This window comes from Thermococcus atlanticus (genome assembly GCF_054657855.1).
The window spans coordinates 672,137-776,942 of record NZ_BAAHXX010000001.1 but is presented as its reverse complement, the minus strand read 5'-3'; the positions used below and the strand labels follow the sequence as shown (position 1 = coordinate 776,942).

The window sequence follows — 104,806 nt, the reverse complement described above, 5'->3', positions numbered from 1 at the left end:
CGCTTATATATCTCATGATATTCATAGGATATCCTATGATTGAAGGAATCAAGCTTGTTTTTTACCAGAATGGAGGCTTCTCCCTCGAAACTGTTCATCGGGCGATTAACAACTACTATTTCTGGCCTGCTGTAAAGGATACCCTCGGGCTGGCCGCAATCATACTGCCAACCCAGCTTTTACTTGCTCTTATCCTTGCCCTGACAGTTAACAAGGTGTTCAAGGGCAGGAATGTAGCCCTGACCCTGCTCTTAATCCCGATGACTTTAAGCGACATCGCGGCGGGTCTGATCTGGTATTCAATGCTGTCTCCAAGTGGGTTTATGAACAAACTGCTGCTAAACTTGGGACTGATACACGCCCCAATACAGCTTTTCGGGTATCAGTTTCATACGAGAGAATTTATGGTGATAGTATTCGTGGAGCTGTGGAGGTCAACGGTTACAATTTTCGTCATTGTCCTTGCAGGCCTGCAGATGATAAGTCAGGAATACCTTGAAGCAGCAGAGGTTTTCGGAGCCGGCTACTGGACAAAGCTCAGACGCATAATAATTCCACTCCTTAAACCCAGCATTCAGACTGCCCTCCTCTTGAGAACAATCTATGCGTTCAGCATCTTCGGAATTGTGTGGGTGCTCGTTGGAAGGGATGTGCCGGTGCTGGCCGGAGAGGCATACTACCAGGTAACGCAGATCAAAGATTATGGAGTGGGAGCATTCTACGCCCTGCTGATAGCAGTGATGTCCCTTGCAATAGGTGTCATATACCTAAGGATAACAAGGGCTGAATACCTGGAGGTGAAAAGATGAACGACAAAACACTCTACGAACTAAAGCGGATTGGCTTCTACACACTTGTTTTTGTCATTATAATCTGGATGGGGACTCCTCTGATCGTCTCCACCCTTTATGCCTTCGGAACTCCAGATGCATATTACAACCCGCACGAGATAGTTCCCCTGAGTTTCACATTTAACACAGTGAAAATGCTGCTCTTCACCCTAGGAGGATGGGAAGCCCTGAAAAACAGCGTGATCGTGGCAACGATGACCATAATAATAAGCTTTATACTCGGACTTCCGGCTGGATATTCGCTGGCGAGGTTCATATTCCCCGGCAAGGACAGCATAAAACTTGGTATGCTCGCGCTGAAGATATTCCCAGTTCCCATAATGGCAGTACCTCTGGTGATGTTATACATCAGGCTTCATCTCCTCGACACACGACTTGGAGTCGCTCTGGCACACAGTGCAGGTGCCCTGCCACTTGTTGTCCTGATTACAGCAAGCATATTTGCAGGAACCTCCAGAGAGCTCGAAGAGGCGGGTATGGTCTTTGGATTGACAAGATTTCAGTCTTTTTTGAAGATAACCCTGCCTCTGGCACTCCCGGGATTGGCCGCAGCAGCAATGTTTACTTTCGTGGGCTCATGGAACGAGGTCTTTGCAGCCTCAGTGCTAACATTCAGCCACAGGACACTCCCGGCCCTCATGTTAACCCTGATGGAAACCGCTCCGGATTATTACAAGTTTGCCGCCGCGTTTATAATGGCATTTCCGGCCATGATATACGTGGCACTTGCAAGAAGATATCTAATCTCCATGTGGGGAATAGCACTCAAGTGAGGTGTTAAAAGTGGTGGAAGTCAGACTTGAAGACCTTAAGAAGTACTTTGACAATGGAAAAGTTAAGGCAGTTGATGGACTGAATCTGACGATTAAGGATGGAGAATTTCTCGTGCTGCTCGGCCCCTCGGGTTGCGGGAAGACAACCACACTGAGGATGATATCGGGACTGGAGCTGCCGACAGATGGAAAGATATGGTTCGGGGACAGGGACGTTACATACCTGCCACCGAAGGACAGAAACATATCCATGGTCTTCCAGAGCTATGCGGTCTGGCCGCACATGAAGGTCTATGATAACATAGCATTTCCCCTGAAGGTGAAAAAATATCCGGAAAACGAAATCAAAGAGAGGGTCAAATGGGCAGCTGAGCTTCTCCAGATCGGGGAGCTCCTCGACCGCTATCCCGCCCAGCTCAGCGGAGGTCAGAGACAGCGTGTGGCCGTCGCAAGGGCCATCGTCGTTGAGCCTGAAGTTCTGCTCATGGACGAACCTTTAAGCAACCTTGACGCAAAGCTCAGGGTAACCATGAGGGCCGAGATAAAGAAGCTCCAGACAAAGCTCAAGGTCACGACGGTCTATGTCACCCATGACCAGGTCGAGGCCATGACGATGGGCGATAGAATCGCTGTAATGAACAAGGGGCATCTGCTACAGGTAGGGCCCCCAACAGAGGTATATTTGAAGCCGAAGTCAATATTCGTGGCAACCTTTATCGGAGCACCAGAGATGAATATGATAGAGGTTAGCGTTAAGGAAAGCGCTGAAGGAATTGTCATCGAAGGAGAAGGATTCAAATTACCCCTGCCTCCCGATCTGGGAGAACTGCTTAGGGATTACATTGACAAGACGGTTATTTTCGGAGTCCGGCCGGAGCACATGACCATAGAGGGAGTTTCAACCCTCGAACATGTCAGGAGGGCAGCAAAGATCGAAGGTGTTGTGGACTTCATAGAGGCCTTGGGCACGGATACGATAGTCCATACAATGATAGGCAACCGGTTAATCAAGATCAAGCTGCCTGGTCACATTCCCCTCCCGATTGGAGAAAAGGTTAAAATAGTAGTTGACTTGGACAATATCCATGTTTTTGACAGATCAACCGAAAAGGCAATAATCTGAGGGTGAGAGATGCGGGAGAGGGAACTCAGGGTACTTATGAAAGATCTAGGTCTGAATGAATATGAGGTAAGGGCGTATTTAACCCTGATAAAAAGGGGAGCCCTGACTGCAGGTGAGCTTGCAGCACTCTCAAAGGTTCCCCAGCCAAGGATATATGATGTCATCCAAAGTCTGATGACCAAGGGATTCGTAACGACAAGCGGAAGCAGGCCGAAGAAAGTTATTCCCGTGGAGCCGGCCAGAGTGCTGGATGCCATGAAGGAGAAATACGAAAGGAGAATCTCCATAGTCAGGGATGAGCTTGAAAAGCTTTATACCCCTGTCGAGGAAACAGGCACAGTCCTTGTTGTCAAGAGCAAGATAACCCTTGAGGACTACATCAGAAAAGCAATAAAAAACGCACGACTCCATCTCTCGATAGCGGCTCCCCTTTCTCTTATAGAAAAGTTTGAAGATGAGCTCAGGAAAAAACAGAAGCCTGAAATCCATATCTTTGCCTATGGAAATGGAAATGTGCCAAAAGTTGGCAGAACTGTCAAGATAAGAGAGGTTAGTGATCCGTTGATAGTTATTCAGGACAGGGAGCTTGGCATCTATGCACCCTATGATGCCCTGACAACGAGCGGTTCATCCCTCTATGGTTATGCCCTTATAATTGAGGATCAGAACCTTCTCTTCATGTTCGACCGCTACTTTTATCACGTCCTCTGGCCGACAGGGAAGACGGTTTATCATGAGGAACGCAGACTGGAGCTTCCCAAGGAATACCTCCGCATCAGGGAGCTCGTTGAGGACATAAAGAAATTCAACCTCGTGGGATACAAGGTGGAGGTGCTCGGGAAGTTCGTGAAAACCCGGAGAACAGCCCATCTCACAGGGAGGATAGCGGGCTTTTTCGAAAGTGAAGGAAAGGTCATATCGAACATAACCATTGAGACACCCGACGGTGAAAGATACGTCGTTGGAGGGTGGAACTCCTCGCTTGAGGATGTTGAGGCCGAGAGGATAATACTGAGGGGCAGGTGATTCCATGAGAGAGCTGGCCATTGAGCTTATGAAAACCGCCATCGAAGCTGCTGATCCATACAAAGCTGTAAAGAATTCCCTGAGGGTTGATAATGAATGGCTTGAGGTTTCAGGCAGGAAATTTCCGGTGAGAGGCAGGATTTATCTCCTCGCATTCGGAAAGGCGGCATGCGGGATGAGCAGGGCGGCATTTGATGTGCTTGGTGGGGAGATAGCAGAGGCCGTTGTGGCGACCAAGCACGGCTATGCATCCGGCTGTCCGCCGGAAGCGGAGGTGATAGAGGCCGGTCATCCCCTTCCAGACGAGAACTCCCTCCTCGCAGGAAGGCTCGGTCTGGAGCTTGCCCGGAAGGTGAAGGAGGGGGATATCCTGCTCGTGATGATCTCCGGCGGCGGCTCCGCAATCTTCGAGCTGCCGGAGGAGGGAATAACACTGGACGAGCTGATTAAAACCAATGACCTGCTCCTGAGAAGCGGGGCCAAGATACATGAGATAAACACTGTGAGAAAGCACATCTCCCGGGTAAAGGGAGGGAAACTTGCCAAACAGGTGAAGGGAACCCTCGTGAGCCTGATTATCTCCGATGTCGTGGGTGACAACCTCGAAGCGATAGCCTCCGGCCCCACGGTGAGAGACCCCACAACTTTTCAGGATGCCCATGAGATACTCACGCGCTACGGCCTCTGGGATAAGCTCCCAGGGAGCGTCAGGCAGCATATGGAGCTCGGACTCAGAGGAGAGAGGGAAGAAACGCTCAAGGAAAATCCTCCAAACGTCCACAACTTCATCATCGGAAGCGTTGAAAAGTCGTGCGTGGCCGTGAAGAAAAAGGCGGAAGAGCTTGGCCTTGAGGCCCACATACTGACAACGGTGATGGAAGGGGAGGCGAGGGAAGTCGGGACGTTCCTCGGATGCATGATACAGGAAATTCATCGCAGGGACAGGCCTTTCAGAAAGCCCGCTGTTCTCATCATGGGTGGTGAAACCACCGTGAGCGTCGGGGATGCGAAGGGCCTCGGCGGGCCGGGTCAGGAGCTCGCGCTCAGCGTGGCGAGGAAGATTTCAGGGCTGAACGCTGCGGTGGTCGCATTTGACACTGACGGAACGGACGGGCCCACAGATGCAGCAGGAGGCCTGGTCGACGGGTCTACGCTGGAAAAGCTGGAAAAAGCGGGAGTTGACGTGGAGGAAGCCCTCAGGAATCATGATGCATACCACGCCCTCGAAAAGGCAGATGCTCTCCTGAAAACCGGGCCCACAGGCACTAATGTAAATTCGATGGTTATAGGGATAGTTGGAGGGGAATGAGCCTCCTGTGTGTTTCAATTCCATCCGTTTTAACCCCTGATTTTCCTATCTCCCCTTTCAGTTCCTCAATGAAGCCTGCAAACTTCCCATCATCCGTAAGGATGCTGTAGCTCTCCGGATATTCATCGCGCAGGAGTTCCTGAAACTCCCTTCCAGCGGCTCTGAGGTTGATAACCTCGAAGAAATAGTGGTCCGCAAGGCCCTTCGTGTTTTCAATTATGGCGGAGACGTCTGTTATCTCCGGGATTATTGGGCTGACGAAGACGTACGTTTTCAGGCAGGCTTCGTGGAGCTCTTTGAGGGCGTTAACCCTCGCCTCGTGAACCGGTGTCAGCGGTTCAAAGAGCCTCTTCTCCCTTCCGGTGAAGCCGTTTATAGTGAGGCCGACCTCAATTGAGCGGAACTCCCTGAAAAGGTCTATATCCCGGGTAACGAGCGGCGATCTGGTGAGTATGGAAAGCCTGTTCCTCTTGTCCATGTAGCGCAAAACCTTCCTCGTGAGCTTTAACTCGGCCTCTATCGGCTGATACGGGTCGCTCACAGTGGACATTGCAACGCTGCCCTCAACATGTCTCCTCGCAAGGTCAGGAGCATTTTCCTTCACCTCAACCCAGCTGCCCCACGGGCCGTAGTTCTTCCAGCGGCAGAGGAACTTTGCGTAGCAGTATTTGCAGGCGAAGGCACAGCCGGCATACTGATTGACCGTGTAATCAACCCCCGGGATTCTGCTCCTTGTGTACAGCTGCCGTGCCCTGCGTCTTATAACCCTCATACCGCAACCTTGGAGGGATTGGTTTATATTCCTTTGCGATTAGGTGCAATCATGAGAAAGTGGAGCAAAGCCTTGAAGGTGCTGATACTGCTTGCCGATGAAATCATTGTGGGCCTGCTGCTCCTTGTAATCCTGCCTGCCATGGGCCTGCATATCCCTGTGAAAGCGGTGCTCCTGCTTCTGGCGGTGCTGATTGGAAAGGACATAATAGCCGCACCCAGAATATGGAAGGACTTTGAGAGAAAAGTTGGGGTTGGCATTGAGACCCTCATCGGAAGGGAGGCCACAGTCATCAGAGAACTGAACCCTGAGGGCACTGTAAAGATTGGAAACGAGTTCTGGAATGCCCGGTGCATCAACGGCTCCGCAAGACCCGGAGAGAGGGTGAGGGTTGTGAATGCACAGGGCACTAAGCTTCTCGTGGAACGCCCAGAGTAGAGAGCACCCGGGCCAGCTCTTCGGGATTGTTTGTTGAGAGCGAAACGCTCCACCCGCTGCGGCGGTTTATGAGAACACATCCCTTTGCCGGAAATGTAAAATGCATCGTCCCGTAGCACTTCATCCAGTGGTCGCTGACCTTAAAGCTTCGTATATCATCAATTCTGATGGTTTTTCTGATGATGAGTCCGATAAGCCCTCTTATCCTCAGCTCTTCTTCATCCATCTCTATCCTGATCGCCATTATGTCCAGCAGGATAAACGTCAGGAAAATCCAGGAGGCCAGCATAATCTCAAATCCCTCTCCGGCCAGGTAGGTTCTCCAAGTTCCCCACCCCATCACCGCTATCGGGGTGAGTATAATCAGAAGAAACAGTTTGCTCACAATCCTTTCCTCATAGAGGGCCATACTACCACCCATCGGATTTCGACAGACAGGCTTATATCCTTTTAGGGAGAAGATTCCACGGTGATAAAATGGTCAGGATAATGCCGGTTGATAGGCTCACGGATGAGGAAATCAGGGAGATTCTGACAAAAAACAGACGTATAGCACTTGTAGGAGCATCTCCCAGACCGGAAAGAGCTTCAAATGATGTTATGAGGTACCTGCTTGAGAAAGGCTACGAGGTTTATCCAGTCAACCCGCGGTACGAGGAGGTTCTCGGCAGGAAGTGCTATCCGAGCGTTCTCGATATTCCGGGCGAAGTCGATATCGTCGACCTCTTCGTCAGGCCGGAATTCACCATGGAATACGTCGAGCAGGCTGTGGAGAAGGGCGCAAAGGTCGTCTGGTTCCAGTTCAACACCTACAGCCGTGAGGCTTTCAAGAGGGCTAAGGAGGCTGGCTTAACAGCGGTCGCCCACAGATGCATGAAGCAGGAGCATGAGAGGGTCATGGTATGATGTCCAGCAATTTCAATAGCTCCTTTGTATCAAGTACTTCAATATTCTCTATCTCCTTCAATCTCTTATCGTTGCTCCACAGAGGGGCATTTATCTTTAGAGCTAATGCTACGAAATCTGTATCATCCTTATCTGGAGTAATCTCAAAAGCCAAGGGGATAAATTCTGCATAAAACTCCTCTTCCACAAATATGACATGCTCTTTGAGAACGTTTGTTAATTGTCTGAAATCATCCTCATGAATCCTGGCTTTTTTCATTATTTCCTTTCTGTGTTCTTCCAGTTCTTCGAGGGCAAATTTAGGGCTCAAAAGTCTGCCAGAAAGGAGAAATATCAATTCTCTCGTGGTTGTCGACTTTCCAAAGAAAGAGAAGAGCACATTTGTATTAATTACCAAAAGAATACTTTCTTTCAAGGTATCGACCCCTTCCTTTCTTTGCTTTTCTCCCCAGTTCTATCGCATCTTCTTCGGTCAGTTCAGAGTTCATGAGAATCTCATTAACATAAGCCAGGCTCTTCAGTCTCTTAGAAATAGCCTCAGCGATTAAATCTGCAACCCTCTCATCCACCGTTGGAGGTACCTTAACAACTATATCGGCCATATTCTCACCGTAATAAAACTAAACCTCGCTGTTTATAATAGTTTAGCTTTTATATTTAAGCACATGTATATCCCTGACAAGGCGGTGCCTCTCCTCAAAATCCGTGTATCTCCCGAGAACTTCAAATCCGAGCTTCTCCAGCCATTTCCTATCTTTTCTGTAAATTTCCCCTCCCCTCAGCCTGTAGGCTGGAAAGACGAACACAACCACACCTTTTCTTTTGATAACGTCTGAAAAGGAGTCGAAGACCGAGAAGTAAAACCTGTCAAGCCTGTTTGCCATCCCAACCGCCTCCCCCCTCGAGGGGTTGTGTTTGAGGGGTTCCCCGAGGTATGACTCGGTGACGATGGCATCAAATTTTACTCTGAAGCATTTTTTCAGCTTCCTTGCATCACAGACCTCAAAACGAGCACTTCTTTTAGTTCTGAACTCTTTCTTAAGCCATTTGAGATTTTCCCTCGCTCCATGGATGGCTTTGGGGCTTGAGTCACTGCCGTATGCATTCAGCCCCTGAAGCACAAACTCCTGAACTATCGTCCCTATTCCGCAGAAGGGGTCAAGAAAATTTCCCTGCGGGACTTCAGTCAGATTCACCATTATCCTCGCCAGCCTTGGGGGGATGGAAAGCATCGGCCTCTGAACCGGCCTCTCAACATCGAGCTTTTTCAGCTCAAATGGGTCTGTGATTCTAACGGTTTCCCCAACCAGAAAGCTCCCATCTTCCCGGAAGAGAAACACGAAATCCCTCACCTCAGGAAATCCCTTGAGAATGAGCTCGGAGGGCATTGCATAAACCCTCGCAGGCTTGAAGAACTTTGACGGCCCTTCTGCCTTAAAAGCCCGCTTTATACCGCTCCCCAGCTTCCTCCAGAGCTTCCAGTCCTCCCGGCCGTAGAGGCTAACCGTGAAGAACCTTGCATATTCAAGCTCTTTAATAGCGGTTTCACCCTCACCGGTTATTCTAACGAGCTTGAGGGAGCCGCCGAGCCTCCTGAAGAGATGTTCGACCTTTTTGCTGCTCTCAAATACCATCCAGTTACGTGATGTCTCGATAACCCTAACCCTGAGGTTGAAACGTCTGATGAATGCATGAAACTCTGCTTCACTGAGCCTTGGATTCTTTCCAAATATCACAGCATACATAATTCATGCTTCCCTGATCCTCTTAAAAATGTTTGCAGCGTTAAAGTTAATAGGAATGAGAGAGAAAAAGGGATAGCAAGGACGGACAGGGGATGAGAATGCTCGTTGATGAGATTATTTCTTCGATTGAGATAATTCAGGACCCCTACCTGAAGGCAGCCACCTATGCTAAAATTGGCGAGAGGCTTGTTGCGATGAAGGATGAGCACTTTAAGCTGGCGTTCACAAGGGCCCTCGAAAACGCAAACAGCATAGAAGACCCGCCCACGATGTTCAAGGCACTTTTAGCTGTGGGCTATTCCCTGAAGAAGGTCGGCATCAAATCCGCCAACAGGATTTTTCAGCAGGTTCTGGAGGGCTCCAGGCTTCTGGGTCAGGGAGACAGGGATTTGCTCATGCACACAGCGGCCAAGTATATGGTGGCTGCAGGCGACATAGGCGGCGCAATAATATTTGCGATGGAAATTCAGAACCTCCAGCTCAAGGATATCACGCTCCTTGAAATCATAAAGAGAAACACATCCCTGCTGGAGAGGGATCAGATAAAGATTGCATACAGGCTCAGAAAAAGCAGGCTTGCGCTTGATAACATAACGCTTGAACCGTACAGATCAAAGGCATATCTGGAGCTTATAAAGATTCACCTCCATCTGGGAAGCTATGAGAAAGCGATAACCATGATAGAGGAAATAGAGAGGAAACCGTGGGCAAAGCTGGCCTTTAAAGAGGTGGTATTCCATCTGAAGGACAGGGACGCCCTCTCCCAGTACATCCCTGTGCTGGAGCAGGCGGCCCATCGTCTATCAAAGAAGTTTGGAGAGGACTTCCTCGTTGAGATGGGGAGGGCGTTTGCCCTGAGCGGTGCCACCGAGCCCGCTGTCAATCTGATCCGGAAATTCGGAGGGGGCATGGAGAGCCTCTCCGAGATAGCCCTGACGCTCATTGAGAAAAACCCCAGAGCGCTCCCGGGATTTATCGATGCACTCTCCTCCGAGGAGATGGAAGTTATTGGGAAGGACATCATGAACCACCTGCTGGAGCATCCGGAGAGAGGAAACCCCGAAATCATCGGTGCCATAGAAAGGAAATCCCCGGGTGAGGAGGTTTTGGTGAAGATTGTGAGGTACCGCATTCTTAAGGGAGATATCGACGGTGCCAGGAGAACCGCAGCGGAGATTAAGGACAGAAAACTCCGCTCAATAGCCCTTACGGACGTTGCCAACTATCTCCTCAAGGAGAACAGTCTTTCGGAGGCCATAGACGCTGCACTTGAGGTTAAAGACCCGAGGTTCTCCTCAATTCTTATATCCGAAATCCTCCTGAGGGCCCTCGATAATGAAATTATGGAAAGGAAGGTGAGAGAATGAAAGGGCTCAGAACATTGCTCAGGAGAAGAAAGAAGAATGAAAACGGCCTCGAATACGTGAAGAGCCTGATTGAAAACATGCTGGAGGAGGGCCTGTACCGGGATGAGGTTCTCTTCAGGGACACCCTGGACGAGCTTTACAGCCAGCTGAGGGAACTGGCCCCCAGGAAGGGTGATGAGAAGATGATAATGGCTTATGAAAAAGCCGTGATATTGAGATATATCTCCGACGGGATGGAAGCCAGTGAAAAGCAGCTTCTTGAGGATATACTGAGACTTCTCGGAGGGAGGTGACTGCATGCTCCACGAGCTCAGCATTGAAACCTCCCGGAAATTTGAGATTGTCGACATAACGGGTGATGTCCAGCGGCTTGTGTGGAAAAGCGGCATCACAGAGGGAATTATCGTCGTATTCACGAGACACACGACAACAGGCCTCCTCATAAATGAGAACGAAAATGGTTTGCTCCTGGATATAAAGGAGAAGATGGAGGAGCTGATTCCGGAGGGGGCCGGATACGCCCATGACAGGATAGACAGCAACGCCCACTCCCACCTCCGTGCCGGCCTTCTGCTGAATCCCGAGGTCATCGTCCCGGTGGAGGAGGGGGAGCTGGTTCTGGGCACGTGGCAGAGGATTCTTTTCGTTGAGCTGGACGGGCCAAGGAGGAGGAAGCTGCTTGTGAAGGTGTGCAGCTGCAACTGCTAAACATACTGGGCGTAATAGGCAAGAGCATTCAGGAGCTCATTGAAGCCCTCAAACGTCACCAGGGAGAGGGGTATTGCATCCTGTTCAAGCCGCTTTTTGATGAGCTTTCTGAGCTCCTCGACCCTTTCTCTCGGCACTAAGTCCACTTTATTTATCACAACTATTATGGGTTTATCGTAGCGCATCTTGAGGAGGTGGTGGAGCTTTTCCATACCCCTGTGAAGGCCGTACTGAGCGTCTACCATGTGTATGACAACATCCGAGGAGATTATTTCATCCAGAAGAGCCCTGAACTTCTCTTCGCTCAGGACCTTTCCCCTGAACTCCCTCTCCGGGTCAAAAAGCCCTGCTGTGTCTATCAGCACGAACTCATCCGCTCCACCCTTCGGGTTCTTCATGCTCTTGGGTATCTTCAGCTTTCCGAAGCGCCTTCTTATGATGCCCTTCGTCGTTCCGGGCAGGTTTTCGACCTCCGAAACTCTGCCCCCTATGAGTGCATTCATGAGGGTCGATTTGCCCACATTCTCGGCACCTATAATCGCAACCTTTATCATACCCTCCACCGTTAATATAATCAATCATCCCGATATAAGTCTTAGGTGATTGATATGCCGAAGAGGGTGAAGCTCGGTCATCATTACTATTATATCGTTACACCTGAAAGTCTGACCAACGGCAGGTTTAAGGGCAAAAATGTTGTCCTGGAGGGCATCATCGAGGATAAGCCGCATATAGAATTTCTGCCCATGGAGCTGCCGAGCTCAAGGACGACCTTCCATATAGATGGATTCAGGATAGAATTTCCAGGAACTCCCTACGTGGGTAAAGGCGATGCGGTTAAGGTGTACGGGCGTTTTGTTGGGGACGGCATTATCGCAAGCGCCATTGAAACCGAGAAGGCCCTGTATACCTCGGAGGACTGAACATGCTTTCCCTTTTTCTTGAGGCCGGCAGCCTGAAAAAGCTCCCGAGAACGGGCTGGCTTCTCGGGGGCGTGCCCTATCCGGAGAGCATAGCAGACCATTCTTTCAGAACAGCATTCATAACCCTGTTTTTAGCCGACAAACTGAAGGCAAGAGGTGTAGAAGTGAATGTTGAACGCGCCCTGAAGATAGCTCTGCTCCACGATATCGGGGAGGCGAGGATAACGGACATACCGAAGACAGCGCAGCACTACATTGACAAGGGCAAAGCAGAGAAGAAGGCTGTGATGGAGATGTTTCTGAAGACACCGGATCCCGGAGGCTACTTCCGGCTCTGGAGGGAGTATGAGGAGGAGCTCAGCCTGGAGGGCAGGCTCGTTAAATTCGCAGATAAGCTTGAAATGCTGATTCAGGCATATGAGTATGAGAGGGCAGGTTTTAAGAACCTCGACGGGTTCTGGAGCGCTCTGGAAAAGCTGAGGAAAAGCGAGTTCTATGGATATTTCAGGGAGCTGGTTGATGAACTGGTTGAGAGGAGAGAAAAGCTGCGGCGAGATTGACCCATTTTCTCCGAGCTCCCGGGAGCAAGGGATATGCACCTCAGCGGAGTCCCCCGTAGTTCGAATAGAAGTTCCTCCCCTAACTTGGCACCTAAAACCTCCCAGCAGTACAACTGGAGGGGGTGTGCTGGAAAACAAAATCATTTACGTTAATGCTGTTGTTTGCTCAAAATGTTTAAATACCCAGCTCCGGGTAGTTTACTGGTGGTTCCATGAAGAGGGCGCTGATTTTAATAGGTCTCATGCTTCTGGCCGTCGTGGCTGCGGGATGTATAAACAGCACGGGTACCGAAACAGGAACATCAGAGACAAAGCTCATAATATTCCACGCGGGCTCGCTCAGCCTTCCATTAAAGAATCTGGAAGATGAATTCACCAAATATGCTGAGGAAAACCTCAAGACCAGAGTAACCTTTCAGGATGAGGCAAGCGGGAGTGTAAAGGCCGTTAGAAAGGTAACGGACCTCGGAAAAAAGGCAGATATCGTGGCCACAGCAGACTACACCCTCATTCCCCAGATGCTCGTTCCAAACTATACCGACTTTTACGTTCTCTTTGCAACGAACGAGATAGTCATTGCCTTCACAAACAGGAGCAAATATGCCAATCAGATAAACTCCAATAACTGGTATGAAATCCTCGCAAAACCCGATGTTAGCTTCGGCTTCAGCGACCCGAACCAGGACCCCTGCGGATACCGCTCCGTCATGGTGACCAAGCTGGCCGACCTCTACTATGGAAAACCGATTTTTGAGACCTTAATCGAGAAAAACACCAATATAATCGCCAACGGAACCCATATCTATGCGCCGAAGGAGATACAGGTGAAGGATAAACGTGTGGTTATAAGGCCGAAGGAGACCGACCTAACGGGTCTCGTCGAGAGCGGAAGCCTCGACTACTACTTCATCTACAAGAGCGTTGCCGAGCAGCACCACCTCAGGTACATAACCCTGCCGGATGAGATAAACCTCAGGGACTTCAAAAAGGGCAGCTACTACGGGCAGGTTAGCATAACCATAGGGTCAACCGGGAAGACCATAAAGGCCAAGCCAATAGTCTACGGCATCACGGTTCTCAGGAATGCACCGCACAAAAAGCTTGCCCTTGAGTTCCTCAGATACCTCCTCGGCGAGAACGGGAAGAAAACCTTCAAGGAGAACTATCAGGACTTCCTCAATCCCCCCATAGCGTTCGGAAACGTGCCTGAGGAGATAAGGGATCTGGTGAAGGTGGAAAGGTGAGGTTTTTATTTTTCCCTGCTCAACTTCAAGCGGTGGGAACATGGAAAGCTGGAAGTTCAGAAGGCTGGTCTTTGCGGTTTTCTTTATTCTCATCCCATTCTCCATGCTGTTCCATTATCCTCCGATAGGGGGAGAGAAGGCAAGGATAATGCGTGTTTCGGGGGCGATTCTAACGCTCTCATCATCCATTTTTGCTCTTTACGTTCACTCCCTCTTCCCGAAAACCCACGACCGGCCTTCCGACTTCAGGAGGCTGATGGAGGACGGGCCGTACAGATACGTCAGGCACCCATTTTATTCGGCGTTCATAGTTATGGGGTTTGGGATAGCCCTCTGGTTCCTCAGCGTTCCCGGTCTGATTGCCTACGCATTCATGATACTCCTCTGGGAGAAGCTCGCCGGGCTTGAGGAGAATGAACTGATTGAGCACTGGGGAGACGAATACCGGGAGTTCATGAAGACCAGAGGCAGATTTTTCCCCAGACCGGAGGTGAAAAGGTGAGACGTGACTACACCATCTATCTCTTCGCAGCCCTTGGCAGCTTTCTGATAGTATATATAGCCCTCCCGCTGGCTGTTATTTTCACCAAACAGGCTTCAGACTGGGGAATGCTTGTAAGAACTCTGCATGACCCCCTCGTGCTGGAGGCCCTGAGAAATTCCCTCTTTACTGCAACTGCCACCGCCTTAATAGCCCTGCTCCTTGGAGTACCTCTGGGGTATGTCCTTGCAAGGAGGGAGTTCAGAGGGAAAAGCCTTATTCAGGCCGTTGTTGATGTCCCAATCGTCATACCGCATTCCGTTGTTGGCATAATGCTGCTTGTGACGTTTTCAAGCGCCATACTCGACAGCTACACCGGCATAATCGCTGCAATGCTCTTCGTTTCCGCGCCGTTCACAATAAACGCAGCCCGGGATGGGTTTCTGGCTGTTGATGAGAGGCTTGAGCATGTGGCAAGAACCCTTGGAGCCTCCCAGATGAAAGCATTCTTTACAGTTTCCCTGCCGATGGCACTGTCTTCGATTCTGAGCGGGGCCATAATGACGTGGGCGAGGGCTATAAGCGAGGTCGGCGCTATACTCATCGTTGCATACTATCCAAAAACCGCCCAGGTTCTTGTGATGGAGTACTTCAACAACTACGGCTTGAGATCATCACGGCCGATATCCGTCATTCTGGTGGTGATGAGCCTGACAATCTTCATAATGCTGAGATGGCTGGTGGGGAGGGAGGCAAATGCTTGAGGTGAAATCAATCTCCAAGGACTGGAAGGAATTCAGGCTCAGGGAAATTAGCTTTGAGGTTAAAAAGGGCGAGTATTTCATCATACTCGGGCCAAGCGGAGCAGGGAAGACACTCCTTCTGGAGGTTATTGCCGGAATATTCAGTCCGGATGAGGGCAGAATTTTCATGAACGGAGCCGATATAACCGAGCTGGCGCCTGAAGAGAGAGGTCTCGCATATATCCCCCAGAACTACGCCCTCTTCCCCCACATGACAGTTTACAGCAACATCTCCTACGGATTGAAAATCAGAAAAGTCCCAAAATCCGAGATAGACAGAAAAATCCGGGAAATCTCGGACGTTCTCGGTATAAGTCACCTCCTTCACAGGAAGCCAAAAACGCTGAGCGGCGGGGAGCAGCAGAGGGTCGCGATAGCGAGGGCGCTGGTTATAGAGCCGGAGCTCCTTCTTCTGGACGAGCCCTTTGCCAATCTCGACATCCAGACGAGGGGAAAGCTCATAGGTGAGATGAAGCGCTGGCGTAAAGAGCTCGGCTTTACAGCTCTGCATGTAACCCACTCCTTCGAGGAGGCTGTGAGCTTGGGCGACCGCGTTGGGGTCATGCTCAACGGCCAGCTCATTCAGACAGGAACCGTTAGAGATGTCTTCTCAAGGCCCGCAAATGAGGAGGTCGCAAAATTTCTCGGCTTTGAGAACATAATTGAGGGCATCGCGGAAGGGAGGATTTTGAAGGCCAACGGGCTGGAGATAGAACTCCCTGAGGAAGCTGAAGGAAGAGTCAGAGCCGGCCTGAGGCCCGAGGATATAATACTGTCCCTCGAACCCATAAAAACCTCCGCGAGAAACGAGTTCAAAGCTGAGGTTGATGCCGTTGAAGAGCTCGGCCCCCTTGTGAGGGTGAGGCTGAAAAGCGGGGGTGTCGAGCTCAGGGCATTCATAACCCGCTCCTCGATGCTGGAGATGGGAATAGAAAAGGGAAAGGAGGTCTACGTTAGCTTCAAGGCGAGCGCTTTGCACGTGTTCTGAGCCCCTCCTTCGGCAGGTTCTCGTAGATTTCTTCCAGCGCTTCAATGAGCTCCGCGAGCTCCTTTGCCGTCAGCACCGTTGTCTTCGGCCCCAGCTCAAGAACCAGCACCTCGTATTCCTCCGGGAGGACCTCCTCAAGCTCGTCGAGATGCTCGCTTTTTCTGGGTATCAAATTGACCTCTCCAACCTGCCTTGATGCCGGTATATCGAGCTCCTCCTCTGGGATGATGGCCTCCTTCGGGCAGTCGAGCCTCTCCACGAGTATCTTGATGTCAATGACGGGAGTTCCGTCCATAGCGTCTATCGGGTCGATGTAGAGCTTTTCTCCTTCGATGCGGTTTATCCTGACGGCGTAGAGCGCTACCAGGTTAGGCCTGACCGGCGAGCGCGTGGCAAAAACACCCCTGAGCGGGTTCTCCGGGTTGTTGTATGGATGAACCTTCAGGATTCTCCTTTTCTCTGGCTTATCGCTGGCGTGGAACCAGAGTATCAGCTTTACCCAGTCGCCCTCGGCGAGGCCTTCCATGGCCTCCCTGAACTCGGGGAGGATTTCAATGTATGTCTCGGTTTCCTTTCTCACGTATCCTACAGGAACGAGTTTGAATGACTCGAAGTTCATAGTCATCACCAAAAGAAAAATGGAGGGATTAAGTCCCGTGCTCCCAGCTTTCAAGGTATTTCCTCTGCTCCTCAGTGAGCTCCTCGATTTTTATTCCCATGGCTGAGAGCTTAATCCTCGCCACCATCTCGTCTATCTCCCTCGGGAGCACGTAAACCTTTGGCTCAAGCCTCTCGTGGTTGTTCAGTATGTATTCTGCCGCCTTCGCCTGCAGGGCGAAGCTCATGTCCATTATCTCCGCGGGGTGGCCGTCAGCGGCCGCTAAGTTCACAAGCCTGCCCTCGGCGAGCAGGTAGAGCCTCCTTCCGTCCGCCATTTTGTACTCGGTTATGTTCGGCCTCGGCTGGTTTATCTCAACTGCAAGAGCCTCAAGGTCCGGCTTCCATATCTCAACGTCGAAGTGGCCGGCGTTCGCTAAGATAACACCGTCCTTCATGACCCTGAAGTGCTCTCCCCGAATGCACTTGATGTCGCCCGTCGAGGTGATGAAGATGTCTCCGACCTCAGCGGCTTCCTTCATGTCCATGACGAGGAAGCCGTCCATCCTCGCCTCTAACGCTCTAATCGGGTCAACCTCGACGACTATGACGGTAGCTCCGAGGCCTTTAGCCCTCATCGCTATTCCCCTGCCGCACCAGCCGTAGCCGACAACGACGACGTTCTTGCCGGCTATGAGGAGGTTCGTCGTCCTAAGGATTCCGTCCCACGTTGACTGGCCGGTGCCGTAGCGGTTGTCAAAGAGGTACTTGGTATAGCTGTCGTTCACGGCTATAATGGGGAACTTCAGAACGCCGTCCTTCTCCATCGCGCGGAGCCTTATCACTCCTGTGGTGGTTTCCTCGCTCGCGCCCCAGACCCCATCGGCGAGCTCCTGCCTCTCCCTCATCAGGGTGCTTATCATGTCGGCCCCGTCGTCTATGATGATGTTGGGCTCTATGTCCAGAGCTTTGTGCATGAACTCGTAGTACTGTTCCCGATCCTCTCCTCTAATGGCATAGACCTTGACGCCTGCCTTGGCCAGTGCCGCGACGACGTCGTCCTGGGTCGAGAGGGGGTTGCTCGCGGCGGCGGAAACCTCCGCACCGGCAGCTTTGAGCGTCATGAGAAGGAAAGCCGTCTTCATCTCAAGGTGGAGCGTCGTCGCTATCTTCACTCCCTTGAAGGGCTTTCTCCTCTCGAAATCCTTTCTGATGCTCTGGAGAACCGGCATGAAGCGCGAAACCCAGTCTATCTTCTTCTCCCCGCTCGGGGCGAGCGATATGTCCCTAACGCAGTAGTCCTTCGTGCAGTCCATATTCATCACCGGTTGACCATAGGAACCGCACCTTAAAACCATTGGGTTACCAATTTTGTGTCTTTGGAACGTTTCCCGCTGAAAGTCCCGGAAAAGGTTTTTTAGGAGAAAGTTGTTAGAATGGTTGGTGTTTCCATGATAGTCGACCTTTCGGTACCCCTCTCGGACGATACCCCTTCCTATCCGGATGACCCGCCGGTTAGCGTCAGGCTCTGGGCCGTCATTGACAGGGACGGCTACTACATGAACGTCCTCAAGCTTGGCGAGCACTCGGGAACGCACGTTGACGCCCCGGCGCACTTCATCCCCGGGGGAAAGACGGTTGATGAGATGCCGCTTGAGAAGTTCATCGGAGAGGGTATCGTTCTAGATGTTAGGGATGGGAATGGGCCCATAAGGCTCGACGAGATTCCGGACGAGGGATATTTTGGCAGAATTGTGCTGTTCTTAACTGGGGGGAGGGAGCTCTCGCCGGAGGTGGCGCTGTTCCTGGTGGCTGAGGGGGCAAAAGCCGTCGGTACAGATGCGATGAGCATCGGCGACGATGCCGTTCACAGAATACTTCTCAGCGAAGACGTTCCGATTTTCGAGAACCTGACCAACCTCGAAGTTCTTCTGGACATGGAGTTCACATTTATGGCCTTTCCTCTGAAAATAGAGGGCGGCTCAGGGAGCCCCGTTAGGGCCGTGGCGGTGGTTCACTCAGAGCCCGAGTGATTGCCTCCTTTAACACTCGTCTGTCCCTCATTTCCGCCGGTCGCTTCCTTCATGGAGTCCCTTCTCCGCGCCTTCTGTTCCCTCAAATACGGGTAGCGCATGATGTATCCGCAGTTGAGGCATTTGATCACGACGTGGGGGTAGGGCCGGCTCCTCAGTCTTACCCTTGTGTTCTTTCCCGGAACTAGGAAGGAGTGGCATTTCTTGCAGTAGCGACGCTTCCACTTCCCCGGCATCCTTATCCTCGCCTTCTGCTGAACTGCGAGGGCTATCTCCACGTAGCGGTTGGCCAGCTCGGGTTCGTAGGGAAAAACCCTCTCCGCGAGGGTGAAAAGTATGTCTATCCTCTCACGGGCGATTCTGCGCTTTTCCCTCTGCTCCTTCTGACGGAGAAACTTTTTCCTGCTCATGCCACCACCTACTTTATCATCCTCAGCCTTCCGGCAAACGGCTCGTACAGGTAGCCCTCGCGCAGGAGGCGCTCAATGATTTTCGCCGCATCGCCCCCTTTGAATCCATACCTGATGAGGGCGCTGTGAAATTCCTCCCTTGAGACACTGCCGTCGGCAGATGTTGCCTCCAGATCCATGAATATGCCCAGAGCTATGTTGGCTCTCCTATCCCCGCTTATATATCTTTCATAGTCCTTGACCGCCTTCATCAGGATGTCAGGGGGTATCTCATTCATCCATGTGTCAAGAATCTCCTGATTTATAATTAGGACGTCGCTTATTGTGCTCCTTCTCAGACCACCTTCGAACCTGGCCATTGATCCGAGGAGATGGGTGCTAAGGAGGAAGCGCGTGTTGGTCTCGAAGAGCATGCCGCTCAGCCTCAGTGCATCGAACTTCTCGCCGTATTCCATGCGGTTCTTCATAATCCAGTCCTCAAATCGCTCCCTGAAAATCCTGAGTTCTCTATCCCCCAGGCTCATTGACGCCATTTTTGCCCTCTCTTTGAATATCGTGGCTATAACGTTTGGAATGAGTTGCTCAAGCTCGCGGTTCTTTTCATACCCCACGGGTTCATTCAGGATGAAAGGCACCTCTGAGAGGTATGCGAGGGGATCATCGGGCAGGATTTTTGCCTTTTTCGGCGTTAAAAAAACAGCATCCTTTGATTTGAAATATCTGAACGCCCATTTCGGGGCGGGTATTTCATTTTTGAGCACGGTTCTGGAAAAGGGGGAGTAATACCTGACAGGAGTTTCCGGCAGATATGCCACAAAATCCAGATCAAGGTGTTCATCCACGAAATGCCATCTCTTCTCCTTCCTCAGAGAAAGCTCCCTCGGAAAGAGTCCCGTTATGTATTTCACGGCCTCCCATATGGAGAGAACAATTCTGTCCCTGTCCTTGAATGTCGAAAAGGTAACCCCCTCCCCCCATTTTCTGTTCGAACCCACTATCCGGGGGGATGCGAAGAGGGAGTAAAGAAAGGCCTTCTCAAAGTCATAGCTGGCATAGATGGTGTCCATGAACAGATTTTCAAACTCTTTTTTGCTCAGGGCAATCTCATCGTATTGAAGCCAGTATTCCGAGTAGTCCCCACCCCTCAGCTCGGCCACATTCAGCATCCTCAGCGTGCCGTAGGGGTAGGAGTCCATGAAGCCGGAGACCCGAACGTAGCTCCCGCTCCTCACGCTGCCTGAGATTCTGCTGTTCTCCGTTATCCTGAGTATTAAATATGATGTCGTGGAGGCTTTTTGGAGGTCAGAGGGCTGGAGGGGGGAAAGAATGTAATAAACCGCATCATCCGGGGCATGAGGGGTTTTTCTCAGGAGGAGGAATCCCTCAAGCTCAGCCGGCTCGCCATTTTTAATTCTCTGGACTTTAAGCTGAAAATCCCTAACCCGCTTTTCGGGTGTCAAAGGCGTCCTGCCTCTCAGTGCCGTCAGAAGTTTCAGAATCTCCTCCTCCATACGGGGCATTCTTCAACCGCAAAGCTTATAAATCCATCTCCGGGAGTATGTATCGGTACGGCGGTCATAGCGGCGGGGTCACACCCGGTCTCGTTTCGACCCCGGAAGTTAAGCCCGCCAGCGATCCCGGGTGTACTGCCCTCCGAGAGGGGGCGGGAAACCGGGGACGCCGCCGGCCACTAGTCCTCCGCTTTTGTTCTCCGGACTTAAGGCTTAAATCAAAACTTAAAGTAGATTTTAGGTTCTGGGTTTTGAGTTTAGAGTTTAGAGTTAGAAGCTTAACAAACCATCATCCAGAACATACACATGAGGCAAAATTAAAATATCTTAATGCCGATGTGAGACTCATGAACGAGGAGGAGCTCTACCTCAAATGGGTGAGAAGGGTTGAAGCCCTTGAGAGGGAAGGAATAATAAAAAGCAAAAAGGTTAAAGAAGCTTTTCTCAAGGTGCCGCGTTATAAGTTCGTGCCGGAGGAAAGCGCACAGTGGTCGCATGTTGATGAGCCCCTGCCGATTCCTGCCGGACAGACGGTAAGCGCCCCACACATGGTGGCGATAATGCTGGAGCTGGCGGAGCTGGAGGAAGGCATGAAAGTCCTTGAGGTCGGCACGGGGAGCGGGTGGAATGCCGCGCTGATAGCCGAGATCGTCAGGACAGACGTCTACACCATCGAGAGAATTCCTGAACTGGTTGAGTTTGCACGGAAAAACCTTAAAAGGGCCGGATATGAAGGGATAGTTCATGTCATACCCGGAGACGGCACGAAGGGCTTTCCTCCTGAAGCACCCTACGATAGAATAATCGTTACGGCGGGAGCGCCGAAGGTTCCGGAGCCGCTCGTGGAGCAGCTGAAGCCCGGGGGGAAGCTGCTGATTCCTGTGGGTTCATATCATCTCTGGCAGGAGCTGCTTGAGGTTGTGAAGCTGGACGAGAAGGGGAGAAGGAGGATAATCAACCACGGGGGAGTTGCCTTTGTGCCCCTCGTCGGGGAGCACGGCTGGTAGGGGAGCGGTGAGAGGAATGAAGCTGATAGCCTTTGATCTTGAGGGAACCCTCGTAAAATCGGTGTCGAGCTGGGTGGAACTGCACAAGCGCTTTGGGACCTGGGAGAAGGGGAAGGAGTATGCAGAGCGCTTTTTTGCCGGGGAGTTTGATTACGTCAAATGGGCCGAGCTCGATGCATCCCTCTGGAGGGGACACACGAGGGAGGAGATAATGGAGTGGGCTGAAAGCGTTGAGTACATGGATGGTGCAAGGGAGCTCATAGAGTTTCTCAGGAGAAACGGCTTTAAAATAGCCATACTGAGCAGCGGACTGATGTGCCTTGCGGAGAGAATCGCCAGGGAGCTGGATGTTGACTATGTCTTTGCCAACGAGCTTATTTTCGATGAGAACGGCGTCGTTACGGGTAAGGTAAACCCCATAGTGGACTTCAAGAGCAAGGGAGCCATATTGAGAGAGCTCAAGGAGAAGCTGAAACCCGAGCTTACCGTGGCCGTGGGGGATGGTTTCAACGACATAGCGATGTTTATGGAGGCAGACGTCAGCATAGCCATAAATCCCCACGAGGGGGTTGAAGGGGATCACAACGTCGAAAGCCTGTGGGAGGTCAGGGAGATTATCGAAGGACTCCTAGGTTAGCTTTAAAGACCGCTCATCTTGAGGGATATCCACCAGAACAAATCGCCGTAAAATACCGAAATAAGAAATCCCAGAAACAGCGCCGGAGCAAAAGGCATTGACTTTTTGACCAGAAATCGGTTCTCCAGCCTCCCTTCCTCAACAAGCCTCCTGAGCTTTTCAATCTGCTCCTTGGTTAACCCCTCAGCTGTCGGGGATGCGATGACATTTTCGTATTTTGGCATCAGATGGCTTAGATTCCCCTCCGAAACCGCCCTCTTTAGTTTGTCAAAAAACCCCTCCCTGTCCCTGAAGATTTTTCCGTCCATTTCATAGAGCCACTCTCCAAGGATATCCCACTCCTCAATGTCCTCAACAGGCTTCTCCTCAACCAGAACCTCCCGTCTCATGAAAGATACCACCGAAAGAAATACCTTGAAGAGATAAAGGACAACGAGCAGCCTGATAAATGCTGTTATTGCCGCAGTCCCATAGCTGTAGGTCATGTAAACAACAGAAGCCGCACCGATGGCATCCCCCACCCTCCTCCTTTTTCCGAGGATGAAGATCAGTATGACCGTCAGGACGTAGCGGATGGCCGTGTTAATGGCAGCGCCTGAGACATTCTCCAGAATCAGCGTGATGCCCATTGCGCCCATAATCCAGAGGGCAACCTCAACCGAGAGATTTGCCCGGTTGAAGAAAATTTCCCTGAGCTCGCCGGTCTTCCTGCGGATGACTATGACCCCCGTGGCGTAGATAAACACCACCGGAAAAATCGCTATGATGCTGTTGAGCATTAATGTAACCGCATGGAGGGGATAATTAACGCTGTAGGGAGCTGCAATCTTAGCATAGCTGGAGGCGTATGGGAAAAGAGCGGAAAAGCCCGCAAGGATAACAACATCACCGGATGCCCAGCCGCCGAGAAAGTACAGGAGCAGACCCAGAAGCAGGCCAGCGGCAAAACCCATCACGCCGGAAAATGCTAAGAAGGTGTTATGCTTCACAAAAAGACCCTCGTAAAGGTAGTATATAATGCCCGCCGCAGCAAAGGGGAAAACGTGGAGGTCATCTATAAAGCCGGTTTTAAGGTCTGTGTATGATGTGAGAATCCCCATAACAATCCCGAGGATGATTAAAAGGAGCTCCTGCATCGTTTTACCTCCCGGAAAGATCCGTTCTGACCGCCGGAGCACTCGGACTAATGGTGAAAACGGACAGAAACGGTTCGCCCATCCTTCCACCTCACAGATTCTCCAGAACCTGCTCCCTGACGGATTGGGTGTAGTTTGCTATTGCCTCGTTGATGTTTTTGGTGCTGGTGAGTATAACCCTCGCTGCCATGGCAACCAGAACCAGAGCTGCTGCCAGTATGAAGAGATACTCCAGAGCGGCCTGGGCTTTTCTCATGTTCCCACCTTGAATAATCTTGTCATCAAACGCTTTAAAACTTTCCCCAGCTAAACTTTTAAACTCTGCTGAGAGTTTGGGTTGAGGAAGATGAAGGTGTATAAGCTCAGGGTCAGGGAGGAATACCTCAGCATGATAAAGGGCGGAAAAAAGAGGATTGAGGTTAGAGTCGCCTATCCCCAGCTCAGAGGCATAAAACCGGGGGATAAGATACTGTTCAACGGAGAGGTGCCCGCCGAGGTTACCACCGTCAAACGATACGAAACCTTCAGACAGGTGCTGAGGGAGGAGCCCATTGAAAAGATATTCCCCGATAATCCGGGCTTTGATGCTGCCCTGAAGAGGTTCCACGGCATGTATCCGAAGTGGAAGGAGAACAGATATGGAGTGATAGCAATAAAATTCAGGCTTCTGAGACCCGGTGAGAGGAAATGAGGAACCTGAAGTTCGACGGCAGGTACAGGGAGCTTATTCTGAGCGGGAGGAAAACAGCAACGGTCAGAATCGGGAGGATAAACCTCAGGCCGGGCGATGAGGTTCTGATTCATTCCGGGGGTTATGTTCTTGGAAGGGCGGTTATAAAGAGTGTGGAGGAAAAAATCATCGGCGAGCTGACGGATGACGATGCGAAAATGGATGGCTTCAGAAGCAGGGGAGAGCTCATCGATGCCCTAAAGAGGCACTATAAAAACATAAAACCCGATACAAAGGTTGCAGTTGTGCAGTTTGAGCTGAAGGAAAAGTTCGGGAGGGAGATTCTATCCTCGGATTTTCCCTACGAGGGCAACAACCCGGCCGAGATTGCGGAGCTGGCGTTGAGGCATCTGAACCTGTCCGACAATGACAGAAGGCTCCTGGAGCTCTTCCTAAAAGCCGGAAGTCTGAGAAAGGCAGCATACAGACTCGGCGGACTCAACAGAAGGTATATAATCAGGGAGGTTCTCAGGAGGGCGTATGAAGAACTGAAAAGAAAAGGCGTTATGGGGCCAAAGCTTTAACGCCCTCCAGAATGCTTATCCTTCTGCCTTCGCCATCCTTAACTGCTGAGAGTTCTACAGGGATCAACTTGAAGGTTCCACCGTGGATTATATGCCTCAGCTCCCGCTCAAATGCCTCCATCTCGGACTCATCCCTGAATTCCACCCTGGCTATAAAGTCGTATTCTCCGTAGAGCCAGTACCCCTCAACCGGGAGCCGCCTCAGTACCTCATCTCTAACACCCCAGACAAGGAGAATCGCTTCGAGTTTCACCACCTCCCATCCTTTCACCTTCGGAAGTCCTGAAGGGATAAAAATCTTTCCAAGGATTTTCCATCACAAATGCAAGTTTTTGAAGATTTTTCATAGCAGAATTGTCTTTATGCCAGCCGCCTGCAGGTGCCGAAAAGTCTTTAACCTTCCTGATCCCTATGAAATCGGTGGTGGCCATGCTTAAAGCCGTCTTCTTTGACTTCGTGGGCACGCTCATAACCAAAAGAGGGGAGAACATCACCCATCAGAACATCATGAGGGAGGTTCTCAGAAAAGCCGGCAGGAGTGAGCTCGACTATTTAATGGTCTGGGGTGAATACGAGGAGGAGACAGGCAGGAGATTCCGGGAGCTTGCGGGGAGGCCATACGTGAGGATAAGGGACGTTGATACAGAAGCCCTGAGGAAAATTGCAGAGCGCCACGGCTTCACAGTTCCGGAGGACTTCTGGGAGATAAACATATCCATGCACGAGCGCCATGGGGAGCTTTTCCCCGATGCTCTGGAGACTCTCAGGTCTCTAAAGGCTCTCGGTCTCCATCTCGGCATCATAACCGACTCGGACAACGACTACATCAAAGCCCACCTCAAAGCTTTGGGCATCTACGATCTCTTTGACTCAATAACGACGTGTGAGGATGCGGGATTTTACAAGCCCCACCCGGCCCCCTTCAGGCTCGCCCTTGAGAAAGCCGGTGTGAAGCCGGAGGAAGCCATCTACGTGGGTGATAATCCTGCAAAGGACTGCGTCGGTGCCAAAAACGTTGGAATGCTGAGCGTCCTCCTCGATCCAAATGCCACGAAGCGGGAACTGTGGGGCAACTGCGACTTCATCGTTTCGAAACTGGGCGAGGTTGTTGAGCTTGTAAAGGGTTTAATGGAGAGGTGAAGGGTCAGCAACGGCAGGGCTCTTCATGGCCGCTTTCAGCGGCTCGCATAGCGAAATTCTCGTCATCCCCTTCTTTTTTCACTCCCTGAGCCTCTGATATGCCGCGTAGAGCCTCTGGAGAACGGTTATCCACGCGAGGATTGCGACGGCATAGACACCGTACTCAACGCGGCCGAAGAGCGCGGTGATGATTATTATAAGCAATCTCTCGGCCCTCTCGGCTATGCCAACCGCCAGCCTTCCGGAGCCGGCAAGCTCGGCCCTGCACCTCTCGTAGCTCACCAGGTAGCTCCCCATGAAAGTTATGAACGCAGCGCGCCAGTCCACAAGGTTTCCGAGGGCTATTCCGAAGAGCACAGCACCATCGCTTATCCTGTCGAGGGTGGAGTCGAGAAATGCCCCAAAGCGGCTCGTCTTTCCGGTTAATCTTGCGAGAGTCCCGTCGAGTGCATCTATCAGCGAGCCGAAGAGCAGAATGAGGGCCGCTATGACCTGTTCGCCGCGGTAGAAGAAGTAAGCACCGACGAGGCTTATCAGCAGGCCGAGAACCGTTATCTGGTTAGGTGTAACGCCGGCCCTCGCGAGTGGTCTGACGATGGCTTCAAGGTAGCCCTTTACGTTTCCTCGATAGCGGTTGAGAACCATGTCCATCACTCCAGCTCGATTACCTTCTTGCCCCTCTCCTGCGGGACTATTTTGAGCTTCGCGTTCTCAAAGCTCTTTCTCAGGGCCTCTCCATCAAGGAGTCTGTCCAGGAAGACCGCCAATGCTGCGACCTCGCTGTGGGGCTGGTTTCCAACGGCAACATTGTAATCGGCGATATCATAGACCTCCCTGGGCACCTTCTCTGCACCGACTACGATGAGAACGTCCCTGCCATCCTTCAGCTCTCCCCTGATCCTTGGAATAGCGTCGTCAATGTGGATTCCGTACATCGTGAGGTGGACGATAACGCCCTTCCCTTTCCATTCCCTCAAAATCCTCTTCCAGCCGGGGTTAAACTCTATGATGAAAGGCCCACCCCACCTCCTAACGACGTCCTCGACGCTCTCCCTGACGTGCCCGTCTTCCTCGGCGGCGATTATTATTTTATCGGCTCCAAATGCCCTCGCCGTTAAAGCGACGTGGGTGGTTATCCTCTTGTCCCTCTCGGGCCTGTGTCCCAAGCGAAGCACCGCTATCATCATTCCTCACCCGCAAAGAGCTTCCAGTATTTCATGAAGTTTTCAGACCACGGCATGTTTTTGTAAAACTCATAGAGCACTTTTATCCTTTTCTCAATCCTCCCCTCGCTGTAGTTGCCGAGGACGTTGTTCAGGTCTTTCTCTGGGGCGGAGGCGAATAGAAAGAGTGCATACAGTCTTTCGTTCTCGTCCAGTCTGAGCAGAACCTTATTGACCTTTGATCTGAGGGTTGGATTCAGTCTTTCGAAGACAATATCTGAGAGCCTTTCATCAATGTTGACAAGATACTCAGGGGTTACATCCACGTGCTCGTGTCCCTTCATCTCCTCCGGGCTCTGAGCCACCAGCTTGTAATTTTCCTCCGTGAGCAGCTGGTATATCCTCGGGAAGTAGGGGGTTGCGAGGTAATCGTCCCTTGTTCCGATGAATCCGTGCCTGAAATCAACCACATACCACTTTCCGGATATATAAACCTCCGAGACTGGGTCTATGGTGCAGTCTTCGCCGTTGTAGAGGCTCACTATCCTTGAGGGGATGTTAAGCGAGCGCATCATGGCCGTGAAGAGTATCTGCCCCTCGGTGTATCCAAAGCTCTCCTTCCGCTCTATCATCTCCATGGGGTCGAGGGTGATGTTCCCGCTTTTCCGGGTGGACATCCAGCTGATCCAGTTGTAAACTGCAACTGCAGCTTCGTAATCCGATTTTGCCCTTCTGATGAGGGGGAGCGCATAGGGTCTGAGGGCGGTGCGGTTGAAGCGTGATGTGGAGTTGTACTTCTGATTCCAGTATGCATCAACGATGTATTCGTCGGTAATCCAGTGGTATTTTGTCCCGTATGCCTTCATGAGAACCGCATTCGAGACGTTCCACGGCTTCCATATGACCACGGTCTTGGAGCTCTCCACGAGGGTTTTCACGGTATCTTTTGAGACATATCTCAGGGTGGCTGAGATGTAGCCCGAGACATAGCGGTAGGGGGCCTTAATTCTGTATGTTATCTTTTCCAAGGACTTCGGTTGGAGCGTCGACGGGATCCTTCCCCTTTCCACAACACTCATGCCATCGAGGAGTGAGAGGGAGACGTTGTAGATATCGATGCTGTTTGCTCCGCGGTTGTATATTGACACCTCAACATCAAACTCGCTCCCGCCGCTGACCTCTGATGGAACCGTGATGTTCATCTCAACACCCCTGCTTGGAATCGGAACCTCCTCCTTCACCACCCTGATGGAGAACTGGCCGTAAAAGCCGCCCCATGACCTGTGCAGCTCATCCTCCAGTTCGAGGGGCAGGTAAAGGTTGTAAACTCCCGGTTTTTCCGGAGCTTTTAAAATCCACATCAGCTCGACGCTCTCCCCCACCTTCAGGGGGGACGGGAATCTCGGAGCCTGCAGAACCTGGAACCTGTCATCTTTGAGGAGCAGATTGGCACCAACGAGGGCAACCTTGCCCGTGTTGTTGATGGTAACTATCACGTGGAAATCCTCGCCAGGTTTGAGGACTGTTTTATCGATTTTAAAACTAACCCTGGCGGGCTGTTTGATCAGGCATCCTGAGGCCAGAATAATGAGTACCAGCACCAGCGGCAGGAGCTTCCTCATGAGCACCATTCCAAATCCTCTTAAACCTTCAGGTTAATAAGTTTTAGGTGGTGGCATGACAGGTGATAGGACGTTAGCATTAACTTTCGGGCAGCAAACAGGGCTTGAGGAGCACCTCATCCCGGATATCATAACCCTGACCACCGACTTCGGCCTCAGAGGGCCCTACGTGGGGGAGATGAAGGGCGCAATTTTGAGCATAAACCCCGAAGCAAAGCTCATTGACATAAGCCATTCCATCACGCGGCATTCCATTCTTGAGGGTTCATTCGTGATGGAGCAGGCGGTGAAGTACTACCCACCCAATACCGTTCATGTCGGGGTTATAGACCCAGGGGTCGGCACGGGGAGGAGGGCCATTATAGTTGAAGGGAGGCAGTTCCTGGTGGTTCCGGATAACGGGCTGGCGACGCTGCCGATGAGATGGATTGAGGCCAGAGCAGCCTATGAGATTGACGTTAAAAGAATGGAGGGCATCATCGGGAGAAAAGTGAGCTCAACCTTCCACGGCAGGGATGTTTTCGGGCCTGCAGGAGCTCTGCTGACCCTGGGGTATGAACCCGGAAGACTCGGTCAGGAAATCGACCTGGAGAGCCTGAATATAATTGAGGTTGAACCGAAGCGCTCGGGTGATACATGGCTTCTCAGGGTCATCTACATCGATGACTTCGGGAACGTGGTGCTGAATCTTGAGAATTATGAACTGCCCGGAGAAGTTGAACTGCCCGATTTGGGGCTTAAGCTCCCATATCTTGAGACCTACGGTCAGGTGAAGCCCGGCGAGCTACTGGCGTTGCCCGGAAGCCACGGCTACCTTGAGATAGCCGTCAATCAGGGGAGTGCCGCTGATAAGCTCGGCCTGAAGGTCGGGGATGAGGTTGGGGTGAAGCTGGTTCAGTAAAGCTAAACGAAACGTTCAAAAAGATTGAACGAGAGTTATGGACATGCTCAGCAGGTTATTCACGACGGAGAAAAGGGTAAGGATTCTTGGTGATATACTCGAAAGGGACACCTTCGGGGTTGAGGAAGTAGCCAAGAAACTGGGGGTGAGCAAGGGTACAGTATCCTCCTACCTCAAGGAGCTCGCTGAAGATGGACTTATAGAGAAGGAGGGAAGAAGGTTCAAGTGGTCCGATGAAAACGCACGGAGGGAGCTTAAAAGGGAGGTAAGTTACTGGACACTTCGAAAAAAGCTCCTTCCACTAAGGCAGCCTTGGATAAAAGCCCTTGGCATCTATGGAAGTTTCGCCAAGGGGACGAACAGAGAAGACAGCGATGTTGATATCTGGGTGCTCCTAGACAATGAAAGCCCCATCCTGATAGGGGAACTCCAAGAGAAACTGGAGGAGGCAACTGGAAGGAGAGTTGACCTAATGGTGCTTACTGAGAAAAAACTCAAACGTCTTAAAAATGAAAACCCCTACCTCTACTGGAACATCAAGCTTGCCTCGTTGACTGTTTGGGGGTCCATCGATGAGGTTTGAGGCCTGCATCGAAAGGGGATACTTCGAAAGGATTGAACCTTCCGAGGAGCTGGCCAGGCTGAGCATCAACCGGGCAAAAGAAACCCTGATTTCTGCAGGTAAAGACTTTGAAATTAACGTCTATGACGGGGCTCTCATGCTGGCTTATCTGGCAATGTTTCACGCCGCGAGGGCAGTTCTTTACCGTGACGGCTGGCGGGAAAAGAGCCATGCCCGTGTCTCAGCGTACCTGCGTGAGTTCTATGTTGGGCGGGGCAAAATGGGTTTAAAGTGGATTCGCTACCTCGACTACGTTCGCCACCTGCGCCACCAGAGTCAATATGACGTTGGATTCATCCCCGAGCCGGAAATAGTTTCGGAAGTTCTTGACATCGCCAGAGGCTTTGTCGGAGAAATTGAAAAGCTCATTGGAGGTGATTGAATGAGGCGGGGCCTCTTCGTCGGACGTTTTCAGCCCGTCCACAACGGGCATATAAAAGCTCTGGAATTTGTATTTTCGCAGGTTGATGAGGTCATCATCGGCATAGGGAGCGCTCAGGCGAGCCATACCCTGAAGAATCCATTCACGGCAAGCGAAAGGATGGAAATGCTCATCAGGGCGCTGAACGAGGCAGGCATGGACAAGCGCTACTATCTGATTCCCCTGCCGGACATCAACTTCAACGCAATCTGGTCAACTTACGTTGTCAGCATGGTTCCGCGCTTCGACGTCGTCTTCACCGGAAACTCTCTCGTTGCCCAGCTCTTCCGCGAGAAGGGTTACGAGGTCATAGTACAGCCAATGTTCAGGAAGGACATCCTCTCGGCGACGGAGATAAGGAAGCGCATGATTGAGGGAAGGCCGTGGGAGGAGCTAGTGCCGAAAAGCGTGGCCGAGTTCATCAGGGAGATAAAGGGCTGCGAAAGGATAAAGATGCTCGCGACGAACCTTGAGAAGAATGAGAGGGAGCTTCAGGCACCGATAAGGATTCCGGAGTTTTAGTACCTTCTTTTTTCAACCTCTCATTGAACCTCACTTTTGGTTATCAACCTCGCGATTACAGAAACCGTATAAACCTTCCTACTGAAAGTTAAAATGTTCAATTCCCCTATCATCTTAATCCCCGAGATAGGTGGTGAAAATGAGGCTCACCCTTCCCCAGCTCATCGAAGAGGTTAATTACACCGCAAAGCAGATGGGATTAAACGTGATCTGGATTCCCTGGCTGGTGGCTGTGATTTACCTATTCATAGGCTGGGCTCCCCTCCCGAGCGGCGCCATAGTTGGAACTTCAAGCGTTTCAATCGCAGTTATAACTCCCATCTTCTTCAGCGGTACCGTTGCCAAGGAGAAGCTTCTCGGAATCCACGAGATGCTCCTTAGCCTTCCGTTCGGCCCGGTTAAGCTCATTCTCGTGAGAACCCTCGCGAGCTTCGTAGTCGGGATCGTGGGAATTGCACTGGGAAGTGCCGTGGGATGGTTCATCGCCCTCCACGTGGGCACTCCAATCCAGCTAACAACGATGCTTCTCGGGATTTTAATCTCTGTTCCCCCTCTCCTCAGCTTCACCTTCCTCGTAATATTGATAACGCTCCTCTTTCACTCGAAGTACCTCGAGGTGGCAAAATTCATCATTTTCTTCACGGCTTACTTTGCACCCATGTACATCCCCCAGTATTTTGGAGTCGGTCTTTCAATGGGAATGGCATTAGTTATCTCCCTGCTACTCTCGGCGGGCGCACTCATAGTTTCATTCTTGATCATACACTCACTGGAAGAGAGACTCGGAGAAAAAATGGTGCTCGTGTGAGGTGATTCTATGATAGTCCTCGAAAACGTTAGAAAAATCATCTGTGATAAGGAAGTCCTCCGAGGGATAAGCCTGACCGTAAACCCCGGTGAAATCCACGCGTACCTCGGCCACAACGGAGCGGGTAAAACCACAACCTTCCGCCTGATCCTCGGCCTCCTCGTCCCGGACTCCGGTAGGGTTGAAGTGCTCGGTGTTAACCCGCTCAAAAACCCGGAGGTGAAGGCGAGGATTGGCTACCTTCCAGAGTACGATCTCCTCTATCCTAACCTCACCGCCCGCGATAACCTGAGGCGCTACGCCCTGCTTAAGGGAGTTTACGATGAAAAAGAAATGCGGGAGCTTTTAGAGTTCTTTGAGCTTGAGGAGTACGCCAAGAAGAAGGTTTCAGCCCTCTCAAGCGGGACGCAGAGACGGGTAGCGATGGCGAGGGCGTTTCTCGGAGAGCCGGAGGTTCTCATCCTTGACGAGCCAACGAGGGGTCTGGACCCTGAGTGGAGGCTTAAATTCAAGCGGTTTTTAAGGCAGTATGCAAGGAAAAATAACGCGTCTGTCATTTTTTCGACGCACATCCTCGGCGACGTTGATGGGATCTGCGACACAGTAACCGTAATCCGTGAAGGTCGGGTGCTCTTCTCCGGGAGCATTGGGGAGTTCAAGAGGAGCGCACCGACCGAAGAAACCATCCTCGTGAGGGTGGCAGAGGTTGAGAGGGCTATTGAGGTGCTCATGGAGAAGGGCTATTCTCCCGAGGTTGCAATGGGTTATATAGTTCTGAAGAATGTCGAGCCGTCCAAGATAAACACCCTCCTAGTAAAGGCGGGCCTGAGGGTTGAAGAGGTCAAGAGGAAGGAGCCAAGCTTAGAGGTGGTCTACGCTATGCTTCATGGAGGGTTGGAACAATGAGCCCATGGGAAGTGGCTCTCAGAAAGTTTCTCAGACACGGGAGAGAACGAGGACTTCCTTGAGACCATTCTGCTGAATTTTGTAGTCCCTGACCACCGGGCTGCCATCAAGCAACTCTAACTCTCTCTGAGCCTGCTTTTAAGTTCTTCCAGTTTCTTTACGTAGGCTTTCCACTCGATGTAGTCGTCCCATGCCTCGAAAGACTCCACCGAGCTTTTTAGCTTTTTCTCAAAGGCCTCCAGTGTCATCCCGTACTTCTCCTCAAATAGCTTTATTTTCTCGCGTATAGGTGCAAGCTCGGAGATTACCCTCAGCCTCTCGTGAGCCAGCACGTCCCTCTTCGAAATCACTACCTCGCTCATCAACATCACGTCACTAACTTGACTCTCCAGAGTAAATACCTTTCCTCGCCAGCCACCAGAACATAGCCCCCGCCACCAGAAACAGCCCCAGACTAACCGCATACGGCAGTGTCGCGTGGATGCTCGCCAAAAAGCCTGCAGCGAACGGGGCGAACAAACCGATAAGCTTCCTGTAGCTCGATATTGCCGCGTGGAACTCGCTCGCCCTCTCTTTTGGAATCAGCTTGAACATCCAGGAGCGGTAGAAGGGGAACCAGAAAGTGCTGCCAAAGTCGCCGAGCGCGTAAACACTTAGCGCCAGCCAGAAGGGCGGTGAGATTGCCATGACCAGGGCATAGAAGGCGTTGATGAACATCCCAAGACCGATGACCTGAAAGCCCCTCCCCGTTGGAACCCTCTCGCTGGCGTAGGTTCCAATTATCGAAGCGAGGCTGCTCGCACAGGCTATCAGCGTCACCTCGAAGACCGTTTTGTGGAGCACGAAGACGATGTAGTTTATGAGGACTAGATTTGGGGTGAGAGCCCAAGCGAGCGTTAGCAGGGCCTCGAAGGCGAGGAGAACTTTAAACTCCCCCGCCTTAAACGTGAAGCCCTCCGGCGTTATTCTCTCCTCTTTACCGACTGAGGGGAGAAAGAACCAGATGTAGGCGATAGTCACGGCAGAGAAAAGGCCGAAAAACAGGAACGCCCAGCGGTAGTTCTCCGCGCCGGGGTAGAGGTAGCCGAAGATGTAGCCGAGAACCGGGAAGGTTATCAGTCTCGCTATCTCCGGCAAACGGAGGTGCCATGCGAATATCTCCTCGTATTTGTCCTCGGGGTAGATTATCTGCTCGTAGGCCCTGTAGAGAGGGTAGAGTACTGTTGAGAGCTCATCGATTACCGTGCCGGCAAAGAACATGAGGGGAGCAACCGCGCCCTTCGCAAGGCCATACAAAACGTAGGAGATGCCGTCAAGGAGGTCTATCGCGATGAGACCCTTTTTGATGTCCCAGCGGTTGAAAAGCCGGCCGAAGAGGTAGGTTAAGGGAATCGAGATTATGTTGACAGCCATGAAGAACGCTCCAACTCCAAGGACGGAGTAGCCGACCTTCATCATGTAGAGGGGAAACAGTATCCAGACTATCAGGCCGGGTGCTATAATGGTGTGGTAGAGCATGTAGGCCTTGGCATCGCGGGGAATCTCACTCCAGCGCATTTGAAATCCCATTCCGTATTTTCAGGAAGCCTTTTAAGGTTTAACGCCGACTTTAGGTAAGTGATTCCATGCTCCGGGGCATCTGCTACTTAACCTCAATAACCCTAACAATCTACGCCCTCTCGGAGCTCTCCAGGGGGCTGGGGTTTTCCTCAACGTCAGCCGGAAGGCTCTTAGGGCTTCTCGTGGCCATTCTGCTGGCGTATTTCATCTCCCGGTTTTTCTACGGCTTTCCCTTGCGCAGGGAGGCGGACTTGGAGAGTGTATCCCATGCCATGGCTCTCATGCTCCCCCTGTATGTGTTCTCCTTAATAGGCATGCTCTACTTCGGCGTGGAGAGGTTCATGGATATGGCAAGGCCGGGTTTTGTGGGCGAATGGAGTCCCTTCCTAATTCCCTATTCCCTCGCTTTCTGGGCTCTGAGCGGGATTCTAACGGCGTTCTTCTACGATGCGGTGCCCTACGAACTCTTCAGTGAACGCGGGAGAATCGCCGGAATAATTGGCGCCACCGCAGTCTTTGCCCTCAACTACAACCAGCCCCTGCTCACGGGCATCTGGCGGCCGGAGGACATAATCTTCTTCGGGGCGGCCTTTGCATACTCCTATTCGGCCAACAGGAAGCCTCTTGCCCTCGTTATTGCGTACCTTCTCTCCGAGCTTCCCCTCTGGTGGTGTCTCCTCCATCCCCTCGGTAAGGCCGCCTTTGCGGGCTACATAACGGCGCGGTTTCTCCTCTCTGCCTACTTCCTTTTCAAGCATTTAAGAGAATCATTGTGAAAAGAGAAAAAGGGCAGAGGCATCATACCTCAACATAGGCCATCTCGGCCCACTCATAAGCGTCAAGACCGCTCTTCTCAGCCTCGTCTGGAACGCGCACAGGAGTTATCCTGTCGGTAATCCACATCAAGATATAGGTGATGACGAAGGCATATATGGCACAGAAAACTGCCGCGATCACCTGCTTTATAAAGAACCCTGTCCCGCCATAGGCCAAGCCGTTACTTCCAAGTATTGCTGAAGTTCCTAATATTCCAAGAAGCACTATTCCGGAAAAGCCTCCAACCCCATGAACGCCCCACACATCCAGGGAATCATCCCAGCCGCGGGAGCTTTTGAAATCCACAGCAGTATGGCAGATTACTGCTGAGAGGAGTCCTATCAAAATAGCTGCCCTAGGAGTCACATAACCCGCAGCGGGGGTTATTGTAGCAAGACCTGCAATTGATCCGGTCATGAAACCTATCGCGCTCCATCTGCCGTTCCTCCAGTAGTCCCAGAACATCCATGTTACCGCAGCAAAGGACGCAGCTATCATCGTGTTAACAAAAGCAACGTTGGTGTCCATATCAACACGGAGTGCGCTTCCAGCGTTGAAACCAAACCAGCCAAACCAGAGCAAAGCAGTTCCAAGTAGTATAAGGGGCAGATTATGATTCCCCTCCAGTATATGCTTCCTTTTCCCAAGATACAGGACAGCAGCAAGTGCACCAAATCCTGCGCTTGTATGGACAACGAGACCTCCTGCAAAATCCTCGACACCCCAACTCTGGAGGAAGCCACCACCCCAAAGCCAGTGGGCAAGGGGGAAGTATACCACTCCCAACCAGAGTGTCAGGAAGACTAAGAATGCCTTAAAGCGCATTCTATCGGCAAACGCTCCCGTCATGAGAACCGGGGTAATTATAGCAAACATAAGTTGATATACCATGAAGGTTAGCATACTGATCTCATTGTTGCCGGGGTACAACATGGTAGGGCCTATGTGATCAAGAAGGAAATACTGCCCATTTCCGATTATTCCGGCAATATCCTTACCAAAAGCAATGCTGAATCCAAAAATTACCCACAGTACGGTTGTCCACCCTGCCGAGAAGAAGTTCTGCATCATCATCGTCACGGCATTTTTCCTGTTGACCATACCCCCGTAGAACAATGCAAGACCTGGAGTCATGATGAAAACCAGAGCTGCAGCTATCAGCATAAACCCATCACTGCCCGGATTAAACGTTTTAACCACCTCCTATTTTAACCAACAGATTTTCGAAAAATTTTCGTGACATCTAGTTATAATTATTTTGGTACATTCCTCTATATTAGACGCTAATAATAACATTATGTTATATAACGACATTAGAAATTTTCCATAATTATCTCAAGTTAATCCTTGCATATAAATATAAAAACATGATATTAGATTCATATATAAATGTGCTCTTATGTGCGTTATATTGGTGAAAAGGCACTCAACTGTACCTGACATCTAATGAATACATTTATCCCTTTCAATATACCATTCCGAAGGATTAGCATCGTGGGGAATACCGTGATGCAGACAGTATTCCAAAAACGAATTCATGTGCCCATGTTATTTCAGAAAGTTTCCAATCTGTTTCGAATTCTCGGTCATATGAGTTCAACGGACTTCAGAGATGTTTGATGATGCTCTCAACATAGTAGATATATTTAACACATGCTTCTTCAAATCTCTTGAACGATCCTAACTTGAGAGCTGTGATGGCCCTGTCTATATCTACCGCCTTCATCGAGGCAACGTGCGTTACCCCAGTGGCCCTGAAGAACTCGGGGAGCAGTCCTCCGGTTGGACCGACGAGGATGAACGTCCTGGCGTTTTTGCCCCTGTCAATGAGCATGTCGAAGGTTCCGTTCACGAGGCTGGTGGCGCTCGCTATTATTGCCTCCATCTCCGGAAGGAGAACGAATTCAAGGGCGTCGCTGAGGGTATCCTTGGTGCACAGCTTGGGATTCCTCTCGAAAACGTAGACGTCCTTCCCATTCTCCCTCAGAACCTCGACAACCGGCCCGATGTTTCCAATCACAGCTATTTTTCCCACATTCTCGGGCACTATCTCAACTATGTCCCTGAGCTCCGCGTTCTCAAGGGAAAGATGGTACTGGCAGACGGCGTTCATTGCGGCCAGGCCGAGGGTTCTCTCGATGGCGTTGAGTGAGTCAGCCCGCTCTATGAGGGCTGGAAGGGTTATCTCTTCGAGGGGATTTTCGTATCTTCCAATATCTTCGGTCAGGGTCATGGCAACGCCGAGCGCCGATTTTCCGCGCTCATCTCTGACGAGAACCCAAGTGTAGGGAAGGGCGAGGGAAAAATCAACGAGCTCAAGCCCCTCCGGGAGCCCCATAACCTTTTTCTTGAGGGAGCTTATGAACACGTTAACCACCTCCAATCTTTATCTCCTTAACACCGCAGATGCCAAGCTCGAGAACGCAGAAACTGCCGTCGAACTCTACCGTCGGGTTCTTCTCGATAATATCGGCGAGCCTGAAGGTTTTCTCGCCCCGGGACGTTATGAAGGTTACCTCCTTTGCTTCGGGCCATGGATTTGCTATGTTAAGAACATCCTTGAGGCTTGCCCTTGATTTTTCATGCTTTACAATGTAGTCAATGCCCCTAAAGATGCCCAAGGTTCTCGGCGAGATGTACAGCTCGTTCTCCACCTTCCCGTGTATGTGAAGCGCACTGCTCTCGTTCAGGAACTCAATAACCCGTATCATATCTATCCAGTGGCACTTGCACCCGAAGGAGAGGCTAGTTATCAGCCTCACCGTCCCGTTCACGGGCTCTCCGTCGCGGTATAGGGCCAGAACCATGCTGACGTTCGATGGCACGCTAACTATTTCGCCGTTTTCGGAGATGAAGTTTATCACGTCCCCCTTGCCGAGCTTTTGCGGGGGCACGCCTTTCCAGTGAACGGTCTTTTCGAGGGCAAGATCCGGAACGGGCATGTCCACGAGGCCAAATTCTTTGAGCTCCTCCAGTGAGAGTTCCTTCACGTTGCTTCCGGAGATGACGTACAGTGTCCATGTGTCCCCAGAACTGCTCGTCGTCCCAGGGCCGCTCCCGAGGCATCCGCACACAAAAACGGTCAAGATTAGGAAGGCCACGATTTTCCTCATGGGATCACCTCTGAGGGAACCATTATTTCGGCGGTAACCTTCTCAACCGGGATGTCATAAAGAACGGAGAGGTTCTGTGAAGTTATCACCTCTTCCGCCCTGCCCCCTGCCATTATCTCCCCTTTCTTGAGCAGAAACGCCCTCTCGGAGTACATCAGGGCGAGGTTCGGGTCGTGGAGTGAAACGAGGACGGGCTTTTTCTCGGAGAGAGACTTTATGACCGACATCACCTCGTACTTGTTTCTGAAATCAAGGAAAGACGTGGGCTCGTCGAAGAGGAAAACCCCTCCCGCCTGAGCCACCGCTCTGGCTATCATGACGAGTCTCTTCTCGCCACCGCTGAGCTCCATAAAGGGCCTGTCCTTTAGCTTTTCGAGCCCGAGGCTTCGTAAGGCCTGGAGCGTGGCTTCTTCGTCCTTTTTTCCTGGCCCTTCGATGGGGTTGATGTAAGGGTTTCTCCCCATGAGAACCATCTGGAAGACCGTGTATGGAAAGGTTGATGAGAATTCCTGCGGCGAGTAGGCTATCAGCTTTGAGACCTCCTTCCGGGGAAGCCCGGCGATGTCCCTTCTATTCACGATCACGCGCCCCGTTTCGGGCCTCAGTATCCCTGCTATGCACTTCAGTAGAGTGCTCTTTCCGCTCCCATTCGGTCCAAGGATGCAGGTGAGTCCCTGATCCACCGAAAGGTTTACACTCTTTAAAATCCGCCTTCGACCGTATGAAAAGCTCAGCCCCTCAACGCACAGCATACCACCGCCTCCTCAGTATAATCACGAGAGCAGGGGCGCCTATGATGGACGTCATTACCCCCAGAGGAAGCTCCATTGGGGCAAGGCTCCTCGCGAGATCATCGCAGACAATCAAAAGCGTCGCCCCGATCAGGGCCGAGGCCGGAACAAGGCTCCTTGCATCGTGTCCAACAAGGAGCCTGGCTATGTGCGGTGCGATGAGTCCAACCCAGCTCACTATTCCCGCCATGGCCGTGGAGGCCGATATGCAGAGGGTTGAAAGCATTATTATCAGGGCCCTGTAGGCTTTAACATTCAATCCAAGCGCCTTTGCCTCCTCCTCTCCGAGGCTCAGAACATTGAGCGGCCATCGGAGGAGCCTCAGTCCTCCAATGCCAATCAAAATGGGAACCGGGAGAAGGCCCATGCTCTCCCATCTCATTCCCGCAAGACTGCCGAGAAGCCAGAAGACTATCGTGGGCAGTTTGTCGTAGGGATCGGCCATGTACTTTGCGACGCCAACCAGGGCAGAGAAGAAGGCCGAGACCGCCATCCCTGCCAGAACGAGGCTTAGGATTCCATCTCCTATTAACCTTGAGAGGTAAAGCACCAGAGCCACCGCCAATATTCCCCCGAGAAATGCCATGAGCTGGATCAAAGCAGGGTTGCTGGTGAACAGGAGAATCGCGACAACCGCACCGAAGGCCGAACCGCTCGTAACACCAAGAACGTTAGGGCCGGCGAGGGGGTTCCGGAAGGTGTTCTGGAATGCGAGTCCCGCGGTGGAGAGGGACGCGCCTATGAGTGCTCCCACCACTATTCTGGGCAGGCGAACGTCAAGCATAATGGTTCTCTCAAGATCGTTCATGGGGAGGGGACTGAAGATGAACCTGCCCACGAAAAGAGAGATGCAAGAAACCCCCGCAAAAAGAAAGAGAAAACCTGTTAATCTTTTCATTGGAGGTCACCGACTATCGTAACCTTCCCCGAGTCTATGCCATACCACCTCTCGTAGAACTCGTCTGCGATTTTTTGGATATAAACATCCTGGAAGAGGTTCGGGTGTAGAATCTTTGCCAGCCAGTAGAGGCCGAGAACCCACTTTGGAGCGGGATAATCCCAGCTCTCGCCGTCGTTGGGCATGGCATACACTTTCCCTTCCTTCACGGCCTTTATGCTGCTCCACGCCGGATCGTTCATTATGGTCTTTTTGACTCCCGTACTCGGGTAGGTGAAGGAGTAACTCACGGTTATTATCACGTCGGGATTCCACTCCGCGACCTGCTCAACGTTGATGACATTCCACCCGCCGGGTAAGCTCTTCGAGACGCTTTTCCCTCCTGCGAGCTCTATCAGCTCGTTCTGGAAGAATGCCCTTCCCGGAGCCTTGAAGGCCTTGTCCTTCATACTGTAGTAGAGGAGCAGCACCTTCGGCCTCTCGCTTGCCTTTGATATTCTGCCGATCACGAAGGCAACGGCGTCTCTGTAGTATGAAACCGCCTCCTCAGCCTTTTTCTCCCTGTTCAGAATCTTCCCCACGGTTTCAAGGGATTTCAGGTAGTCATCCACTGTCTCTAGGTTGAGTGCAACCACTGGCATTCCAAGGCCTTCGAGCTGGGCGTTCAGGTTCGGGTCGCCCCACCAAGCGGTCAGGATAACATCGGGGTTCAGCTTCTTTATCGTCTCGACGTTGGCGCTTTTGGGACTGCCAACGAAGATCATCCTGCTCTTAACCTCCGGGTCGAGCAGCTGAACGAACCTGTCGTTTATCGCCAGAGGCGTGCCTCCGAGGATTTTCTTCCCGTCCTCCACGCTCAGAAAGTAAACCATCTGTGTTGCCAGTCCATAGAGGGAAACAATCCTATCAACCGGCTGTTTTACCCTGAGGGTCTCGTTTCTGAAGTCTTTAATTTCAACGTAGCCCGTCGTTTCTCCTGGAGTCTGTGTTGGTGTTGATGCCTTAATCACCTCTATCTTCACGACGGCCTTGACCCACCTGTTTCCGGGTGTTATGTAAGTCTTTTCGGGATTCACGAGGGCTAGCTGGAGCGGGTAGTTCTTCCCGCCGAGGATGAACTCTATCGGCTTCCCGTTGTACTCGTATGCCAGAATTGGGATAACCGCCCCGTTGGTTGGATTGCCGTTCTCGTCGTAGATTGGAACGTTCTTTCCAAGAACGAAGTCATAATCCACCGGGAGCTGATACCCGTCGGCGGCAGTTATGATGTACCTGTAGTTCCTAGAGAGCAACCCAAACCTCTGGAGGATGTCCTTGAGTGCGACTCCTTTGTATGTCCCAATGTCCTTTATCGTGCCCCTCTTCGTCTTGAGCCCTCCCTGCCCGGTGGTCTGGAACAGCGCCTTGAGGTCATCGAGCGTCAGTTCCTTCTGGCTTCCATCCGGGCCGATGAGTGTCAGCACAACCTGAGATGTCTGCGATTGGGTTGCCGAGGAGTTTGTTTGGCTTGGCGTTGCCTGGGGGGTGGAAGTTGGCGTTGTGGTGTTACTCCCTATGCATCCGGCTGAGAGAGTTCCAAGAACAAGAAGGATTATCAAGAGCAGGGCTTTTGTTTTCATTGCAATCACCCATATTTGTCCAGTGAAAACATTTTTAAACATTTTGGGCAAACAAAAGGATTTATGTTAAATTAAACTGCTTACCTAAAGCCCGGCCAATGCTCTTCACATAAATCAGCGCCGGCTCGCCCCACTCCGGATACGAGTCTATTAGGGCGATTCTTGAGAAGCCCCTCCGCTCGTAGAAGCGCCTCGTCGCGTTGTAGGGCCTATACGAGAGGTCGCCCGAGGTCTTGACGACGAGAAGATCGAAGCCCCTCCCCCTCGTCCACCCCTCAACGAACTCGAGCAGTTTCGTACCTATCCCCTTACCCCTCAGCTCCCGCCTAACGGCCATCCAGAGGATTTCAAGGGCTTTTTCGTTGAGGGGCTTTACCGTTATGAAGCCGAGAACGTCTTCTCCTTCAATGGCAACGAAGGTCTTCTCCTCCCTTAAATCCCCCGCCATCGCCTTGATTCCTGCCTCGTTGAACCATTTCCTCAAGTCCCGGGCGAGTTGGATGCAGGCAGACCTTTCCACTTCGGTTTTGAGGCACCGAATCCTCATTCGAGCCATCCTTCCAAAGCTCTGTTAACCAGCCTTAGGAACTCCTTCTTCGTTCCCCCCATTCTGTAGAACTCATCTAACAGCTCCATGAAACGCCTCTCTTCCTCCGTGAACTTCTCGCCCTTCCAGCGGAAGATTCTGAACCTCTCGCCAAGAAGCTCGATGGCGTGAAAGGCCGTGCGCCCCGAGGGCTTGAGGTCCTTCACGAGCTCAATGGTGTTGACGATATTATAGCCAAGCCTCTTCCAGAAGGCTACTGCGTCCTTGTCCTGGGGGAGAACGTAGAGGTAGAGGGCGTCGTCGTGCTCCTTCACCTCCTCCTCGGCTCTCTCGACGAGCGCTCTTCCTATGCCCTGTCCCCTGAACTCAGGCCTGACGAAGAGCTCCTCAATCCAGAAGCAACCTTCCCTCGAAGAGACCCTTATAAAGCCAGCAGGTCTGCCTTCTTCAACGGCGAGGGAGACCATATCGCCGCGCTTAAAGTAATTCTCTGCTTCCCTTTTATATTCCTCTTCCTCGTCTGGACTCCAGCCCTGCTTTCCCCTAAGCTCGCGGAAGAACTCTATGTAGAGGGTAATAAACTCGTTAAGGTGTTCTTCAGTCAGTGGGAGAATCTGCATGGAATGCACCCTTAAAGAAGAACAAACTAAATTTTAAATTCTTTGCGGTTCTTTTTGGTGTTATGTATCAAGGCGGAAAAGCTTATTGCACTGAAAACACCAAATCCAAACACTCCAGCAGCCAGCATTGAAACATCAGCGCCATGCTCAATCAGCAATGCAAAAGTCAGCTGTGATAAGGGAATTATAAGTGTAGCCAATGCATCAAAAATTCCCCTGTAAGTGCCGAGCTTTTTAAGCGGGATTATCCTCTGAAACAGGCTGTCAAATGAGACGTTTAGAATCCCCCCTCCAAAGTTCAAAAGCAAGATTCCAGAGAAAAGTGAAACTAACGAAGGTAATCCCAAAAGCAGAACCGCAAAGCTTTCAAAGAGCATTCCAACGATAAGGGGTTTTAAGATCCCAATTTTACGCTTGTGGGCAAAGAGGGTTATCCCAACCACTCCGGCCAAGCTCCCCAAGGTCCCAGTAGATCTCAGCAAACCGTAAATGATCTCCTTCCTAGTTAGACTTCTAAGAGCGTTGAAGACAAAAATCCTCGCTGGAGCTATTGCAAAGTTGAATAGCAGAATTAGCACAATTCCTGCAAAAACGACTTTGGGAGAGATTGTATGCTGGGTTGATTTGTTTTCATTCTCAGCTATCTCCCTCCGCCTCACTACAACGTTGATGTATGGAGCAAGAAGCAGGCCTCCGATTAAGAGAAAAACCGCATCCAAAAGCATGAGCCTAATCCCAAAGAGGTAAGCGAGATAACCCACAATGGGGAACGCAAGAAGAGAAGTTACCTCTCCAACGGTTTGTACTTTTGCGTTGAGCTTCTGAAGCTCAGACTCTTCAAGAGTCATGGAGGCTATAAGCGTAAAGCCGAAGTATCTGTGGAGAATATCAAGAGCCGATATAAGCGAAATTAAAACGTAAAAAGCCCAGATATTTGAAGCGAACTTTATTATTGTCAGAGCAAAGAAAGACTGAATAAACAATGCGAGAAAAGCAAGCCTAACTTTTTTCTCAGTCTTATCAAGAAAGCGACCCACCAACGGAGGGAATATAACCCAGGGAAGCATGGAAGCCAATGAGTAGCCAGCAACACTTAAGAGGGAGCTTGTTTGGTTAAGGAGATGCCAAGGTAAGGCAATACTTTCAATTGCATCTCCAGTGACTCTGAGCACAGTTGTGAGAAGTAAAAGGGTGTAGAGTTTAGATTTCATCGAAGCCACCAATGAGTTCTCTTTTACTTTTGGAATTACCTCAGATAAAAGTTATAAACTTTCTGGAGAACTTTAAACATGTCATTCACACCTTTCCACTTTGGGCCAGCGTTATTATTTGCGGCACTTTTTGGATATTTGGATTTTCTGACTTTCATGATTGCTAATGTAATCGTGGACTTTGAGCCATTCTTGGTTTTGATCCTTGGCTTAGACCTGCGCTATGGCTATCCACTTCACGGCTTCTTTCACACTTTTATTGGAGGCTCTCTGGTTGCCTTAGCTTTGGCGGAGGTTATAGCAAAATTCTACAAACATCTGAGAAAAGAGATAAGTGTCAAAAAGCTTAGAATTACAGCCTTGAGTGGGGTCTGGCTTCACATAGTTCTTGATTCATTTCTCTACACAGACATAAAGCCCTTCTTCCCTCTGAGCTGGAATCCATTTTATGGTGTATTTTCTGCTTTCGAAGTTTATGGATTTTGCGTATTTGCATTTGGTCTGACAATAGGTATCCACACCATTCAAAAATCTTAAATAGTGAAAAATCCCAAAAACTGATACAATGGCAAGTCTGGCTCTTCAGCTACCGGATTCATGTTTAATACTTCTTTGAACTATCGGTCAGTGGGGGGTATCATATTGATAGTTCTTGAGAACTTGTTTCATCGTTATGGATCAACCGTTGCCCTTGATGGGGTTAATCTTGAGGTTTCAGAGAAGGATAACATATTCTGCCTGATGGGCCCTAACGGAGCGGGAAAGACAACCTTAATTAAGATACTTACCACACAGCTAAAGCCAACGCGCGGAAAGGCTTATGTTTTAGGTTTTGACGTCATTACAGAGGCAAATGAAATTAGGAACAAAATAGCAATTCTACCACAGGAGGCAAGACCCTTAAATGAAGCCACGCCATGGGAGATGGTGTATTGGTACTTGGTTTCAAGGGGAGAGAGCTTTTCTGAGGCGAAACAGAGAACAGAAAGAGCTCTGAAGGAACTGAACCTATGGGGGTATAGAAACATACCGTGCCTTAAACTCTCTGGCGGACTAAAGAGGAGGGTTCTCCTGGCGCTAAGCATTGCAACTAATGCAGAGCTTATTTTTCTGGACGAGCCAACCTTGGGACTGGATCCAGTTTCAAAGCGCGAAACTTGGAAGCTGCTTTTAGAACTCAAAAGAGAAACGTTCTTTTTTGTAACTACAAACATTGGCTTAGAAGCAGAGAGCTTAGCTAAAACCGTGGCGATAATTAACAAAGGAAAAATAATAGCCAACGGAGATCCAATGAGGCTGAAAGCAAGAACGTACAGATATAAGCTTATTTTCACGGACGATGTGGAAGTTGATGGGGTTATAAAATTCGGAGATAGGAAAATCCTGTATTTCAATGAATTTGAAGAAATCAGCAGGGTTTTGCAGAAGCTGAAGTCATATTCAATTCAGCCAACGGATTTAGAAGATGCGTTTGTAGCTCTCTTGGAGGGAGAAAAATGAGATTTAGAGCAATTATCTCGGTAGCATATTTGAATATCACGGGGCTTTTGAGAAGCCCAATTTGGATTGTCCCCCAGATTTTAACGCCAATAGCAATGGTTTTGATCCTTTTTATTTTTGGTGGGAAACATTTGGCTTTATATGCCTTAGTTGGTGCTTTAGTAGCTTTGACGGTCTCAACCAGTATAAGCTTATCTCGATTGGCAGTGTTACTTAAGTTTATAGGCTTTCAAGACATTTTTGTATCTTCCCCGGTAAGTCCCTTGGAATACATGCTCGGTTTGGCACTTTCAAGGCTTCTCGGAGCTTTACCGTCCTTGTTAATCTTTTTAGGGGTTTTAGGTTACTTGGGAGTTCTAACTGCCTTAAATTTAGTTTTGGCAATTGGAATAATAGTACTTTCATGGCTCTTATCCTCTCTGTTGGCATTTACGATAGCGACAAACGTCAAAAACGTTGTTCACGTTGATGCCCTCTCAAACTTGCTTTCAACAGCTTTAGTTTTAATTCCCCCTGTTTATTACCCGCTGAGCAGACTACCACCTATATTCCAAAAGCTGGCTTTATTAATTCCAACGACCTATATAGCCGAGCTTATGAGAATTGTTTTTGGACTGTCAAGTTCCAAAGCTTCAATTTATTTGGCTGGAGCGTTGATATATATGCTTGTTTTCTCGGTATTAACAGCAAAAAAGATAAAATGGAGAGAGTGAGTCAGACTTTTATCTTTATAACTCCCAACTCGGTTCTCGTCGTCTGCATTCATTAGAGGTGAACGTGTGCTTTTGTGAGCATTTTGAGAAGTAAACACTTTCAAGATTTTGTTGAAAAGTAGAGTTTTGATAAGTCCAGCTCTTTAAGAAGTGTTTTTCTATTCAAACATGGATCCTAAACACTAAAACGTCTGGCTCCTTAAAGTTCGTCCAGTTCTTAAAGCCAAGCTTCTTTAGGGACTCAATCAAATCTTGCTTATCTTCGGGGAGCATTATATCAATGCTATCATAGCCAATTTTGCTTGCTTCAAAACTCATCGCAGGCAAAAGGGTCTCTATGCTCTCAGCAGAAAGCCTAAAAGGTGTAAATGTGGGCTCGTTTTCATACATTGGGGCATAAGAGAACTTAAATCCACTGTATTCCCTAATCTCTGCTTTTCTGTTCAGCCATCTCAGGCTTTCCTCACATCTGTGCAGAAACTTCCAGCCGTAGGGGATGTAATCTTTATAGTCGAGCTCATCTAAAGAGTGAATTTTTGAAGGTCTTGGGTGTTCTCCATCTCCAAGCGCTCTCTTAATGTAGTAAAACCGCTCCACAATCTTAAAACCATCCTTTTTTGCCATTGTAATACTCTCTTTGTTGAGGAAGTAGGTTGAAAACTCCACTGCATCTATAACATCTTTCTCTGCAAGCGCCTTCCTTTTTGTAGCATAAAGTTGTGCAAAACTCTTCCAAAGCCGCGTTTTTGGTAGTTAGGATGAACTCTAAGCCCTTCAAGCCAGCCGACTTTGTCAGGTAAGATAGTGAGCTTTGCCGTTCCGATGACTTTGCCATCAAGCTCAAGCACGTAGAAGTTGTCCCCGAGCCACTCGTCAAAGACCCTCGCAAGGTAATCCTCCCCGCCCCATGTTAGCTGTGCAATCTCCTCGATAAAGGGTCTGTCCTCGGGTCTGGCTTTCCTGATTATTGGCTCCATATCATCACCTGTTGCTGAATTGAAAAAAAGCCTTTTAAGCCCCTTTCGTTATTACGCTTGGTGGTGTTAATGAGGTATCTCGCGCTCGCCGTCGCGTTGCTCATCATTTCCGCCTCCCTCGGATATGCATACCATGAGAAGAGGGCAGAGGTTGATGATGCCGAGAGGGGCTTAATGGCCATCTCTAACACTGCCCTCTTCTGCCTGACGGACATAGGTGCACTCGAAACCATGCTCGAAAACAACGCGAGCGAGGATGTCCTTAGGGAGAGGGTAATCAGGCACGCTTACTGCGCCGAGGTTCTGAGCGAGGCATTATTTTCGCTTTATGACATCACAGGGGAGGAGAAGTATTGGAAGCTCCACGTTGCATCTGCAAACCTTGCGGGTTATTTCAATCACGTTAGGAATAGCGAGAATCCGAAGGAACTCGTGGCCAAGAATCTGAATGTCCTGCTGAAAATTGACAGCGAGATTTCTGGGATACACCGGGAGTGGACAGCAGGCAACGTTACCGAGAACATGATTTGGGCGTTGGTCAATCTGACGGAAGGGCTCTCGTGGTGAGAGCGAAGAAGACAGTGGCAGAGACCCCAATAAGGAAAGCCCCCATGGAGAGGTTCAACGTTGCAATGCCCTCTCCTATCAGCCACGCAAAAGTCAGCTGCGACAGCGGAATAACCAGCGTCGCGAGGGCATCAGAGACGCCTCTGGCAGTTCCTAGGTTCTCAAGGGCGATGGACTTCTGCATCAAACTGTTGAAGGAAACGTTGAGGAGCTCCCCGCCGAAGCCCAGAATAAAAACCGCTGGAAAGAGTGCTACCACCGAGGGGACACCAACGATGAGGAGCGCGGTGCTCTGGAGGAGCATTCCCGCGACCAGTGGTCGTTTTAAACCGGCCCGCCTTCTCTTGGCTAAGTAAGTCAGCCCCACAACGGCTATGAGGCTTCCGGCCGTTGTGAGAGACTGGAGAAGGCCGTAGAGAACCTTGCCCTCCGCAAGTTCCCTCAGGGCTGAAAAGACGAATATCCTGAAGGAGCCGACGGCGAAGTTGAAGAGCAGGATTGCGGCGAGTATCCCAATCACAAAACCCCGGCTGATTTTAGCTCTCTCTTCCCCCGCCTCAGCTGTACCTTCGCGCTTCACCTCAACGTTCAGGTAGGGAAGGAGCGTGAGCGCGCCGATTAGAAGGAGAACCGCATCGAGGAGCATTGCCCTTATCCCGAAGCGATAAGCCAAGAACCCCGCCAGCGGGAACGCCACCAGCGAGACCCCGTTCCCCAGGGTCGCCAGTGTCGCGTTCAGCCCCTGGAGCTCGGACTCGTCGAGGGTCATCGAGGCCACCAGCGAGAAACCATAGTAGCGGTGGAGGATGTCGAGGGCTGAAATGCCCGAAACGATGAGGTAGAACGCCCAGACGTTCGAGGAGAGAGGGATTATGAGAATGGCAAGGGCTGCCTGGAGAAGGAGTGCGAGAAAAGCGAGTCTGACTTTTTTGGTCGTCCTGTCGAGGGTTTTCCCGAGGATTGGGGGAAGGACAACCCACGGCAGGTGCGTGAAGAGTGCAAAACCGCCGATGCTTACCAGCGAGCCGGTGCTCTGGAGGATGCTCCAGGGTAGGGCGACGCCCTCGATTGCGTCTCCCACTATTCTGAGGGACGATGTGAGCATGTGCAGGCGGTAGAGGGTGTGCTTCATGGTGTGGAGTTAAGGGGAGGGTTTAAAAGAATTATGAAACTGGCTTCACAGATGTTTCGAAAAGCGGGGACATGCGGAGGACATAACAAAGGATGGGGAAATAAAAAAGCGGCTGTTTGAATCTTTTTATTTATGAAGCAGGCTGCATCCTGTGGTTAACTACAGCTCCAGGTTTTTATCTCACCCCAACTTTAATAACTTCCCAGCTCTTCCAGCCCCAGTCTCCAGAGGCAACTATGTAGAGGTAATAAGTCCCCGCTTTTTGAGGCGTTATCTCAACCCGAAACTCCATAGTCTCGTTGGGCTTTAAACGCAGCTTCCCTGGGGTAATTTTAACTTTCAACCCCTCAACACTCTTCAACTCACCGCTCATGTAGCCCCATGAGTCTTTTGGATACCCTGGACCGAGGTAGGCCCTCAGAGTCACGTTCCCCGAGTAATGGCAGGTCTCGTTCCCAACGAAAAAAGCCTTCCCCTCAACGGTGCCACTGATTTCAGCACTCTCTCCAACGTGCAGGCTCACGTTCTCCTCCGCCAAACTTAGAATATGGGAGTTGAACTCGCCATAACCCGGATGAACGCAGGCCGTTTCGAGTCCGTTCCCTGAGCCTTTTGCATTTTTGGACTGTCCACCCCTTGAGTAAGCCCACCCCCCAATGACCCCGCATAAAACTATCAGCACCAGGATTAGAATCATGAACCTCCTCATTGTTGTCATCTCCGATAGTTCCATCCAATTAGTGGTGTTCATGACTTAAAGTTTTTCGATTGCTGTGTTCTGAGGTAACGCCTCCTGCTCACCCCTGACCGGAAAGACTAAAGGATTGACCACCCTATCTTTAAACATGCCTGACGATGACCTCACCAGGGAAGTCCAGGAGCTCAGAAAGGCACTTGAAGAGCTCAGGGAGAGCTTCGCAGTGGTCTCCCAGATGGCGCAGGCATACCTGCGGCTCATCAACATATACGCCCAGTACGGCGGGCTTGGCATAGAAGTTGCCGTCCCTGAGATAAAGCATGACCCCATATCGCGTGAAATCGTCCGGATTCTCTTCGACCTGAAGAGGGCGAACGTGAGCCAGATAGCGCGGGAGCTGAAGGGCAGGCGCGGAAAGGCCTCTCGGAACACGGTCAGGACAAAGCTGAGGGAGCTGGTTGAGCTCGGCATCGTCGTCGAGGTTCCCGGCGAGAGGGGGAAGAGCTACGCCCTTTCCCGTGATGTGGTCAAAAAGTGGCTCGAAATGATCGGAATGCCGATTAGGCTTGACCAGACTAACGATTATTGAGGTGGTTGATATGGTGGATGAAAAAGCTGGAGTTAAGAAGCTGGAGGAACTTTTGGATGAGATAACGGAAGGGATAAGGAACGCAAAGACGCCTGAAGAGGTTGAACTCCTCAAAAAGAAGGCCGAGATCGTGGAAGACCTCATCGAGACCTACGAGGGCGACAAAGACCTCGAAAAGATACCGGCCATCATGGATAAGGTTGGAGACATGATCGAGGACATCCTCCAGCCGCTCAAGGAGCTCCTCAACGAGCTCTACAGCCCGGAGAGGGTTCAGGCCATGGGGAGAAGTGTGGCAGAGTTCTACAAGAACCTTGCCGAGGCGGGGATGGACAGGGAAGCGGCCCTTGAGCTGACTAAGGAGTACATGGACAGCATAAACCCCGGCAAGAAGCTCATGGAGATGCTAACAAACCTCGGAAAGGGTGGTTTTGGCAACATATATATTCCCGGCCCCCCGCGGGGCCCCGGAGGGGATGAGCGAAAGGAGGAGTGAGCTTGGGGCTCTTTCACTTTTTTCTTCGACTGCCAGTGCTGGCGTTCAGGATGGCTGGCATAGTTGGAGTATCAAATCGGGCGAAGCGGCGGTTCAGGAGGGAACTTGTGGAGAGCGGCCTTCCTGATGAGATTGTTGAGGAGTTGGTTAACTACTTCAACCCGTCCACGCCGCTTAGGGAGACGCTTTTCAGGTTTTCTAGGAGATAGCCACTCTGTTTTCATCTAAAAATTTCCCTTTCAAGTTGTTTTGGCGGGTCGTTCATAGTTCTCTCTAAACCTCTCGTATATCAGCTCGTCGAGGTATTTCCCATCGCTCCAGACGTGCTCTCTGAACCGTCCGCTCAGAGAGAACCCATTCTTTTCAAGAACACGTATTGATGGCAGATTGTCCTCATGCACCTTCGCCCAGACCTTGCGGAGGTTGAGGTGAGCGAAGGCGTATTCGCAGAGTAATCCGACGATTTCGCTTCCGTAGCCCTTCCCCCTCTCCTCCGGCGAGAGGTAATATGAAAAAACTTAAAAATATTTGGCGAAAACTCACTCATGTTCAAAATGGAGAGATGGTTCAAAGGCCTCCTGCTGACCATTGGACTTAGTGCGATGGTGGTCTCAAACAAGTTCATCAACTTAGGCCCGGCCCAGAGGTTTCTCTGCATTGGGGAGATAGCCTTCCTTGTCTTTGCCGTCCTAAAGCTTTCAGGTTACAGTCAGGAAGAGCTCGGCCTCGGCGGGGAGTTCAGCTTTGCCAAACACGTTCTCTTCCCCTTCGTTTTCTTCGTGCTCCCTCTTGCAGTCGTGATCTTTCTCCCCCACAATACTATGCCACCTTGGAAGTTCATCCTCTACTTCCTGAACTTTCTCATCATAGCGGGCCTCGTTGAGGAACTTCTCTTCAGAGGTCTGCTATTTGCGTCCCTTGAGGAACGTTTCGGCGGTTGGATTGCCCTCCTCGGAAATTCAGCAATACATTGGCTCCTTCACTTCGCCGCTGGACTCAACGTATCCCAGCTCATCGCGGCATTGATACTCTCTTCATACCGGCTTACCTTCAGGAGGATAGAACCGCTAATCATCGTCCACGGATTGTGGGACGCAACGTTCATAGCATTGAAACCCGAGTTTAAGGGTTCCTCGGCCCTTCTAATACTCCTGCCCGTCTGGGGCGGGGCGTTGCTTTCCCTCATTGTCTACCTCGCTGAAAAGGGGATGGAGGAAACAAAAGGTGATGCTTCCGAGGGTTAATGCCCTGTTATACGGGCGTAAGAATGCTCAGAATGGAAAGATGACCATCTCCCTGCCCTTAACACCGAGCGCGAGGGTCTGGGAGAGAACCTCCACCCATCCGTTATTCCAGAGTTTCTTGAGGTTGGACTCTCCGTCCGAGACCTCTACGACCACTGCCTTGCCGTCGAGCTCACCTCCAACGAGGAACTTATCCCCGAAGGGCAGCAGTGAGGTGGCGCTTCCCTCGCCGAGCTCGAAATCCTCCTTGCCAACCCTGACCCAGAAGTTCTCCCCGCGGTATCCGGCCAGCACGGGCTTTTCCTGCCACCGGCATGCCGTCAGCGCTATTCCCTCCGTAAGGGTTTCCTCGTGGAGAAGCTCTCCATCGAAGTCAAAATCAAATGACTTGACCTCTCAGACTGAAGCATGGCCGTGAAGACGGCATCACTCCAGCTCCCGAAGCCCCTCAGCCAGAGGAGCTCGCCCTCAGGGGAAACCTTTCCGATGAAGAAGCCCTTATCGCCGGGCTTTCCGGTTTCGCCGGCGATGAAAACTCCACCCTCGGCTGGGAGGATCGAATAGACCGCCCCATTGTTTCTGACGTTGAGCTTCAGCTCCCAGAGAATGTTCAGGCTCTCGTCGAGCCTTGCAAGATAGGCCTTCCAGCCATTTCCTCCGTCAGGGGTAGCCCTCCCTTCGACGGCACCTCCGATTATGTAGCCATCCGCAAGCTTAGCTATGCTGTGCCCCTCCCAGTCGTTTTTGCCGGCCAGAAAGCGGGCTTCGGCGATTTCCTCGCCCTTAACCCTCGCCAGCATTATTTTGTAGTTTTTCCCGTCGTGGACGCTTCCAACGATTATGTCTTTAGCTATGGCGACTGGAACGGTTTCTTTTCCAAAGGTGTAAGTTTTCATTGTTTAACCCCCACCGTTACAACACTAAAAGTCCCCATGTAATGTGTCCCCACCTCAAACCCGGCTTTTCTAAGGATGAACTCCACAATCCACGGCGCCCATACATTAATCTTTACTCTAAAGAAATAGCCCCTCTCAGGGTTAATGAAAAGCCTCTCTACTTGGCCTTTCACCGTGTTGAGGGAAACGTGAAACTGTATGAACGGTTCTTCAACGAGCACATTTCTATAACCTTGATGAAGCAGTCTAACCCAATCCGCATACTCAAGGAACAGAACCCCACCAGGTTTGAGCACTCTAAAGGCTTCTTGCACAATTTTATCGAAGTCATAGATATTCAGATGTGGCAGTGGGTTCCCTAAAAGCGCAACCAGGTCAAAGCTCTCATCCGGAAAGTCAAGCTTCTTGGCGTCCATAACCCTGAACTCAGCTTTATATCCAAGCTCTTCTGAGATTTTCTTTGCTTTCTCTATGAGTTCTTCTTGAAGGTCAATTCCAATAACTTCAAATCCCAGCTCTTCAAGGGCAAAGGTCGAGATTCCCATGCCGCAGCCAATATCCAGAGCCCTGCCGCCCTCTATGGGGAGAAAATTCTCAAGTAGGGCTTTCTGCTTCTCCCTTCTCTTTCTCCCAACTTTCGTCCTCGGGTCGTACATCCAGAGCTTTTCTCTGTATGTTGGCTCAAAGGTTTCCCCGAGGTTTTTGAACATGATATCACCCAAAAAATTACAACACGAAAGGGTTTTAAAGATTTACCACTGAAGTATAATTTGATGGTCATGGCGGGGAAGGTCACACTGCTCCTCCGGGTTTTCCTCATTGGAGCGCTCGTGTGGTCGGCTTATTCCCTTGAATGCAGGGAGGAAAGGGCCAAACTCCTGCTCGGCATCTACACGGGCTTTGAGACCAGCCGCTGGGAGCTTGAGCATTCGGGAGAAACTTTCGGGTATCTGCCCGGTGGAAATGTCTCTCTTGAGGTATTGAAAAGGCTTGATGGGTTATTTCAGGGCATCTGAAGATTTAAAATGGTGATACCGGTGATTTTGGCGCGCGGCAGGAAGGTAATACTTAGGGATGGGACTGAGGAGGATGCAAAAGCTTACGTTCGCTGGATGAGGGAAGGGGAATGGAGGGAATACGACGCTCCGTGGGAGGAGGATTTTGTCTCCGATGATGAAAGCAGAATAAGGGAGCGCTTCTTCAGAATGTATTTAGAGGACAGGGAAACTCCGAGGAGCCGTGCAATAATCGCCACCGTAAGGGACGAACCGATAGGATGGGTCGTCCGTTATACCGAAAACGAGCACTACAGTGTCTGGTGGGTGGGGATAGACATCTGCGAGGATGAGTATCTTGGAAGGGGATATGGAAGCGAAGCGCTGAGGCTATGGATTGATTACCTCTTCTCAAACTCCGGCATTCACAAAATTGCGCTTTCAACCTACTCCTTCAACGGGCGGATGATTAAAGCCGCGAAGAAGCTCGGATTTAAGCTTGAAGGCGTTGAGCGAGAGGTTATTTACTGGAAGGGGGAGTGGGTGGATAAGCTCAGGTTCGGGATGCTCAGGAAGGAGTGGGAAAAGCTGAGAGGGTGATTCTATGGAGTTCATTAAGCTCTACCATGATGATGCCCTCAAGGCGTTTTATGAAGCCGGCGGGAGTGAAGAGGAGCTTTACTGGCTCATCAGCAGCGTGCTGGTTAGATATCCACAGCACCGGGAAGAGCTCAAAGTCAGGAAAAGAATGATGGATTTGATAGCCCGGGAAGTTAGAGGGAAAGTTCTTGACGTTGGCTGCGGTCTCGGAATTCTCACGTTTAAGATGGCCCTTACGGATCGTGTGGAGAAAGCAGTGGGAATTGATAATAACAGAGAAGTAATTGAGTTCTGCAATCGCTTGAGAGACAGAATCACGGAGAAGGCTGAGTTTTTATATGGCGATTTCTTAGAGGTTAAGCTCGGAAAAGAATTTAACTTCATTGTTTTCCTCTACACGCTCCACGATTATGAGCCGGGGCCCTTTTTAGAGAAAGCCCTTGAGGTATTGAGTCGAGATGGTGGAATCATAATCGGCGATTTTGATATCAAGGGGCTCAGGGAGAAGGTCAGGACATTTGCACAGAAAAATGGACTGAAAATCGTTAAAGACCTCACCATTGGAAAAGCGAAGACGCATGGGGATGTTCATGAGGGATTTTTAATTTCTCTAAGAAGATAAAAAGATAAAATTGCACTTACTCTTCAATTGCCTTTCTTAAAGCAGCTCTGGCAAGAATTCTCGTAGAATCGAGGGTTGGTAAAGGCGATGTTTCGTCACTTATGATAAGCGGCAGCTCAGTGCATCCCAAAACTACAGCATCACAACCTTTCTCTTTCAACTTTTCTATCACCTTTTGAAGATAGAGGCGAGACTTTTCAAGGAATCTCCCATAAACAAGTTCATTGAAGATTATTTCATTTATCTTTTCCCGATCCTCTTCATCTGGTATGGTGTATTTAATCCCAAACGCTTCAAGTTTTGAGGGATAAACCTGAGATTCCATCAAAAACTTTGTCCCCAGTATTCCGAGATGCTTGAATCCCTGCTTCTTCGCTTCTTTAGCAACTTCTTCCGCTATATGAAGCCATGGAATTGGTGATTTATCCATGAACAGATCAAAAGCTTGATGGATCGTGTTATCTGGACATATGATGAAATCCGCTCCTATCTTTGCAAGCTTCTCTGCTGAAGAGAGCATAAGTTCAGCGACGTTATTCCATTCTCCTGCTTCGATATATCGCATGTATTCGGCGAAAGAATATCCATGCATGCTAATTTCAGGATGGGCATATTTTTCACCTAGGTACTTTTCTCCCTCTATACAAATAGTGCGATAACAGAGGGCCGCTCCTTCCGCACTACATGCAACGATTCCTACATGCTTCATCAAGATTCACCTCCCGTATAATCCACTACAACCACAAGCAGAGCAGGTTCCTCTAGGGCAACATAAACGTGGGGTTGATCTCCTCTAAACGTGATCTTTTCTACAGCGCTTACAAGTTTAGGAGCATCTAAAGATCCAACGAGCACACTTCCCTTTACGACTAAGACATGCTCCTTTACGCCCTGCGGATGTGGCTCTGCTTTCCTAATACTTTTGGCATTCAACCGCATGAGGTAAACTTCAATCCCCTTCGATTGTTCGATAAGTCGAACAGAAACCCCCTCTTCTTCCACTTCCATATCTTTTTCAGAGCCTATAAGGGCACCAAAAGGCACACCTAAGGCATCGGCAATTGCCCAAAGCGTTGAAATAGTCGGATTAGTTTTGCCTGCTTCCAACGAAGATAACGTAGACTTTGAAATTCCAGCCTTTTCTGCCAGTTCTCTAAGAGATAAGCCTTTTTCCTCCCTTAAGCGCCTTATGTTTCTGGCCAATGCAATCATTCGAGCCTCATTTGAGTTTAGAATATCAGACATTTCGTTCGTCATACTAAACACCTTGTTCATTATATTGAACCAAGAGTTTATAACATTTTCGCCTTACATGTTATAATGGTATTCTTCAGTATCGCTTAAGCCTAAACAGCATCGTTGAGGCAACGCTATTCATAACAGCCTTAAAAACAAATGGCGCCTTAACTCCAAAGCCAAGCAAAAACCCTCCGAAAGAGGGTGCGGGAATTGAAACCAGTGTAGTCATGGCATTAATTGTTCCAAACGCTGACGCTTTTATGTCACTGAAGTACCTTTCAATTAGCAGGGGCAAAGCGGCAAAGCCAATCATTCCAAATGTTTTCCATAGTAAATAAGCCAAAGCAAGAATCCAGCCTTTTCCAAGCGAGAATGCCTAAAGGGACATAGCAACAACCAGATAACTCAAACCCAAAGCATTGACCGGCTCAAATCTGTCCACAAAGATATCAGCAAAAGTTCCTCCAAGAGCTATTATCAGCGTTTGGGCTGAGATTAAGACTCCATAATCCAGGACAGAATATCCAAGCTCCCTTAGGTAAAGTGGCACAATCCATTGCACTGCCTCAGTGGAAAATGCATCAAGGGAGTATAAGAAGAGTAAATCCGTAAAAGATTTTGACCTTAAAAGGTTAAAGTCAAATGAATTTTGAGCTCTTTCTCTCTTGGTGTCCTTCAAAAATACCAGCAGAAGGAGAGAGATTAACAACCCAAAAAAGCCCAGGAAGACAGCAACATCGTATTTCCCCATCTCATAGAGCTTAGCACCTACTGGAGCCGTCAGCGCTGGAGGAATCGAAGGCAGCACTCTTTGAACAAGCATATACGTTAGACCCTTTCTACTTTGAGCTTGCTCCACTATAAAGAGAGACTTTGCTGGGGTTCCAATTCCAGAGCCAAGGCTCATAATGGGATAGACCAGAGAGGCAAAAAGAGCGTTGTGAAGTAGAAATAGTAATGGTGGAAAAGCATAGATGGTGTATCCTATGAGCAAAGTTCGTTTATACCCCGAGTAAGTCAGCTATTTTACCTCCAATAATGTTTCCAAAAGCTCTCATCAAAAGTGCAAGGGTGAAAATTAAGCCTATTTGAGTTTTGCTAATTCCCAAATCGAGGAGAAAATATTGGATGTACATAATCCAGAGAGCATTGGATGATACGGCAATGATATTTGAAGCCGCTATTAGCTTTAAATTGATGTTCATATATTCTGCCACCTTGAAAAGTTTAAAAGAATTATTCTATAAATCAATATCTGCTCTCCTAGGAGTCTTTATATATCTGCAGGAACATAAACTCAAGTTATGAAAGGCTATGAAAAGGACGTGAAAATATTTATATTCCTCATCCTGCTCGCCAACGTATTCAAGCGCTCCCCTATTTACAACCTTTTCTATCTGCTCGCAATGGTCGTCGTCTCCCGGCGGCTCTGGAGGGACTTCCCGAGGTTTCTCGCAATCTCGATCGCTGTGGGGTTCCTTGCTGAGGTAATCGGCACCCGCATGTGCACGCCCTTTGGCTGCTACCACTACGAGAACCTTAGGCCCCAGCTCTTCGGCGTGGCCCTCTTCGTCCCCCTCGCATGGGCAATTTTTGGCTTCGTCTCCTACATCACGGCGCGCTACTTCTTTAAACGCAGAAGCTCCAGAATGGCCTTTGCATCGCTCCTGATGGTCGTCCTTGATCTCTCAATCGACCCCATCATGACATCGTGGAGGGCGTGGGTGTGGGATACAACCACCGGAATAAACTGGTTTGGAATTCCCTGGACGAACTATCTCGGCTGGTTTATTGTTTCCCTTACGTTTTTCTACCTCTATGAGCGTATTTCAAGGGGTGAGGTTGAAGAAGAGCTCTTAAAGCTCGGTCCCCCGGTTTATCTTCTGGAGATGCTCACGTTCATGATTTACGCCCCGGCAGGTGTAAAAACCCCCACGGCAATTGCGTTTTTGGTCTCGGCTGCTGTGGTTCTCTCAATGTATCTGAGGAGGTGGATGAGGTGAAGGTGGCACTAATCCCTATGAAGGTTGGGGTGGGCAACTTTGAAACAAACTGGAAGGAGTTTGAACGGAGGTTTAATGAGGCACTGGCGCACGGCCCTGACATCCTGGTTTTCCCTGAATACTGCCTTACGGGCTTTGATGAGTGGGACTTCAGCGGGGCGGAGCTTTACGATGAAATTGTGGGCAGGGTGAGCGCGCTTGCAAGGGAAAACTCGGTCTATGTAATCTTCGGCCTCCTTGAGCCTTATAAGCGCTGTGTCTACAACTCAGCCCTTCTCATAGGCCGGAACGGCGAGGTTCTGCTGAAGCACCGCAAGTTCCAGGAGCCCATGAAGTTCTGCACCGGCAACACCGTGAGAGCAGCAAAGACGGAGTTCGGAAAGGTGGCGATAATCATCTGCGGCGACCTCTACAACAAGCGCATACTGAAGTGGGTGAAGCGGAAAAAACCGGACTTCATCTTCGTGCCGATGGAGTACTCGCCGGACTACGGCGAGCCGAGGCGAGAAGGACGTTGAGGCGATGGGAAAGAGGGCTAAACTTTTCTCGACCAAAACTTTCATTGTGAACAGCTCACCGCCAGGCGGCGCGTGGGTCTTCGATGAGGATGGAGAGCTCTTAACCTATGTGACAGGTGATGAGCTGCTTGTCTGGGGATAATAGAAAGAAAAGGAGCCTCATTTAAGCCAATCTGCGGAAGTATCTCTCCATTGCAGGCCAGTTGAGGGCAAGATGCACCACAGAGAGTCCGAAGAATGCAAAGCCCACATATATGTGCAGTGTGTCCATCAGAGATACGGGCAACGAGACTCCAAGTTTTGCAGCGAGAGGGCCTATGAGGAGGAAGACACCGCTTATACCTGTTATCAGCCAGAGGATAAAAAGCACTATCGATACCCACATTCTCAGCGTTGCGCCCATTCTTTCACCCCTTGACAAAAGTTTTGCCATTGACTGATATTTCGTAAGCTTTCCATTCTCCATTCTCGTATGTGGCCTTTACTTCGACTTTTTCTCCGACTTTGAGAATGGCAAGCATCTCTTTCCACGTGTATTCTCTGCCCCCTTCATCCGTCCATCTCCCTCTGATAAACACTTTTGTTGAGTTTACCAGAATATAGCGCCCTGCGATGTTTACTTCCTCGATGTTTCCCGATATCACTTTCTCACTGGTGTTCAGCTCAGGAATCTGGGTTGAAGTGCTGGTAAGATTTTCCTCCGATGGTGCTCCCACATAGAAGCTAACCGTTACCCTCTCCTCGCTACCATAGGGACATCCGCTTCCGTATTTGAACACAATATCAAGCGTTCCGTTCCCAAGAACTTTAACGGTGTACTGCTTAAAAGCCGTATACTGGTCGAGGAGTCTGGTTTCGCTTTCATTAACAACCTCAACGTTGGTGGGATTCTCTGCTATTATTTTCCAATCTGGATACGGACACGGCTGGGCATGTTTGAATTTGACAGTGACGTTGATTGTAACCTCCGTCCCTGCCTTCGGTACATACGCTTTGGCTGGAATGACACAGAGAAGATCAGAACCTTCATGAGAACTAGCCGAGCCGAGGTAGTAGACACCATTTGAAACTGCGGTTTCGTTCTGAGATTGGAGGGATAAGGAGCCTTCGGACCCAATGTTTTCCTCCGCAATTCTGACTGCAAAGGGCAATGCTGTTATTATGGCACATATAACAAAAGCCACTATTATTCTGCGTTCCATACCCCCATCACCAGCTTCATCCATGGAGTTTTGTTATTTTTTCTCAGGATTTCCGAAACTCAACAAAAAGATAAAAAGAGCTCAGGGCTTGCCCCCTTTACCCCCGCCGGTCTCCATCGGGCTGTTGATTATCTGCTCATATTCATCCTTGGGGAGAATCTGCGGTTCATAGGTAATTCCCTTCTTCTCAAGCTGGCTTACGAATGCTCTCAGGTGGTTCCTTGAACCCATCATGAGGTTCTCATAGACCGTTATGATATCCACCTTGTCCGTCATTGAAATCCACTTCTGTAAATCCTCTATATCCGTCTCCTCGATGAGGGCACCAACTTTAAGGGCATCGACTTCGCTCTTCATTCCCATCTCTATGAGCTGGTTGTAGAGCTTCTGGAGCTCTTCGTTCTGGAACTCTCCGATTCCCTCGCTGGCCGTTGGATCGGTCAGGTTGTACTTCGATAGAAGCATTCTCACAGACTCAACGTGGGTGGTCTCACTCTTGGCTATGTTGCTGAATATCTGAAGACCCCATTTTTCGTAGAGCTTTGTGTAGACGTCGTGTGCCAGCTTCTCCTCCTCGACCATGTAGAGCAGGCCCTCCTTTTCCTCCTCTGTTAACTGACCCGCCGGAATTGAGTCTATGTATGCCTTAAGTTCACTCGTTCCTACGTTGCCATTCTCGTTGACGTTCACAGGTATCTCGTCTTGGTTTCCTGTGCTTGAAGTCGTCTGTGTGCCTGTCGTTGTCCCGGTGCTTATGCACCCGGCTCCAAGGACGCCGAGAAACAGCGCCCCTATAAGGAGCAGACCCAACAATCTCTTCATACCTCCCACCTCCATATGCAATTTATATGTTACATATGTCTGTTTCTTTATAAACCTTTCGGCTAACATTATCAGTATATTCTGGTTCTTTCTTCGATTTAAGAGTTTCCTGAATAAAAATACAAATTTTAAGAGAATATTTAAAAGTTCATACTCCCAGCAGATTAAAGGTGGTTCCATGAAAGTTTTTCCGCTTGACGAGGAAGTCGCCTTCTCGCGGATGCCGGCGAGGAGCGAAATGGACGAAGTTGCCGAAACCTTCGACGCCATTGTTGTGCTCGTCGAGGAGTTCGAGCTCCCCTACAGCCTGAACGAATGGCGGAAGAGGGGCGTTGAGGTTTTCCACAGCCCGATTCCGGACTTCTCGGCTCCGAGCTTGAACCAGCTCCTTGAAATCCTCCGCTGGGTTGAAGCGAAGGCTGGGGAGGGCAAAAGGGTTCTGATCCACTGCATGGGCGGCTTGGGAAGGAGCGGAACTGTCGCTGTCGCGTGGGTGATGTACTCAAAGGAACTTCCCCTGCGGGAAGCATTAAGGCGGGTTCGCTCCCTGAGGCCGGGTGCGGTTGAGGTGGAGGAGCAGATGGAGGTTCTGAAAGAACTGGAAATGCTCCTCAGAAGCCGTTGAAGCTCACCACCTCTTCGAGCTTTCTCCTCTCGTACTTCGGCTTTGGGTCTGCAGGATAGCCGACTGGAAGTATTGTCTGGAGCTTGTAGCCTGGGGGAGCGTGGAGGAGTTCTTCGATTAGCTTGGGGTTCGGGGGCGTGTAGGTTACCGTCCCGAGGCCGAGCTCCTCCAGAGCCAGCAGAAGGTAGCCGACGGCTATCCACGTCGACTGAAGCCAGTAGGGGGCCTTTGTGTGTCCGAAGACGAGGATCAGATAGGGCGCCTCACTGAGGAAGGGCTTCTCCGGCTTGAATCCCTTCGCGTTCAGCCACGCCATCAGGTCACCCTTGGTTCTGGAGTAGAACTTTTCCTCCTCCCTTTCGCAGAGCTCCCTTATCTTCTCCTTCAGCCAGCCGTCGTCGATGATTACGAACTTCCAGGGCTGGGCGTTCATCCCGGAGGGGGCTTCCTTGGCTGCTTTGATGGCCTTCATTAAATCTTCCTTCGGAGGCCCCTCCAGCAGGAATTTTCTTACGGTCTTCCTTCTCTTTGCCAGCTCAAGAACGCGCATGGCATCACCGGTTCCTTTTGGGCGGAAACGGATAAAAACGTTTAGACGTAGAACACCATGCCGTCGTATGCTACAAGGACTTTGTTTCCCCACCTCTTCCTCACGTAGTCGGTTAGCTCCAAAAACGGCAGGTTTTTGTGAGAGATATGGCTCAGAACTGTTCTTTCCGCCAGCTGAAGGCCGGTTTCCGCCCCTTCATCAACGCTGTTGTGGTAGGGATCATCAAAGCCGGGGGGATACGTGGCGTCAACGATGGCCAGCCTGAGGTTTTTCCGCTCCAGCAGTTCCCGGGTTTCCTGCGGCAGGCCTTTTGTATCATAGAGGAGAGCTATGCTCCTGCCGTCCTCCTCTATTAGATAGCCAAGCGTTTCTATCTCATGATTCAAAGCCAGAGCAGTTATTTTAAGAGAATCAACCTTTAAGACCTGCCCCGCCTCTATTGTGGTCGGCCTCAGGTTTTTGGGATCCCTGAGAATCAGCGCATCTGCATGTCCCTGCGGTGCGTAGAGCGGTGTCTTGAGAGCCATCCACCTGAGCTTGTAGAGGCCGTAGATGTGGTCGTGGTGCCAGTGGGTCAGGAAAATGGCCTCCAGCGGGACGTTGAGGACATCCCTTATATCCGTTCCGACGTCAAATAGAACAGCCCTCCGGTTTTCGGTGATTATTGCCAGGGTTGATGGCAGCCTCTGGGCGAAACCGAGCTTTCTTGCCTCGCTGCACGTTGGGCAGGTGCAGAGATGTGCAGGAATCCCCTCGCTTCCTCCGGTGCCTATGAAGTAGACGAGCATCGAAACCACCCGCTATTTTATGACCATAAAATGGAAGCGGGGCTTATAAGGATTACCTCCCCGGCATCCTACCACCGAAACCACTTTAACGGCTTTCCGTTAATACCTTTTCGATGGAAATGAGGATCATAGCCGACATGATGCTCGGCCGGCTTGCGAGGTGGCTCCGTCTCTACGGATATGACACGCTCTACGGGATAGAGGAGGATGACGAAATCCTCCGGATAGCCGGGGATGAGAGCAGAATCCTTCTGAGCCGGGATGAGGAGCTCGTTAAGAGGGCCAGAAAGCTTGGAATACGGGCGGTTCTGATAGACTCAAACTCACTTGAGGGACAGATTGAGGAGCTCAGGAGGGAGGGCTTTGAGTTCGCCGAGCTGTTTCCGGCAAATGCACGCTGTCCAAAGTGCAACGGAGCGATACGACCGGCAGAGAAGGTGGAGGTCAGGGGCAGAGTCCCTGAAAGCGTTTATCAAAAATACAGCGAGTTCTACGTGTGCACGAAATGCGGCCAGATTTACTGGCCCGGAAGGCAGTGGAGGGAGATTCTGAGGATAGACAGAAAAATCAGGCAGGGGATACAGGGGAAATGCCCAAAACAGAAAGGAAAACGGAAAACAAAACCCTCAACCGCCGAGCAGTTTGATGGCTTTCCGCATGTGGGTGTATGCCTTCCTCATCGTCGAGAACATTGAAATCTGTCCCCTGATGATGTCCATCTGGTTAATTTCCTTGAAGTACCCCTCGGCGAGCTGGAGGTGCTTCTGGCTCTCCTGAAGTGTTTCGTTTGAAACCCCTCTATTCACGGATTCATTGTAGAGAGCCGGGTATGCCCGGTGCATCTGCTGGTATTTGTGGTACCAGTATACGGTGAGGATGGCGTATATGTGGTATGCATTTCTGCTCGGCCTTATCTCCTGGGTAACCGTCCTGCCCACCGTTACCACGGGCTCCACCTCAGCGTATTTCCTCACGAAAATCCAGTCCACCCTCGGCTCCTGCCAGCTCATGATACCTATAGCCCCTGCCCCGATGGTGCTGTCGTTTACCTCAAGGTGGGTTCCGCTCAGCGAGCCTTCGAGAATGTCGAACTCAATCCAGTCTCCCACGAGGGTTGCCATAAAGCGGTAGTCCACATCGTGCTGGAGCACTCCATACGAGCCCGTTTTATTCACCACATTCCAGTAGGGCTGTGGGATTCTGGGCCAAGTTGCTATCTCGTATGCGTAGCCGTAGCCACCTGCATTGAACAGGTAGGTGTCGCCGGCCGTGGTGTTATACCTCACAATGAGGCCCGTTCCAACGTTGTAGCAGTACGCACAGCGGGTTTTCAGGGGCGAGAACTTCATCTCAACTATCCCGTCGGTCATGGTGTATGTCTTCGTGTATATCGTGTCAATCACGGAGGAGTAGTATCCGCTCGGACTCAGCTTCCCATCCTCAACAACCCACGTGCCGTAGAGGACGCTCCATTTGTCCGGGTCATACACGGCGATGCCGTTTTCATCAACGTAGATGAACTCATCAAAGAACTCAAAGACCTCATCACCGTTGCTCCTGCTCTCCACGGAGGGGTCTCCATAGACGAGCTTAACACCCACCTCCCCGTTTGCGGGGATTCTCGGAACTTTAACCCATATCTTTGCCCTGCTTTCGCTTGAGTTCCACTCCTCTATCCAGTAGGGGAGCGGGTTGCCGTTCATATCCTCAACCAGAACATCCGAACCGTTCGCACTGGCCTTGGAGAAATCGAAGTTGGAGCCGTCCAGCATTATCGCAACCTGATAATCCACCAGTTCCCTCGCCAGGCTGTTCTCAACAGCGATGTCTGTGGAGTAAACAGACGTCATGGCGGGAGCGCTCACAAAAGACGCGGGTGCCAGTATGAAAAGACCCGCAATCAAAAAGGACAAAATCTTAGCATCAGTTTTCAACGTACTTCACCTGCTAATAGTTAGACGGCATTGTATATAAATGGAGAAGTTGCATTTGTCCGAGATTTTTTCAAAAGATTGGATATTATTTATGGAAGGGGATACATGAAAGAAAAGTAATACAAAAAGCAAGACTCACCTGAGTCTATGATGACATGCAACAAAATGTCCGTTGCTGATTTCAACAAGTTCTGGTTCCTTTGTTTTACAGAGTTCATCAGCAAACGGACATCTCGGATGGAACCTGCAGCCGCTCGGAGGATTGACCGCATTTGGAACCTCTCCTGTTATGTGGAGGGTTTTCCTCTTTTCCTTGCGCTTGGCTATCGATGGAACCGCCTGGATCAATGCAAGTGTATACGGATGTGCAGGGTTTTCAAGAACCTCCTTTGTGGGGCCGATTTCCACGATTTTGCCGAGGTACATGACCGCAATCCTGTCAGCTATCAGCTTCCCGACGGCGATATCATGGGTTATAAAGAGCATGCTGAGGTTGTATTCCCTCCTGAAGGATTCAAGGAGCTCAAGGATTGACGCACGCATCGAAACATCTATCATCGAAACGGCTTCATCCGCAACCACGAACTCAGGCTTCAGTATCATCGCCCTCGCTATAACAACCCTCTGCCTCTGACCCCCGCTGAGGTGATGGGGGTAGCGTTCATAGAATTCCTCCTCAGGGGTTAGCCCAACGCGCCTGAGCATTTTGAGAACCATCTCTTTCGCTTCAGCCCTGCTGGCCAGCCCGTGAATGAGAAGGGGATGGGCGATGGCATCTCCTATTTTCATCCTTGGGCTTAAGCTTGAATATGGATCCTGAAAGATTATCTGCATTCTTCTCTTAAACGGCCGCAGCTCATCGTGGCTTAGTGCGGTGATATCAACGCCATCGAATACGATCTTCCCCTCGGTGGGCTCTATCAGCCTCAGTATGACCCTTCCCGCTGTCGTTTTGCCGCATCCGCTTTCTCCAATCAGGGCAAGGGTCTCTCCTTTCCCTATCTCGAAGCTTATACCATCAACAGCTTTAACGAATTTGGGGGGTTCTTTTTTGAGAATCTCCATTATGCTCCTCTTCACAGGGAAGTATTTTTTGAGGTTTTCGACCCTGAGGATTGCTTCACTCATCCGGAGCACCCCCGTAGAGATGGCATGCCACAAAGTGTCCCTTCTCGTATTCTATCATCCCGGGCTCCACCCTATCGCATCTGCCCTTCAGATAGCCCTTCTCCCTGAAAACGGGGCATCTTGGATGGAACCTGCATCCTGTTGGAGGATTCCTGAGATCAGGTGGATAGCCGGGAATGGCTCTGACCGCCTTCTCGCTCCAGAGATCAGGGACGCTCTCAACGAGTGCTCTGGTATAGGGATGGAGGGGATTGTCCATTATCTGGTCAACTGTGCCAAATTCGACGAGCTTTCCTGCATACATGACGGCAATTTTATCGCTCCTCTCGGCAGCTAGAGAAATATCATGGGTGACAAAGTATATGCTCGTTCCAGCGGCTTTCATATCGTCTATCAAATCCATTATGGAATCCTGGACTATAACATCGAGAGCTGTCGTGGGCTCATCGGCTATAAGGAGCTTCGGATTAAATGCCATGGCTATTGCTATGCTTATCCTCTGCCTCTGACCTCCAGAAAGCTGATGCGGGTAGTAGTCAAGCCTGTCTTCCGGAAGATTAACCTTCTCCAGAAGTTCCTTTGCCCTCTCCCTTGCCTCATCCTCCTCAACCCCATGAACCCTCATTGCCTCAATAATCTGATCACCCACCTTTCTCAAAGGATCCAAGCTCGTCATGGGGTCCTGAAATACCATGCTTATCTCTTTTCCCCTGATTTTTCTCAGCTCCTCGGGCTTCATTGCCAGCAGATTTTTTCCATTGAAAATAACCTCCCCTGAAACTATCCTGCCGGGAGAGGGGACGAGGTTTATCACCGCATGGGCCACGGTTGATTTGCCGCTTCCGCTTTCCCCAACGAATGTTGTCCACTCCCCCTCCTTTATGCTGAATGAGACATTTTCAGCACCCCTGACGACTCCTGCAAGCGTGTAGTAGTAAACACTCAGATTTTTAACCTCCAGCAGCATTTCTATCACCTCGTCCCCAGGGAGAATCTCTCGTTTATGGCCTCGCCTATCATGGCAAATCCCATGGCAAGCAGCATTATCATTATTCCCGGGAAGAATGCCAGCCACCAGTAGCCGTCGAGGAGGAATGGCTGCCCCACGTGCAGATCATAGCCCCAGTCCGGTGTGGGAGGGGTCACGGATAGGCCGAGGAAACTCAGACCGGCTTCCGTCAGGATCGCATCGGCAACGCTCAGCGTGAAGACGACGAGGATTGTTGGAAGGACGTTGGGCAGTATGTACTTGCGCATAATCTCGCTGTTTCTGCTCCCGATTGCTCTGGCAGCCTCAACAAAGAGCTGTCCCTTAAGGCTCAGGGTCTGGCCGCGCACCATTCTGAAGTAGGTTGGGACATAAACGAAGCTTATGGCTATTGCGGTGTTTATGGGGCTCGGTCCAAGAACCACCGCAATAACTATGGCGAGTATGAGCGACGGGAATGAGTATATGCTGTCCATTATCATGCTTAGAACCCTGTCGGTCTTCCCCCCGTAGTAGCCCGATAGAAGGCCGAGGGGCACGCCGATTGCTATTGATAGTGTCGTTGCAACGGCGACGACATAGAGTATTATGCGGGAACCCCAGATTATTCTGGAGAACATGTCCTGTCCGAGATTATTTGTGCCCATCAGGTGCTTCATGCTGGGGGGAGCAAATATATCCGTGCCTATCTCGGTTGGATTGTACGGAGAAATAAACGGGGCGAGTATGGCCATTAGCACAACCGCCAGAACGACGACCACACCAAAAATTAGAAGCCCCCTCCCAGGCTTTCTCTCCCGAAGTGGTTTTATCAGGAAATCGATTATTCTCATTTTCTTCCCCCCAGTCTCAGTATTCAACCCTCGGATCGAGGAGCGCATAGACTATATCAACTATGAGGCTTATCAGCCCCACGAAGAGGGCAAACACTATAACCGCCCCTTGAATCGAGTTGTAGTCACGATAGTTTATCCTGTCCATTATGAAGGTGCCCATGCCCGGCCAGTTAAAGGTTGTTTCGGTCAGAACAGCACCCCCGAGAAGTATGGCAAACTGGAGACCCATGAGGGTAACCACCGGTATAAAGGCATTCTTGAGGGCATACCATAAAACCCTCCTGTCAGGAACGCCCCTTGCCCTGTATGCCCTGATGAAGTCCTGACTCAGGACGTCAACCATGTTGTTTCTCACGAGACGCGTGTATGCACCGCTCAGAACTATCCCAAGGGTTATGCTTGGAAGAATCAGATGCGCGAGGACGCTGTGCAGTGCTGCCCAGTTCCCCTGTATTATGCTGTCCAGAACATAAAGGCCGGTTATGGAGTGGAAGTTTATCCCCGGATTTATCCTTCCGGATGTCGGGAGCCAGTGAAGCTTAACACCGAATACGTACTGGAGCATCATCCCGAACCATGGGATGAACAGGGTGTATGCGATTATGCTGTAGACCCTCATTCCTGTATCCGTCTTGGTTCCCTTTCTCACGGCACCCAGGACACCCGTGCCCAGACCCACGAGCACGCTGACAGTGAAGGCGAATATGGTTAGCTCTATTGTTGCAGGGAGGCGGAGCTTTATGTAGCTTGAAACCGATTTGCCCATGGGGGATGCCAGCGTGACTCCAAGATTGCCGTGAACCATTCTGATGAGATAATCGTAGTACTGGACATAGAGCGGCTTATCGAGACCTGCAAGATGCTCAAGATGGGCGAGCTGCTCCGGCGGTATGTTTTTGGTTCCAACAACGGCCAGAATCGGGTTTCCGGGTAGAACCCTAAGGAAGAAGAAAACTATCGTATAAAGTATGAGAATCATGGGGATTATCATTAAAGCTCTTATTACTATGTAACGCCCCAGTCCCCGGGCCAAGTTTATCACCTCTTTATGTATGTTCAGTTAAAGTAATAAACTCAAAGACAAAAAGAAAAACAAGAAAGAATCAACCCGTCTTATAGATGGTGTTGTAGTGGAATATCATGTCCGGCCCTATAGTGACTCCGTGAACGCTCTTCTGTGTGACAACGAACAGTTTGCCCTGAATCAGCGGGATGTAAGGCACGTCCTGAGCGAGTATATCCTGAACCTGCTCGTAGAGCTTGGTTCTCTCGTTCTGGTCGGTTATGGTCTGTGCCTTTCTGAGGAGCTGGTCAACCTGCGGGTTGCTGTAGCCGGTTCCAGACCAGCCGTTGGCTTCGCTGTCGAGGAACGGTGTGGTGTAGTCGTCGGGATCGAGATAGTCGGGATACCAGCCGAGGAGATAGACCATCATCTGGCCTTTCCTTGCATAGTCCGTATAGGTGTTCCACTCGGCGCTCTTGATGGTTACCTTGATCATCTTGGTCTTCTCCCACTCGCTCTTGAGAACCTGGGCAAGCGATGCCTCGGTATCGCCGTAGTGGGTTGGCGTGTACCACAGCTGTATCTCCAGAGGCTTGCTCTCGGAGTAACCGGCTTCGCTCAGGAGTTTCCTGGCGAGGTCAAGGTTTGCATCACCGTATTTGCTCTTGAAAACATCCTTGTGACTCCACATGCCGTTGGGTATCATGCTGTAGAGCGGAGAGACCGTGTTGTGGAAGACTATCTTTGAGATTTCATTCCTGTCTACAGCCGCCGCAAGAGCCTCCCTGACCTTAACGTTCTTCGTCGGGTCAACCTTCGTGTTGAGGCACACGTATCTGATGAAAGCTCCCGGAATCTCTATAACGTTGTACTTCCCTCCCTGCTTCAGGCTCTCTATATCCGTTGGCCTGAGGGTTCTCCAGGCTATGTCAATTTCACCGTTCTGGAGTGCAAGCCTCATTGTGGAGGCATCGTTGTAGAACTTGATTACAATCTTCTTGGTCTTGGGCTGCTCGCCATAGTAGTAGGGGTTTGCCTCAAGGACGAGCTCCTGATCACGAACCCACTTGACTATCTTATACGGCCCGATTCCGCCGTAGGTGGCATCGCTATCAATCTTGTCGTTATCATACTTCGGACTGACCGGGAAGTACGGTGGGGTTGTGAGGAGTGCGAGGAAGTAGGCTGTGGGGTGCTTCAGATAGAAGACCACGGTATAGTCATCCTTCGCCACAACTTTGTCCACAAAGCTCGTTACAAGCCATGACGGGTCTCCTTTTATTGTCATTACCCTGTTTATACTTCTCACAACATCCTTGGCCGTAAATGGAGTTCCATCATCGAATTTTAGACCTTTCCTAAGGTGGAATGTCCACACGGTGGAGTTGGAATTGACTTCCCATTTTTCTGCAAGACCCGGAACTATTTTCAGCGTTCCGGGTTCATACTTCACAAGCCCTTCCATTACGTTGTTAAGAACCTCCCAGGTGTAGAAGTCGTATGCATTGGCGGGGTCAATATCGGTCACCTTGTCCGTCACGCCTATTATCAGCTGTTCCGCGACGGTTGTCTGGGTTGCTGACCCTGTTGGGGAACTCCCAGAGGTGCTGGTCTGGGAAGTTCCGCTTATACAGCCGCTTGCAACTACTGAAAAAACAAAAATACCGACAAGCAACAGAGATACGTATGTCTTGCGCATGGCATTCACCGGTGGAATGTGATGGGGATTGAGGTTTTAAACTTTTCGTGGTTGCATTTGTCGTTACATCGATGTATAAAGTTTTACTACGGTGTAAATCGCACTGTCACGGGGTAAGGGATGGATGGCAAAGCTGATAAATCCCGGGGGAGAAAGCGGTATCATGGACTGGGAGACATGGCGACCGTTCTACCTCCGCATTGTCAGGGAAATGGGATTCAGCATCGAGGAGGACAGGAAGGCCTCCTTTGTGCTGAGGGAGCTGCTACTGCAAAATGGGAACTACATCCAGCCAGATGACCTTCGACCCATCATTACGGAGAGGGTGTATGTATTTGGAGCAGGGCCCAGCCTTGAGAATGCCCTGAGGCAATGCTCCTTTGAATATGGTACGAAGATAGCCTCCGATGGTGCCACCTCAGCCCTCCTTGAGTCTGGAATGCTTCCGGACATCATTGTAACCGACCTCGATGGCAGTGTTGAGGATATAAAAAAAGCCAACAGGATGGGTGCGTTTGTTGCAGTCCATGCCCACGGCGACAACATCAGCAGGCTCAGGAGATATGTTCCGGAGCTGAAAAACGTGCTGGGAACCTGCCAGACCGAGCCTCTTGACATCGTCCACAACTTCGGCGGCTTTACCGACGGAGACAGGGCGGCTTTTCTGGCAGAAGCCCTTGGAGCGAAAGAGATAACGCTCATCGGCTTTGATTTTGGGGGAATCGTGGGCAGGTGGAGCAAACCCCACCTGAAGGCTCACGTGCCGGTGTGGGAGTCGAAGAGGAAGAAGTTTGAGTTTGCCAGGGAACTCCTGCGGTGGCTGGAAAAAAACGGCAGAGCGGAAATTCGCTGGGTTAAAGCGCAAAACATAATACCAAGCCGAAATGCAGAATAAAGAAGGTCAAACTGAAAAGTCCCGCTCTTCTGTTCAGGATTAGATTGACAATTCCCACCAGCGGTGCTATTAGGGAGAATAACGCCACCGGAATCAACACATTCAGATATCCTGTCATTAAAAGCAAGCCCATCACAACTGCAAGAAACCCTCCAATCCAGTTCTCTATCTTTTTCCTGAAAATTAAGGTGTAAAGAACCGCCAGCATAAATGATGTGACCCCCAGATAGCTAAATGTGCCCAGCATGGCAAAATTCATGTCCCATTTTCCGAAGATAATCCTGCCGAGGAGCAGGCTCAGCATTACAGGAATTATGAGGAAAAGCAACACTGAAATGGGTTTTGAAGCTCTGTCCAGAACTTCAATCAGTCTTATACCAGCAGGCTCTTCAGGCTTTATCCATAAATCCTCCCTGAAATGCAATGCCTGAGCGGTTATCTCTATTCTCGTGTATTTTCTGGTTATACGTGGATTCCCCCATTCATATGTGTATTGCACCATATAATCAACTTTGGCTTTATCCTTTAGGCCTTCGTAAAGTTCAGGTTGCACAAATCCCTCAATAAATACCACTACTGGTATCTCGACAGCTCCATAGACACTCGTGAGCTTGAGAGGGAAGTAAATTTTTTCCGTAGGAAAAACAACCTTCACAGCAAATAGATCCCCGTAGGCTTCTTTTGCCTCTGTCATGTTGGTTACGTAATATAAAACGAGGGAATAATTTCCCTTAAGATAATATTCAAGCTGTGTTTCTAACTCCTCAGGAAGAACAAAATTGAGGGAAGAGAGATATTTCTCTAAGCTCCGGATATCACCTGCAGAAATTACCTCCAGTCTGATTCCCCTTCCATGGAACACTTTATAGACCTCCGTCGTGGAGGGCCTTCCGGCAGGACCCATATAAAACGGAAGAACGTACGAATTCGTCATTGCCAGTGCTGCCATCTCATCTTTAATCTTTCTTTTAACATAACTTCCATAACTAACCCCGCCAAAGGATGGGAACTCCTTAGAAATGCTTACATTAACAAGTCCCGGATCGGAGGGTACCGGAAAAATCCAGAAAAGACTTTGACTGTAATTATCAAGCCAGACGCTTAGATACAGCTCCTCAGTCCCGTCGATGTAGTAAATGGCCCCCATCTGAGCCCTCTCATTCAGCAGATGCCAGTATTCCATCTGGCCGCTTGTATACCAGATGCCATCAGCACTGACAGAAGGCGTTAGCATCAATGTCCAGACAAGAAATAGCAGAGCCATTCGTTTCACCGAACCACCGTTATATTTCAACAGCGCCCGGTAATAAAATTTTTGGCAGGATGGAGATACCGTCGATACAGGTTTAGGCCTCATCGCATCTCTGGTTGTTTATTCTGGCCAGCTGAACGCCCATACATAAGCGACCTCAAGCATCTGAACAGGTTTCAGTTTTGATAAAAATCAGCGGCAAGAATATGGCATGGCCAGACACACCGCAATGGAATGAAACAACAAAATTAAAGGGAACGAAGCTTTCTGACCTTCCCAGCCTTAATATCGACATATTTATCCTTTTCGAGGAGCCTGAGAATTTCCCTAACGGCCTCTTCGGTGTAGACTATCACAAGGGTGCCCCTTTCGGTGGGTATCTCAAGGGGAGCGGAGTGCATGAAGCTCCTCACGATGTCATCCACGGAGAACCTCTCCTTCCCCAGGGCCTTTAAAATTTCATTCGCCACTATCCCCCGTGATATAAGGGCAAAGTATGCCTCCAGAAGCTCCTCCTCGTCGAAATATTTGCCGGCTATCTGCACCGCCCTGTTTATCCGTTCTATGCTGATCTCCTTTATCTCTATCTCGTACTCCATGATCAGGTCTACAAAGGCAAACTGCTTTGCGGTTTTTTCAATTTCCTCCGGATTTCCTGCAAGCTCAAAGGGAAACTTAAACTGGAAACGGAGCTTTGAGACATCAACGCTCTCCTTCAGCCTGATGACCTCACCGAGATCAAGCGCCCCATTTCTCGCAAGCTGATCAAGGATGTCTCCTGCCCAGTGCCCCTCCCCGAGCAGGGCCTCGAAGTGCTCCCCATCCCTGAGGCGCTCCAGCATTCTGGCAATCTCCTCCTTAAAAGTCAGGAAACCCTCCATTATGAGCTCTCTGTCCACCACTCCCCCATCCATTGCCTGTATCTTCGCCCCAATCTCATCCAGCGTTCCCTCAAGCGAGTATCCCACAAACGCATCATAGCCCGGCCTTGCCTTCACATCAAAGGATATTCCCCCGGCCCTGAGCTCCGATATAAAAGCATCTTTGATAGCTTCGCTCTTAGTAATGAACCTCATTCCACCACCAGAGGAGGAAGGATAAAGGGGCTTATAGACTTTTGCATGATTTTAGGACGTGTCCAAGATTGTTGATGTTTGTATGGTGAAAGGGTAAAGTCTTCGGAAAATGCACTCCAACGATGCAAAAAACCTCAAGCATAACACTCACGCCCGCTCCACACAGTATCCAGAACTGTACCCAAAATTTAATAAGGCTCCCCGCGCTTAGAGCCAACTTGATTATCACATCTCTCAGGGTGGTAAAATGGGAGACAAGGTGTTCCTTCTCGATGAAACCCTCAAGAAGTGGAAGGGCAAACGCATCGCCCTGGCCGTCGGGAGCGAGAGCTCATTCACGGGGGTTCTGGAGAACTTTGACGAGGAGATCATCATACTCAGGGATGTGGCGGATATCGTCGGAAACAGGGGAAAAGAGCTCATAGTCAAAATAGACGATGTAACATGGCTGATGCGTCTGGAGTGATTGAAATGAGAGCCGTTGCCTTCGTGGGATATAAAAAGAGCGGCAAAACGACCACAATCGAGGCGGTTGCCAGGGTTCTGAAGGAGAGAGGATACAGGGTTGGCATAGCTAAGAGCATGCATGTGGATTTTGACAGAGGAGAAACGGACAGCTGGCGTTTTTCGAGGATTGCTGATCATGTTCTCATAAGGGCCCGCGACACCGATGCGCTTCTGTTCAAATCACGGGATATAAACGCATTTTTTTCGATGATGCCCGATGTTGATTTTCTCCTTCTGGAGGGGTTTAAATCAATAAAGCACGTCCCCAAGGTGATATGTGCGAGGAGCGAGGATGATGTTAGAGACCTGAACGACGGCCTGGCGATTGCCGTGAGCGGAATCGTGGCCGGAAAGGGGATTCGGGAGATAGATGGACTCCCCGTAATCAACGCCGTGACCGAGAGGGAAGAGCTCGCCGATTTAATCGAGGAGAGGGCATTCATGCTCCCCAACATAAACTGCGGTATGTGCGGTTTCACGTGTGCAGAGATGGCGGGGATGATAGTTAAGGGCGAGAAAACGCTCAGGGACTGCGTCGTTCTGAGTCAGAGGGCAAGGGTTACAGTTAGGATTGACGGGCAGGTTCTACCGATGAAGGACTGGGTTCAGGAGCTCGTCGAGAAGACGGTAAAAGGCATGCTCTCAGCCATGAAGGGCTACCGTGGGGGGAGGAGGATAGAGATTTTGATCAGGGACGAATAACTAACAACACCTATATGTGATACTTAGGGAAAACCCTGATTAACTTCCTTGGATTAAAGTTTAAGGGTGAGAAAATGAAGTTTAAAGTTGTCCTTGAGCCCCAGCCAGAGGGGGGTTACGTTGCTTATGTCCCAGCCTTGCCCGGTTGCTTCAGTCAGGGTGAAACAAGGGAAGAGGCTCTGAAAAATATTAAGGAGGCCATCGAGCTTTATCTTGAGGTCCTTGAGGAAAAGGAGCTGGGAAAAACCCTGAAGAAGTTTGTTCGAAGTGGAAAGGGGCAGATCGTTGAGGTGTCCCTATGAGCAAACTGGTAATGAACTCATAAAGGCACTTCGAAAGCTTGTTATTATCCCACTCGGCAGAAGGGTTCTCACGTCATTCTCGTCGGGCCTTCGGGAAGCAGCGTGCCGTATTTTTTCGTAGAGATAATACAGATTAATCATGTTCCCACTTGAAATAGCCGGAAGTTAAGACTTTAAAATATTTATTCAGTTACTACAACAACCTCTTTTATGCTCCCCCTCTCCAGCATGAAAGCCCCATAGTTCCCTCCATTATCCACAATCAGCCAGATTACCGGCCAGTTCTCCATGCCCTTCCTGTCCCTCTCGCTCGGGATGGGCTTGCAGAGATGGGAATGAAAAATCCCGACGACTTCCAAGCCCCTTTCCTCCGCCTCATCTATGGCCCGGATCATCTCAAGGGGTTCCATCTCAAATGCATACGGAGAGTCCAGACGATTTTTTATGAATTTTATCTCCTCAACAAAGGCACAGGTGCCCTTTTTCTTCCCGAAGAGAAGCCCGCATATCTCAACGGGACTTTCCTCCGCCCGTTTCAGAATCTCATTCAGATGTTCATTTTTGAGCATCAGCATCATAAAGCCCTATACGCCTGTATTTTGATAAGCTTTTCTGTTCATTGACGTATGTTTCTGTACAGAAATGTTTAAATTACGAAATCAATGCCTTTCACCGGAGGTGATACAATGCTTGCAAGGATAGTTTATTACAGAGAGGATTCGCTGCCGCTTGAGTTTGTTGTTGCCGCAGGGGATGAAAAGAGGGCAAAGGAGATAGCGGAGGAAAAACTGAAGGAAGTTCAGGCAAGGGGATTCGAGGTTGAGATGATAGCCTGAATACCCTAATCCACGCATTATTTGATACCCATCCATGTGCCTGAGGTTGAGCCATTTAATGGCCCTGCCCTAATCCAGATGAAGGCTGTTATCAAAGCCTTCCTCCGTCAGATAGCCAAGCCTCACCAGCTTGCCCTCTCTGTACTCATAGATGAGAGGGACTCCGGTTGGAATGTTGAGCCTCAGAACTTCCTCCTCCGTAAGTCTCTCTATATGCATGACTATGGAGCGGAGGCTGTTTCCGTGCGCCGATACGAGGACGTTTCTGCCCTTCTCCAGCTCGGGGAATATCTTCTCCCTGAGATACGGAACCGTTCTTGCGGCCGTGTCCTTCAGGCTTTCCCCTTCAGGCGGGGCGACATCGTAGCTCCGTCTCCACAGGTGAACCCGTTCGGCCCCGAACACCTTCCGGGCGTGATCCTTGTTCCATCCCTGAAGCTTCCCGTAGTACCTCTCGTTTAAATGCCATGATTTATACACCGGGACATAGTTCTTTCCGTGCTCGCCGTAAACCCGGCCCCATTCCTCCATCCTGCCGCTTTCATGCTCTATTTTGGGAACTCCCGACGAATTTCTGCTCATTATGAGCATCGCTGTCTGAACTGCCCTCACGAGCTCGGAGGTAAATATCACATCAAACCTGTAATCCCTCAGGAGCTCCCCTGCTTTCAGGGCCTCCTCAATTCCCCTTTCGCTCAGGGGCACATCAACCCAGCCCGTGAAGAGGTTCATCTTATTCCACAGGCTCTCACCGTGCCTGACGAGAACGAGATATGCCATTCATCTCACCTCCTTCTGTCCGATTCTGATGAATGAGAGAGCGAGGAGCGCTATCGCTGTGTAGGTGATGGCAAAGTAAAGCTGGATGGATATGAGATGCATCGGCACCGCCAGCATAAGCAGGATTCCGGAGGTTCTGAGATAAGGCTCGCCCAGCAGCGAGGCGAGCTCCCTCAGGCTCAGGTAAATGAAGTACAGGAGAACAAGCTGGATGGCGAGGAATGCCACATGAACCCCGTTGTATATTACAGGAGTGACCCTAACGGGGGTTATGGCGAATACCCTGTGGTAGCTGGATATTCCGAGAAAAACCTTGACAATCCAGAGGGGTAGCGATGCTGCGAATGCAAACAGCGAACCGGTTATATTCCTCAGAAGGGTTTTTCTATCGGTTTTTCTGAATGCATCCCTGAGCAGAAGCAGGCCTGCAAACGTGAGGGGATAAACCAGCGCCATTAAAAGCAGCGAAACGATGTAGCCAGAGGCAATCTTTTTTATCTGCTCCAAGCCGCTCACCAGAAAAGGTTAGGGGGAATAAATAAAAAGGTAGCGGGCTCATGCCCTTGCCTGCTTGAACTCCTCTGCAACCTTCCTGTAGTACTCAACCGTCTCCCGGCTCACGCTCGGGCCTATCTTCTCCAGAGCCTCTTCAAAGTCCTTCATCGTAACCCTGACCTTCTGCCTTACCTCGTCCATCTTCATTCCGGGCCTGAGGATGCCCTCCTTAAGTGCCCGCCTCATTGCCTCCATTGCCGCCTCCCTGCACACAGCTTCAATATCCGCTCCGGTGTAGCCCTCCGTCTTTCTGGCAAGCTCTTCAAGCTTAACATCCTCTGCCAGCGGCATCTTCCTTGTGTGGACCCTGAAAATCTCAAGCCTCGCCTTTTCATCCGGCGCCGGCACGAGTATCAGGCGATCGAACCTTCCCGGCCTGAGTAAGGCTGGGTCGAGGATGTCCGGCCTGTTTGTGGCAGCTATGACAACGACGCCGCTGTTCTCCTCTATACCGTCCATCTCGGTGAGGAGCTGGTTAATGAGCCTGTCCGTGACCCTGTTGACATCACTTCCCCTGCGCGGGGCTATGGCATCAATTTCATCTATGAAGACCACGGTTGGAGCCGCCTGCCTCGCCTTCCTGAAGATTTCCCTTATGTTCTTCTCGCTCTCGCCGACCCATTTTGAGAGGACTTCAGGCCCTCTGATGCCGATGAAGTTGGCCTCACTCTCAGTTGCAACGGCCTTTGCAAGCAGGGTCTTACCAGTTCCCGGCGGACCAAAGAGGAGGATTCCCTTCGGCGGGTTTATGCCGAGCCCGAGGAAAGCCTCCGGATACTTGAGCGGCCACTCAACAGCCTCTCTGAGCTGCTCCTTCACATCCTCAAGCCCACCTATGTCCTCCCAGTGCACGTTTGGAACCTCAAGGAGGACTTCCCTCAGCGCCGACGGCTCAACCATCTTGAGGGCCTCATGGAAGTCCTTCCTCGTAACCTTGAGCTCCTCAAGGACCTCCTTGGGTATGCTCTCCGCCTCAAAGTCTATCCGACCGCTCTTGATCAGCCTTCTCAGTGCTGCCATTGCCGCCTCCCTCGCCAGTGCCGCCAGGTCGGCACCGACAAAGCCGTGGGTCTTCTCTGCAAACTCATCAAGGAGGTCATCAATGAGGCGGTGCTTCACCTCGTCGTAGAGCCTTCTGTCAAGTTCTCTCAGGACTTCCCTGACATCCTCCTCGCTCCCAGCCTTCTCGACCTTTTCAATCGCCCTGTCTATGACATCCCTGAACCTTTCATCCCCTCTCAGGTTCTCAAGGATTTTCTTAACCCTGCTCTTCCTGAATTCCGGTTCAATCGGCATTCCTCTCGTGTGTATCTGGAGGATTTCCTTCCTCCCCTGTCTGTCAGGCACTCCAATTTCAATCTCCCTGTCGAATCTTCCGGGCCTCCTCAGGGCGGGGTCGACTGCGTCAGGCCTGTTTGTTGCGGCTATGACTATAACCTTCCCCCTGCTCTTCAGGCCGTCCATTAGTGTCAGCAGCTGGCTCACGACCCTTTTCTCAACCTCTCCGGTAACCTCCTCCCTCTTCGGAGCAATCGCATCAATCTCATCAATGAAGATAATGCTCGGAGCATTTTCCTCTGCCTCTCTGAAGACCTCCCTGAGCCTCTCCTCACTCTCGCCGTAGTACTTGCTCATTATCTCAGGACCGTTTATTGCTATGAAGTGTGCGTTTGCTTCATTCGCCACGGCCTTTGCAAGCAGGGTCTTACCAGTTCCCGGCGGGCCGTAGAGCAGAACACCCTTAGGCGGCTCGATACCGAGCTTCTCGAATATCTCAGGGTGCTTTAGAGGGAGCTCTATCATCTCCCTGATCTTCTGAATCTCCTCCTTGAGACCGCCTATGTCCTCGTAGGTAACCCCGAGAACGGCCCTCTTGGCAACCTCCTTGACAGGCTTTTCGCTGACCGTGAAGTCCGTGAAGTCCGTGATCTGGACTATGCCGGCGGGAGTTGTTGCGGTTACAACGAACGTCAGCTCCTGACCGAGGATTCCGATTTTAACGTAGTCCCCTCTGACCACGGGTCTTCCTATGAGCCTTGAGTGCAGCCATTCAACGAAGTCGTGGCCGAATCTGATGGGCTCCGTCGGGGCGAGAATTACTTTTTTGGCCTCCTTAACCTCAGCCTTTCTCACGGTAACCTCGTCCCCAAGCCCGACTCCCGAGTTCTTCCTGATGGTTCCATCCATCCTTATGAGTGAAAGCCCTTCATCCTCCGGATATGCCGGCCAGACGACTGCGGCGGTGTTTTTGGTGCCTATTATCTCAACTATGTCGCCGGGTTGAACGCCAATTTCGCGCATGGCCTTTCTATCGATCCTCACAATTCCCCTGCCCACATCCCTCTGATAGGCAGAGGCAACCTTAAGCTTGATCTCCTTCTTTTCGGTCATTTATACCACCTCCAAACTTTTTTGACCGATGATCTTAATTTGATTCTGATTTAAACAGGGGGAGTCAAAAATGAAAGCAGCAAATCACTCAATCTTCACCTCAAATCCCTCTCCGCCCTTCTTGGCGGGGTGCTTCTTTGGAATCCTGATTTCAAGCACGCCGTTGTTGTACTTGGCTCTGGTTTTCTCGGGGATAACCTCCTCCGGCAGGCTGATTACCCTGCGGTAGCCGCTGTAGTAGCGCTCGACCTTTATTGCACCCTCCCTCTCAAGCTCCTTCTCCCTCCTGACCTGAGCCTCAATGTAGACGGCATCCTCGGTGACCCTGACCTTTATGTCCTCCTTTCTGACTCCAGGGAGCTCTGCAGTTATTACGAACTCATTTCCGCTGTCGAAGATGTCGACGAAGGGCTCTCTCCAGACCCCTCCCCTTTCCTCAAACTCCATTCCCGGTCTCCTGTATGACCAGAGCCTTGGCCCGCGGAAGAAGTCATTGAAGATGCTGTCAATCTCCTCTTGGATTTCCCTCATTATGTCGAAGGGATCCCATATATCCCATCTCCTCTCCCTTCTCCAGACCATGGCTCTCACCCCCTCATGTTTTGGTTACCAGTAGTTACTAAAAACTTGGAGCTTATAAAGTTTTCGATTTTAGTATGGTGATGTTAGGATAATGCTCCGGAAAATCGGCTCATCCGCACACCTCCTTTTGAAAGCGCCTCAATGAGAGTGTTATTTAAAACACGCAACTCGGCCGTTAAAGCTCCAAGAAAGATTCAGGAGACAGCGGCTCGGCCATGTACCCCAGGCCCCTGAGAATTCTCGCAAACTCTTCTGCAAAGCCGTAAACGGTGAAAACCCTTTCAGGCCTCACAGTTTCAACTATCTTTATCAGCTCCCAGAAGTCCGCATGGTTGCTGAGCTTTAGCTGGCCGAAGCCGGAAACCGTGAGAGAAGGCAGGTCTTCCCTCCTGGGTGCGCGGTAGGAGCGGAGAACCACATCCCCCTTATTTGAGATGTTGCTGAAGGTTATCCCGAACTTTTCGTAAATCCTCGCGACCTTCACAGCCTCTCCCGGGGCTTTCACGCTGTAGCCATGGATTTCAAGGATCTTCATCACCTCCTGTGCCTTCCCCATCTGGTTGACGTAGAGAACCGGCCGTTTTCCCCTCCCCAGGGCATCTTCAACGAATGCTATTAACTTCTTCTCCGCCTCCTTCGGTGAAGGGAAGGTGAAGCCCGGAACTCCGAAAGTCGCCTCGATTATGAGAACGTGTGCTTTAGGAAACCTGCTCTTCTCAGCAGTTCTCAGCTTGAACCACTTGGTATCACCGGTGTAGAAGACAGTTCCCGTATCAAGCCACAGTTTTATTCCTGCTGATCCGAGCATGTGGCCGGCTGGATAGAGCTTCGCCTTAAAATCGCCAAGGTAGAACGTCCTTCCGAACTCAATCTCCCTGTAAAAGCCGCCCTTGCGGAGATGGCTGAGGAATTTGGTTGCCCTGGTTGAATAAACCCTCTCCCCGCTGACGAAGTGATCTGTGTGGGCGTGGCTCTGGAAGGCAAAGCGAGCCGAGCTGTCGAGCCCGATGTTTCCTATTATCATTAATTTGAATATAGGTTCCGAAATCCTTATTAGCTTCGTTTCGATAGATATCTTGGTGTTGAGATGCCCGCCTATGTTATCGAGACCAGAGACCTCACGAAATTCTTCGGGAAGAGGAATATAATCTACCACCTCAACCTGAAGGTACCCGGAGGAGCTGTATATGGATTCCTCGGCCCCAACGGGGCTGGAAAAACCACAACAATAAAAATGCTCACAGCGGCCCTCAAACCAACCTACGGGGAGATAAAAATTTTTGACCTTGAAATGCCGCGGGAAAGGGTTGAAATCATGGGGAAGGTGGGCTATATGCCCGAGCAGCCGATAGCGTATGAGGACATGACAATTTTCGAGTTCCTGACATATATGGGAAGACTCTCCGGCATGAAGAGAGAGGAGGCTGTGGCGAGGGCCAAGGAGCTTATGAAGTATGTGGGCGTTGGCCGTCTGGCTTTCAACAGGATAAAGGAGCTTTCATCAGGTCAGAGGCAGCGCGTGGCATTTGCATCGGCCCTAATCGGAAAACCTGAACTTCTAATTCTCGATGAGCCCACAGCCAACCTTGACCCGCTCGGAAGAATAGAGTTCATAGGAAAGGTTCTTGAGCTGGCGAAGGCCGGTAAGACGATTTTTGTGAGCTCCCACATAGTCAGCGAAGTTGAGAAAATGTGCAACTATGTCGGCCTGATAAAGGATGGGCAGCTCATAGAACAGGGCAGGGTGAGGGAGCTCGTCAACGTCGAGGGTACGGACTATGATGTTGTGGTATCCGACAACTCAAAGCTCCTTAGGTTTCTGAAGAACCAGATATATGTGCGTGAGGCATGGGAAGAGGAGGGCATCCTCAGGGTGAAGCTTGATGAGAGGTTCGCCGAGCGCTTTTTTGTCGAGGTACCTGCCTTTATAGCCCGGGAAGGACTGGCGCTCAAGCTCTTCAAGTCCCATACAAGCCCGCTTGAGAGAATCCTGATGAAGCGCTTTAACGTGGGGTGGGAGGGATGAACATCTGGGTGATATTTGAGAGCGAGTTCAGGCGTTTAATCCGCTCCAGAAAGCTCAAAGTTCTTTTCCTCGCCACATTATTTCCCTCCCTCCTCTACATCTTCAACCCCCATGCAAGCGGAAGCGGTGTGGACAGCATGCTGAAGTCGTTCCAGGCCCTCATGCTCGACCTCGTGCCCAACTACTGGCTCGGAATCATAGGGCAGCTCATAGCGATAATTCTCATGAGCGATTTGCTCGCGAGCGAGATAGACCGGAGCACCATAAGACTCCTCCTGGCGCGCCCAGTAAGGCTGAGCGAGATCATTGGAGCAAAGTTTCTGGCTGGGATGGGGGCACTTGCGGTGCTCTTTGGAATCCCCTACATGGTCATATGGGCATACAATCCCATTGTCTACAACACGGGGACAGAAGGTCTCTGGAGGGGGCTCACGGGTTTTGCGGCCTCCTTCGGCGCGACGCTCCTCGTTCTGGCGGCTCTCGGAGCGCTGGCCATGGTGATTTCGGTTATCATAACACGTCCTCTTTATGCATCCCTGACAGCTTTCGGCATAATCTTCCTTCTCCAGTTCCTCCTGCCCCAGATACCCTACGTCAAAAATCCGCAGCGCTACACTCTGGGCTATCAGACGGTCGTGCTGCTGAAATCCAGCTTTCACATGGTGGATTTATCCACCTTTGAAGGAAATCCTGCACATTCCGCCATCTTCTTTGCGGCCGCCGGGGCCCTGCTCCTGGTTCTCGCATGGGCGGTTCTCATGGAGCGTGAGTTTCCCGAATGATGGACATTTTATCCAAGAGCAAGCTACACCTTTAGTTATGTAAAAGGTTTTTATAGTTGCCCGCCCAAGATAGGAGCAGGTGATAACGATGACCTTCGACAGGAAGAAGCTTGAGGAGATTAGGAATGCTGAGAAGGAATGGGATGAGAAGGCCGTAAAGCCACTTATAGCCAAGAGGCCTGAAAGAAAGGAGAAGTTCATGACCGATGATGGCTTTGAGATAAAGAGGATTTACACACCTGCGGACCTCGGCGAGGGCTGGGACTACCTTGAGAAGCTCGGTTTCCCAGGAGAATATCCATTCACCCGCGGAGTTTATGCAACAATGTACCGCGGCAGGTTCTGGACGATGAGGCAGTACGCCGGTTTCGGAACGGCTGAAGAATCCAACAGGCGCTACAAGTACCTCCTTGAGCAGGGGCAGACAGGGCTTAGCGTCGCCTTTGATTTGCCGACTCAGATAGGCTACGACTCCGACCACCCGATGAGCGAGGGAGAGGTAGGAAAGGTGGGTGTGGCCATTGATTCGCTCTGGGACATGAAAACCCTCTTCGACGGAATCCCGCTCGACAAGGTTTCAACGAGCATGACCATAAACTCGACCGCTGCCAATCTGCTCGCCATGTACATCCTCGTTGCTGAGGAGCAGGGTGTTTCCCAGGACAAGCTCCGCGGAACGGTTCAGAACGACATCCTCAAGGAGTACATAGCACGCGGTACCTACATCTTCCCGCCCGTGCCGAGCATGAGGCTCACCACGGATATCATCATGTACTGTGCCGAGAACGTGCCGAAGTGGAATCCGATAAGCATAAGCGGCTACCACATCCGCGAGGCCGGGGCAAACGCCGTCCAGGAGGTCGCTTTTACATTGGCAGATGGCATAGAGTACGTAAAGGCTGTGATAGACAGGGGCATGGACGTTGACAGGTTCGCCGGAAGGCTGAGCTTCTTCTTCAACGCCCACAACAACTTCCTTGAGGAGATAGCCAAGTTCAGAGCAGCGAGAAGGCTCTGGGCATACATCATGAAGGAGTGGTTCAACGCGAAGAAGTCAAGGTCGCTGCTCCTGCGCTTCCACACCCAGACGGCGGGCTCAACATTGACAGCACAGCAGCCGGAGAACAACATTGTGAGGGTTGCGATTCAGGCTTTGGCGGCCGTCCTCGGCGGAACCCAGAGCCTGCACACCAACTCCTACGACGAGGCATTAAGTTTGCCGACCGAGAAGAGCGTTCGCATAGCTTTGAGAACCCAGCAGATTATCGCCTACGAGAGCGGTGTCGTTGACACGATAGACCCGCTTGGAGGCAGCTACTACATCGAGTGGCTCACAGACCACATCTACGAGGAGGCTTTGAAGTACATCGAGAAGATCCAGAAGATGGGCGGCATGATGAGGGCCATTGAGCGCGGCTACATCCAGAAGGAGATTGCCGAGAGCGCCTACAAGGTCCAGAAGGAAATAGAGGAGAAGAAGCGCATCATCGTCGGTGTGAATGAGTTCGTGGTTGATGAACCGCTCGACGTCGAGATACTCAAGGTCGACCCGAGCATCAGGGAGAAACAGATTGAAAAGCTCAAGAAGCTGAGGAGCGAGAGGGACAACAAGAAGATCGAGGAAGTTCTGGATAGGCTCAGGAAGGCTGCTGAAACCGAGGACGAGAACCTCATGCCCTACATCATCGAGGCCCACCGCCATTTGGCCACCCTTGGAGAGGTCACCGACGTTCTGAGGGAGGTCTGGGGCGAGTACAGGGCACCGCTGGTATTCTGAGGTCGGTTTTTCTTCCCTTTCTTTACATTGCGGAAAACCTCAAAACCCACGGGAAAAAGCTTAAAAAAGGAAAATGTAAGCATCGTTAGACATCACGATAACCGGAGGAGGGATTGGAATGGCGAGAAACAAGCCGCTGGCAAAGAAGCTTCGTCTGGCAAAAGCTGCAAAGCAGAACAGGAGGATTCCTGTGTGGGTTATTGTTAAAACCAACAGAAAGGTAATGACTCACCCGAAGAGGAGACTCTGGAGGAGAACAAAGCTTAAAGAGTAAAGAATTAGGAGTGAGGTGAAAAAAATGCCGAGGCAGAAGAGCAAGCCGGGAATCAAGACAGGTGAAGAGGTAATGATTACTGTTCCCCTCAGGAAGATTAAGAAGAAGGTTCCAAGGTGGAAGAGGGCTCCAAGAGCAGCCAAATTCCTCAAGGAGTTCGTTGCAAAGCAGGCAAAGGCAGAGAGGGTCATCATAGGGCCGGAGGTCAACGAAAAGATATGGGAGAGGGGCATCGAAAAGCCGCCGAGCAGGATAAGGGTGCGCGTCAGGGTTGAAGAGGAGGAAGGGGCGAGAATCGCCTACGTGAATCTCCCGCCTGAAGAGATGCCAAAGAAGCCCAGGGAAAAGAAAAAGGCCAGGAAGGAAGAGAAGGTCGAGAGGATAGAAGAAATCGAGACAGAGAAGCCCGAAGAATCAGAGGAACCTGCTGAAGAAAAGCAGGAAGAGTAACCCTTTTATTTCCTTTAGAGGTGACGAGATGCACATAGAAAGACTCGATTTTGAAAACTCCCCGTATCTTGGTGTTTACGGAATAGCCACGGATAGGGTAGCCTTTATCAGGGAGGGGCTGGCGGAGAAGAAGCTCGATGTGCTCCGCGAGGTTTTGAATGTCCCCCTTATCGAGACGAGCATAATGAAATCAAGGATTATAGGGATATTCGCAGCAGGCAACTCGAATGCTCTAATTGTCCCCTACTACATCTGGGACGGTGAGCTTGAGCATATAAAATCCCAGCTCAGGGAGCTTAATGTTGACATGGTCGTTGAGCCATTTCTCAGCAAACTAACGGCTTTTGGAAATCTCATACTGGTAAATGACAGAGCTGCACTGATAAGCGCCAAATTCACGAGGGATGAGGCAAAGCGGCTTGAGGACGTACTCGGCGTTGAGGTGGAGAGGGGAATAATCGGTGAACACCACGCCGTTGGAAGCACGGGCGTCGTTACAAACAGGGGCGGCCTGGTACATCCAGAAGCCACTGATGAGGAGCTCGAATGGCTTGAGGATCTGTTTAAGGTTGAGTTTTATGTCGGGACAGCCAATCAGGGTGTTCCTTTCGTTGGCTCATGCATGCTGGCCAACTCAAACGGTGTTGTTGTCGGGAGTCTGACAACGGGGCCTGAAATCGTTAAGATTGAAGAGGCACTTGGATTTTTGGGATGAAGGGGTGATAGCGATGGAGGTTAAGGTTTATCGCGTTAAGGGAGTTTTTGAGAGGAACGGAAAGAGGGAAGAGTTCAGGAAGGAATACAGGGCAGTCAAAAAGGAGGACGTACTTGAGCGCGTCTATTCGGAGATAGGCAGCAAGCACAGGGTAAAGAGAAACAAAATCTGGATTGAGGGCGTTGAGGAAATAAAGCCTGAAGAAGCCGAAGATCCCATAGTCCGGAAGCTCAGCGGGCTCTGATTTCCCTTTCTATTCTCCATCTAACTCAACCGAGAGCTCCATATTTTCCTCTGACTTCCCTATCCTCATAAAGAGTTCGAACTTCCCGTGGCCGCTCAGGATGGAGACCAGGTTGAGGGCCTTCTGGAGCTTGGGAGGGTCGAGAAGCCTTTCATGGGAGATTATGAGGAGCGGTTCTTTCAGGAATTCGTAGGTGAATTCCCCGGATTTATCCCCTATAAAAATCTGGTCTTCGACCCTCTCACCTCTCAGACCAACCTCGGCATATTCCGCCCGGCTCAGCTGGATATCCAGCCTCCCCCTGAATCCTGCCTCCAGAGGAGTGATGGACAGCTGGGCATAATCCTCCAGTCCTCCGGCGGTGAGAACATCTCTGGAAAATACGAACCTGTAGCTCGGCGTAATGTAAAGCAGCAGCACCCCATTATGAAGCCGGTATCCCGGGAGCTCAAGCTTTCCTGAACCGGGCATGTCTATTTCCATCCGGTATTCAGCCGGTGTCATGGGAAGCTCCGAGGATACCACCTCCCTCTCAGGAACGAACCTCCGGAATGTGTTGAAGAGCCAGCCGGAGATATAGCCGCTCTGCCCTCTGCCCATTCTCGACCCAAGAAGGACGCTGCTCACAGCAGTGAACTTTCCGTATTCAGCTTTTATGCTGTCCCCGAGAAGAACGGTGTTCTCAAGAAACTCAGCCCTTTCGAGCATGGTTTCAACCAGATTTTTAACCCGCCCTGAAAAAAGTCCTCCACGTGATACAGCAATGATTTTCATCGACATCCCTCAGGGGAAATCGGGAAGAAAGGTTTAAACGTCTTTCTCCCAGAAGCCGCATGTTGGCAGGCCTTGAAAACATCACCCCAATAAATTATCTCCATCCCGCTACCCGCGACTGATAGTGCCTTCTCGGAAATATCTCCAGCGGGTCAACCCCCATCTCCCTGAGCAGATGCCTCAGCTCAACCTCATAGTCGCTCTTTTCAAGCCTCTCGCTTTCTTTGATCTCCACCACAAAGAGCCTCTCTGTCAGCTCCCTGACCGTTTTATAGCCTATGCCCAGCAGGGGACGTATGTACTGAACCCCGAATCTGTCCTCAAGGGAGCGGGCCTTTGAAAGATCAAGGAAAGGAACCCTGTCGTCCCTTCTCGTGCCGTCACTAACCCGGGGGGCAATTTTTGCAACTTCCTCAAGAGCTTTTTCATGGATGAACTGGATGGCGTTGTTCGGGTGTTTATCCCTGATGCACATCTCGGCAGCCTTTTCGAGGATTTCCCCCGGCAGGTAGAGGACCTGATGCTCAAAGCCGAGCTTTTCAGCGGTGTCCCGGGCGTATTTCCAGCTGTCAAGGAGTCCGAAGCTTACGGTGATGAGCTTCACATCATAGCCCAGCCGGGTTAAAATCCATGCGCTTAAACTTGAGTCCTTCCCGCCGGAGTAGAGATGATAAACCTGCATTTTTATCAGGGGATGAAAGGAAGAAGGGATTATTAAATTTTCCTGTTCATGACCTCCAACCCTGCCAATAGTTTCAGGTTTATGAGTCTCTTTGTGGTTATTTTGAGTTTTATGGTTTTGTTTTTGGTTTTGAGGTATAGTTGGTTGTTTTTGAGTTTGAGGGTTTGGATTTCCTCGTGGGGGTTAAAGCACTCGTGAGATTTCAGTGTTGAAGTGAAGACGCAGGCTTTAGAATCATAAGCGAGGGCAAGGTAATTCTCGTTAGCCTGCATTAAAACCCTCCCACTCAAACTCATTCTAACTTTCCTAACGAGCTTACCCCCTTCAAAAAGCACCACACTCCCCCTCACGGTCACGTAAACCCTGTCCCCAAAAACTCTCGCCCCAAGAGGTTGCGCTTTTAAAGCTGAACTGCACACCCTCCCAACGTTCCCCTTTTCAAACTCCACATAAGTTAAACAATAATTCGCAACCCTCTCCCTCACATCATCATAATTAGCCGTGAAGAAGTACGCGTAAGCCTCATCAGCAAAACCCGCCCGGGGAATAATCACATGATAATTCAGGTAAGTGGGATGCACCATCACCCAGTACCTGTACTTTAAATCGTAGGTAAAGGCATTAACATCAAAACCGTCAGTGCTCACAGTGTAAATTATGAAGCCGTTTTTAAAGTAAAAGTAGCCCGCGTGAAAGCTTTCCTTCATCGTGTAATTGCCTATTAAGCTTCCATTCCGGTTGAAGAAGTTGAAAACCGTGCGATAAGGCTTGTGTTTAGTAACTTCGCCCCTTACGATCACCGGAGGAGTGAAGCCTGGCGAAGAGTAAGGAGTCAGCCCAACCCCATCAAAACAAACCCCACCAAAAAAAGGAAAAGAAACGTTATCCTGGGCAGGTACTTCACTCAGATTTACAGCCTCATACTGAATTAAAAAATAAGAGAGGAAAACAGAAAAAACAACAATAAAAACCAGATAATACTTTTTCATGAGCTTTACCACCTCACTACAAGTTTCTGATATGGTCAATTAACCCATGCAAAGTTCTGTGAACTTGCTGCATCTGGCGCAAAGCATCCTCCACACTCCCAGGAACCATCAAAAACATTATACACAACCAATATATAATACTTTCCATCGTCACAGTCAAGCATTACAAACAAAACACAAATGCACACATCCAGCACAAAACAAACCAAAAACAACAAGTAAAAAACAATTACTCAAACTCCATTTATAATGTAGCAGAGGAACATTTAAAAGCCCAACTTTTATAAACCCTCTCGCATCGCTATGCGGGGTGAGAGAGATGGAAAAACGCCTGTCTGGAAAGGTGAGAAGGGCCATTCGCGCTAAATATTATGATATTGAACCTAAGGCGTGGATTGGTAAGAGGGGGCTGGATGAGAGCGTGATTAACGAAATAAACACCCAGCTCAAAAAGGATGGTATCCTGAAGGTTGAGATCAGGAAAGGTGCCCTCATTTCAACCGAAATGGAGAGAAAAGAAATAGCCGAAAAGGTGGCTGAACTGACGGACAGTGAGCTCGTAGATGTCAGGGGCAAAAGGTTTATATTGTTCAAGCCGAGAGAGGGTTGGGAAAAGTATTTAAAGAAGCTTAAGAGAAAGGAACTCTCAAAGGAGAGGCGGGAGGAAAAGCCCGTTAAAAAGGTCAGGCTCGATATTGCTCAATTCAGGAAGAAGTTCAAGAAAGGGAGGGATTAAGGATGGCGACAGTTTATGATGTTCCCGGTGATTTGCTCGTTGAGAGGGTTGCAAAGGCTCTTAAGGAGATAGAGGCCATAAAGCCGCCCGAGTGGGCGCCCTTCGTCAAAACAGGCAGACACAAGGAGCGCCTCCCTGAGCAGGAGGACTGGTGGTACTACCGCGTTGCCAGCATCTTCAGGAAGGTCTATGTCGACGGCCCTGTGGGCATCGAGAGGCTCCGCACTTGGTACGGCGGAAGGAAAAACAGGGGGCACGCTCCGGAGCACTTCTACAAGGGCAGCGGTTCAATAATAAGGAAAGCCCTCCAGCAGCTGGAAGCAGCGGGGTTCATGACAAAGCTCCCCGGAGAGGGCAGAATCATCACCCCCCAGGGAAGGAGCTATCTGGACAAGATAGCCACCGAGCTCAAGAAGGAGCTTGAGGAGCAGATTCCCGAGCTCAAGAAGTACTGAGCTCTTTTATCCATTATCCTTTCTTCCCGGTTTAATCCAGTAGGTTTTTAATCCAAGTTTAAAAAAATAATTCAGGTGATGGTGATGGCCGAGGACATAGAGGAAATTAGAAAGAAGAAGCTCCTTGAGATGCAGAGAAAGCTTGCTGAGCAACAGAAAGCGCAGGAAGAGGCAATAAGACAGGAGATGGAGCTTGAAGCCCAGCTCGATGCGATAATGAGGCGTATCCTAACCCCTGATGCCAGGGAGAGACTGGGGAGGGTCAAGCTCGTCAAACCCGAACTGGCCAGACAGGTCGAGTTAATTCTGGTTCAGCTCTTCCAGGCGGGCCAGATCAGGGAGAAAATCGACGATGCAAAGCTGAAGAGGATTTTGGCCCAGATAGATGCCAGAACCCGGAGGGAATACAGGATAAAATGGTAGGCGAAGGGAGAGGCATGGATGTTATGGAGGTACTCCGGATTCTCAGTGAGAAGGGAGAGGTCAGCAGGGAAACATGGAAGCCCCTCTCCGTGAAGAAAAACAAAGACGGGACAGTTGATGTGCTGTACAAGAACAGGATTATAGGAACCGATGATGACCCTGTTTTTCTCTGGATTTATGCAAATATTGTCGAGGACGATGGGTTTGATGTTAAAGTTCTTGAGAGAATCACGTTTAAAAAAGAAGATATAAAGTGGATTCTCCGATATGCCCAACCTTAACCTTTATATACCATAAAATTTTTAAAGGTATCCGCATGCGGGGGTGAGGAAGTGGATAAGCGTAGGGTTTGCCCTGTCTGCGGCTCAACCGAGTTCATTTACGACCCCGGAAGGGGTGAAATCATCTGTACCAAATGCGGCTTCGTTATTGAGGAGAATGTAATAGACACCGGCCCTGAGTGGCGTGCTTTTGATGCTTCTCAGAGAGAGAAGCGTTCAAGAACCGGTGCTCCCGAGAGCATTCTGCTGCATGATAAGGGTCTTTCCACGGATATTGGAATTGACAGGAACCTTACCGGGTTGATGAGGGAGAAGATGTACCGTCTGAGGAAGTGGCAGAGCCGTTTGAGGGTCAGCGATGCCGCCGAGCGTAATCTGGCCTTTGCCCTGAGCGAGCTTGACAGGATTGCTTCACAGCTCAAGCTTCCAAAGCATGTGGAGGAGGAGGCGGCGAGGCTTTACAGAGAGGCCGTGAGGAAGGGCCTGATCAGGGGGCGTTCAATCGAGAGCGTCATAGCGGCCTGCGTTTATGCCGCCTGCAGACTGCTCAAAATCCCGAGGACTCTGGATGAGATAACCGAAATCTCCAGGGTTGACAAGAAGGAAATCGGGCGGAGTTTTAGATTCATTGCGAGAAACCTCAATCTGACACCGAAGAAGCTCTTTGTCAAGCCAACTGATTACGTGAACAAATTCGCCGACGAACTCGGGTTAAGCGAGAAGGTCAGGAGAAAGGCCGTTGAGCTTCTGGATGAAGCCTATAACAAGGGGCTAACGAGTGGGAAAAGCCCCGCAGGACTGGTGGCTGCGGCTCTCTACATAGCCGGCCTGCTTGAGGGGGAAAAGAGAACCCAGAGGGAAGTTGCTGAGGTTGCAAGGGTAACCGAGGTCACCGTGAGGAACAGGTACAAGGAACTCGTGGACAAACTCAAGCTGAAGATACCGATGTGATTATTTTTTCATGAACCAGCTCTCAAGGGTCGCCTGCTTTCCTGCTTTTATCGCCTTTTTAAGTCTCTCAAGACCGTTCTGAACCCTCGACTCGCTGAAGTCGTGCTCATCGCAGAGGAACCTCAGTATTCCCTCCTCATCGGGCATCTTCCATTCAAGCCTGAAATCATCAGTTACCGGCGGATTCAGGAAGAAGTCCTTGATGGCATAAAGATCTACCTCGCTGCCCTTCTGGTACTTCCTCAGAGGATCCTTTGAGTGCCTCACAATCTCAAGCGCCTTCTTGGGCCCTATCCCCTTTATTCCCCCCGGGTTGTAGTCCGTCCCGACGAGAATGGCCATCTCAACGAGCTTCTCCCTGTCTATACCGAGCCTTTTTAGGACTTCCTCCAGAGTTATGAGCTCCGGGCGCACCTCAACATAAACATCCCTCCCGGGAAGCTTCCTCCTCCCTGTTATCGTGAGGTTCCTGACCAGACGGGGGGCCCCGAAGAGGAGGGAATCGTAATCCTGAGATGCAGAGGCGTAGGTCTTCTTCTTCGCCGCCATGTGGGCTGCTTGGGCCTCTCCCTCGCTCGGCGCCTGGACAACGGGAATTCCCATCAGGCCGAGGAGCTGTTTGGCATCGCTGATGAGCTGTTCATTCACCCTGCTGGCCCTCTGGGCGTATTTCTTTGCCTCCTCAAGATCACCTCTCGCCAGAGCCGCTTCCCACTTTTCCTCTGCTTCTTCCCTTGCTTCCCTCCTCTTTTCAAGCTCCTTCTTTTTGAACTCCGGCGGCTCTCCGTCAAAGACATATGCAGGCTTTATTCCCGCTTCCATCAGGTTTATTGTCCTGTAGAAAAGCCCGGACAGATGTGAGGTTATCCTGCCCCGTGAGTCCATAAGGGGTGTTCCATCCCTCTGCCGTATGGTCGACAGAAACTGATAGATGGCATTGAACGCATCTATGGCTACCTTTTTCCCGTAGAGATTTTCAAACTCAATCTCCCTTTTCGGGATGAGCTCACCGATCTGAACCCCCATCGTACCACCCTCCTATCTGGATTATGCCTGTGGAGAATATAACATTTTCCTAAGCTCTCACACCACGTTATCCCAAGGTTAAACTCCTTTGGTTCATTTAACATATGCCGATAGAGAGCTCGTCAAATTAAGAAGAGAAAAGTTATAACCCTTTTTCCCGAGTTATCTGTGTAAAGTTTATCGAGGTGGCGAATATGGACAGCGTGGAGGCACTTTTTAAACCCAAGAGCGTGGCAGTCATAGGTGCTTCTGGAAAGCCCGGAAAGATAGGATACTCCATTATGAAGAATATCATCGAGTACGGCTACGAAGGGAAAATATACGCCGTCAACATTAAGGGCGGCGAGATAGAGATAAGCGGAAGGAAGTTCAAGGTCTACAAAAGCATTCTCGATGTCCCCGATGAAGTCGATATGGCTGTTATTGTTGTCCCGGCAAAGTTTGTCCCCCAGGTGGTTGAGGAGTGCGGGAAGAAAGGAGTCAAAGCCCTCCCGATAATAAGCTCGGGCTTCGGTGAGCTGGGAGAAGAGGGCAAGAAGGTGGAGGAAGCCCTCGTCGAAACCGCCCACAAATACGGCATGAGGATCCTCGGTCCGAACATCTTCGGTGTCGTCTACACCCCAACAAAGCTGAACGCAACATTCGGCCCGACCGACGTGCTTCCAGGAAAGCTCGCCCTGGTGTCCCAGAGCGGTGCCCTCGGAATAGCCCTCATGGGATGGACAATCCTCGAAAAGGTTGGCCTCTCTGCCATCGTGAGCATTGGAAACAAGAGCGATCTCGATGATGCAGACATGCTTGAATACTTCGAGAACGATGAAAACACAGGCGCCATTTTGATCTACATGGAGGGCGTCAAGGACGGCAGGAGGTTCATGGAAACCGCGAAGAGGGTCTCAATGAAAAAGCCGATTATCATCATAAAGGCCGGAAGGAGCGAGCGCGGCGCCAAGGCTGCCGCATCGCACACGGGTTCGCTGGCAGGAGCTGACAAGATTTACGAGGCAGCATTTAAACAGAGCGGCGTTTTAAGGGCCTTAACAGTGGGTGAAGCCTTCGACTGGGCCAGAACGCTCAGCAACCTTCCGGAGCCTGCTGGGGAGAACGTCGTCATCCTCACCAACGGCGGTGGAATAGGCGTTATGGCAACCGACGCAGCCGAGGAGGAGGGACTCCACCTCTACGACAACCTTGATGATCTGAAGGTCTTTGCAAACCACATGCCCCCATTCGGAAGCTACAAGAACCCCGTGGACCTGACGGGTATGGCGGATGCCAGATCCTACGAGGGTGCCGTTAGGGATGCCCTCTCAAATCCAAACATGCACGCCATAGCGGTCCTCTACTGTCAGACCGCGGTTCTCGACCCGAGGGATCTGGCAGACCTCGTTATAAGGGAGTATAATGAAAGCGGAAGGAAAAAGCCGCTCGTTGTTGCAATCGTCGGTGGAATAGAGGCCAAGGAGGCAATAGACAGGCTCAACGAGGAGGGGATTCCCGCATATCCCGAGCCAGAGAGAGCCATAAAATCGCTTGCGGCACTCTACAGATGGAGCAGATGGAAGAACAGGCAGAGGAAGGAATGATCTCCTTTTTTATCATCTCCTCAATTTTCTCTCGAAAGCCTCACCCTGCAGGGCCGGGAACAGTCTTTTAACCTTCCGGACTTCAACTTCTTAAGGGATGCATCATGTTAATCGCCCTCATATCGGACATACACTCGAACCTTGAGGCACTTGAGGCTGTCTGGAGGGAAGTGAAGCGTGCCGATGCAATCCTATGCATGGGAGACCTGGTCGGATACGGAGCTTCTCCCGATGAGGTGGTTGAGTTCGTAAGGGCCCGGATGAAAAAACGGCTTTTCCTGTGCGTGCGCGGAAACCACGACAACGCCATAGCCTTCGGCGCCGAGTGGGGGTTCAATCCCTACGCGAGGGAGGCTGTCAGGTGGCATCAGAGGGTCATGAAAAGAGAAAACCTTGAGTTTTTGAGACGCCTTCCTGTAAGGCAGCTCTTCACCGACGATACAGGAAGGAGCTATCTAATCATCCACGGCTCTCCGCGTGCGCCGCTGGATGAATACCTCTTTCCATGGTATCCCGAGGGTGAGTTTAAGGCTGTCCTCAGCTATGTCAGACAGGATGACCTAATCGTGGGACACACCCATGTACCCATGCTGGTGGAGCTCGGGGACAGGAGAATCATCAACCCCGGCGGCGTCGGACAGCCAAGGGACGGTGACTGGAGGGCAGCGTGTGCTTTTATTGACACCGAGACAGGGGAGATAACATTCAGGAGGGTGGAGTATGATGTGCAGAAGGCGGCGCAAAAAATAATTGAGGCAGGCCTGCCGCGGTTCTTGGCGGAGAGGCTGTATGACGGATACTAAAACGTTCAAAACTCGTTTTCCATTCCTTCCCCGGCTTCCCCTTCCTCCCCGGTGTCAATGAGTTCCTTCACCGTCCTGAGCCTCCTGAGCTTTGATTTCACTGCGAGCTTGCTGGAGTCAATGATTATTACCTCCCCGATGCTCTTCACAGCGCTTATCGGAATAAGGAGAAGACCCTCGTGATCGGTGACAAACTCGCTGGTATCGAGATCCTCATCCGGCTCGGCAACTATCACAAGAATATCCCCTGTTTCTTCATCAAAGCTCAAATCATAGACCCAGCCGAGCCTGACGCCCGTATCCGTAATAAGCTCAACATCCCTAAGCTTTGAGGCCCTTATCTTTACCATCTTTTTCACCTCTCGGTTTAAGTTTCACAACCCTTCTGAGGGTTTTTCCGGACATTTAGATAGGCATTTGAGTCCTCTGAAATTTAAATATTGCAGTAAGGTTTATAATGCTTTTGACTTATACCGAAGGTCACTAAAAGTTGGGTTTCTTGACGAGATTCTCCTTCTAAGATGCACCACTAGTATTATGCCTGTCATTCTTCTCTTCATAGCTGAACTATAGAGTATAAGAAAGCAAAGCCCAGTGTACGGCTGCATTATGGAAGAAAAGAAGGAACTTGGCATCTAATTTTCAGTTCCCACTAATTGAGAATCCTCTAAATAGATGCTTGGGAACCCTAAAACCCCCAACAGAAAAACCGCAAATTATAAATAATACATAAAAGTAACATGTCTTGGGGATTTGCCATGGAAGATATTGTCCGTAGAATCTGGGAGAGTCTTAGATTTGGAGAGACAGTGTTGATTGAACATGATTCCACAACCAATCCTGCTCTGGGTCTTTATCATCTGGTGAGGTGGGCCAAAGACATGAAGTACTCAGTGTTAATTGATGATGTCTTGGATACTCTTTATCTGTACAAAGTTCATTTGAAATTGGCAGGTTTTAATACTGACATTCTAAATGAAGCTGAGGTTATTAAAGAAGGTGGGACTTTAAACGTCGGTTATGTTGTAGAACGTATTGGAATAAATGAAGCTGCCATTCGTAGGAGTAACTACGAACGAATCTTTGAACCCCTTCTCTCTCGGGGGGGGGCGGATAATCAATCCTGTTCTGGGCATTGAAAAAATATTTTTCTTGGCTGGATCCAAGAGGGAGATCCTGACAACAGTAAATGCGGTTCTTGCATACACGGGAGATGAACGGAGAATTGCAGTATATTTTATCAACATAGATCTACTCAAAAATAATACCCCTTATATTCTACCGCTACTTGAAGAAATAGCCACCACTGTGATTAAGGTCACAAGGGAAAACAAAAGTTTCAAATTCTCAGTAGTTAAGTCGGTAGGCCATGATATTGAAGGAATAGAGGTAAAAGTGTGAGGGATATGCTCCAATTAATCCAACATATAGGAGAGGTATTTTTAGCTCTTGCTCTTTTTTCAACGTTTTATGTTTTTTATTTTTCTATAAAAAATAAACGCACTTGGGAACGATATTTAGTTTTAACAGCACTGCTTCTTATCCTTATTGATGCTGGAAGTGATATCCTCAGATATACTAAGTTTTCCAGCCGTTATTTAGATATCATAGGGTCATTTGGAGAGCTGGTAGGCTCTGTTTTGATCTTCTTGATGCTTTTCATGATAAGAAGGGGGAAGGTAAAAATTAAATTAGATTTCTCACAATCTACTAATAAGAAAGTTGAACTTGATATAACCCCCGGCTTATTCCTGCTAGGAGTCGGAAGGGAGGAATTTATCTGCAGAATTTCTAAGGGAAGAAAAAGCCTGATCATCAGTCGAAGACAAGAGAAATACTGGCGTTCTCTGGGGTGTGATGCTCCAGTAATATGGCTGAGTAAAGTTAATGGAAATAACATTATCCACCCTAGAAGACTTGAGTATCTAAACCATATTATCGTGCAGCTCATGCATGAAGATGGAGAGAAACTCGTTTTCTTGGATGGTATTGAGTACTTGATACTCGAGAACGGATTTAACAGTGTTTTCAGATTTCTTACATTTCTGAAAGATTATGGCCTCATGAGCAATACCATGGTTATAGTGGAAATCGATGAAAAGACTCTAAAGAAAGAAGAGAGAGCACTCCTGAAGAGAGAGTTTAAAAAAATGATAATCTAATCGTTTTACTTAGATAGGATGCCCCAGCTTTCCCTGAGATTTTGATAGGCTTATTCTTTTTACAGTTCAAATTCTTCAGCTCACTTATTTTATATCCAGACATTGAGTTTGTTACTCCCATTAAAAGCACAAAAAAGGGGAGTCAGAAGGTGAAGTAGTCCATCCTCTCCTCCTTTTCGGCTTTGACCTTCCTGCTCTCCTCAAAGTTCCTGTAATAATCCAGCATGTATTTTGTTATGCTCGGCTTTACCTTCTTCATGGCCTCCTCAAAGTCCCTCCTCGAAACCTTCAGCTTTTCAAGGAAGTCCTCGCTCTGCTCCTCGACGAGCTCGGCAGGCAGCTTTGCCATTATTCTGCGCATTGCATTCAATGCCGCCTCTCTCACAAGTGCAGCAAGGTCAGCACCGCTGTAGCCATTGGTTCTCCTTGCAATGTCTTCAAGGCTAACATCCCCCGCGAGGGGAACTCTCTTCGTGTGGACCCTGAGAATCTCAAGCCTCGTCCTTTCGTCAGGTGCGGGGACGTATATAAGCCTGTCCAGCCGCCCCGGCCTCAGCAGTGCGGGATCGAGGATGTCCGGCCTGTTTGTGGCAGCTATGACAACGACACCGCTGTTCTCCTCTATACCGTCCATCTCGGTGAGGAGCTGGTTAATGAGCCTGTCGGTAACGCGGTTCATGTCGGTACCTCTGGCAGGTGCTATTGAGTCAATCTCGTCAATGAAGACCACGGTTGGAGCCGCCTGCCTCGCCTTCCTGAATATCTCCCTCACGCGTTTTTCACTTTCCCCGACCCATTTTGAGAGGACTTCAGGCCCTCTGATGCCGATGAAGTTGGCCTCACTCTCAGTTGCAACGGCCTTTGCAAGCAGGGTCTTACCCGTCCCCGGCGGGCCGTAGAGCAGAACACCCTTAGGCGGCTCGATACCAAGACGCTCAAATGCCCTCGGATATTTTATCGGCCATTCAACCGCCTCCCTCAGTTCTTCTTTGATGCTCTCAAGGCCGCCTATGTCCTCCCAGTGCACGTTTGGAACCTCAATCATGACCTCCCTCAGCGCCGAAGGCTCAACCATCTTGAGGGCCTCATAGAAGTCCTTCTTCGTAACCTTAAGCTCCTGAAGAACCTCAGCGGGTATCCTCTCATGCTCGGGGTTTATTTTCCCCTGCTCAATAAGCCGCCTGAGGACAACCATCGCCGCCTCTCTCGCCAGTGCCGCCAGGTCGGCACCGACAAAGCCGTGGGTCTTCTCTGCAATTTCCTCCAGCATTCTGTCAATCAGCCTGCCGCGCACCTCCCTGTACAGCTCGCCCTCTTCCTTCAGCACTTCCCTGATTTCCGCCCCGTCCCTGAGACCTTCAATTTTTCCAATAAGCTCCTGGATTTTCCTTCCCTCAAAGCGCTCATCCCTCATGAGCTCCTCCAGAATCCTGAGGATTGCATGCCTCTCAAAATCCGGCTCAAGGGGCATTCCCCTCGTGTGTATCTGGAGGATTTCCTTCCTCCCCTGTTTGTCAGGGACACCCACCTCAATTTCCCTGTCGAATCTTCCGGGCCTCCTTAAAGCCGGATCAATGGCATCCGGTCTGTTTGTTGCGGCTATAACTATAACCTTCCCTCTCTTTTTGAGACCATCCATCAGTGTCAGCAGCTGGCTCACGACCCTTTTCTCTACCTCTCCGGTAACCTCCTCCCTCTTCGGAGCAATCGCATCAATCTCATCAATGAAGATAATGCTCGGAGCGTTTTCCTCTGCTTCCTTAAATATCTCTCTCAGCCTCTCTTCACTCTCTCCGTAGAACTTGCTCATTATCTCAGGACCGTTTATTGCTATGAAGTGTGCGTTTGCTTCATTCGCCACGGCCTTTGCAAGCAGGGTCTTACCAGTTCCCGGCGGGCCGTAGAGCAGAACACCCTTAGGCGGCTCAATACCGAGCCTTTCGAAGAGCTCGGGATGCTTTAGCGGAAGCTCTACCATCTCCCTGATCTTCTGGATTGCCTCTTTAAGGCCGCCAATATCTTCGTATGTAACCTCAGGTATGCTCTCCTCTCTGACCTCAACCGCCTGGGGCAGAACCTCAATCTCCGTGTTGTAGGTTATCTGGACTATCCCCTTCGGATTCGTGCTCACCACTATGAACTTCAGCTCCCCAAAACCGAGGGGCATGGCCTCAAAAAGGCCTCTGAAGAGTTCATCAAAGGGGTCTCTCGGATAAATTTCACTCCCTCCCCTGCCGCTGGCGACCACGACGTCGCCTTTGACGAGAGGCCTGCCCAGAAGGTTGTTCTTCACAATCTCCCCCGGAATCTGGATATAGACTCCCTTCTGGGCGGGGGCGAGCGTAACCTTCTTGGCCTCATGAACCTCCGCTTTCCTGACCCGTATATAATCCCCTATGCTCACCCCGGCATTTCTCCTTATGTAGCCGTCGATCCTCACTATGTCGAGGCCCCTGTCATCCGGGTGGGGGTTGGCGACTATTGCCGCGGTGGTCTTCTCTCCGATAAGCTCGATGATATCCCCCGGCTCCACACCGAGCTGTCTCTGATATTTCCTGTCAAACCTCGCTATCCCCCTTCCGACGTCCCTCTTCAGTGCCTCAGCAACTCTGAGCTTGATTTCCTCCTTTGTCTCCTCCTTACCAAAAATCATCTTCCATCACCCTTAATCTTCTTTTTATGAGCTTCAATGGCTTCCTCCAGGGTTAGATTACCCCTCGCAACCTCTCTGGCGAGGGCGGATGAAATTGTTATCCTTCCGCTCAGCTCCCTGCTCCTCTTCTTTATGTATTCAATCTCCCCTTTCGTCGGCTCACCCGATTCCATCAGCTCTCCAATTCTAACCTCCCGGCCGTCCCTTAAAGCTATATTGATTGAGGCCACTATGTCCTGCACCTGGGAGACCTCAATCCCCCCGACCTTGGGAGTGGTTCTCTTCTCATCAACCAGGATAACAGGATAATCCTCTCCCAGAGCATTTGCCAGCGCTTTCAGCATTAATATACGATGCCTCTTTGCCCCATGCCCGATTTTCAGCTTTGCCTGAGGATATTTTTCAAGGAGCTCAAGGATAACCCCAACATCCCGGGGGTTCTTCAGGTGGTAAACCTCCAGAACCCGGTTGTCTGCAACCACGCTAATTCCCGGTCTCTCTCCGGGGTCAATGGCGATGTAGATATGCCTGAAGCCCTCCCTCCCCTCAAGCTTTGCCAGCAGTTCGTCGATGAAGTTCTCATTATGCACGGTTACCTTGACGGGAAAACTGATTCTCTCATAGTCCTCCTCCCCAGTTAAAACAACCTCAACGTCAAAGGGGATTTTATCGCCCGGTCTCAGGCTGTAGAAGGAGATTCTGTACTCCTTTAGAACCTTCGAGGCGATATAATACACCCTCGCGTTTGATGTTACAACCGCAACCCTCATGGTTGAGGCTATGAGCATGGGGTATTAAAGCATTTCCCGAAAACTATTTTAAATCACGGATGCACTGTAGGATGGGGTGTTCGTATGCAGCCTCCAAAGAAGAAGGTTGAAGATGAGTGGGAAGAGTTCGAGGATGAGGAGGAATGGGAGGAAGAAGACTGGGAAGAGGAGGAATGGGAAGAAGAGGAAGAATGGTAGCCGCGGGTGCTGTGTTAAACATCTCCACTTACGCAATTCATTTATATTCCCGACGTTATCTTTTTTCGGTGATGAAATGGCGTTCCTGAATGTTATTTCTCTCGAAGAGGCGCTAAAAGTTATTGATTCCTTCCCGCTGAAGGCAAACGTTGAGAAGATAGGGATAGAGAATGCCCTCGGAAGAATGCTGGCCGAGGATATCAAAAGCCCCATAAACGTTCCCCCTTTTGACAGGGCGACCGTGGATGGATATGCTGTCAGGAGTGAGGACACATGGATGGCAGGAGAGAGCAATCCCATCAGGCTGAGGGTAATCGGTGAGATAAACGCCGGGGACACACCCGAAATCACTTTAAAGCAGGGCGAAAGCACCTACATCTCCACGGGCGCACCGCTGCCAGAGGGGGCGGATGCGGTGATACAGTTCGAGGACGTGGACAGGGAGGGGGAAGAGGTCATCATCTACAGGCCGGCCTACCCGGGTCTCGGCGTCATGAAGGCCGGAACCGACATTCCCAGGGGAAAGACCCTCCTCAAACGCGGAACGAGGCTAACCTTCAAGGACACCGCACTCCTCTCTGCTGTGGGAATAGCCAAAGTGCCGGTCTTCAGGAAGCCCCGGGTCGCTGTGATAAGCACAGGAAATGAAGTAGTCCTCCCCGGGACGGAGCTGAGGTACGGGCAGATATACGACATCAACGGCAGGGCAATAGCTGATGCCGTTAGAGAGCTTGGAGGAGAAGCCGTTTTCCTCGGCATAGCCAGGGACGACCGCGAGAGCCTCAAGGCGCTCATCGAGAGGGGCATCGAGTGCTGTGACGTGGTTATTTTAAGCGGCGGTGCGAGCGGTGGAATAAGGGACCTGACGAGCTCAATCATCGAGGAGCTCGGGGAGGTTAAAGTCCATGGAATAGCGATCCAGCCCGGAAAGCCCACAATAATAGGCCTCATAGCCGGAAAGCCCGTCTTCGGCCTTCCAGGATATCCCACAAGCTGCCTTACAAACTTCACCCTTCTCGTTGCACCGCTCATCAGAAAGCTCCTCGGTCAGGAATACACGCACACCACGGTTAATAAAAGGCTTGCCCACAAGGTCTTTTCGGTTAAGGGGAGAAGACAGTTCCTTCCTGTCAGAATAGAGGGAGAGAAAGCGGTGCCGATACTCAAGGGCAGCGGGGCGGTGACGAGCTTCGTTGAGGCAGACGGCTTCATAGAGGTTCCGGAAAATGTGGAGATACTTGAGGAGAACGAGGAGGTCAAAGTAATTCTCTTCGGGCAGCAGGACAGGGGCAAATGATTTTTAAACAGCGCGGTCATTTTATCTCTAAGGTGATAGCATGCTTGACATAAAGCTCATCCGTGAAAATCCCGACCTCGTTAAGGGCGACCTCATAAAGCGCGGGGAAATTGAAAAGCTCAAGTGGATAGACGAGATTCTGGAGCTCGACAGGAAGTGGAGGGAGAATCTCAGGAAAATCAACACCCTCAGGCGCGACAGAAACAGGATAGCGGTCGAAATCGGCAAGCGCAAGAAAGCCGGAGAGCCGATAGATGACTTGCTGGCGAGGAGCAACGAGATAGTGAAGCAGATTGAGGCTCTTGAGGAGGAAGTCGAGGAGCTGAGGAAGAGGATTGACTACTACCTCTGGCGTCTCCCGAATATCACCCATGAAACCGTTCCCGTTGGCAAGGACGACAGCGAGAACGTCCCAATAAGGTTCTGGGGAAAAGCTAAGGTCTGGGAGGGCTTCCTTGAGACCTTTAAAGAGCAGAGCCTCGGAAAGATGGACTACGAGGTTCTTGACTGGAGACCGAGGCTCCACGTTGATATGCTTGAGCTTTTGAGGGGAGCAGACCTTGAGAGGGCCGCGAAGGTCAGCGGTGCGCGCTTTTACTACCTCATGAATGAGCTCGTCATCCTCGACCTTGCTCTCCTCCGCTTTGCCCTCGACAAGCTCATCGAGAAGGGCTTCGTCCCGGTCATACCGCCGTACATGGTCAGGCGCTTTGTGGAGGAGGGTGTCACGAGCTTCGGAGACTTCGAGGACGTTATATACAAGGTTGAGGGCGAGGACCTCTACCTGATCCCGACCGCCGAGCACCCGCTCGCTGGAATGCACGCCAACGAGATAATCGAAGGGAAGGACTTACCGCTGCTCTACGTTGGAATAAGCCCGTGCTTCAGGAAGGAGGCAGGGACGGCAGGAAAGGACACGAAGGGAATCTTCAGGGTGCATCAGTTCCACAAGGTCGAGCAGTTCGTCTATTCTCGTCCGGAAGAGAGCTGGGAGTGGCACGAGAAGCTCATAGCCAACGCCGAGGAGATATTCCAGGAGCTCGAGATTCCCTATCGCGTCGTGAACATCTGCACCGGCGACCTAGGCTACGTTGCAGCTAAAAAGTACGACATCGAGGCCTGGATGGCAGGTCAGGGCAAGTTCAGGGAAGTCGTAAGCGCGAGCAACTGCACCGAATGGCAGGCGAGGCGCTTGAACATCCGCTACCGCGACAAGACCCACGAGAAGCCCCGCTTTGTGCATACGCTCAACTCGACGGCCATAGCAACCTCGAGAGCAATCGTCGCGATACTTGAGAACTTCCAGACTGAGGAGGGCGTCGTAAAGCTCCCGAAGGCCCTCTGGAAGTACACGGGCTTCAAGGAGATTTTACCGGCACATATGAAGGAGCGCTGTTGCCAGGATTAAGCCCTTTCCATTTTCTGCAATCTTGTACTGTATGGAGTACAAAGATTTATAAAGGATTGTACTGTATGTAGTCCACGATGGGCCATGATTGAAAGGGAAACTTGGGCCGAGGTGATTCTCGATTACCGTTCACTGCCCTTCGATGGAGTGGAACGAGAAATCGACGTGAGAATCCCCACCACCCAGATGGCACTGGCGATAATCGGACCTAGGAGAGTCGGGAAGACATACCTCATGCGCCAAATCATTGAGAAACTCAGGTCGGAGGGCATTCCAGAGGAGAACATCGCCTACGTGAACCTTGAGGATCCGAGGCTTGTGGGGACTTCCCTTGAGGATTTGATGGTTTTGCTTGAAGTTCTGAGGGAGATGGGTGGGGAGAAACTCCACCTCTTCCTCGACGAGGTCCAGGTCGTTGATGGCTGGGAACGCTTCGTCCGCTACCTCCTCGACACTGGCAACAGGGTTTTTGTTTCAGGCTCTTCCTCAAAGCTCCTCTCGAAGGAGATAGCGACCCAGCTGAGGGGACGTTCCATAGCGGTTCGCGTCTTTCCCTTTTCCTTCGGGGAGTTTTTGAGGGCGAGGGGATTCGCTCCAAAGCGCTACTTATCAAGCGCCAAAAAGGCAGAGCTTAGAAGACTCCTCCTTGAGTACCTTGAATGGGGAGGCTATCCTGAGGTCGTGCTCAACCCCCATCTGAGGATTGAAATTCTGAAGGGAATCCTGGATTTAACCATCTACCGCGACATCGTGGAGCGCTGGGAGGTCAGGAACCTCTCAGCTTTGAGGCTTCTTTTGAAAATCCTGGCCCGTTCAAGCCATCTCACACTTACCAAGGCGTATTCGACGATGAAGAGCCTTGGGGTTTCGATAGGTAAGGGAACCCTCGCCGATTACCTCGAATACCTGAGCGATGCGTTCATTCTGCACCGTCTTCCCCCCTACGTGAGGTCTTACAAAAAGGCGGAATTGCTCGGCTTCAAGCCCTACCTCGTTGATAACGGCCTGCTGAGGATTACCGGGGTCAAGGACAAAGGAAGATTGCTTGAAAACCTCGTCATGGTTGAACTTCTTAGGCGGGGCTTTGAGCCGGGGGAGGATTTGTTCTACGTTCCTGGCGATGGCTGGGAGGTAGGTTTCCTTGCTGGAGACGAGCTGATTCAGGTCAGCTACGAGCTTCATACCCTTAACCGGGAGCGCGAGCTTAAGGCACTTCTCAAC

131 protein-coding genes, 1 rRNA gene and 4 pseudogenes (2 of these 136 cut by a window edge) are annotated in these 104,806 nt (G+C 50.5%); 70 read left to right on the top strand and 66 right to left on the bottom strand.

What is annotated here, in order from left to right; translation table 11 throughout:
- The 5 genes in view from ACYQ27_RS04185 to ACYQ27_RS04165 are tightly spaced (at most 10 nt apart) and all read left to right on the top strand, a layout consistent with a single transcriptional unit that may run on beyond the window.
- On the top strand, positions 1-809 hold the 3' portion of the coding sequence (locus ACYQ27_RS04185) for a carbohydrate ABC transporter permease (RefSeq protein ID WP_456394913.1). The gene continues 64 nt to the left of window position 1, outside the view; only the last 809 of its 873 coding nucleotides appear in the window; its start codon lies off the left edge, out of view; the stop codon is at positions 807-809.
- Positions 806-1,624: a carbohydrate ABC transporter permease gene (locus ACYQ27_RS04180; protein WP_456394914.1), complete on the top strand. Its 819-nt coding sequence runs from the start codon at positions 806-808 to the stop codon at positions 1,622-1,624. The genes ACYQ27_RS04185 and ACYQ27_RS04180 overlap by 4 nt, the downstream gene beginning before the upstream one ends.
- A gap of 10 nt (positions 1,625-1,634) precedes the next feature.
- Positions 1,635-2,747: an ABC transporter ATP-binding protein gene (locus tag ACYQ27_RS04175; RefSeq protein ID WP_456394915.1), complete on the top strand. Its 1,113-nt coding sequence runs from the start codon at positions 1,635-1,637 to the stop codon at positions 2,745-2,747.
- Between the two features lie 9 nt (positions 2,748-2,756).
- Positions 2,757-3,773: a TrmB family transcriptional regulator gene (locus ACYQ27_RS04170; protein WP_456453816.1), complete on the top strand. Its 1,017-nt coding sequence runs from the start codon at positions 2,757-2,759 to the stop codon at positions 3,771-3,773.
- A 4-nt stretch (positions 3,774-3,777) separates the two neighbouring features.
- Complete coding sequence (locus ACYQ27_RS04165) at positions 3,778-5,082, top strand: glycerate kinase type-2 family protein (RefSeq protein WP_460041057.1); 1,305 nt, start codon at positions 3,778-3,780, stop codon at positions 5,080-5,082.
- Here the strand turns inward: ACYQ27_RS04165 and ACYQ27_RS04160 are convergent.
- Positions 5,057-5,854, bottom strand: coding sequence for an SPL family radical SAM protein (locus tag ACYQ27_RS04160; protein WP_460041056.1), 798 nt, complete (start codon positions 5,852-5,854; stop codon positions 5,057-5,059). The genes ACYQ27_RS04165 and ACYQ27_RS04160 overlap by 26 nt on opposite strands.
- Positions 5,855-5,905: 51 nt before the next feature.
- Between ACYQ27_RS04160 and ACYQ27_RS04155 the strand changes: the two genes are divergently transcribed.
- Entirely contained in the window at positions 5,906-6,292 is a 387-nt protein-coding gene (locus ACYQ27_RS04155; protein WP_456453819.1) for an NfeD family protein, read from the top strand.
- On the opposite strand, the gene ACYQ27_RS04150 is transcribed toward ACYQ27_RS04155, so the two are convergent.
- On the bottom strand, positions 6,264-6,713 hold the full coding sequence (locus ACYQ27_RS04150; protein ID WP_460041055.1) for a hypothetical protein: 450 nt from the start codon (positions 6,711-6,713) through the stop codon (positions 6,264-6,266). The two genes, ACYQ27_RS04155 and ACYQ27_RS04150, sit on opposite strands and share 29 nt — an antisense overlap.
- A gap of 56 nt (positions 6,714-6,769) precedes the next feature.
- Between ACYQ27_RS04150 and ACYQ27_RS04145 the strand changes: the two genes are divergently transcribed.
- Entirely contained in the window at positions 6,770-7,198 is a 429-nt protein-coding gene (locus ACYQ27_RS04145) for a CoA-binding protein (RefSeq protein WP_456453821.1), read from the top strand.
- Here ACYQ27_RS04145 and ACYQ27_RS04140 read toward each other — a convergent pair.
- Genes ACYQ27_RS04140 through ACYQ27_RS04130 form a run of 3 tightly spaced genes read right to left on the bottom strand, consistent with a single transcriptional unit; the run spans position 7,188 to position 8,943 of the window.
- Positions 7,188-7,613: a PIN domain-containing protein gene (locus tag ACYQ27_RS04140; RefSeq protein ID WP_460041054.1), complete on the bottom strand. Its 426-nt coding sequence runs from the start codon at positions 7,611-7,613 to the stop codon at positions 7,188-7,190. The genes ACYQ27_RS04145 and ACYQ27_RS04140 overlap by 11 nt on opposite strands.
- The gene (locus tag ACYQ27_RS04135; protein ID WP_456394923.1) at positions 7,585-7,800 is read right to left on the bottom strand and encodes a hypothetical protein; all 216 of its coding nucleotides are present in this window, start codon (positions 7,798-7,800) and stop codon (positions 7,585-7,587) included. The genes ACYQ27_RS04140 and ACYQ27_RS04135 overlap by 29 nt, the downstream gene beginning before the upstream one ends.
- Positions 7,801-7,842: 42 nt before the next feature.
- The gene (locus ACYQ27_RS04130) at positions 7,843-8,943 is read right to left on the bottom strand and encodes a TRM11 family SAM-dependent methyltransferase (RefSeq protein WP_460041053.1); all 1,101 of its coding nucleotides are present in this window, start codon (positions 8,941-8,943) and stop codon (positions 7,843-7,845) included.
- A 92-nt stretch (positions 8,944-9,035) separates the two neighbouring features.
- Here ACYQ27_RS04130 and ACYQ27_RS04125 point away from each other — a divergent pair, with 92 nt between their 5' ends.
- The 3 genes from ACYQ27_RS04125 to ACYQ27_RS04115 are packed head-to-tail and all read left to right on the top strand — an operon-like array spanning position 9,036 to position 11,018.
- Positions 9,036-10,310 (top strand): prenyltransferase, encoded by a 1,275-nt coding sequence (locus ACYQ27_RS04125; protein WP_456453824.1) that lies wholly within the window; start codon positions 9,036-9,038, stop codon positions 10,308-10,310.
- Positions 10,307-10,603, top strand: coding sequence for a hypothetical protein (locus tag ACYQ27_RS04120; RefSeq protein ID WP_460041052.1), 297 nt, complete (start codon positions 10,307-10,309; stop codon positions 10,601-10,603). Before ACYQ27_RS04125 ends, ACYQ27_RS04120 begins: the two co-directional genes overlap by 4 nt.
- 4 nt (positions 10,604-10,607) lie before the next feature.
- The gene (locus tag ACYQ27_RS04115; RefSeq protein WP_460041051.1) at positions 10,608-11,018 is read left to right on the top strand and encodes a secondary thiamine-phosphate synthase enzyme YjbQ; all 411 of its coding nucleotides are present in this window, start codon (positions 10,608-10,610) and stop codon (positions 11,016-11,018) included.
- Here the strand turns inward: ACYQ27_RS04115 and ACYQ27_RS04110 are convergent.
- On the bottom strand, positions 11,015-11,572 hold the full coding sequence (locus ACYQ27_RS04110; RefSeq protein ID WP_456394939.1) for an Era-like GTP-binding protein: 558 nt from the start codon (positions 11,570-11,572) through the stop codon (positions 11,015-11,017). The genes ACYQ27_RS04115 and ACYQ27_RS04110 overlap by 4 nt on opposite strands.
- A 54-nt stretch (positions 11,573-11,626) precedes the next feature.
- Between ACYQ27_RS04110 and ACYQ27_RS04105 the strand changes: the two genes are divergently transcribed.
- The 6 genes from ACYQ27_RS04105 to wtpC all read left to right on the top strand — a co-directional run bounded on the left by ACYQ27_RS04105 (position 11,627) and on the right by wtpC (position 16,017).
- The gene (locus ACYQ27_RS04105; RefSeq protein WP_456394928.1) at positions 11,627-11,941 is read left to right on the top strand and encodes a GTP-binding protein; all 315 of its coding nucleotides are present in this window, start codon (positions 11,627-11,629) and stop codon (positions 11,939-11,941) included.
- Positions 11,942-11,943: 2 nt separating this feature from the next.
- Entirely contained in the window at positions 11,944-12,501 is a 558-nt protein-coding gene (locus ACYQ27_RS04100) for an HD domain-containing protein (RefSeq protein WP_456453826.1), read from the top strand.
- A 212-nt stretch (positions 12,502-12,713) separates the two neighbouring features.
- Positions 12,714-13,745 (top strand): tungstate ABC transporter substrate-binding protein WtpA, encoded by a 1,032-nt coding sequence (wtpA, locus tag ACYQ27_RS04095; protein ID WP_456453827.1) that lies wholly within the window; start codon positions 12,714-12,716, stop codon positions 13,743-13,745.
- Positions 13,746-13,785: 40 nt separating this feature from the next.
- The gene (locus ACYQ27_RS04090; RefSeq protein WP_456453828.1) at positions 13,786-14,247 is read left to right on the top strand and encodes a methyltransferase family protein; all 462 of its coding nucleotides are present in this window, start codon (positions 13,786-13,788) and stop codon (positions 14,245-14,247) included.
- On the top strand, positions 14,244-14,990 hold the full coding sequence (gene wtpB / locus ACYQ27_RS04085; RefSeq protein ID WP_456453829.1) for a tungstate ABC transporter permease WtpB: 747 nt from the start codon (positions 14,244-14,246) through the stop codon (positions 14,988-14,990). The genes ACYQ27_RS04090 and wtpB overlap by 4 nt, the downstream gene beginning before the upstream one ends.
- Positions 14,983-16,017 carry a tungstate ABC transporter ATP-binding protein WtpC gene (wtpC, locus tag ACYQ27_RS04080; protein WP_456453830.1) on the top strand — a complete coding sequence of 345 codons (1,035 nt, stop codon included), beginning with the start codon at positions 14,983-14,985 and terminating at the stop codon, positions 16,015-16,017. The genes wtpB and wtpC overlap by 8 nt, the downstream gene beginning before the upstream one ends.
- Here wtpC and tsaA read toward each other — a convergent pair.
- Complete coding sequence (gene tsaA / locus ACYQ27_RS04075) at positions 15,989-16,636, bottom strand: tRNA (N6-threonylcarbamoyladenosine(37)-N6)-methyltransferase TrmO (RefSeq protein WP_460041050.1); 648 nt, start codon at positions 16,634-16,636, stop codon at positions 15,989-15,991. The two genes, wtpC and tsaA, sit on opposite strands and share 29 nt — an antisense overlap.
- Positions 16,637-16,664: 28 nt before the next feature.
- On the bottom strand, positions 16,665-17,930 hold the full coding sequence (locus tag ACYQ27_RS04070; protein ID WP_460041790.1) for an adenosylhomocysteinase: 1,266 nt from the start codon (positions 17,928-17,930) through the stop codon (positions 16,665-16,667).
- Between the two features lie 135 nt (positions 17,931-18,065).
- On the opposite strand from ACYQ27_RS04070, the gene ACYQ27_RS04065 reads away from it, so the two are divergent.
- Positions 18,066-18,647 (top strand): cyclase family protein, encoded by a 582-nt coding sequence (locus ACYQ27_RS04065; protein ID WP_460041789.1) that lies wholly within the window; start codon positions 18,066-18,068, stop codon positions 18,645-18,647.
- Here ACYQ27_RS04065 and ACYQ27_RS04060 read toward each other — a convergent pair.
- Positions 18,629-19,057, bottom strand: a complete 429-nt coding sequence (locus ACYQ27_RS04060) for a ribonuclease P protein component 4 (protein ID WP_460041049.1) — start codon at positions 19,055-19,057, stop codon at positions 18,629-18,631. The genes ACYQ27_RS04065 and ACYQ27_RS04060 overlap by 19 nt on opposite strands.
- 8 nt (positions 19,058-19,065) lie before the next feature.
- The gene (locus tag ACYQ27_RS04055) at positions 19,066-20,577 is read right to left on the bottom strand and encodes a hypothetical protein (protein ID WP_460041048.1); all 1,512 of its coding nucleotides are present in this window, start codon (positions 20,575-20,577) and stop codon (positions 19,066-19,068) included.
- Positions 20,578-20,624: 47 nt separating this feature from the next.
- On the opposite strand from ACYQ27_RS04055, the gene rrf reads away from it, so the two are divergent.
- The 3 genes from rrf to ACYQ27_RS04040 all read left to right on the top strand — a co-directional run bounded on the left by rrf (position 20,625) and on the right by ACYQ27_RS04040 (position 22,212).
- Positions 20,625-20,746, top strand: a 5S ribosomal RNA gene (gene rrf, locus ACYQ27_RS04050).
- Between the two features lie 169 nt (positions 20,747-20,915).
- Entirely contained in the window at positions 20,916-21,575 is a 660-nt protein-coding gene (locus ACYQ27_RS04045; protein ID WP_456394825.1) for a protein-L-isoaspartate(D-aspartate) O-methyltransferase, read from the top strand.
- A gap of 16 nt (positions 21,576-21,591) precedes the next feature.
- Positions 21,592-22,212, top strand: a complete 621-nt coding sequence (locus ACYQ27_RS04040; protein WP_456453619.1) for an HAD-IB family phosphatase — start codon at positions 21,592-21,594, stop codon at positions 22,210-22,212.
- A 2-nt stretch (positions 22,213-22,214) separates the two neighbouring features.
- On the opposite strand, the gene ACYQ27_RS04035 is transcribed toward ACYQ27_RS04040, so the two are convergent.
- Both ACYQ27_RS04035 and ACYQ27_RS04030 read right to left on the bottom strand, forming a co-directional pair.
- Positions 22,215-23,348, bottom strand: coding sequence for an A24 family peptidase C-terminal domain-containing protein (locus tag ACYQ27_RS04035; RefSeq protein ID WP_456453620.1), 1,134 nt, complete (start codon positions 23,346-23,348; stop codon positions 22,215-22,217).
- A 91-nt stretch (positions 23,349-23,439) separates the two neighbouring features.
- The gene (locus ACYQ27_RS04030; RefSeq protein ID WP_456394828.1) at positions 23,440-23,604 is read right to left on the bottom strand and encodes a class III signal peptide-containing protein; all 165 of its coding nucleotides are present in this window, start codon (positions 23,602-23,604) and stop codon (positions 23,440-23,442) included.
- Positions 23,605-23,694: 90 nt separating this feature from the next.
- Here ACYQ27_RS04030 and ACYQ27_RS04025 point away from each other — a divergent pair, with 90 nt between their 5' ends.
- Both ACYQ27_RS04025 and ACYQ27_RS04020 read left to right on the top strand, forming a co-directional pair.
- The gene (locus tag ACYQ27_RS04025; RefSeq protein ID WP_460041788.1) at positions 23,695-24,039 is read left to right on the top strand and encodes an ASCH domain-containing protein; all 345 of its coding nucleotides are present in this window, start codon (positions 23,695-23,697) and stop codon (positions 24,037-24,039) included.
- Positions 24,036-24,602, top strand: coding sequence for an ASCH domain-containing protein (locus tag ACYQ27_RS04020; RefSeq protein WP_456394829.1), 567 nt, complete (start codon positions 24,036-24,038; stop codon positions 24,600-24,602). The genes ACYQ27_RS04025 and ACYQ27_RS04020 overlap by 4 nt, the downstream gene beginning before the upstream one ends.
- Here ACYQ27_RS04020 and ACYQ27_RS04015 read toward each other — a convergent pair.
- A complete protein-coding gene (locus ACYQ27_RS04015) occupies positions 24,583-24,873 on the bottom strand; it encodes a hypothetical protein (RefSeq protein ID WP_456453621.1) in 291 nt (96 codons plus the stop codon). The two genes, ACYQ27_RS04020 and ACYQ27_RS04015, sit on opposite strands and share 20 nt — an antisense overlap.
- Before the next feature lie 158 nt (positions 24,874-25,031).
- Here ACYQ27_RS04015 and ACYQ27_RS04010 point away from each other — a divergent pair, with 158 nt between their 5' ends.
- Positions 25,032-25,742: a TIGR02253 family HAD-type hydrolase gene (locus ACYQ27_RS04010; protein ID WP_460041787.1), complete on the top strand. Its 711-nt coding sequence runs from the start codon at positions 25,032-25,034 to the stop codon at positions 25,740-25,742.
- 78 nt (positions 25,743-25,820) lie between these two features.
- Here ACYQ27_RS04010 and pgsA read toward each other — a convergent pair whose 3' ends face one another.
- Genes pgsA through ACYQ27_RS03995 form a run of 3 tightly spaced genes read right to left on the bottom strand, consistent with a single transcriptional unit; the run spans position 25,821 to position 28,536 of the window.
- A complete protein-coding gene (gene pgsA / locus ACYQ27_RS04005; RefSeq protein ID WP_456453630.1) occupies positions 25,821-26,387 on the bottom strand; it encodes an archaetidylinositol phosphate synthase in 567 nt (188 codons plus the stop codon).
- Between the two features lie 5 nt (positions 26,388-26,392).
- Positions 26,393-26,926 carry a tRNA (cytidine(56)-2'-O)-methyltransferase gene (locus tag ACYQ27_RS04000; protein WP_456453622.1) on the bottom strand — a complete coding sequence of 178 codons (534 nt, stop codon included), beginning with the start codon at positions 26,924-26,926 and terminating at the stop codon, positions 26,393-26,395.
- Positions 26,926-28,536: a transglutaminase domain-containing protein gene (locus ACYQ27_RS03995; RefSeq protein ID WP_456453623.1), complete on the bottom strand. Its 1,611-nt coding sequence runs from the start codon at positions 28,534-28,536 to the stop codon at positions 26,926-26,928. Before ACYQ27_RS03995 ends, ACYQ27_RS04000 begins: the two co-directional genes overlap by 1 nt.
- Before the next feature lie 118 nt (positions 28,537-28,654).
- Here ACYQ27_RS03995 and ACYQ27_RS03990 point away from each other — a divergent pair, with 118 nt between their 5' ends.
- From ACYQ27_RS03990 to ACYQ27_RS03965, 6 genes are all read left to right on the top strand, one after another.
- On the top strand, positions 28,655-29,428 hold the full coding sequence (locus ACYQ27_RS03990) for a (R)-S-adenosyl-L-methionine hydrolase (RefSeq protein ID WP_460041786.1): 774 nt from the start codon (positions 28,655-28,657) through the stop codon (positions 29,426-29,428).
- Between the two features lie 43 nt (positions 29,429-29,471).
- Positions 29,472-30,011 (top strand): nucleotidyltransferase family protein, encoded by a 540-nt coding sequence (locus ACYQ27_RS03985; RefSeq protein ID WP_460041047.1) that lies wholly within the window; start codon positions 29,472-29,474, stop codon positions 30,009-30,011.
- Complete coding sequence (locus ACYQ27_RS03980) at positions 30,001-30,432, top strand: HEPN domain-containing protein (RefSeq protein ID WP_460041046.1); 432 nt, start codon at positions 30,001-30,003, stop codon at positions 30,430-30,432. Before ACYQ27_RS03985 ends, ACYQ27_RS03980 begins: the two co-directional genes overlap by 11 nt.
- Positions 30,433-30,993: a nicotinamide-nucleotide adenylyltransferase gene (locus tag ACYQ27_RS03975; RefSeq protein ID WP_460041045.1), complete on the top strand. Its 561-nt coding sequence runs from the start codon at positions 30,433-30,435 to the stop codon at positions 30,991-30,993.
- A gap of 139 nt (positions 30,994-31,132) precedes the next feature.
- Complete coding sequence (locus ACYQ27_RS03970; protein WP_460041044.1) at positions 31,133-31,801, top strand: hypothetical protein; 669 nt, start codon at positions 31,133-31,135, stop codon at positions 31,799-31,801.
- Between the two features lie 9 nt (positions 31,802-31,810).
- On the top strand, positions 31,811-32,707 hold the full coding sequence (locus ACYQ27_RS03965) for an ABC transporter ATP-binding protein (protein ID WP_460041043.1): 897 nt from the start codon (positions 31,811-31,813) through the stop codon (positions 32,705-32,707).
- Positions 32,708-32,823: 116 nt separating this feature from the next.
- Here the strand turns inward: ACYQ27_RS03965 and ACYQ27_RS03960 are convergent, their stop codons facing one another.
- Together ACYQ27_RS03960 and ACYQ27_RS03955 are read right to left on the bottom strand one after the other, a co-directional pair.
- Positions 32,824-33,075, bottom strand: a complete 252-nt coding sequence (locus ACYQ27_RS03960; RefSeq protein ID WP_460041785.1) for a hypothetical protein — start codon at positions 33,073-33,075, stop codon at positions 32,824-32,826.
- A 7-nt stretch (positions 33,076-33,082) separates the two neighbouring features.
- Complete coding sequence (locus tag ACYQ27_RS03955; protein ID WP_460041784.1) at positions 33,083-34,264, bottom strand: MFS transporter; 1,182 nt, start codon at positions 34,262-34,264, stop codon at positions 33,083-33,085.
- Positions 34,265-34,332: 68 nt separating this feature from the next.
- Here ACYQ27_RS03955 and ACYQ27_RS03950 point away from each other — a divergent pair, with 68 nt between their 5' ends.
- Positions 34,333-35,043 (top strand): hypothetical protein, encoded by a 711-nt coding sequence (locus ACYQ27_RS03950; protein WP_460041042.1) that lies wholly within the window; start codon positions 34,333-34,335, stop codon positions 35,041-35,043.
- Positions 35,044-35,065: 22 nt separating this feature from the next.
- Here the strand turns inward: ACYQ27_RS03950 and ACYQ27_RS03945 are convergent, their stop codons facing one another.
- The 9 genes from ACYQ27_RS03945 to ACYQ27_RS03905 all read right to left on the bottom strand — a co-directional run bounded on the left by ACYQ27_RS03945 (position 35,066) and on the right by ACYQ27_RS03905 (position 43,882).
- Positions 35,066-36,247, bottom strand: a complete 1,182-nt coding sequence (locus tag ACYQ27_RS03945) for an ammonium transporter (RefSeq protein WP_456453688.1) — start codon at positions 36,245-36,247, stop codon at positions 35,066-35,068.
- Between the two features lie 442 nt (positions 36,248-36,689).
- The gene (locus ACYQ27_RS03940; protein ID WP_456453689.1) at positions 36,690-37,451 is read right to left on the bottom strand and encodes a Rossmann-like domain-containing protein; all 762 of its coding nucleotides are present in this window, start codon (positions 37,449-37,451) and stop codon (positions 36,690-36,692) included.
- A 1-nt stretch (position 37,452) separates the two neighbouring features.
- Positions 37,453-38,196: a hypothetical protein gene (locus ACYQ27_RS03935; RefSeq protein WP_456453690.1), complete on the bottom strand. Its 744-nt coding sequence runs from the start codon at positions 38,194-38,196 to the stop codon at positions 37,453-37,455.
- The gene (locus ACYQ27_RS03930; RefSeq protein ID WP_456453691.1) at positions 38,193-38,948 is read right to left on the bottom strand and encodes an ABC transporter ATP-binding protein; all 756 of its coding nucleotides are present in this window, start codon (positions 38,946-38,948) and stop codon (positions 38,193-38,195) included. The genes ACYQ27_RS03935 and ACYQ27_RS03930 overlap by 4 nt, the downstream gene beginning before the upstream one ends.
- Positions 38,935-39,885, bottom strand: a complete 951-nt coding sequence (locus tag ACYQ27_RS03925; protein WP_456453692.1) for a FecCD family ABC transporter permease — start codon at positions 39,883-39,885, stop codon at positions 38,935-38,937. The genes ACYQ27_RS03930 and ACYQ27_RS03925 overlap by 14 nt, the downstream gene beginning before the upstream one ends.
- Complete coding sequence (locus tag ACYQ27_RS03920; protein ID WP_456453694.1) at positions 39,882-41,504, bottom strand: ABC transporter substrate-binding protein; 1,623 nt, start codon at positions 41,502-41,504, stop codon at positions 39,882-39,884. The genes ACYQ27_RS03925 and ACYQ27_RS03920 overlap by 4 nt, the downstream gene beginning before the upstream one ends.
- Before the next feature lie 61 nt (positions 41,505-41,565).
- Positions 41,566-42,051, bottom strand: coding sequence for a GNAT family N-acetyltransferase (locus ACYQ27_RS03915; protein WP_460041041.1), 486 nt, complete (start codon positions 42,049-42,051; stop codon positions 41,566-41,568).
- Positions 42,048-42,671 (bottom strand): GNAT family N-acetyltransferase, encoded by a 624-nt coding sequence (locus ACYQ27_RS03910; RefSeq protein ID WP_460041040.1) that lies wholly within the window; start codon positions 42,669-42,671, stop codon positions 42,048-42,050. The genes ACYQ27_RS03915 and ACYQ27_RS03910 overlap by 4 nt, the downstream gene beginning before the upstream one ends.
- A gap of 26 nt (positions 42,672-42,697) precedes the next feature.
- Entirely contained in the window at positions 42,698-43,882 is a 1,185-nt protein-coding gene (locus tag ACYQ27_RS03905) for an MFS transporter (protein ID WP_460041039.1), read from the bottom strand.
- A gap of 78 nt (positions 43,883-43,960) precedes the next feature.
- Here ACYQ27_RS03905 and ACYQ27_RS03900 point away from each other — a divergent pair, with 78 nt between their 5' ends.
- The 3 genes from ACYQ27_RS03900 (at position 43,961) to ACYQ27_RS03890 (ending at position 46,095) form a co-directional block, all read left to right on the top strand.
- On the top strand, positions 43,961-44,419 hold the full coding sequence (locus ACYQ27_RS03900; RefSeq protein WP_460041038.1) for a hypothetical protein: 459 nt from the start codon (positions 43,961-43,963) through the stop codon (positions 44,417-44,419).
- Between the two features lie 105 nt (positions 44,420-44,524).
- A complete protein-coding gene (locus ACYQ27_RS03895) occupies positions 44,525-45,382 on the top strand; it encodes an ABC transporter ATP-binding protein (protein ID WP_460041037.1) in 858 nt (285 codons plus the stop codon).
- Positions 45,379-46,095, top strand: coding sequence for an ABC transporter permease (locus tag ACYQ27_RS03890; RefSeq protein ID WP_460041036.1), 717 nt, complete (start codon positions 45,379-45,381; stop codon positions 46,093-46,095). The genes ACYQ27_RS03895 and ACYQ27_RS03890 overlap by 4 nt, the downstream gene beginning before the upstream one ends.
- Positions 46,096-46,257: 162 nt before the next feature.
- On the opposite strand, the gene ACYQ27_RS03885 is transcribed toward ACYQ27_RS03890, so the two are convergent.
- Together ACYQ27_RS03885 and ACYQ27_RS03880 are read right to left on the bottom strand one after the other, a co-directional pair.
- The gene (locus ACYQ27_RS03885) at positions 46,258-46,761 is read right to left on the bottom strand and encodes a hypothetical protein (protein WP_460041035.1); all 504 of its coding nucleotides are present in this window, start codon (positions 46,759-46,761) and stop codon (positions 46,258-46,260) included.
- A gap of 5 nt (positions 46,762-46,766) precedes the next feature.
- Positions 46,767-47,072 (bottom strand): GNAT family N-acetyltransferase, encoded by a 306-nt coding sequence (locus ACYQ27_RS03880; protein WP_460041034.1) that lies wholly within the window; start codon positions 47,070-47,072, stop codon positions 46,767-46,769.
- A gap of 69 nt (positions 47,073-47,141) precedes the next feature.
- Between ACYQ27_RS03880 and ACYQ27_RS03875 the strand changes: the two genes are divergently transcribed.
- Positions 47,142-47,639, top strand: a complete 498-nt coding sequence (locus ACYQ27_RS03875) for a hypothetical protein (protein ID WP_460041783.1) — start codon at positions 47,142-47,144, stop codon at positions 47,637-47,639.
- On the opposite strand, the gene ACYQ27_RS03870 is transcribed toward ACYQ27_RS03875, so the two are convergent.
- Both ACYQ27_RS03870 and ACYQ27_RS03865 read right to left on the bottom strand, forming a co-directional pair.
- Positions 47,611-48,771 carry an MFS transporter gene (locus tag ACYQ27_RS03870; protein WP_460041033.1) on the bottom strand — a complete coding sequence of 387 codons (1,161 nt, stop codon included), beginning with the start codon at positions 48,769-48,771 and terminating at the stop codon, positions 47,611-47,613. The genes ACYQ27_RS03875 and ACYQ27_RS03870 overlap by 29 nt on opposite strands.
- A gap of 175 nt (positions 48,772-48,946) precedes the next feature.
- Positions 48,947-49,504 (bottom strand): hypothetical protein, encoded by a 558-nt coding sequence (locus ACYQ27_RS03865; RefSeq protein WP_460041032.1) that lies wholly within the window; start codon positions 49,502-49,504, stop codon positions 48,947-48,949.
- A 112-nt stretch (positions 49,505-49,616) separates the two neighbouring features.
- Between ACYQ27_RS03865 and ACYQ27_RS03860 the strand changes: the two genes are divergently transcribed.
- From ACYQ27_RS03860 to ACYQ27_RS03850, 3 genes are read left to right on the top strand one after another with little or no spacing between them, the layout of a single operon-like run.
- Entirely contained in the window at positions 49,617-50,057 is a 441-nt protein-coding gene (locus ACYQ27_RS03860; protein ID WP_460041031.1) for a BlaI/MecI/CopY family transcriptional regulator, read from the top strand.
- 10 nt (positions 50,058-50,067) lie between these two features.
- Positions 50,068-50,553, top strand: a complete 486-nt coding sequence (locus tag ACYQ27_RS03855; protein WP_460041030.1) for a hypothetical protein — start codon at positions 50,068-50,070, stop codon at positions 50,551-50,553.
- A 2-nt stretch (positions 50,554-50,555) separates the two neighbouring features.
- Positions 50,556-50,762: a hypothetical protein gene (locus tag ACYQ27_RS03850; RefSeq protein ID WP_460041029.1), complete on the top strand. Its 207-nt coding sequence runs from the start codon at positions 50,556-50,558 to the stop codon at positions 50,760-50,762.
- 30 nt (positions 50,763-50,792) lie between these two features.
- On the opposite strand, the pseudogene ACYQ27_RS03845 reads toward ACYQ27_RS03850, so the two are convergent.
- Positions 50,793-51,056 (bottom strand): annotated as a pseudogene (locus tag ACYQ27_RS03845) (GNAT family N-acetyltransferase); the annotation flags it as partial.
- Between the two features lie 42 nt (positions 51,057-51,098).
- On the opposite strand from ACYQ27_RS03845, the gene ACYQ27_RS03840 reads away from it, so the two are divergent.
- Positions 51,099-51,797: a CPBP family intramembrane glutamic endopeptidase gene (locus tag ACYQ27_RS03840; RefSeq protein WP_460041028.1), complete on the top strand. Its 699-nt coding sequence runs from the start codon at positions 51,099-51,101 to the stop codon at positions 51,795-51,797.
- A gap of 27 nt (positions 51,798-51,824) precedes the next feature.
- Here the strand turns inward: ACYQ27_RS03840 and ACYQ27_RS03835 are convergent, their stop codons facing one another.
- From ACYQ27_RS03835 to ACYQ27_RS03825, 3 genes are read right to left on the bottom strand one after another with little or no spacing between them, the layout of a single operon-like run.
- The gene (locus tag ACYQ27_RS03835; RefSeq protein WP_460041027.1) at positions 51,825-52,091 is read right to left on the bottom strand and encodes a hypothetical protein; all 267 of its coding nucleotides are present in this window, start codon (positions 52,089-52,091) and stop codon (positions 51,825-51,827) included.
- 32 nt (positions 52,092-52,123) lie between these two features.
- Entirely contained in the window at positions 52,124-52,693 is a 570-nt protein-coding gene (locus ACYQ27_RS03830) for a hypothetical protein (RefSeq protein WP_460041026.1), read from the bottom strand.
- A complete protein-coding gene (locus ACYQ27_RS03825) occupies positions 52,690-53,415 on the bottom strand; it encodes a class I SAM-dependent methyltransferase (RefSeq protein WP_460041025.1) in 726 nt (241 codons plus the stop codon). Before ACYQ27_RS03825 ends, ACYQ27_RS03830 begins: the two co-directional genes overlap by 4 nt.
- A 48-nt stretch (positions 53,416-53,463) precedes the next feature.
- Here ACYQ27_RS03825 and ACYQ27_RS03820 point away from each other — a divergent pair, with 48 nt between their 5' ends.
- Genes ACYQ27_RS03820 through ACYQ27_RS03810 form a run of 3 tightly spaced genes read left to right on the top strand, consistent with a single transcriptional unit; the run spans position 53,464 to position 54,910 of the window.
- On the top strand, positions 53,464-53,709 hold the full coding sequence (locus tag ACYQ27_RS03820; protein ID WP_460041024.1) for a hypothetical protein: 246 nt from the start codon (positions 53,464-53,466) through the stop codon (positions 53,707-53,709).
- A gap of 21 nt (positions 53,710-53,730) precedes the next feature.
- Positions 53,731-54,288 carry a GNAT family N-acetyltransferase gene (locus ACYQ27_RS03815; protein ID WP_460041023.1) on the top strand — a complete coding sequence of 186 codons (558 nt, stop codon included), beginning with the start codon at positions 53,731-53,733 and terminating at the stop codon, positions 54,286-54,288.
- Positions 54,289-54,292: 4 nt separating this feature from the next.
- Positions 54,293-54,910, top strand: a complete 618-nt coding sequence (locus ACYQ27_RS03810; RefSeq protein ID WP_460041022.1) for a class I SAM-dependent methyltransferase — start codon at positions 54,293-54,295, stop codon at positions 54,908-54,910.
- A 16-nt stretch (positions 54,911-54,926) separates the two neighbouring features.
- Here ACYQ27_RS03810 and ACYQ27_RS03805 read toward each other — a convergent pair whose 3' ends face one another.
- The 5 genes from ACYQ27_RS03805 to ACYQ27_RS03785 all read right to left on the bottom strand — a co-directional run bounded on the left by ACYQ27_RS03805 (position 54,927) and on the right by ACYQ27_RS03785 (position 57,366).
- Positions 54,927-55,619, bottom strand: a complete 693-nt coding sequence (locus ACYQ27_RS03805) for an aspartate/glutamate racemase family protein (protein ID WP_460041021.1) — start codon at positions 55,617-55,619, stop codon at positions 54,927-54,929.
- Entirely contained in the window at positions 55,619-56,167 is a 549-nt protein-coding gene (locus tag ACYQ27_RS03800) for a helix-turn-helix domain-containing protein (RefSeq protein ID WP_460041020.1), read from the bottom strand. Before ACYQ27_RS03800 ends, ACYQ27_RS03805 begins: the two co-directional genes overlap by 1 nt.
- 73 nt (positions 56,168-56,240) lie before the next feature.
- Positions 56,241-56,462, bottom strand: coding sequence for a hypothetical protein (locus tag ACYQ27_RS03795; RefSeq protein WP_460041019.1), 222 nt, complete (start codon positions 56,460-56,462; stop codon positions 56,241-56,243).
- A gap of 63 nt (positions 56,463-56,525) precedes the next feature.
- Entirely contained in the window at positions 56,526-57,143 is a 618-nt protein-coding gene (locus tag ACYQ27_RS03790; RefSeq protein WP_460041018.1) for an MFS transporter, read from the bottom strand.
- Positions 57,144-57,150: 7 nt separating this feature from the next.
- Complete coding sequence (locus tag ACYQ27_RS03785) at positions 57,151-57,366, bottom strand: hypothetical protein (RefSeq protein ID WP_460041017.1); 216 nt, start codon at positions 57,364-57,366, stop codon at positions 57,151-57,153.
- 87 nt (positions 57,367-57,453) lie between these two features.
- Between ACYQ27_RS03785 and ACYQ27_RS03780 the strand changes: the two genes are divergently transcribed.
- Both ACYQ27_RS03780 and ACYQ27_RS03775 read left to right on the top strand, forming a co-directional pair.
- Positions 57,454-58,152, top strand: coding sequence for a carotenoid biosynthesis protein (locus tag ACYQ27_RS03780; RefSeq protein WP_460041016.1), 699 nt, complete (start codon positions 57,454-57,456; stop codon positions 58,150-58,152).
- Positions 58,149-58,812: pseudogene (locus tag ACYQ27_RS03775) on the top strand (carbon-nitrogen hydrolase family protein). The gene ACYQ27_RS03780 and the pseudogene ACYQ27_RS03775 overlap by 4 nt, the downstream one beginning before the upstream one ends.
- 21 nt (positions 58,813-58,833) lie before the next feature.
- Here ACYQ27_RS03775 and ACYQ27_RS03770 read toward each other — a convergent pair.
- From ACYQ27_RS03770 to ACYQ27_RS03760, 3 genes are all read right to left on the bottom strand, one after another.
- Complete coding sequence (locus tag ACYQ27_RS03770) at positions 58,834-59,073, bottom strand: DUF4405 domain-containing protein (RefSeq protein WP_456454234.1); 240 nt, start codon at positions 59,071-59,073, stop codon at positions 58,834-58,836.
- Positions 59,074-59,077: 4 nt separating this feature from the next.
- Entirely contained in the window at positions 59,078-59,872 is a 795-nt protein-coding gene (locus ACYQ27_RS03765; protein WP_460041015.1) for a hypothetical protein, read from the bottom strand.
- A gap of 81 nt (positions 59,873-59,953) precedes the next feature.
- A complete protein-coding gene (locus ACYQ27_RS03760) occupies positions 59,954-60,694 on the bottom strand; it encodes a DUF2202 domain-containing protein (protein WP_456394218.1) in 741 nt (246 codons plus the stop codon).
- 178 nt (positions 60,695-60,872) lie between these two features.
- Here ACYQ27_RS03760 and ACYQ27_RS03755 point away from each other — a divergent pair, with 178 nt between their 5' ends.
- Entirely contained in the window at positions 60,873-61,319 is a 447-nt protein-coding gene (locus ACYQ27_RS03755) for a protein-tyrosine phosphatase family protein (protein WP_456454230.1), read from the top strand.
- On the opposite strand, the gene ACYQ27_RS03750 is transcribed toward ACYQ27_RS03755, so the two are convergent.
- Together ACYQ27_RS03750 and ACYQ27_RS03745 are read right to left on the bottom strand one after the other, a co-directional pair.
- Positions 61,306-61,869: a nitroreductase family protein gene (locus ACYQ27_RS03750; RefSeq protein ID WP_460041014.1), complete on the bottom strand. Its 564-nt coding sequence runs from the start codon at positions 61,867-61,869 to the stop codon at positions 61,306-61,308. The genes ACYQ27_RS03755 and ACYQ27_RS03750 overlap by 14 nt on opposite strands.
- Positions 61,870-61,910: 41 nt before the next feature.
- Positions 61,911-62,657, bottom strand: a complete 747-nt coding sequence (locus ACYQ27_RS03745; protein WP_456394212.1) for an MBL fold metallo-hydrolase — start codon at positions 62,655-62,657, stop codon at positions 61,911-61,913.
- A gap of 119 nt (positions 62,658-62,776) precedes the next feature.
- On the opposite strand from ACYQ27_RS03745, the pseudogene ACYQ27_RS03740 reads away from it, so the two are divergent.
- A pseudogene (locus ACYQ27_RS03740) lies at positions 62,777-63,229 on the top strand (Mut7-C RNAse domain-containing protein); the annotation flags it as partial.
- 54 nt (positions 63,230-63,283) lie between these two features.
- Here the strand turns inward: ACYQ27_RS03740 and ACYQ27_RS03735 are convergent.
- The 6 genes from ACYQ27_RS03735 to ACYQ27_RS03710 form a co-directional block, all read right to left on the bottom strand.
- The gene (locus ACYQ27_RS03735) at positions 63,284-64,591 is read right to left on the bottom strand and encodes a DUF2341 domain-containing protein (RefSeq protein ID WP_460041013.1); all 1,308 of its coding nucleotides are present in this window, start codon (positions 64,589-64,591) and stop codon (positions 63,284-63,286) included.
- A gap of 135 nt (positions 64,592-64,726) precedes the next feature.
- Positions 64,727-65,719: an ABC transporter ATP-binding protein gene (locus tag ACYQ27_RS03730; protein WP_460041012.1), complete on the bottom strand. Its 993-nt coding sequence runs from the start codon at positions 65,717-65,719 to the stop codon at positions 64,727-64,729.
- A complete protein-coding gene (locus tag ACYQ27_RS03725) occupies positions 65,712-66,686 on the bottom strand; it encodes an ABC transporter ATP-binding protein (protein ID WP_456453359.1) in 975 nt (324 codons plus the stop codon). Before ACYQ27_RS03725 ends, ACYQ27_RS03730 begins: the two co-directional genes overlap by 8 nt.
- Positions 66,687-66,691: 5 nt before the next feature.
- Positions 66,692-67,540 carry an ABC transporter permease gene (locus ACYQ27_RS03720; protein WP_456453357.1) on the bottom strand — a complete coding sequence of 283 codons (849 nt, stop codon included), beginning with the start codon at positions 67,538-67,540 and terminating at the stop codon, positions 66,692-66,694.
- A 16-nt stretch (positions 67,541-67,556) separates the two neighbouring features.
- Positions 67,557-68,585, bottom strand: coding sequence for an ABC transporter permease (locus tag ACYQ27_RS03715; protein ID WP_456394202.1), 1,029 nt, complete (start codon positions 68,583-68,585; stop codon positions 67,557-67,559).
- Positions 68,586-68,646: 61 nt separating this feature from the next.
- Positions 68,647-70,245, bottom strand: a complete 1,599-nt coding sequence (locus tag ACYQ27_RS03710; RefSeq protein ID WP_456453373.1) for an ABC transporter substrate-binding protein — start codon at positions 70,243-70,245, stop codon at positions 68,647-68,649.
- A 163-nt stretch (positions 70,246-70,408) separates the two neighbouring features.
- Here ACYQ27_RS03710 and ACYQ27_RS03705 point away from each other — a divergent pair, with 163 nt between their 5' ends.
- Positions 70,409-71,140, top strand: coding sequence for a 6-hydroxymethylpterin diphosphokinase MptE-like protein (locus tag ACYQ27_RS03705; protein WP_460041782.1), 732 nt, complete (start codon positions 70,409-70,411; stop codon positions 71,138-71,140).
- Here the strand turns inward: ACYQ27_RS03705 and ACYQ27_RS03700 are convergent.
- Together ACYQ27_RS03700 and ACYQ27_RS03695 are read right to left on the bottom strand one after the other, a co-directional pair.
- Positions 71,100-72,404, bottom strand: coding sequence for a DUF2330 domain-containing protein (locus ACYQ27_RS03700; RefSeq protein ID WP_456453369.1), 1,305 nt, complete (start codon positions 72,402-72,404; stop codon positions 71,100-71,102). The two genes, ACYQ27_RS03705 and ACYQ27_RS03700, sit on opposite strands and share 41 nt — an antisense overlap.
- A gap of 236 nt (positions 72,405-72,640) precedes the next feature.
- Positions 72,641-73,468, bottom strand: a complete 828-nt coding sequence (locus ACYQ27_RS03695; protein WP_460041011.1) for a hypothetical protein — start codon at positions 73,466-73,468, stop codon at positions 72,641-72,643.
- Positions 73,469-73,715: 247 nt separating this feature from the next.
- Between ACYQ27_RS03695 and ACYQ27_RS03690 the strand changes: the two genes are divergently transcribed.
- The 3 genes from ACYQ27_RS03690 to ACYQ27_RS03680 all read left to right on the top strand — a co-directional run bounded on the left by ACYQ27_RS03690 (position 73,716) and on the right by ACYQ27_RS03680 (position 74,979).
- A complete protein-coding gene (locus tag ACYQ27_RS03690; RefSeq protein WP_456394196.1) occupies positions 73,716-73,934 on the top strand; it encodes an LSm family protein in 219 nt (72 codons plus the stop codon).
- 5 nt (positions 73,935-73,939) lie between these two features.
- The gene (gene mobB, locus ACYQ27_RS03685) at positions 73,940-74,677 is read left to right on the top strand and encodes a molybdopterin-guanine dinucleotide biosynthesis protein B (RefSeq protein WP_456453353.1); all 738 of its coding nucleotides are present in this window, start codon (positions 73,940-73,942) and stop codon (positions 74,675-74,677) included.
- Between the two features lie 74 nt (positions 74,678-74,751).
- On the top strand, positions 74,752-74,979 hold the full coding sequence (locus ACYQ27_RS03680; protein ID WP_460041010.1) for a type II toxin-antitoxin system HicB family antitoxin: 228 nt from the start codon (positions 74,752-74,754) through the stop codon (positions 74,977-74,979).
- A 182-nt stretch (positions 74,980-75,161) separates the two neighbouring features.
- Here ACYQ27_RS03680 and ACYQ27_RS03675 read toward each other — a convergent pair whose 3' ends face one another.
- Positions 75,162-75,557: a M67 family metallopeptidase gene (locus tag ACYQ27_RS03675; protein ID WP_460041009.1), complete on the bottom strand. Its 396-nt coding sequence runs from the start codon at positions 75,555-75,557 to the stop codon at positions 75,162-75,164.
- Positions 75,558-75,641: 84 nt separating this feature from the next.
- Between ACYQ27_RS03675 and ACYQ27_RS03670 the strand changes: the two genes are divergently transcribed.
- Complete coding sequence (locus tag ACYQ27_RS03670) at positions 75,642-75,815, top strand: hypothetical protein (RefSeq protein WP_460041008.1); 174 nt, start codon at positions 75,642-75,644, stop codon at positions 75,813-75,815.
- 69 nt (positions 75,816-75,884) lie between these two features.
- Here ACYQ27_RS03670 and ACYQ27_RS03665 read toward each other — a convergent pair whose 3' ends face one another.
- From ACYQ27_RS03665 to ACYQ27_RS03645, 5 genes are all read right to left on the bottom strand, one after another.
- Entirely contained in the window at positions 75,885-76,595 is a 711-nt protein-coding gene (locus tag ACYQ27_RS03665) for a 2,3-bisphosphoglycerate-dependent phosphoglycerate mutase (RefSeq protein WP_456453343.1), read from the bottom strand.
- The gene (locus tag ACYQ27_RS03660; RefSeq protein ID WP_456453341.1) at positions 76,596-77,111 is read right to left on the bottom strand and encodes a transposase; all 516 of its coding nucleotides are present in this window, start codon (positions 77,109-77,111) and stop codon (positions 76,596-76,598) included.
- Positions 77,112-77,150: 39 nt separating this feature from the next.
- Positions 77,151-79,541 carry a CDC48 family AAA ATPase gene (locus ACYQ27_RS03655; RefSeq protein WP_456453339.1) on the bottom strand — a complete coding sequence of 797 codons (2,391 nt, stop codon included), beginning with the start codon at positions 79,539-79,541 and terminating at the stop codon, positions 77,151-77,153.
- A gap of 84 nt (positions 79,542-79,625) precedes the next feature.
- Complete coding sequence (locus ACYQ27_RS03650) at positions 79,626-80,123, bottom strand: Hsp20/alpha crystallin family protein (RefSeq protein ID WP_456394182.1); 498 nt, start codon at positions 80,121-80,123, stop codon at positions 79,626-79,628.
- 175 nt (positions 80,124-80,298) lie between these two features.
- Positions 80,299-81,147 carry an MBL fold metallo-hydrolase gene (locus tag ACYQ27_RS03645; protein WP_456453337.1) on the bottom strand — a complete coding sequence of 283 codons (849 nt, stop codon included), beginning with the start codon at positions 81,145-81,147 and terminating at the stop codon, positions 80,299-80,301.
- Positions 81,148-81,210: 63 nt separating this feature from the next.
- On the opposite strand from ACYQ27_RS03645, the gene ACYQ27_RS03640 reads away from it, so the two are divergent.
- The 7 genes and pseudogenes from ACYQ27_RS03640 (at position 81,211) to rpl18a (ending at position 86,391) form a co-directional block, all read left to right on the top strand.
- Entirely contained in the window at positions 81,211-82,149 is a 939-nt protein-coding gene (locus ACYQ27_RS03640) for an ABC transporter ATP-binding protein (protein WP_460041007.1), read from the top strand.
- Positions 82,146-82,931: an ABC transporter permease gene (locus ACYQ27_RS03635; protein WP_456453333.1), complete on the top strand. Its 786-nt coding sequence runs from the start codon at positions 82,146-82,148 to the stop codon at positions 82,929-82,931. Before ACYQ27_RS03640 ends, ACYQ27_RS03635 begins: the two co-directional genes overlap by 4 nt.
- Positions 82,932-83,019: 88 nt before the next feature.
- Positions 83,020-84,708 carry an acyl-CoA mutase large subunit family protein gene (locus ACYQ27_RS03630; protein WP_460041781.1) on the top strand — a complete coding sequence of 563 codons (1,689 nt, stop codon included), beginning with the start codon at positions 83,020-83,022 and terminating at the stop codon, positions 84,706-84,708.
- 118 nt (positions 84,709-84,826) lie between these two features.
- Complete coding sequence (locus ACYQ27_RS03625) at positions 84,827-84,982, top strand: 50S ribosomal protein L39e (RefSeq protein ID WP_456394172.1); 156 nt, start codon at positions 84,827-84,829, stop codon at positions 84,980-84,982.
- Positions 84,983-85,006: 24 nt separating this feature from the next.
- Positions 85,007-85,294, top strand: a pseudogene (locus ACYQ27_RS03620) (50S ribosomal protein L31e); the annotation flags it as partial.
- Positions 85,295-85,460: 166 nt separating this feature from the next.
- Positions 85,461-86,147, top strand: coding sequence for a translation initiation factor IF-6 (locus ACYQ27_RS03615; RefSeq protein ID WP_456453327.1), 687 nt, complete (start codon positions 85,461-85,463; stop codon positions 86,145-86,147).
- A 13-nt stretch (positions 86,148-86,160) separates the two neighbouring features.
- Positions 86,161-86,391, top strand: a complete 231-nt coding sequence (gene rpl18a / locus ACYQ27_RS03610) for a 50S ribosomal protein L18Ae (RefSeq protein ID WP_456394168.1) — start codon at positions 86,161-86,163, stop codon at positions 86,389-86,391.
- A gap of 9 nt (positions 86,392-86,400) precedes the next feature.
- On the opposite strand, the gene ACYQ27_RS03605 is transcribed toward rpl18a, so the two are convergent.
- From ACYQ27_RS03605 to ACYQ27_RS03595, 3 genes are all read right to left on the bottom strand, one after another.
- Entirely contained in the window at positions 86,401-87,165 is a 765-nt protein-coding gene (locus ACYQ27_RS03605) for a hypothetical protein (protein ID WP_460041006.1), read from the bottom strand.
- Between the two features lie 94 nt (positions 87,166-87,259).
- Positions 87,260-87,847 carry a DUF7411 family protein gene (locus tag ACYQ27_RS03600; protein WP_456394164.1) on the bottom strand — a complete coding sequence of 196 codons (588 nt, stop codon included), beginning with the start codon at positions 87,845-87,847 and terminating at the stop codon, positions 87,260-87,262.
- A gap of 32 nt (positions 87,848-87,879) precedes the next feature.
- Positions 87,880-88,836: a hypothetical protein gene (locus ACYQ27_RS03595; RefSeq protein ID WP_460041005.1), complete on the bottom strand. Its 957-nt coding sequence runs from the start codon at positions 88,834-88,836 to the stop codon at positions 87,880-87,882.
- Positions 88,837-89,155: 319 nt separating this feature from the next.
- Between ACYQ27_RS03595 and ACYQ27_RS03590 the strand changes: the two genes are divergently transcribed.
- The 5 genes from ACYQ27_RS03590 (at position 89,156) to ACYQ27_RS03570 (ending at position 91,682) form a co-directional block, all read left to right on the top strand.
- The gene (locus tag ACYQ27_RS03590) at positions 89,156-89,572 is read left to right on the top strand and encodes a YhbY family RNA-binding protein (protein ID WP_456452914.1); all 417 of its coding nucleotides are present in this window, start codon (positions 89,156-89,158) and stop codon (positions 89,570-89,572) included.
- 2 nt (positions 89,573-89,574) lie between these two features.
- Positions 89,575-90,027, top strand: a complete 453-nt coding sequence (locus ACYQ27_RS03585; RefSeq protein ID WP_456452896.1) for a 30S ribosomal protein S19e — start codon at positions 89,575-89,577, stop codon at positions 90,025-90,027.
- Between the two features lie 84 nt (positions 90,028-90,111).
- Positions 90,112-90,450, top strand: coding sequence for a DNA-binding protein (locus ACYQ27_RS03580; RefSeq protein ID WP_456396548.1), 339 nt, complete (start codon positions 90,112-90,114; stop codon positions 90,448-90,450).
- Positions 90,451-90,464: 14 nt separating this feature from the next.
- Positions 90,465-90,731 carry a hypothetical protein gene (locus ACYQ27_RS03575; RefSeq protein WP_456396531.1) on the top strand — a complete coding sequence of 89 codons (267 nt, stop codon included), beginning with the start codon at positions 90,465-90,467 and terminating at the stop codon, positions 90,729-90,731.
- A 51-nt stretch (positions 90,732-90,782) separates the two neighbouring features.
- Positions 90,783-91,682, top strand: a complete 900-nt coding sequence (locus ACYQ27_RS03570) for a transcription initiation factor IIB (protein ID WP_456452898.1) — start codon at positions 90,783-90,785, stop codon at positions 91,680-91,682.
- On the opposite strand, the gene fen is transcribed toward ACYQ27_RS03570, so the two are convergent.
- Complete coding sequence (gene fen / locus ACYQ27_RS03565; protein ID WP_456452900.1) at positions 91,683-92,708, bottom strand: flap endonuclease-1; 1,026 nt, start codon at positions 92,706-92,708, stop codon at positions 91,683-91,685.
- 194 nt (positions 92,709-92,902) lie between these two features.
- On the opposite strand from fen, the gene acs reads away from it, so the two are divergent.
- Together acs and ACYQ27_RS03555 are read left to right on the top strand one after the other, a co-directional pair.
- Positions 92,903-94,294: an acetate--CoA ligase alpha subunit gene (gene acs, locus ACYQ27_RS03560; RefSeq protein ID WP_460041004.1), complete on the top strand. Its 1,392-nt coding sequence runs from the start codon at positions 92,903-92,905 to the stop codon at positions 94,292-94,294.
- Between the two features lie 104 nt (positions 94,295-94,398).
- Positions 94,399-95,097, top strand: coding sequence for a metallophosphoesterase family protein (locus ACYQ27_RS03555; protein WP_456396535.1), 699 nt, complete (start codon positions 94,399-94,401; stop codon positions 95,095-95,097).
- 5 nt (positions 95,098-95,102) lie between these two features.
- Here the strand turns inward: ACYQ27_RS03555 and ACYQ27_RS03550 are convergent, their stop codons facing one another.
- Positions 95,103-95,447, bottom strand: a complete 345-nt coding sequence (locus ACYQ27_RS03550; RefSeq protein WP_456452904.1) for a PRC-barrel domain-containing protein — start codon at positions 95,445-95,447, stop codon at positions 95,103-95,105.
- 408 nt (positions 95,448-95,855) lie between these two features.
- Between ACYQ27_RS03550 and ACYQ27_RS03545 the strand changes: the two genes are divergently transcribed.
- The 3 genes from ACYQ27_RS03545 to ACYQ27_RS03535 are packed head-to-tail and all read left to right on the top strand — an operon-like array spanning position 95,856 to position 97,259.
- On the top strand, positions 95,856-96,236 hold the full coding sequence (locus ACYQ27_RS03545; RefSeq protein WP_456452906.1) for a DUF257 family protein: 381 nt from the start codon (positions 95,856-95,858) through the stop codon (positions 96,234-96,236).
- A gap of 13 nt (positions 96,237-96,249) precedes the next feature.
- Positions 96,250-96,498, top strand: coding sequence for a DUF257 family protein (locus tag ACYQ27_RS03540; RefSeq protein ID WP_460041003.1), 249 nt, complete (start codon positions 96,250-96,252; stop codon positions 96,496-96,498).
- A gap of 5 nt (positions 96,499-96,503) precedes the next feature.
- Positions 96,504-97,259 (top strand): DUF835 domain-containing protein, encoded by a 756-nt coding sequence (locus ACYQ27_RS03535; protein WP_456452916.1) that lies wholly within the window; start codon positions 96,504-96,506, stop codon positions 97,257-97,259.
- 142 nt (positions 97,260-97,401) lie between these two features.
- Here ACYQ27_RS03535 and ACYQ27_RS03530 read toward each other — a convergent pair whose 3' ends face one another.
- Positions 97,402-99,912: a CDC48 family AAA ATPase gene (locus ACYQ27_RS03530; RefSeq protein WP_460041002.1), complete on the bottom strand. Its 2,511-nt coding sequence runs from the start codon at positions 99,910-99,912 to the stop codon at positions 97,402-97,404.
- The gene (locus ACYQ27_RS03525; protein WP_456396543.1) at positions 99,909-100,682 is read right to left on the bottom strand and encodes a hypothetical protein; all 774 of its coding nucleotides are present in this window, start codon (positions 100,680-100,682) and stop codon (positions 99,909-99,911) included. Before ACYQ27_RS03525 ends, ACYQ27_RS03530 begins: the two co-directional genes overlap by 4 nt.
- 274 nt (positions 100,683-100,956) lie before the next feature.
- Between ACYQ27_RS03525 and ACYQ27_RS03520 the strand changes: the two genes are divergently transcribed.
- From ACYQ27_RS03520 to ACYQ27_RS03510, 3 genes are all read left to right on the top strand, one after another.
- Positions 100,957-102,177: a molybdenum cofactor synthesis domain-containing protein gene (locus ACYQ27_RS03520; protein WP_460041001.1), complete on the top strand. Its 1,221-nt coding sequence runs from the start codon at positions 100,957-100,959 to the stop codon at positions 102,175-102,177.
- A 40-nt stretch (positions 102,178-102,217) separates the two neighbouring features.
- Positions 102,218-103,585 (top strand): serine--tRNA ligase, encoded by a 1,368-nt coding sequence (serS, locus tag ACYQ27_RS03515; protein WP_460041000.1) that lies wholly within the window; start codon positions 102,218-102,220, stop codon positions 103,583-103,585.
- Positions 103,586-103,669: 84 nt separating this feature from the next.
- Positions 103,670-104,806, top strand: the 5' portion of a protein-coding gene (locus tag ACYQ27_RS03510) for an ATP-binding protein (RefSeq protein ID WP_460040999.1). It continues 120 nt past the right edge of the window; 1,137 of the gene's 1,257 nt are visible here — the first part of the coding sequence; the start codon lies at positions 103,670-103,672; its stop codon lies off the right edge, out of view.

What these genes read in the sequence shown, in the direction of transcription:
- ACYQ27_RS04180 (WP_456394914.1), top strand. Translation starts at nt 806, where the DNA reads ATGAACGACAAAACACTCTACGAACTAAAGCGGATTGGCTTCTACACA.
- ACYQ27_RS04170 (WP_456453816.1), top strand. Translation starts at nt 2,757, where the DNA reads ATGCGGGAGAGGGAACTCAGGGTACTTATGAAAGATCTAGGTCTGAAT.
- ACYQ27_RS04165 (WP_460041057.1), top strand. Translation starts at nt 3,778, where the DNA reads ATGAGAGAGCTGGCCATTGAGCTTATGAAAACCGCCATCGAAGCTGCT.
- ACYQ27_RS04160 (WP_460041056.1), bottom strand. Translation starts at nt 5,854, where the DNA reads ATGAGGGTTATAAGACGCAGGGCACGGCAGCTGTACACAAGGAGCAGA.
- ACYQ27_RS04155 (WP_456453819.1), top strand. Translation starts at nt 5,906, where the DNA reads ATGAGAAAGTGGAGCAAAGCCTTGAAGGTGCTGATACTGCTTGCCGAT.
- ACYQ27_RS04150 (WP_460041055.1), bottom strand. Translation starts at nt 6,713, where the DNA reads ATGGGTGGTAGTATGGCCCTCTATGAGGAAAGGATTGTGAGCAAACTG.
- ACYQ27_RS04145 (WP_456453821.1), top strand. Translation starts at nt 6,770, where the DNA reads ATGGTCAGGATAATGCCGGTTGATAGGCTCACGGATGAGGAAATCAGG.
- ACYQ27_RS04135 (WP_456394923.1), bottom strand. Translation starts at nt 7,800, where the DNA reads ATGGCCGATATAGTTGTTAAGGTACCTCCAACGGTGGATGAGAGGGTT.
- ACYQ27_RS04130 (WP_460041053.1), bottom strand. Translation starts at nt 8,943, where the DNA reads ATGTATGCTGTGATATTTGGAAAGAATCCAAGGCTCAGTGAAGCAGAG.
- ACYQ27_RS04125 (WP_456453824.1), top strand. Translation starts at nt 9,036, where the DNA reads ATGAGAATGCTCGTTGATGAGATTATTTCTTCGATTGAGATAATTCAG.
- ACYQ27_RS04120 (WP_460041052.1), top strand. Translation starts at nt 10,307, where the DNA reads ATGAAAGGGCTCAGAACATTGCTCAGGAGAAGAAAGAAGAATGAAAAC.
- ACYQ27_RS04115 (WP_460041051.1), top strand. Translation starts at nt 10,608, where the DNA reads ATGCTCCACGAGCTCAGCATTGAAACCTCCCGGAAATTTGAGATTGTC.
- ACYQ27_RS04110 (WP_456394939.1), bottom strand. Translation starts at nt 11,572, where the DNA reads ATGATAAAGGTTGCGATTATAGGTGCCGAGAATGTGGGCAAATCGACC.
- ACYQ27_RS04105 (WP_456394928.1), top strand. Translation starts at nt 11,627, where the DNA reads ATGCCGAAGAGGGTGAAGCTCGGTCATCATTACTATTATATCGTTACA.
- ACYQ27_RS04100 (WP_456453826.1), top strand. Translation starts at nt 11,944, where the DNA reads ATGCTTTCCCTTTTTCTTGAGGCCGGCAGCCTGAAAAAGCTCCCGAGA.
- wtpA (WP_456453827.1), top strand. Translation starts at nt 12,714, where the DNA reads ATGAAGAGGGCGCTGATTTTAATAGGTCTCATGCTTCTGGCCGTCGTG.
- ACYQ27_RS04090 (WP_456453828.1), top strand. Translation starts at nt 13,786, where the DNA reads ATGGAAAGCTGGAAGTTCAGAAGGCTGGTCTTTGCGGTTTTCTTTATT.
- wtpC (WP_456453830.1), top strand. Translation starts at nt 14,983, where the DNA reads ATGCTTGAGGTGAAATCAATCTCCAAGGACTGGAAGGAATTCAGGCTC.
- tsaA (WP_460041050.1), bottom strand. Translation starts at nt 16,636, where the DNA reads ATGAACTTCGAGTCATTCAAACTCGTTCCTGTAGGATACGTGAGAAAG.
- ACYQ27_RS04070 (WP_460041790.1), bottom strand. Translation starts at nt 17,930, where the DNA reads ATGGACTGCACGAAGGACTACTGCGTTAGGGACATATCGCTCGCCCCG.
- ACYQ27_RS04065 (WP_460041789.1), top strand. Translation starts at nt 18,066, where the DNA reads ATGATAGTCGACCTTTCGGTACCCCTCTCGGACGATACCCCTTCCTAT.
- ACYQ27_RS04060 (WP_460041049.1), bottom strand. Translation starts at nt 19,057, where the DNA reads ATGAGCAGGAAAAAGTTTCTCCGTCAGAAGGAGCAGAGGGAAAAGCGC.
- ACYQ27_RS04055 (WP_460041048.1), bottom strand. Translation starts at nt 20,577, where the DNA reads ATGCCCCGTATGGAGGAGGAGATTCTGAAACTTCTGACGGCACTGAGA.
- ACYQ27_RS04045 (WP_456394825.1), top strand. Translation starts at nt 20,916, where the DNA reads ATGAACGAGGAGGAGCTCTACCTCAAATGGGTGAGAAGGGTTGAAGCC.
- ACYQ27_RS04040 (WP_456453619.1), top strand. Translation starts at nt 21,592, where the DNA reads ATGAAGCTGATAGCCTTTGATCTTGAGGGAACCCTCGTAAAATCGGTG.
- ACYQ27_RS04035 (WP_456453620.1), bottom strand. Translation starts at nt 23,348, where the DNA reads ATGCAGGAGCTCCTTTTAATCATCCTCGGGATTGTTATGGGGATTCTC.
- ACYQ27_RS04030 (WP_456394828.1), bottom strand. Translation starts at nt 23,604, where the DNA reads ATGAGAAAAGCCCAGGCCGCTCTGGAGTATCTCTTCATACTGGCAGCA.
- ACYQ27_RS04025 (WP_460041788.1), top strand. Translation starts at nt 23,695, where the DNA reads ATGAAGGTGTATAAGCTCAGGGTCAGGGAGGAATACCTCAGCATGATA.
- ACYQ27_RS04020 (WP_456394829.1), top strand. Translation starts at nt 24,036, where the DNA reads ATGAGGAACCTGAAGTTCGACGGCAGGTACAGGGAGCTTATTCTGAGC.
- ACYQ27_RS04010 (WP_460041787.1), top strand. Translation starts at nt 25,032, where the DNA reads ATGCTTAAAGCCGTCTTCTTTGACTTCGTGGGCACGCTCATAACCAAA.
- pgsA (WP_456453630.1), bottom strand. Translation starts at nt 26,387, where the DNA reads ATGGTTCTCAACCGCTATCGAGGAAACGTAAAGGGCTACCTTGAAGCC.
- ACYQ27_RS04000 (WP_456453622.1), bottom strand. Translation starts at nt 26,926, where the DNA reads ATGATAGCGGTGCTTCGCTTGGGACACAGGCCCGAGAGGGACAAGAGG.
- ACYQ27_RS03995 (WP_456453623.1), bottom strand. Translation starts at nt 28,536, where the DNA reads ATGGTGCTCATGAGGAAGCTCCTGCCGCTGGTGCTGGTACTCATTATT.
- ACYQ27_RS03985 (WP_460041047.1), top strand. Translation starts at nt 29,472, where the DNA reads ATGCTCAGCAGGTTATTCACGACGGAGAAAAGGGTAAGGATTCTTGGT.
- ACYQ27_RS03980 (WP_460041046.1), top strand. Translation starts at nt 30,001, where the DNA reads ATGAGGTTTGAGGCCTGCATCGAAAGGGGATACTTCGAAAGGATTGAA.
- ACYQ27_RS03975 (WP_460041045.1), top strand. Translation starts at nt 30,433, where the DNA reads ATGAGGCGGGGCCTCTTCGTCGGACGTTTTCAGCCCGTCCACAACGGG.
- ACYQ27_RS03970 (WP_460041044.1), top strand. Translation starts at nt 31,133, where the DNA reads ATGAGGCTCACCCTTCCCCAGCTCATCGAAGAGGTTAATTACACCGCA.
- ACYQ27_RS03965 (WP_460041043.1), top strand. Translation starts at nt 31,811, where the DNA reads ATGATAGTCCTCGAAAACGTTAGAAAAATCATCTGTGATAAGGAAGTC.
- ACYQ27_RS03960 (WP_460041785.1), bottom strand. Translation starts at nt 33,075, where the DNA reads ATGTTGATGAGCGAGGTAGTGATTTCGAAGAGGGACGTGCTGGCTCAC.
- ACYQ27_RS03955 (WP_460041784.1), bottom strand. Translation starts at nt 34,264, where the DNA reads ATGCGCTGGAGTGAGATTCCCCGCGATGCCAAGGCCTACATGCTCTAC.
- ACYQ27_RS03950 (WP_460041042.1), top strand. Translation starts at nt 34,333, where the DNA reads ATGCTCCGGGGCATCTGCTACTTAACCTCAATAACCCTAACAATCTAC.
- ACYQ27_RS03945 (WP_456453688.1), bottom strand. Translation starts at nt 36,247, where the DNA reads ATGCTGATAGCTGCAGCTCTGGTTTTCATCATGACTCCAGGTCTTGCA.
- ACYQ27_RS03935 (WP_456453690.1), bottom strand. Translation starts at nt 38,196, where the DNA reads ATGAGGAAAATCGTGGCCTTCCTAATCTTGACCGTTTTTGTGTGCGGA.
- ACYQ27_RS03930 (WP_456453691.1), bottom strand. Translation starts at nt 38,948, where the DNA reads ATGCTGTGCGTTGAGGGGCTGAGCTTTTCATACGGTCGAAGGCGGATT.
- ACYQ27_RS03925 (WP_456453692.1), bottom strand. Translation starts at nt 39,885, where the DNA reads ATGAAAAGATTAACAGGTTTTCTCTTTCTTTTTGCGGGGGTTTCTTGC.
- ACYQ27_RS03920 (WP_456453694.1), bottom strand. Translation starts at nt 41,504, where the DNA reads ATGAAAACAAAAGCCCTGCTCTTGATAATCCTTCTTGTTCTTGGAACT.
- ACYQ27_RS03915 (WP_460041041.1), bottom strand. Translation starts at nt 42,051, where the DNA reads ATGAGGATTCGGTGCCTCAAAACCGAAGTGGAAAGGTCTGCCTGCATC.
- ACYQ27_RS03910 (WP_460041040.1), bottom strand. Translation starts at nt 42,671, where the DNA reads ATGCAGATTCTCCCACTGACTGAAGAACACCTTAACGAGTTTATTACC.
- ACYQ27_RS03905 (WP_460041039.1), bottom strand. Translation starts at nt 43,882, where the DNA reads ATGAAATCTAAACTCTACACCCTTTTACTTCTCACAACTGTGCTCAGA.
- ACYQ27_RS03900 (WP_460041038.1), top strand. Translation starts at nt 43,961, where the DNA reads ATGTCATTCACACCTTTCCACTTTGGGCCAGCGTTATTATTTGCGGCA.
- ACYQ27_RS03890 (WP_460041036.1), top strand. Translation starts at nt 45,379, where the DNA reads ATGAGATTTAGAGCAATTATCTCGGTAGCATATTTGAATATCACGGGG.
- ACYQ27_RS03880 (WP_460041034.1), bottom strand. Translation starts at nt 47,072, where the DNA reads ATGGAGCCAATAATCAGGAAAGCCAGACCCGAGGACAGACCCTTTATC.
- ACYQ27_RS03875 (WP_460041783.1), top strand. Translation starts at nt 47,142, where the DNA reads ATGAGGTATCTCGCGCTCGCCGTCGCGTTGCTCATCATTTCCGCCTCC.
- ACYQ27_RS03870 (WP_460041033.1), bottom strand. Translation starts at nt 48,771, where the DNA reads ATGAAGCACACCCTCTACCGCCTGCACATGCTCACATCGTCCCTCAGA.
- ACYQ27_RS03865 (WP_460041032.1), bottom strand. Translation starts at nt 49,504, where the DNA reads ATGGAACTATCGGAGATGACAACAATGAGGAGGTTCATGATTCTAATC.
- ACYQ27_RS03860 (WP_460041031.1), top strand. Translation starts at nt 49,617, where the DNA reads ATGCCTGACGATGACCTCACCAGGGAAGTCCAGGAGCTCAGAAAGGCA.
- ACYQ27_RS03855 (WP_460041030.1), top strand. Translation starts at nt 50,068, where the DNA reads ATGGTGGATGAAAAAGCTGGAGTTAAGAAGCTGGAGGAACTTTTGGAT.
- ACYQ27_RS03840 (WP_460041028.1), top strand. Translation starts at nt 51,099, where the DNA reads ATGTTCAAAATGGAGAGATGGTTCAAAGGCCTCCTGCTGACCATTGGA.
- ACYQ27_RS03830 (WP_460041026.1), bottom strand. Translation starts at nt 52,693, where the DNA reads ATGAAAACTTACACCTTTGGAAAAGAAACCGTTCCAGTCGCCATAGCT.
- ACYQ27_RS03810 (WP_460041022.1), top strand. Translation starts at nt 54,293, where the DNA reads ATGGAGTTCATTAAGCTCTACCATGATGATGCCCTCAAGGCGTTTTAT.
- ACYQ27_RS03805 (WP_460041021.1), bottom strand. Translation starts at nt 55,619, where the DNA reads ATGAAGCATGTAGGAATCGTTGCATGTAGTGCGGAAGGAGCGGCCCTC.
- ACYQ27_RS03800 (WP_460041020.1), bottom strand. Translation starts at nt 56,167, where the DNA reads ATGACGAACGAAATGTCTGATATTCTAAACTCAAATGAGGCTCGAATG.
- ACYQ27_RS03795 (WP_460041019.1), bottom strand. Translation starts at nt 56,462, where the DNA reads ATGATTGGCTTTGCCGCTTTGCCCCTGCTAATTGAAAGGTACTTCAGT.
- ACYQ27_RS03780 (WP_460041016.1), top strand. Translation starts at nt 57,454, where the DNA reads ATGAAAGGCTATGAAAAGGACGTGAAAATATTTATATTCCTCATCCTG.
- ACYQ27_RS03770 (WP_456454234.1), bottom strand. Translation starts at nt 59,073, where the DNA reads ATGGGCGCAACGCTGAGAATGTGGGTATCGATAGTGCTTTTTATCCTC.
- ACYQ27_RS03765 (WP_460041015.1), bottom strand. Translation starts at nt 59,872, where the DNA reads ATGGAACGCAGAATAATAGTGGCTTTTGTTATATGTGCCATAATAACA.
- ACYQ27_RS03760 (WP_456394218.1), bottom strand. Translation starts at nt 60,694, where the DNA reads ATGAAGAGATTGTTGGGTCTGCTCCTTATAGGGGCGCTGTTTCTCGGC.
- ACYQ27_RS03755 (WP_456454230.1), top strand. Translation starts at nt 60,873, where the DNA reads ATGAAAGTTTTTCCGCTTGACGAGGAAGTCGCCTTCTCGCGGATGCCG.
- ACYQ27_RS03750 (WP_460041014.1), bottom strand. Translation starts at nt 61,869, where the DNA reads ATGCGCGTTCTTGAGCTGGCAAAGAGAAGGAAGACCGTAAGAAAATTC.
- ACYQ27_RS03745 (WP_456394212.1), bottom strand. Translation starts at nt 62,657, where the DNA reads ATGCTCGTCTACTTCATAGGCACCGGAGGAAGCGAGGGGATTCCTGCA.
- ACYQ27_RS03730 (WP_460041012.1), bottom strand. Translation starts at nt 65,719, where the DNA reads ATGAGTGAAGCAATCCTCAGGGTCGAAAACCTCAAAAAATACTTCCCT.
- ACYQ27_RS03725 (WP_456453359.1), bottom strand. Translation starts at nt 66,686, where the DNA reads ATGCTGCTGGAGGTTAAAAATCTGAGTGTTTACTACTACACGCTTGCA.
- ACYQ27_RS03720 (WP_456453357.1), bottom strand. Translation starts at nt 67,540, where the DNA reads ATGAGAATAATCGATTTCCTGATAAAACCACTTCGGGAGAGAAAGCCT.
- ACYQ27_RS03710 (WP_456453373.1), bottom strand. Translation starts at nt 70,245, where the DNA reads ATGCGCAAGACATACGTATCTCTGTTGCTTGTCGGTATTTTTGTTTTT.
- ACYQ27_RS03705 (WP_460041782.1), top strand. Translation starts at nt 70,409, where the DNA reads ATGGACTGGGAGACATGGCGACCGTTCTACCTCCGCATTGTCAGGGAA.
- ACYQ27_RS03700 (WP_456453369.1), bottom strand. Translation starts at nt 72,404, where the DNA reads ATGGCTCTGCTATTTCTTGTCTGGACATTGATGCTAACGCCTTCTGTC.
- ACYQ27_RS03695 (WP_460041011.1), bottom strand. Translation starts at nt 73,468, where the DNA reads ATGAGGTTCATTACTAAGAGCGAAGCTATCAAAGATGCTTTTATATCG.
- ACYQ27_RS03690 (WP_456394196.1), top strand. Translation starts at nt 73,716, where the DNA reads ATGGGAGACAAGGTGTTCCTTCTCGATGAAACCCTCAAGAAGTGGAAG.
- mobB (WP_456453353.1), top strand. Translation starts at nt 73,940, where the DNA reads ATGAGAGCCGTTGCCTTCGTGGGATATAAAAAGAGCGGCAAAACGACC.
- ACYQ27_RS03680 (WP_460041010.1), top strand. Translation starts at nt 74,752, where the DNA reads ATGAAGTTTAAAGTTGTCCTTGAGCCCCAGCCAGAGGGGGGTTACGTT.
- ACYQ27_RS03675 (WP_460041009.1), bottom strand. Translation starts at nt 75,557, where the DNA reads ATGATGCTGATGCTCAAAAATGAACATCTGAATGAGATTCTGAAACGG.
- ACYQ27_RS03670 (WP_460041008.1), top strand. Translation starts at nt 75,642, where the DNA reads ATGCCTTTCACCGGAGGTGATACAATGCTTGCAAGGATAGTTTATTAC.
- ACYQ27_RS03665 (WP_456453343.1), bottom strand. Translation starts at nt 76,595, where the DNA reads ATGGCATATCTCGTTCTCGTCAGGCACGGTGAGAGCCTGTGGAATAAG.
- ACYQ27_RS03655 (WP_456453339.1), bottom strand. Translation starts at nt 79,541, where the DNA reads ATGACCGAAAAGAAGGAGATCAAGCTTAAGGTTGCCTCTGCCTATCAG.
- ACYQ27_RS03650 (WP_456394182.1), bottom strand. Translation starts at nt 80,123, where the DNA reads ATGGTCTGGAGAAGGGAGAGGAGATGGGATATATGGGATCCCTTCGAC.
- ACYQ27_RS03645 (WP_456453337.1), bottom strand. Translation starts at nt 81,147, where the DNA reads ATGATAATAGGAAACATCGGGCTCGACAGCTCGGCTCGCTTTGCCTTC.
- ACYQ27_RS03640 (WP_460041007.1), top strand. Translation starts at nt 81,211, where the DNA reads ATGCCCGCCTATGTTATCGAGACCAGAGACCTCACGAAATTCTTCGGG.
- ACYQ27_RS03635 (WP_456453333.1), top strand. Translation starts at nt 82,146, where the DNA reads ATGAACATCTGGGTGATATTTGAGAGCGAGTTCAGGCGTTTAATCCGC.
- ACYQ27_RS03630 (WP_460041781.1), top strand. Translation starts at nt 83,020, where the DNA reads ATGACCTTCGACAGGAAGAAGCTTGAGGAGATTAGGAATGCTGAGAAG.
- ACYQ27_RS03625 (WP_456394172.1), top strand. Translation starts at nt 84,827, where the DNA reads ATGGCGAGAAACAAGCCGCTGGCAAAGAAGCTTCGTCTGGCAAAAGCT.
- ACYQ27_RS03615 (WP_456453327.1), top strand. Translation starts at nt 85,461, where the DNA reads ATGCACATAGAAAGACTCGATTTTGAAAACTCCCCGTATCTTGGTGTT.
- rpl18a (WP_456394168.1), top strand. Translation starts at nt 86,161, where the DNA reads ATGGAGGTTAAGGTTTATCGCGTTAAGGGAGTTTTTGAGAGGAACGGA.
- ACYQ27_RS03605 (WP_460041006.1), bottom strand. Translation starts at nt 87,165, where the DNA reads ATGAAAATCATTGCTGTATCACGTGGAGGACTTTTTTCAGGGCGGGTT.
- ACYQ27_RS03600 (WP_456394164.1), bottom strand. Translation starts at nt 87,847, where the DNA reads ATGCAGGTTTATCATCTCTACTCCGGCGGGAAGGACTCAAGTTTAAGC.
- ACYQ27_RS03595 (WP_460041005.1), bottom strand. Translation starts at nt 88,836, where the DNA reads ATGAAAAAGTATTATCTGGTTTTTATTGTTGTTTTTTCTGTTTTCCTC.
- ACYQ27_RS03590 (WP_456452914.1), top strand. Translation starts at nt 89,156, where the DNA reads ATGGAAAAACGCCTGTCTGGAAAGGTGAGAAGGGCCATTCGCGCTAAA.
- ACYQ27_RS03585 (WP_456452896.1), top strand. Translation starts at nt 89,575, where the DNA reads ATGGCGACAGTTTATGATGTTCCCGGTGATTTGCTCGTTGAGAGGGTT.
- ACYQ27_RS03580 (WP_456396548.1), top strand. Translation starts at nt 90,112, where the DNA reads ATGGCCGAGGACATAGAGGAAATTAGAAAGAAGAAGCTCCTTGAGATG.
- ACYQ27_RS03575 (WP_456396531.1), top strand. Translation starts at nt 90,465, where the DNA reads ATGGATGTTATGGAGGTACTCCGGATTCTCAGTGAGAAGGGAGAGGTC.
- fen (WP_456452900.1), bottom strand. Translation starts at nt 92,708, where the DNA reads ATGGGGGTTCAGATCGGTGAGCTCATCCCGAAAAGGGAGATTGAGTTT.
- acs (WP_460041004.1), top strand. Translation starts at nt 92,903, where the DNA reads ATGGACAGCGTGGAGGCACTTTTTAAACCCAAGAGCGTGGCAGTCATA.
- ACYQ27_RS03555 (WP_456396535.1), top strand. Translation starts at nt 94,399, where the DNA reads ATGTTAATCGCCCTCATATCGGACATACACTCGAACCTTGAGGCACTT.
- ACYQ27_RS03550 (WP_456452904.1), bottom strand. Translation starts at nt 95,447, where the DNA reads ATGGTAAAGATAAGGGCCTCAAAGCTTAGGGATGTTGAGCTTATTACG.
- ACYQ27_RS03545 (WP_456452906.1), top strand. Translation starts at nt 95,856, where the DNA reads ATGGAAGATATTGTCCGTAGAATCTGGGAGAGTCTTAGATTTGGAGAG.
- ACYQ27_RS03535 (WP_456452916.1), top strand. Translation starts at nt 96,504, where the DNA reads ATGCTCCAATTAATCCAACATATAGGAGAGGTATTTTTAGCTCTTGCT.
- ACYQ27_RS03530 (WP_460041002.1), bottom strand. Translation starts at nt 99,912, where the DNA reads ATGATTTTTGGTAAGGAGGAGACAAAGGAGGAAATCAAGCTCAGAGTT.
- ACYQ27_RS03525 (WP_456396543.1), bottom strand. Translation starts at nt 100,682, where the DNA reads ATGAGGGTTGCGGTTGTAACATCAAACGCGAGGGTGTATTATATCGCC.
- ACYQ27_RS03520 (WP_460041001.1), top strand. Translation starts at nt 100,957, where the DNA reads ATGGCGTTCCTGAATGTTATTTCTCTCGAAGAGGCGCTAAAAGTTATT.
- serS (WP_460041000.1), top strand. Translation starts at nt 102,218, where the DNA reads ATGCTTGACATAAAGCTCATCCGTGAAAATCCCGACCTCGTTAAGGGC.